Source organism: Bordetella bronchialis, from assembly GCF_001676705.1.
In the GTDB taxonomy this organism is placed as follows: Bacteria; Pseudomonadota; Gammaproteobacteria; order Burkholderiales; family Burkholderiaceae_B; genus Bordetella_C; species Bordetella_C bronchialis.
The window spans coordinates 4275644-4389133 of the sequence record NZ_CP016170.1 but is presented as its reverse complement, the minus strand read 5'-3'; the positions used below and the strand labels follow the sequence as shown (position 1 = coordinate 4389133).

Below are 113490 nucleotides of genomic sequence, written 5' to 3'. Positions count from 1 at the left end.
GCATGCCTTGCAGGTACAGGCTGGCCAGGCCGTTGCCATGATCCAGCGGCAGGGTCAGCGGCCGTCCCGCGGCCGCCAGCAGCATCAGGCACAGCGTGGTCACGATGACCAGCATCCAGGTGCTCCAGGGCTTGAGCAGGACCGCGCCCAGGGTCACCTGCACCAGGTACAGGAACACGAAGGGATTGGTGGCGCCGCCGGTCAGGTAGAGCTGGGCCGTCAGGGCCGCCAGGTCCACCAGCATGGCGACCAGCAGTTCGGTATTACTGACCTCCGGCGCCAGCGTCAGGCGCAGCATGCCGACGATGTTGAAGGCGATAAGGCCGCCCAGCACCGGCACCATGTAGTTCAGCGGCAGCGGCACGCCGAAACCCATCACCACGACGTAGATGGTGGCGATCTGGCCCAGCACCGCGATCCAGCGCAGCGTGATGAGCTGCTGCATGTTTTTGTGGCCGGTGGTGTCGTACCGGCGCCTGCGGCGCTGCGCGCCGGCGGGCGCCGGCGGTCCGTCGGGCGAGACGGTGGCGTGCAGGGGGCGGTCGCCTTCCTGGCCGGAATCGTGCTGGGCGTTCATGGCGCGCTCCGGTCGCGGCGGGACGTCATCGTGCCGGCCCGGTCTTGGGCGTGCGCTGGCGGCGTTCCTCGCGGATCGTATAGAACGCGGCGCCCACCACCATGAGCGCCAGCGTGTACCAGGTGATGGCGTAGACCAGGTGGCTGTTGTGGAAGGCGATCACCGTCATGCCGCCGCGAGGCCAGGCGTCCGGCGGCGCGCCGGGCGTGGCCGCGGCATCGACGAAATAGGGCGCGGTGTCCGCCAGGCCCCGTGCCGCGGCGATGGCCTGTACGTCGCGCGAATACCAGCGGTCGTTGGCCGGGTCGTTGCGGCGCAGGAAGCCGCCGCCCGGCTCGCTGATGCGCAGCAGGCCGCTGACCGTGGTGGCGTCGCTGGGGGGATGGGCGATGCGGTCGCGCCGGTCGGAGGGGACGAAGCCGCGATTGACCAGCACGGTCGTGCCGTCGTCGCGCAGCAGGGGCGTGATGACCCAGTAGCCGCTGCCCAGCTCCGTGCTGGCCTGCGTCAGGGTTTGCTTGCCGTATTCATAGCGGCCGGACAGCGTCACGTGGCGGTATTCGTCGCCGTCGGCGCTGACCGCCGGCCAGCGTTGCGGCCCGGGGGCCGGCACGGCCGGGGCGTGGACGCGCTGGTCCACGCGGGCGATCAGGTCGAGCTTCCAGGCGCGCCGCTGCACCTGCCAGGTGCCCAGCGCGCAGAAACCCGCAAAAAGCAACACCGCCACGACCGCCATGCAGATCAGGACTGCCGGGCGGCGCCGGACGCGGGTTTCTGCGTCCGGCTGGGCGGTGGTGGGCGGGCCCCCGGCTTGCCGGGACCGCGCGTCGCGGTCCGGAGGGGCCCCATTGGACAAGGTCATACCTACGGCATGTTCTTCATGTCGGTCATGGAAGGCATCATGTTCACGTTCAGGTGATACATGACCCACAGCGATCCCGCCAGTGTAATGACGACGATCACGACCGTGAAGATCAGGGCCAGCATGGTCCAGCCGCCCTCGGAGCGGGCGTTCATGTGCAGGAAGTAGATCATGTGGACCACGATCTGCACGGCGGCCAGGCCCAGGATGACCATGGCGGTCGTGCTGGACTGGTCGAACACCGTGTCCATGACGATCCAGAACGGGATGGCCGTCAGGATGACCGACAGGATGAAGCCGGTCATGTAGCCCTTGAAGGTGCCGTGCGCCGCGCCGTCGTCGTGGTCGTGGTCGTCGTGGTGGTCATGCCCGTGGTGATCGCCATGGGCCAGCGTACCGTTATGCGTGCTCATGGCAGCACTCCCATCAGATAGACAAAGGTGAACACGCCGATCCAGACGACATCCAGGAAGTGCCAGAACATCGACAGGCACATCAGGCGGCGCTTGTTGGCGGAGGTCAGGCCGTGGCGGGCGACCTGCACCATCAGCGTGATCAGCCAGATGATGCCGCTGGTGACGTGCAGGCCGTGCGTGCCCACCAGGGTGAAGAAGGACGACAGGAAGGCGCTGCGTCCGGGACCGGCGCCTTCATGGATCAGGTGCGCGAACTCGTACAGTTCCAGGCCGATGAACGCGGCGCCGAACAGGCCGGTGATCAGCAGCCACATCTGCGTGGCGCCCACGCGGTTGCGGTTCATCTCCAGCATGGCGAAGCCATAGGTGATGGACGACAGCAGCAGCATCGACGTGTTCAGCGCCACCAGCGGCAGGTCGAACAGGTCGGCGCCGGACGGGCCGGCCGCATAGCTGCGGCCCAGCACGCCGTACACCGCGAACAGGCTGGCGAAGATGAGGCAATCGCTCATCAGGTAGATCCAGAAGCCCAGCAGGGTGCCGTTCTTCGGATGGTGCTCCTCCGTCAGGTAGAAGCGGAGGGGCTCCGGCGACGCCGCGGCGCCGGGTTGGGTCAGGACGGTGGCTTTAGACATGGTTTGCTAGCAGACGGGTACGCTCGGCCTCGACGCGAACGACTTCGTCCGCGGGAATGTAGTAATCACGCTTGTAGTTGAAGCTGTGGATGATCGTCGCGGCCAGGGCGCCGACGAACGATACGATCACCAGCAGCCACATGTGCCAGATCATGCCGAACCCGAAGGCCGTGCACAGCGCCGCGATGACGACGCCGGCGGCCGTGTTCTTCGGCATATGGATGGGGATGAACCCTTCCGTCGGGCGCTGCGCGCCGCGCTGCTTCATCTGCCACCAGGCATCGCCTTCGTGGATCTGCGGCGTGAAGGCGAAGTTGTAGGCCGGCGGCGGCGACGACGTCGACCATTCCAGCGTGCGGCCGTTCCAGGGGTCGCCCGTGACGTCGCGCAGTTGCTCGCGGCGGCGGAAGCTGACGAACAGCTGTATCAGGAAGCATGCGATGCCGATGGCGATCAGGCCGGCGCCGATGGCGGCGATCACGAACCAGATCTGCAGCGAGGGATCGTCGAAGTGGTTCATGCGGCGGGTCACGCCCATCAGGCCCAGCACGTACAGCGGCGCGAAGGCGACCCAGAAGCCCACCAACCAGAACCAGAACGAGCACTTGCCCCAGAACTCGTCGAGCTTGAAGCCGAAGGCCTTGGGGAACCAGTAGTTGATGCCCGCGAACATGCCGAACAGCACGCCGCCGATGATCACGTTGTGGAAGTGGGCGATCAGGAACAGGCTGTTGTGCAGCACGAAGTCGGCCGGGGGAACGGCCAGCATCACGCCGGTCATGCCGCCGATGACGAAGGTCACCATGAAGCCCACCGTCCACAGCATCGGCACGTCGAAGCGGATGCGGCCGCGGTACATGGTGAACAGCCAGTTGAAAATCTTCGCCCCGGTCGGGATGGAGATGATCATTGTGGTGATGCCGAAGAACGAGTTGACGCTCGCTCCCGAACCCATGGTGAAGAAGTGATGCAGCCACACCAGGTAGGACAGCACCGTGATCACCACCGTGGCGTAGACCATGGAGGCATAGCCGAACAGGCGCTTGCCGCTATAGGTGGACACCACTTCCGAGAACACGCCGAAGGCGGGCAGGATCAGGATGTAGACCTCCGGGTGGCCCCAGATCCAGATCAGGTTCACGTACATCATCGGGTTGCCGCCGAAGTCGTTCGTGAAGAAGTTGGTGCCGGCGTAGCGGTCCAGCGCGAGCAGGGCCAGCACGGCGGTCAGGATGGGGAAGGCGGCCACGATCAGCACGTTGGTGCACAGCGAGGTCCAGGTGAAGATCGGCATCTTCATCATGCCCATGCCCGGCGCGCGCATCTTGATGATGGTGACCATCAGGTTGATGCCCGATAGCAATGTCCCCAGGCCCGCGACCTGCAATCCCCAGATGTAGTAGTCGACCCCCACATCCGGACTTTGCTGGATGCCGGACAGCGGCGGGTAGGCCAGCCAGCCGGTGCGCGCGAACTCGCCCACGAACAGCGAGGTCATCACCAGCAGGGCGCCGCCCACGGTCATCCAGAAGCTGAAGTTGTTCAGGAAGGGGAAGGCCACGTCGCGCGCGCCGATCTGCAGCGGCACGATGTAGTTCATCAGGCCCGTGACCAGGGGCATGGCCACGAAGAAGATCATGATGACGCCGTGCGCCGTGAAGATCTGGTCATAGTGGTGCGGCGGCAGGTAGCCGGCGACGTCGCCGAAGGCGACGGCCTGTTGCAGCCGCATCATGATGGCATCGGCGAAACCGCGCAGCAGCATGACGATCGCCAGCACGATATACATGATGCCGATCTTCTTGTGGTCGATGCTGGTGAACCACTCGCGCCACAGGTAGCCCCAGACCCGGAAGTAGGTCAGGGCGCCCAGCAGCGCCAGGCCGCCGAGGGCGACGGCGATGAACGTCACCACAAGGATGGGTTCATGGTAGGGGATCGCCTCTAGGGATAGGCGGCCAAGTAATAGCTTTTGCAGGTCTAGGTTCTCAAACATCTCGATTCCCATGACGGGAGGCGCAAGGCGAAAAGAGGAGCGGGCGGCTTAAAGCGGTACGCGGTTGTCCAGCACGGCGGCGCCGGTGGGATTGGCGGGCGTGCAGACGGCGCCGACGTAGTTGCGCGCGGACGTATCGGCCAGGCCGAGGCGCACGCGCGTGGAGGCATTGGTGGCCAGGTTGTAGGTCCCCGACGTGCCCAGGCCGCCTTTCTCGTCGATGGCCATCATGTCCTTCAGGCACATGCGGTTGGACTCGACGCAGCGGTTGACGATGGCGTCGTACAGGGTGGCGTCCACCTTGGCGTAGCGGCGCACGGGGTCTTTTTCGCTAGGCTGTTCCAGCTTCAGGTAGACCGGGCGGGTCAGTTCGCCGCCGCCGTCGCGCGTCTGCTGGATCCAGTTATCGAAATCCGTATTGGTCATGCCGTAGAACTTGAAGCGCATGTCCGAGAAGCCGGCTCCGCTGTAGTTGGCGGAGAAGCCCTCGTACACGCCGGCCTTGTTGATCACCGCGTGCAGCTTGGTCTCCATGCCGGGCATGGCGTACACCTGCCCCGCCAGGGCCGGAATGAAGAAGGAATTCATCATCGTCGACGACGTGATCTTGAACTGGATGGGCCGGTTCACCGGCGCGACCAGCTCGTTCACCGTGGCGACGCCCTGTTCCGGGTAGATGAACAGCCACTTCCAGTCCAGGGCCACCACTTCCACCGTCAAGGGCTTGACGTTGGTCGGCAGTTCATGGCCTTCGGCGATGCGGTCCAGGGGCCGGTAGGGGTCCAGGCGATGGGTGGTAACCCAGGTGATGGCGCCCAGCGCGATGATGATGAGCAGGGGCGCCGACCAGACCACCAGTTCCACGACGGTGGAATGGTGCCATTCGGGGTCGTAGTGGGCGTTGGTGTTGGACGCGCGGTAGCGCCAGGCGAAGACCAGGGTCAGGATGATGACGGGGATGATGATGATCAGCATCAGCACCGTCGAGATGACGATGAGGTCTCGCTGCTGCACCGCGATATCGCCGGACGGGGACATCACGACGGCGTTGCAGCCGCCCAGCAGGGCGAACAAGGCGAGCAGGGGAAGAAGGAGAAGTCGGCGGGGGAGCTTGGAGGATGACATGCCGGGCGACAAAGCCTAAACAGGAACTAAGCGAAGGTGTGACGGGCGTGTAAGCGCCACGTAAGCTGCAAACAAAAAATCACGCGAAATGTACAATTTTTGACGCACTGCGGAAAGTGGACATTTTGTCCTACCTATGGCGGCAACCCCAAAGTCATGCCATGCTAAGGCCTGCCGGGCCTGTGCAAGGGCAATTTTCGGTAAGCAGCAGGCCTGCGCGATAGAAGAAAGCGGTTTTCAGAGACAGAAACCGCCGGTATAGCAACACTCGCGAGGAAATAAGATGTCCATGACTGCCGGATACACCCACCCGTCCTCGACTTCCCTCGAGCATGACGCCAGGCTTACCACCGCCGATCATTCCAAGGTCGCGCCGGGAGAAATCGCCATCGGCGTCGTCATAGGCCGAGCATCCGAATACTTCGATTTCTTCGTCTACGGGATCGCATCCGTGCTGGTATTCCCGCAGGTGTTTTTCCCGTTCCTGACGCGACTCGAAGGCATACTTGCCGCCTTCGTCGTGTTTTCCTTCGCCTTCATTGCCAGGCCGTTCGGCACCGCGCTGTTCATGGCGCTGCAGCGACGCTGGGGCCGGGCCGCCAAGCTGACCGTGGCCCTGTTCCTGCTGGGCACGGCCACCGCCGGTATCGCGTTCCTGCCCAGTTATGCCACCCTGGGCGAACGCGCCATTATATTGCTTGCCGTGTTCCGCTGCCTGCAAGGCCTGGCCACCGGGGGCGCCTGGGATGGCCTGCCTTCACTGCTGGCCTTGAACGCGCCGGCCGAGCGGCGCGGCTGGTACGCGATGCTGGGGCAACTTGGCGCCCCCATCGGCTTCCTGCTGGCCGGCGCCTTGTTCCTGTACCTGCACACCAACCTCAGCGCGGACGATTTCTCCGAGTGGGGCTGGCGCTATCCCTTCTACGTGGCCTTCGCCATCAACGTCGTGGCCTTGTTCGCCCGGCTGCGGCTGGTGGTCACGCATGAGTACACGCGGCTGCTGGAAGAGGGCGAGCTCGAGCCGATTCCCGCCCATACCCTGATGAAGGAGCAGGGATACAACATTTTCCTCGGCGCCTTCGCCGCGCTGGCCAGCTATGCGCTGTTCCACCTGGTGACGATTTTCCCGTTGTCCTGGTTGGCGCTGCAATCCACCCAGTCCATCGACGCCATCCTGAGCATCCAGGTGTTGGGCGCGGTATTCGGCATCCTGGGAACGATCGTCTCCGGCTGGCTGGCCGACCGCATCGGCCGCCGCAATACGCTGGGGGCGCTGGCGGCCCTGATCGGGGTATTCAGCCTGTGCACGCCGTGGCTGCTGGATGGCGGCACGGCCGCTCAGGACGCCTTCATCCTGGTCGGCTTCACCCTGCTCGGGCTGTCCTACGGCCAGGCCTCCGGCACCGTGACGGCGAACTTCAGCCGGCGCTTCCGCTACACCGGCGCGGCCTTTACCGCCGACTTTGCTTGGCTGTTCGGCGCCGCCTTCGCGCCCGTCGTCGCATTGAGCCTGTCCGCCCGTTTCGGCCTGGCGGCCGTCAGCGCCTACCTGCTGTCCGGTGTCGCTTGCACCCTGCTGGCCTTGCGCATCAACCGCTCGCTGGAGCAGACACGGGATTGACCCCGCGCCCGGGGGCGCGCGAGCGTTTCGCAGCACGCCTTCCCCAGAGGCAAGCCGGACTTCGGTCCGGCTTTTTTGTGCCTATTTGTAATAGAACGCTTCCCCGGCGCCAGCCTGTCGCCTTGTCCCACAGGGAGCCTCGCGCACTTTGGTACTGAATCGTCACAAGGCTAAGAATATGGTGCCAATGCAATGAATGAGTTACATTAGCGCGGCCCGAGGGGACGAAATGGGGTAGGGGCATGGTTTGCGTTTCGCCATGAACGCCGGTCTTTCGTGCCCGTTCATTCAAAAACGGCGTGCCTTGCATGCCGGTGGCGAGAGGATTCCATGCATTTTGCGCCTCGACGTATCCCAAAGCGCGTAGCGTCACCCTTGTTCAGTCTTGTTGCCGCCACGCTTCTGTTGGCGGGATGCGGCGAACGCCCGCAGCTCAATCCGGGGCCGCCGCAGGTCAGCGTCATTACCGTCCAGCCCGAGCGCGCGCCCAGCATCGCCGATCTGCCCGGCCGCGTCGACGCCGTGCGGGATGCGCAGATCCGGGCGCGGGTCACCGGTATCGTGCAGCGCATCGTTTTCCAGCAAGGCGGCGACGTCAAGGAAAACGATCTCCTCTTCAAGATCGATCCCGCGCCCTACAAGGCGGCCTACGATCAGGCGGCGGCGCAGCTGAAGCAATCCCAGGCCGACCTCTACAGCGCCAAGGCGCTGGCGGACCGCTACGCTCCCCTGGTGAAGGCCAACGCGGTCAGCCGCCAGGAATACGACAACGCCGTGGCGAGCTACCGCCAGGCCGATGCGGCCGTCGCCGCCGCCAAGGCGAACCTGCAGAACGCCGCCATCAACCTGGGGTACACGAACGTCACGTCGCCCATCACGGGCCGTATCGGTAAGCCGCTGGTGACCGAGGGCGCCCTGGTGGAGGCCACGTCGGCCACCCAGATGGCGCTGGTGCAGCAATTGGATCCCGTGTATGTGGACTTCACCCAGTCCACCACCGATCTGGCCGCGCTGCGCAAGGCCTTCGCCGGCGGGCAGCTGCAAAAGGTGGGGGACAACGCCGCGCTGGCCGAGGTCGTGCTGGAAGACGGTTCCATCTATGGCCATAAGGGCAAGCTGCTGTTCACGGGAATCACCGTCGATCCCACTACCGGCCAGGTCAATCTGCGCGCCGAATTCCCCAACCCGGAAACCGTGCTGCTGCCCGGCATGTATGTGCGCGTGCGGCTGACCCAGGGCGTGGACGACAAGGCCCTGCTCGTGCCGCAGCAGGCCTTGCAGCGCACGCCGGATGGCCTGCAGAGCCTGATGCTGGTCAAGGACGGCAAGATCGACCAGGTCAGCGTGACCACCGGCAACGCCATCGGCGGGCGCTGGGTCGTGACCAGCGGCCTGAAGGCGGGCGATGTGGTGGTGGTGGAAGGCTTCCAGAAAGTCCGGCCGGGCGCGCCCGTCAAGGTGGCGCAATGGAATCCGGCGCAGCCTGGCGGCGCACCGACAGGTGGCGCCCCGGCGCCCGGCGCACCGGCGCCCGGCGCCCCGGCCCCCGGCGCCCCGGCCCCCGGCGCTCCCGCATCGGGCGCCGAGCCCGGCAAGCAGGGCGCGCCCGCCCAGCCGCCCGCCGGGCAAAAGTCGTAATCGGTCGCGGCGCCGCGCCAGGGCGCCGCTTCCCTGCATCTTGAGTACCGTCTCCGGGGATCAACCCTCATGCCGCAATTTTTTATCGACAGACCGATTTTTGCCTGGGTTGTTGCGCTGTTCATCCTGCTCGCGGGGATACTGGCGATCCCCAACATGCCGGTCTCGCAATATCCGAACGTGGCGCCGCCGGCCATTGAGATCACGGCCACCTATCCGGGCGCCTCGGCCAAGGAAGTCGCCGACTCGGTCACCAGCCTGATCGAAGACCAGCTCAATGGCGCCAAGGGCCTGCTGTACTACGAATCCGTCAGCGATTCCAACGGCCAATCGACCATCACCGCCACCTTCGCGCCGGGACGCGACCCCGACCTGGCCCAGGTCGATGTGCAGAACCGCGTCGCCAACGTGACGGCGCAGCTGCCCGCCGCGGTGGCGCAGCAGGGCGTGCAATTCCAGCAGACCAGTACCGGCTTCCTGATGATCGTCACGGTGTCGTCCACCGACGGCTCCATGGACCAGACCGCGCTGGCCGACTACGTGACGCGCAACGTCAAGAACCCCGTTTCGCGCGTGCCGGGCGTGGGCCAGTTCCAGCTGTTCGCCGCGCCCCGGGCCATGCGCATCTGGGTCGATCCGCAGAAGCTGGTTGGCTACAACCTGAGCATGAACGATGTCAACCAGGCCATCGCGCAGCAGAACGTGCTGATCTCCGGCGGCAACATGGGCGGTCCGCCGAATCCGGCGAGCCAGCGCACCACCGCCACCGTGATCGCCAATGGCCAGCTGTCCACCGTGGAAGGCTTCGGCAACCTGGTGCTGCGCGCCAATACGGACGGCTCGGTGGTCCGCGTGCGCGACGTGGCGCGGGTCGAGATCGGCGCCGACAACTACTTCTTCGGCGCCCGCCTGAACGGCAAGCCGACGGCGGCGTTCGCCATCATCCTGTCGCCGGACGCCAACGCGCTGTCCACCGCCAAGGGCGTGCGCCAGCAGATGGAGCAGCTGTCCAAGTACTTCCCGGCCAACATCAGCTACGCCATTCCCTACGACACCGCGCCCTATGTGGAGACCTCGATCACCGACGTGGTCAAGACGCTGCTGGAAGCGATGGTGCTGGTGTTCCTGGTGATGTTCCTGTTCCTGCAGAACGTGCGCTACACCATCATCCCGGCGCTGGTGGTGCCGGTGGCCATGATGGGCGCCTTCGCCGTGATGCTGGCGCTGGGATTTTCCATCAACGTGCTGACCATGTTCGCCATGGTGCTGGCGATCGGCATCCTGGTCGACGATGCCATCGTGGTGGTGGAAAACGTCGAGCGCATCATGGCGACGGAAGGCCTGTCGCCCAAGGAGGCCACCTCGCGCGCGATGCCGCAGATCACCGGCGCCATCACCGGCATTACGCTGGTGCTGGTCAGCGTCTTCCTGCCGCTGGCCTTCATGGGCGGGTCGGTGGGCGTGATCTATCGGCAGTTCGCCGTCGCCATGGCCGTGTCGATTTTCTTTTCGGCTTTCCTGGCGCTGAGCTTCACGCCGGCGCTGTGCTCGACCATCCTCAAGCCGGTGCCCAAGGACCGGCATGAGGAAAAGCGGGGCTTTTTCGGCTGGTTCAACCGCCGCTTCGATCGCGGTACGCACGCCTACCAGAACTGGGTGTCGCGCATCCTGCACAAGGGCGGCCGCATGATGCTGATCTACCTGGCGCTGGTGTTGCTGCTGGGCTGGCTGTACTGGCGCATGCCGTCGTCCTTCCTGCCCGAGGAAGACCAGGGCTATGTGATCAGCAACATCGAACTGCCCTCCGGCTCCAGCGCGAACCGCGCGGTGGACGTGCTGCAGCAGGTGGAAAAGTACTTCATGGCGCAGCCGCAGGTGGAGAACATCATCGCGGTGCAGGGCTTCAGCTTCAACGGCAATGGCCTGAACGCGGCCATCGCCTTCACCACGCTGAAGGACTTCGACCAGCGCAAGTCGCGCGCGGACTCGGCCGAGGCGGTGTCCTTCCGTGCCTTGAACAATCTGTTGATGGGGATCCACGACGCCATGGTGTTCACCGTGGTGCCGCCGGCCATCTCCACGCTGGGCAACGCCACGGGCTTCGACTTCCGCCTGCAGGACCGCGCCGGCGCCGGAACGGACGCGCTGGCCGCGGCGACGGGGCAATTGATGGGCATGGCGATGAAGAGCCCCGTGCTGTCGCAGGTGCGGATCTCGGGACTGGGGCCCAGCGCGCAGCTGACCCTGACCATAGACCGGCAGAAGGCCGCCGCGCTGGGGGTCAACTTCGACGAGGCGGCGTCGCTCATCTCCACCGCGGTGGGCAGCGCCCTGATCAACAAGTTCCCGAATTTCGGCCGCATGCAGAACGTGTGGGTGCAGGCCGACGCGCCTTACCGCATGCAGGTGGAGGACATCCTGGCATTGAACGCGCGCAACACCAATGGCGGCATGGTGCCTTTGTCCAGCTTCGTCTCGGCCAAGTGGGGCCAGGGGCCGGTGCAGATCGTGCGCTTCAACAGCTATGAGTCCATCCGTATTTCCGGCGACGCCGGACCGGGCTACACCAGCGGCCAGGCCATGCTCGAAATGGAGCACCTGATGACGCAGTTGCCGCCGGGCTTCGGCTATGAGTGGAACGGCCTGTCGTACCAGGAGCAGCAGGCCGGCAGCCAGGCGCCCATCCTGATGGGCCTGTCCCTGCTGGTGGTGTTCCTGGTGCTGGCGGCCCTGTATGAAAGCTGGGCCATCCCCCTGTCCGTGATGCTGGTGGTGCCGCTGGGCATGCTGGGCGCCGTGGGCCTGGTGGGCCTGCTGGGCATGTCCAACGACGTGTACTTCCAGGTGGGCATGGTGACCGTGATCGGCCTGGCCGCCAAGAACGCCATCCTGATCGTGGAGTTCGCCAAGGACCAGTACGCCCGGGGCTACGGGCTGTACGAGTCCGCGGTCGAGGCCGCGCGCCTGCGGTTCCGGCCCATCCTGATGACCTCGCTGGCATTCATCCTGGGCGTGATCCCGCTGGCCATCGCCAGCGGCGCGGGAGCCGCGAGCCAGCGCGCGGTCGGCCTTGGGGTGCTGGGCGGGATGCTGGCGGCCACGCCCTTCGCCGTGATTTTCGTGCCCACCTTCTTCGTCGTCGTGCTGGGCCTGTTCAAGACCAAACCGCGGCTGCTGGGCGCGGAGGCGCGCCGCTTCGAAGAGGAGCAGGCCGCCAAGCGGGCACAGGAAGGCAGGCCGCCCAGCCCCGCCACCCAAGGGGAGGGCGAATGATGCGTACGCCATCCATCATGCGATCCACCGCGCTGGCCACGGCGCTGGCCGCCGCGCTCGGCGGCTGCACGCTGGCGCCGAAGTACGAGCGGCCCGCCGCGCCTGTCCAGGCGGACTGGCCGGACCAGCCCAAGCTGACCTACGGCGGCTACGACAAGGCGACGACCGCCGGCATGCAGCCGGCGTCCGCCCTGTCGCCGGCCAGCGATGTGGCGGCGGCCGATATCGGCTGGAGGGATTTCTTCCACGATCCGCGCCTGCAGGCCTTGATCGCGCTGGCCTTGCAGAACAACCGCGACCTGCGGGTTGCCGTGCAGCGGGTGGAGGAAGCGCGCGCGCAGTGGGGCGTGCAGCGCGGCCAGCTATTCCCGAGCATCGGCGCCGGTGTCCAGGGAACGCGGCAGCACCTTCCGCGCAGCCTGCGGCCGGGCGGGCCGGACTCGACCTCGATCAGCAGCCAGTACCAGGCGGGTCTGGGCCTGACCACGTTCGAGATCGATGTGTTCGGGCGGCTGCGTAGCCTGTCGGAAGCCGCCTATCAACAGTACCTGTCCACCGAGCAGGCCCGCCGCAGCGTGCAGATATCGCTGGTGGGAGAAGTCGCCCAGGCTTACCTGAACCTGCGCGCGGCCGACGTCCAGCTGGACCTGACACGCAAGACCCTGGAGTCCCGACAGGCCTCGTACGATCTGGTCAAGCGCCGCTTCGACGGTGGCGTGGCCTCGGAACTGGACCTGAACCAGGCCAAGTCGCTCCTGGATGCGGCGTCGGCCAATCTGGCCGAGCTGGCGCGGGCGCAGGCACAGGCCGTGAACGCGCTGGTGCTGCTGACCGGCGCGCCCTTGCCGCCGGACCTGCCGGCCCCGGCCCCGTTTGACAACGCCCAGGTGCTGGCCGCCATTCCGGCGGGCCTGCCATCGGCGCTGCTGGAACGCCGTCCCGATATCCTGTCGGCGGAGAACAATCTGCGTTCGGCCAACGCCAACATCGGCGCGGCCCGCGCGGCCTTCTTCCCGACCATATCGCTGACGGGCCTGCTGGGCTCGGCCAGCTCGTCGCTGGACGACCTGTTCAAGGGCGGCCACGGATTCTGGAGTTTCTCGCCGTCCATCACGACGCCCATTTTCTCGGGCGGCGCCATCCGTTCCAACCTGGCCCTGGCCGAGGCGCGCAACAACATCGCGGTGGCGCAATACGAGCAAGCCATCCAGCAGGCCTTCCAGGAAGTCTCCGACGCGCTGGCCGGCGTGGCCACCTACGGCACGGAAGTGGAGTCGCTGCGCGCGCTGGAAGCCTCGTCCGCCCGCACGGTGGAGCTGTCGACCATGCGTTACAACGGCGGCATCGACAGCTATCTGCAGGTCCAGAACGCGCAGGTTACCTACTACAACGCGCAGTTGCAGCTGGTGCAGGCCGGCCTGGGCGCGCTGCTCAACCGTGTCCAGCTGTACAAGGCGCTGGGCGGCGGCTGGGAGGAAACCACCCGGAAACCCGAGCAGACCGCGGAAGCCGGCAACGGCCGGGCTGCGCGGCCCCAGCCCTGATCGCGGGCTGGGGCGCCGCGCGGGCGCGGAACATCGTTTGCTAACGGATGTGGATCGGGCGGCGGCCGGGTAGCCGCCGCCACCGTTTCCACGCCGCCCCGCGGGGCGGCTCCACGTCCAGGTGTCCCGATGCCCGAAATCCCCGCCCTGCTGCGCGAGCATGCGCGGCCCGCCGAACCCGGATCCAGCAATGCGGACGCACCCGTCCAGAAACCCGCCGCGATGGCGCCGCACCGTGTCGTCATCGTGGGCGGCGGCGCGGGCGGGCTCGAACTGGCCACCACGCTGGGCCGCAAGCATGGCCGGCAGCACGTCACGCTGATCGACAGCCATATGCTCCATATCTGGAAGCCGACGCTGCACGAGGCCGCCGCCGGGACGGTGGACGTGCAGCAGGAAGGGCTGTCCTACCTGATGCTGGCGAACCTGGCGCGCTTCAACTTCGTGCTGGGCACCATGCAGGGCGTGGATCGCGCGCGGCGGGTGGTCCATGTGGGCGCCGTCGCGGGGCCCACGGGCGAGCCGCTATTGCCGGACCGCGAGATTCCCTACGACACGCTGGTCATCGCCGTGGGCAGCACCTCGAACTTCTTCGGCACGCCGGGGGCCCGTGAACATGCGATCACCCTGGATACGCCAGAGTCGGCGGAGCAATTCCGGCTGACCATGCTGCAAGCCATGGTCAAGGTCGACCAGGCCAAGGCCAGCGACCCGCAGGCCCGGCTGCACATCGTCATCGTGGGCGGCGGCGCCACCGGCGTGGAGCTGGCCGCGGAACTGCAGGAGGCCAGCCGCCTTGTTGCGGCGTACGGTCTGACCCATTTCGATCCACGGCAGGACCTGGCGATCCGCATCGTCGAGGGCGCGCCGCGCATCCTGGCCGCCTTGCCGGAGAAGCTCTCGCGCGCGGCCCAGCGGCGCCTGGAAAAGCTCGGCATCGCCATCGAGAGCGGCTGCCTGGTCTCCCAGGTGACGGCCGACAGCGTGATCGCCAAGGACGGCCGCGTCTTCCCCGCCAACCTCTGCATGTGGGCGGCGGGCATCAAGGGCCCGGACGTGCTGGGCGCGCTGGACCTGCCCCGCAATCGCGCGGGGCAACTGGAAGTGGATGCCCGCCTGCGGACGGAGGACCCCAATATTCTGGCGTTCGGCGATTGCGCCGCGGCGCCGCGGGCCGATGGCAGGGTGGTGCCGGCGCGCGCCCAGGCCGCCCACCAGGAGGCCGCCTACCTGCGCCGGCGCCTGGCCGCGCGGATCGAAGGCCGTCCGGAACCGGAGGGCGATTTCGTCTACAAGGACCGGGGCTCGCTCGTTGCCCTGGGCCGCGAGCGCGGCGTGGGCAGCCTGATGGGCGCCTTGCTGGGGCGGGGCTTCTTTGTCAGCGGCACGATCGCGCGCTGGATGTATGCCAGCCTGCACCTGCTGCATCACCGCACCGTCCTGGGGTTTTCCCGTACGGTCTCCCTGGCGCTGGCGCGGCTGCTGACCCGCCGCACACATCCCCGCGTCAAGCTGCATTGACTCGGGTCGAGCCGCGGGGCGGGGCCTCCGTCGGCGGTAGCCCCGATAAAAAAGAGGCCACCGCGTCAGCAGTGGCCTCAAAGCTCGTGTGCGGGTCCACGACGTACCAGCTGCTTGGAAAACAGCTCGTCGACCCGCAAGCAAGGTAGCATCGAGCTCCTTCAGCCCATATACATGGGCGTCACAATTTGTAAATCCGCGACTCCGCCCCTTTTCCCCCGGAAGCGGCGCATTGGCCCCATGCTGACATTGTTTGTGCTTCGAATCGTTGCAAAGGGAGCGGGCCAGCCATACATATTAAGTAACCATCCAGGGCGGCGCGGTCAAGTGCCGCCACATTTTTTTGTTTTTCCGTAAGCGCTACAACGGGTGGTAAGGGGTGCCGATCCTTGAATCGCGCCCGGCGCGGATGGCCGGCGCGCCTCGCGTCGTGACCGTGAGCGCGCCCCGCGCGCGCATGGCGAGCGCGCTCCGGAGGGCGTGCATATCCGGCCAGCGGGCACGGGCGTTGCCATGTCTTCTGCACTTACCATAGAGGGGGCGCACGATGACCGAGGAACGCAAGACAACCCGCAAGCCCAGGGGCTTTGCCGCCATGGATCCCGAACTGCTGCGTGGGATCGCGGCACAGGGCGGCCGCGCCGCCCACGCCATGGGAAAGGCGCATCGATTCGACTCGCAGGAAGCCAAGCAGGCCGCGGCGAAACGCCACGCCAGCAGCAAATCCGTGAAACCGGAACCGGTGATGGAGCACGCCGGCGAGGAAGCTGGGGCCCGCACGACGGCCCAGGCGGAAGACAAATCCTGAGCGGCGCGCAGGGGGCCGACAGCCCCGGCGCGTACCCTGCCGCGCGGCCGGCAATGGCGGCGCGCATGGCGGCTTTCGTCGTCGATCCCAGGGTTAGCCCTGAAACCTGGAACGCGAGGCGGCCCGCCATGACCCATGCGCCGTGTTACCGCCCACATGAATCACGCGCGACAGGAGAACGCCGATGGCGATCGCATTCGGACCGCGCGCGGCGCCTGTTTCGCATGCCGATGCCGCACGCAGCGGGGCGTCCATCGAGGCCGCCGGCGCGCCTCATGCCGCCCACACGGGCCACGCATTCGACGCCTACCGGCCGGTCGCGGACGACGCGTCTGTGTCCGCATCCGGGCCTCGGCCCGCGATCCAGCCCGATCGTTTCCGGCGTGATGCGATCTCGGGCTGGGTGGCCCCGTTGTTCCGCTCCGTGTTGCGCCTGTCGACGGCCGGCGCTTCGGAGATGCTCGGGCACGTCAACCGCAGCCTCGTCGCGCAAGCCACGGCGCCGGGGACGATGCGCTCGCAAAACGTGGATTGCAGGGCCGCGGAAAACATCCCCGAATGCCAGCGGCGCTCGTCCTCCGATGCCTTTACCGGCAGCACGGCTATCGAGCTGGAACGCTGGCAGGGCAGCCTGGACCGGCTCGATGGCCTGATCGACTTCCGCGGCGACTATGCGCGGCTTCCCGTCATGCGGCGGGTCCAGCGCAAATGGCTCGACGGCGAGCCGGGCGCGGGCGCGCGCGCCCCGTACCGCGACTGGCGGCGCACCGGATCGTATGCGGCCTTCCTGGATGCCGTGGTCGCGGAGCTCCAGGCCAGCGGCGACTACGACAGGCTGGTGGCGCAGCGGCTATCGCTCGCGCAGCGCGCGCCGGGCTACGAAAAAGACATCCGCGCGACGCTACTGGCCTTCCCGGGGAAAGACCGCGCGTGGGTGGAGACGCGCATGCGCGAATTCCTGTCCGACTGGAAGCGCTTCGACGGCGACACCGGCGAGTCTGCCGTTTTCGGCAGGAAGATGGTGCTGGGCAAGCTGCTGGACGGCGAACTTCAAGTGGCGGACAAAGCGGGCTAGCGGCCGCCTTATCGCCTTACCGGGCCAGGCGGCGGAAGGCGACGTACCCGCCGTCGGCATCGTACAGATAGTCGAACACGTTCAGCGCGTGCACGCTGGTATTGACGAAGGTGGGCCTGTCCTGCCCGTCCACCAGCACGATGCGCCCGGGCGCGGCGGCATCGCCGCCATCCCCCGCCGCGAAGCCGTAGCCCGGCGAACCCGCCGTGGCGTCCGCGCCGAAACGTATCGCGATGCGGGTGCCCGGCACCAGCGTCCGGCCACCGTCTGTCCGGATATGTCCCGCCTGCCGGTCCGGCGGCACGGTCAGGTACATCGTCGACACGCCGGTATCGATCAGGGCCGTGCCGCAGGCAGGTTTGCCGTGCTCCAGCGCGATACAGGCGGGCAGCGGGGACCAATCCCGCCCGTCGGCGGCCTTCGGCAATTTGATGTAGCGGTAGTCGCCGCGCGTGTTGGCCGGCGTCAGGCCGACATGCACGCCCTCGCGCGTGACGACATAACCGCGCCGCACCGCTCCAGGCGCATCGGCGTTGCCCATGCCGGGCAGGTTCAAGAAGGGATTCTTGTCCGGCGTGCTCTGGGATTGATGGTCGGCTTCGCGGGCGTAGCCCACGCCTATCATGGCGACGTGGCGCGGATCGTCGCTGGGTTCGCAGTCCCGGGCGTTGCGAAAGCACTCGATGCGGTCTATCGCCAGCACGGGCAGCGGCCGCGTGGCGATGCTGGCACCGTTCGCCCCGCGGATGGTTGCGACGGCCATCACCCATCGTCCACGCATGATGCGCCCGGAGCTGGAGTAACTGAGCGTGCCCGGTCCCAGCGTCGGCAGGCGATCCACATCCGGGATGGACGATGCGGCCACCACGATGCCCGTCGACCCCGTGTCCATGACGGCGCGCACCGGCTGCCCGCCGAAGGAAAGCTCCAGCGTCGGGGGCACGGCGCGGGGCTCGCCCGGCGGCGGGGCATTCAGGAATCGCAGATAGGTGCCCTGGCGATAGCCGTCGTAGGCCGGCTGGGCAAGGACGGGAGCCGCCAGGAAGGACAGGGCGGCAAGGGCGAAGGCCAGGCGGTGCAGGGTGCGCATGGCTGCGGATCTTAACCCTTCCGTCTCGCCGGGCCGGCCTAGGACATGCCGGCGGCGGCGTAGGGCCTAGGGCAAGCGGCTCTCTATCTTCGAGGGGCGGCGGCCTGGACACTCTTCACTACCCGGACCGCCCATCGGACGGGTGTGCCTACACCGATAGGGGAGCGCGCAATGAGCCACGCCACAGCAATCCGCACCAATGGGGACCGTGAAGACGGCCATTTCCCCTGGCCCGCAAGCAGCGGCCAGGTATCCAGGACAGACCTGGGCAGCCTGGCCATACCCATTCATACCCAGGTCGTCACCTTCCTGCTGGGCGACTTGATCGGGCGCAAGCTGCGGGTCGCGTCCGGGCCGGTGACCGTGGACCGGGAGCCGGGCAGGGTGACCATCCTGACCGACGCCGCCGGCCGGATCACCGACATGTGGGTGGATCCGGACGATCACGACGACGGCCAGGCCTAGGGACGCCGGGCAGGCGGGGCCTTGTCGTGCCGGGCACCGCCCACCCGCTGCCTGAGTTTGTCGAACGTGCGCAGTACCCGGCCCACGGTGGTCGCTTCACGCCAGTACTTGCGGCGCAGCTGCCGCAAGGGCAGCCACCATGGGCGCACGATCAGTCCCGGCGCCCACATCGGCCGCCAGCTATTCATGTTGCGGGGCCGGTCCACGATGGTCACCGTGGGCACGCCACAGGCCGATGCGAGATGCCCGATGCCGGAATCCGTGCCGATGAACCAGCCGGATTCATAGATCGCGGCCGCGGTCCGCGCCAGGTCGGGCGCCTCGAGTATGGGCAGGCCATGCGGCGCCAGCAGGGCGCGCCATGCCGGCCGCTCGTTCGGCGCCAGTACGAACGTGGGCTCGAAGCCCCGCGCGCGCAGCTCGGTCGCCAGGGCGACGTACTGGCTCGGCTTCCAGCAGCGCGCTTGCTCGCTGGACGTGGGGTGGATGACGATGCGGCGCGCATGCACGCGCGCCCGCAGGTGGCCCGGGGGGCGCAGGCCGGTGTCCGGCACCCACTCCGTCAGGCCGAACCGGGCCTGCGTGTAATAGCGGAAGCGGATCATCACGCCGTTGTAGCGGATGTGGCCGTGATGGAACTCGCCGTGCCTGCCACCATGGCCGCGCGGATGGCGTTTGCGCGAACTGGCGTCTTCCACGCCCGGCCAGGACTTGATGGCCGCGTACTGCGGGTAGCGCTGGCCCAGGCCGGCGATGGGCTTGTCCTGGTCCATCTGAACGATGGCGGCGTACTTCTCCAGCACGCCGATCTCGCTTTCCGATGGCAGCGGCCGTATATCGAACCCGGGAAACCAGCCCGCCAGATCATGGCCGTGCGTGCCATAGATGACCACATCGCGCCCGGCACGCCGCAGATTGTTGGCGACGTTCATCAAGAACAAGGTGTCGCCCAGGCGGGCTGACAGGATCAGCGCGATGGATCCGCCCTGATTTACCGAATGACCTTCTATCAATGTATATGTCCCGACTCGTGCCACGGCCGCGCAAGGTCCGTCCCGGCGTGCCCGCTCATTCGTGCTTATCGCGCGGGCACCTGCCCGCGGACCGATTTATAAACCAATCCGCCGGATGGCGCGCGGCGCGTGCCGGCAGGTGGGCTATTTCTCGAAATCGATCACGATGCGGCCCTGGATGTCCCCGTGGTGCATGCGCGCAAAAATCCCGTTGATGTTCTCCAGCTTTTCCGTGGCGATCGTTGCTTTCACTTTGCCTTCGCCCGCGAAGTTCAGCGCCTCCTGCAGGTCCAGCCGCGTGCCTACGATAGAGCCGCGCACGGTGACACCGTTGAGCACGGTATCGAAGATCGACAACGGAAAATCCCCCGGCGGCAGGCCGTTCAGCGACACGGTACCGCCGCGCGCCACCATGCCCATGCCTTGTTCGAAAGCCTTGGGCGACACCGCCGTCACCAGCACGCCCTGCGCGCCGCCGATTTCCTTCCTGACGTAGGCGACGGGATCCTGTTTGCGGGCATTGACGGCCAGCGCGGCGCCGAGCTGCCGGGCGAGCTCGAGCTTGGCGTCGTCGATATCCACCGCCAGGACGTTCAAACCCATGGCCTTGGCATACTGCACGGCCAGATGCCCCAGACCGCCGATGCCGGATATCGCCACCCAGTCGTCCGGCTTGGTGTCGGTGACTTTCAAGCCCTTATAGACCGTCACGCCCGCGCAAAGGATGGGCGCGATATCGACGAAGGAAACGTTGTCGGGCAGATGGCCGACGTAGTTCGGGTCGGCCAGTACGTACTCGGCGAAGCTGCCGTTCACGGAATAGCCGGTGTTCTGCTGCTCGGCGCACAGGGTTTCCCATCCCCCCAGGCAGTGCCGGCAGTGGCCGCAGGCGGTGTACAGCCAGGGCACGCCCACGCGGTCGCCTTCTTTCACGTACTTGACGCCGGCGCCCACGCCGACGACATGGCCAACGCCTTCGTGGCCGGGAATGAAGGGCGGCTTCGGTTTGACCGGCCAGTCGCCATCGGCGGCATGCAGGTCGGTATGGCAGACGCCGGTGGCGGCGATCTTGACCAGGATCTGGCCCGGGCCGGGCGTGGGCACGGGGACTTCTTCGATAACCAGCGGCTTGCCGAATTCGCGGACGACCGCGGCCTTCATGGTTTGTGGCATGGCGAAACTCCTCGGAAATTTGCGTCGGGACGCACGACGTCAATGGGCGCCGCGATGTGGGTGCCGCGATTCCAGTCGCGTACAGCTTAGGCTTCCGATGAGCGGGGCCGGATGATTTGGATCAATAGATCGGATACCGCCCATGTCGCGTATTCGCGCGGATCCCAGGTGCCACGAATTCACTTGGTGGAAACCGCGGGATACAGGCCGGCGAGCCGCGCGATCAGCACCCCCACGTAGAAAACGCCTATGAATTCCTGGATCATGACGACCGAGCGGGCGTGGTTGGTCAAAGGGATGAAGTCACCGTAACCGGTGGTCGTCAGCGTCGTGAGACTGAAGTACATCAATTTGAAGAACGTGCCGGGTTGGGTGAAATCCAATTGCCCGGGCCCGAACGATCCGGCGCTGGCATTTTCCATGAGGGCATAGACGAAGGCCCAGGAAAAGGCCAGCATGATGTACCCCGCCAGCGCGCCGTGCAGCTTGTCGGCCGTGATCGGTCCGCGCCGGAGCACATAGCGGAGCACCCCGACGATGGCGACGGCCAGGGACACGGCATAAAAAACACCGGCGATTCCCAGGAGCGCGATATTTTTCGTCAATAACGCCGCCCACTGGGAAACGATGCCGCACAGTGCCAGTCCCAGCCTCAGGACCATCCCCGAACTGGTGGGCCTGGAGGCGAAAGCGCCCGTGAGCAGCACCGCTGAAAACAGGATGCCGAGCAAGGTCCGGCCGAATATGCCGTCTTCCAAAAAGGGAAACAGCAGGATCAGGCCGATCAGTAGGAGCAGCAGCCAAGTGCAGGGCCCGCCTCCCTTCATCATCACGAAAAGATCTTCGTGGGCAGCTTCCTGGGTTTCCATGGCGGTTCTCCGTAAGGGTTGACGCCTTCATTGAATCTTTCAAGCGAAGCCTACGCGTCATCGCCAATCGGATCGTCAACTTTTTACGGAGCGAGGGCGTGTTCTTGACGCGGAACTGCCCGCGGCACGCGCGGCGCGGGCGCCGCCGGCGTGGACGCACGCCCCCAATGGCTGGGCAAGACTATCGAGCAAGACTATCGATCAAGTTCGCGGCCGCCAAACCGCAGTGAGCGTTTCTTCTGGTCGAGGATTCCAGAAGTCCGAAGGCAGCGCCATCCCCGGGGTGCCGCACATTTACTCGGGGGCTAGAACAAGTCGAGGAGAAGATCCTCATTGAGCGTGAAGCGCGATCGCAGCTCTCAGGCGGTGGAACGGTGGGAGCCACGTTCTAGCGCAGCCTTGGTACCGCCTCGCCATGCAGGTGCATGTTACGATCTCCGCGAGATCAACAAGTGGAGAGAATATGGGTACACGAGAAATTGATGGTTGGACGGCCTTCAGTGGCGCGTTTCAGTCGGGCGACATGCCAGCCGTTGCTGATGTCGCGACTCATAAAGAGGGGCAGCCTGAATCGACACGTTTTTTCCGGGTTGTCACAGATTGCACTTTCTCGCATCTGGGAGATGCCAAGTCTGCCTCAGATGTAGTGGTTGATCGCATCGAGTCGATCAACGAGGATGGAGTGCCTTACCCCTTGACCTACTAGGGCATTGGCGCGGCGACAGCGCTCGCGATGCGCATATCAAGCAGGAGGGCTTGCTCTTCCCCCAGCCTGCCTTCCATACGTCTGTGATTGGGTTCTGGCGATTCGGGCGCACAGCATCCGCTGCAGCTTCAATTGCGCGGCTCAGATTGAGCTTTGCTCGGGTCGGCACCATGCTGGCACGCACGGCTCGCCGCGCAGTCATGCCATTCATGCTGACAGTCATTCAGAAGCCGTCGGATAGCGGCGCTAGCGATCTTCAGTAAACGGCTTGTGCGAAGGCGGATGAAGGTCTGTCGTGATTACAAGACCTCGGCGTAACAAGACATCACCCTAATCCAGTCGACCACTCAATGAAAAAAACCCTCTTGCGAGGGCTCTTTTCAGCGAACTCGCCAACGTCAATGCGTTGGCGCATCAGCCTTTACAGCGGCGTGATCTTCGTGGCTTGTGGGCCTTTGGCACCCATACCAGCCACATAGCTCACACGCTGGTTTTCCTCCAGGGACTTGAATCCGCCGCCCTGGATCTCAGAAAAATGGGCGAACAGATCTTTGCCGCCGCCCTCGGGCATGATGAAGCCGAAGCCTTTTTCAGCGTTGAACCACTTTACGATACCGGTTTCCATAGGATTCCTTGATGAAATACGGACGCATGTCCGACACAGAGATGATCAAGGATGGAGACGGACAACGATGGCGGTTTGCTAATGCGACATAACTGCACGGAATCACACACTTGAGATCTGCTGCCACTATGGGGCTTCGGGCTATAGCGGTCAAGCATTATATGCGGACGCGCGGTAGAGCATGTCTAAGCCCCCAGACTCACACGACCCGTAACGCTGGCATTATCGGCTGGTCACAGGTCGCCGATTCACCCCTGCCGAACACAGAGATAACAAGGCGGACGACTGCGGAATCCATGGACGGCGTTCTTTTTTTGGCGGCGGACGACCGTGCGCTTTGCCGTAGCTTGCTTGTGCCGCTGCAAACGCCGCTTCAGCTCCAACCTCCGTGTGGTCGCCTTCACGATGGGCGGTCTTGCCCTGAATGATGTCCAGCACCAGCGCGCTCTTGCGCCTAGCTGCCCATCGTTTAATGTCTTCTTCCACCTTCGTCCTCAACGTCGCTTCCTCGCGGCGAGGGGGAGAGCGACGGTGGCAGCAGTTATATGGTCCACGGAGCGCGCTGCCAGGCGGCGCAAGATATCCCGCGGCGACGCCGACTGTTGCGGCGTCGCCGTCTAATCGCAGCAGCGATTCATTGCTTTACGGACTAAATCCGCATCCCAATCGAAAAGAGGTTCCCCGATCGTCCGCAGCGTAAGCGCTTTTTTCCCTTCCTTGCCTCCCACGGCGACAATGTCGGAGGAGTCTATCCACGCAGAGAGACCAAGCCCATATAATGCATCCCAATGGGCGCGCGCAAGGCGCACCGATCTTGGACGAAGTACTCCGTTGCTGGTTGCGCGCAGTACATCAGACCACCTTCGTTCCTGCACTGCGGCCGCCAAATCCTTGGACGATAGCTGTATATAGGAGCGCAAGGGTAGGTAGATCTTTGTCACCCGCCCATGGGAAACGCGGACGTTGTGGACCGCAATACCGGCATCCCCAGCCGCCACGATTTTGTGCAGACCGGACGGCAGGACAAGACCTTTCAAGCCAGAAATGTCTACCTGAACGCCGTCGAGCACGACCATGTCTGGCGGGTCCGACCACTCGATCGAGATGCTTCCGCCGCCCCCGTCCTTCGACCGCAGGGTGACAAGATCGTCGATATCATGCCGGTACTCACCGGTGGCATCCAGAACCGCCCTTTTGCGTTGGTTGTAGTCCAGGCGCTGCTGGTTGGACAACGAACGCCGAAGATTAAGCTCGAAAAAAGCCACGGGCCCCGCCAAGCAAGCAATCGTTTCCGATGTGGCCGTCATCTTCGCCTCTGCGCGCAAATTCCGCAGGTATCGCTGGACGGCTTTTATTCCTCCTGCGTCCGCTTGTAGTTCTTCATCGAGACGATATGCCCAAGGATTCCGCGGTTTGTGGCCCCGACGCACATGGGTCGCTTCATGAGCCACCACGAAAAGCGAAGTGCATAACAGCGCGGCAAATTGGGCATTTCGGCAGGAAGGTCTATCGGCCCCACAAGCTGCCGCCAGCGTTGTCAGTCCCGTCGCTAGAAAACGATCGGGCTCTAAAATGTCGCCGACTCCGGGCATAATCTGCAGGAGTTCGCCCTCTCCGTACGGGCGCCAAAGAATCGGCATTTTACCCGCGCTTTCCCCATCTAACAGCGCTGCGTCGTGCCCCACCAGTAGGCCCAACGCCTCCATCTGCAGGGAAAACATCTGCGGGATGGCGATTATGCCCGCAGCGACCTGCGCGGGCGCATCTGAAGTATGTACCTCCACCTTCGGTTCTGGGCCGCCGTTTCCATTTCCGGCGGTCAAGGGCCAAGCCTGGTCTAGAAGATATCGCGAGAAGATCTCAGTATGCCGCGACAGGCGCTCTTCGTTGGGCAGAGGTATCAGGTTAGCCCATGCACTAGCGAGTTTTTCCAACGTCCATCCAGCATAGGTTTGCGCGGCGACACTGGTGACACAGGTGGCCGATACCAGCGCAAGAGCTATCGAGGCGTGAAACGCTAGGCGCCTTACCTGCCAAACGTGGCTTTCCATACCTTCTCCTCTTCGATCGAGACATTCGTTTGGCGAAACACGACCGCTCCATCCACGAGCACTTCCACGGTGTACTTGCCCGGGGCTAGCCGCAGGTCGAGGTTCGTGAACCCGACCTCCTGCATATTGAGCAGAACGGTGGCTCCGTTAGGCTTTCCTTCTATGCGCAGAAGGCCTGAGGGCGCTTCCCAAACGGCCGCTATCGACAGGAGCTTGCTCAATATTGCGCCGGGGGAAATCCCCGTCGCGCGCAAGTCTTTGTCAATTGCGTTCAACAGCTCCGCGAACTCAGGTCGGGCATCCGGCCCGCCGGTCCGGGCTACCGCGATGTAGCGTGCCTGGTCCAAGGTTGACGACACGAATTCGCAGGCGTTGGCGGGAGATGCATTCGTCCGCGCCGCGATGCCTGTCACGACGCTTAAGGCCAGCCCCAACTCTGTGGGGTCTAGCGGTAGCTCTCGGTTGCTGGCCCACGCTTCGATGCATGGTTTGGCGACTGTCGGGGCCAGCATGGCGGCATCGGCCTTTGGGTCCGTCAAGGCCAACACCACGAGCGCGGCCATCGGCAGTGTTCCTCTCTTGCGTGCCAAATGGAATAGATGGATCATCAAAAGGAATAACGCCAGTACAAGCGTCCAAAACTGCAGGAGTATTGGGAAACGAGATACGCCGCTATATAGGTGGTACTGTGGGCCGCGCGACAGGACGAACTCTATGGCTTGTTGCGACAAGAAGAAGCCGTAGATCGATATAACGAGCAATGCACCGGCAATCATGGGGATAAGCTGTTGCTGCATCGCCAGCTCATCCCTGGAGGTCTTCGAAATCACGAGGCCGGGGAGTAGTCCTGCCGCTAAGGCCAGAAGCCACTTTGAGGTGGACTCCCGTACTTCGATGAGTTTTTTCTCGGCATCTGTCAGTATCACTGCGGAGCGATCATTCCCTGCTTTAGCCTGCGACGGTAACGTCTGGAAGGCCTGGTTCGCGACCGAGGCGGCCAGTAGACCGACCAGCGTAATAGTGAGGAAAGCAAGAAAGGCGCGTGTCATAAGAACTCTCGGTTATAGGTCCGGCTCAATCGAAAGAATTGCTTCGTCGAACACTCGTGTTGCTCGGCTGGCGCGGTCGCCGGGAAGGGAGATCGCTTTCCCCCACGCAGTTCGACAGGCCTTCAAATATCGAAATCGCTGTTCGAGAACGATCAGATAAGCACCAATTGACGTGCCAGACCAGTTGCAATAGACCCGGGCATTTTCAAAGCGTCCGTCTGCGACCAGGAGCTCTATGAGTACGACTTGCAAGGAATAGTGGCGATATTCCGGGAGATCCTGGCTTAACCGCTTGTTAATACCATCTATGGCTGCCGCGCCTTTGCCCAGGCGGATGGCGTTGAGCCCGCGGAATAGATCCAGTTGCCACGATTCGAAGCTTTCAGCGGTGAGCGTGGCCAGTATTGAGTCGAAGCGATCCCAGGCCGCGCTATCTTCCTTGGCGGACCCGAGTAGCTCGCCAAGCTTCATGGTGGTTCGCCACATAACTTCTGTTGAACGGTTCTGTTCAAGAAGATCCAACAACTCCGTTATAGCGGCCTGTCTTTCGCCGTTGTCTATCCGCTGCAGGGCACGGATGTAGCTGTATAGCGCGCGAGTATTGCGCTCTTTCGTTTTGAATAAGGGTTTGTCCGCTCCCTCGTCCTTGAGTGCGGCGCGCGATAAATCCAGCTCCGCTAAGGCCTTGTCGAGACAACCGGCCGCGGCGTACGCGGATGCTCGGAAGAATCTAGAACTGCTGTTTTGCGGAGCAATCGAGGATGTCCCTAGTGCCTGTTTCAGGGCAAATGAGTCCGGTCGACAACCGCTGATTGCTGTGTCGTGCCAGAAAGCGAGGCCGAGAAGGGCGAGATGCAGCATCGCGAACGCCGATCGAACGCGGGCGCCCTGCGAGCGAGAGGTGGGCTTGGCGTCCATCCGATAGAGTCACGGAGCCGCGGTAGCCCAGAGACCGGCGAGGCGGTACTCGCCATCGGGGTCTTCCATAACGACCACGCGTTCGAAGAACGCCGCCTTCGCATACTTGACGTAGTAATCGAAGTAGTAAAACTTTCCCTTGAACCCCAAGCCAGGCATTGTGGTCATGAACGTGTGCGACATGTTCTTGACCGACACGGGGGCGCCAACCGCGGCATATCCCGCCTTTAGGCTATCAACGAAGTACGACTTTGTTGTGATGCTTTTGAAGTACTCGCTGGTGAGTTGTTCCCACAGCTTGTTGTATTGTTGCTGTCGCACCGCTTCTCTGATTTGCGATGCGGCGTTCTGTGCGTCATCAAGGTCGGTTGCCAGTGCAGGAGCCAGGGCGGTCGCCCAGATTGCGATGGCAAGAATTAGTCGGATGCCCAACATGTCGCGATGCATGGTGGATCTCCCAGGAATAGCGGACGAAAATACCGCTGATCACTTGTGGTGATTCTTCGACGTGCAGACATCTTGGGGAAGTACCGTAAATTTATTGCGGACCCTGATCCCTGTACATCGGCTCTTTAGTGCAACCCGATTGCGAGCAATATGCTCCCCGAAAAGGAGGCAACGGCCCTTCCAGACGGTGGGAGCGGCGTGCGGTTGTCGAAGCAAATAGCGGCACGCTCCAGTTTCCGGCGGATCGAACGTCTGGACGGTAGGTGGGCTGCTTCCGTGGTCGCACCACAGTGGAGGATCAGAAAAAAAGCCCTCGATTCAAAATCGAGGGCTTTTCATCGAATCTGGCGGAGAGGGTGGGATTCGAACCCACGGTACGGGGAAACCGTACGCCTGATTTCGAGTCAGGTACATTCGACCACTCTGCCACCTCTCCTGGGTGTTGCTACTCGCGGCGGCTCCCTGGTCTCGCTGGCGGGTCGGCGCCGATGGGGAGCATCGAGCGCTGGCCGGGCGATGGCGGGGTGGTCAACAGACGCCACGGGTTGCTCTCCGGACCATACCGAACAGAATATGTCTGGTGAGCAGCAAAGCCCGCTATTCTACCAGCAATCGAAGGCTTTGTGTGTGGGCCGCGGCCAGCCACCACCGAGCCGCTACCCGGCGGATGGTCCCCGCCCTTCCGCCGGCCACGGTCAGCGAGGAACATGCATGCGCCGCCGGCCAGCCGCCCTGTTCGGGAGAACCGTCGGCCCCGGGCACCCAGCCACCGCCCCAGGCGCCGTAATTTTTTGTCAGAATGCGTGTTCTCTCGGACCCGGGCGACCATGGACCTCGTCGTTATCCTCCTGCTTTCCGCCGTGATCTGCGTGCCGCTGACGCAGTTGCTCGGCTTGGGCACGATTCCCGGCTACCTGCTGGCGGGCATCCTGATCGGGCCGTCCGGACTGCGGCTGGTCACGGACGTCCCGGCGATTACCGGAATCTCGCAGTGGGGCGTGGTGATGATGCTGTTCGTCATCGGCCTGGAACTGGCGCCGTCCCGCCTGTGGGGCATGCGCCGGGAAGTGTTCGGCGTCGGCCTTCTGCAGATGGTGTCCTGCGCCGGCGTGCTGGCCGCGCTGATGGGGCTGGGGCTGCGGCACCTGATCGATATGTCGTGGACCGGCGCCATCGTCTGCGGGACGGCGCTGGCCTTGTCCTCCACGGCGGTGGCCATGCGGCTGCTGGACGAGCGCCAGCTGACCCGGACGCCGATGGGCCGCACGGCGCTGGGCGTGCTGTTGCTGCAGGACATGGCCGCCATTCCCATCCTGATCGCGCTGGGCATCATCGGGGGCGGCGGTACGCGTGCGCCTTCCTTCGTATCGTCCCTGGTGGCGGTGGCCGTGGTGCTGGTCTGCTACCGGTTGCGCGTCATCAGCTGGGCCGAACGTGCCCAATTGAAGGAGCTGTTCACCGCCGCGACGCTATTGGTGGTGATCGGTTCGGCCCAGTTGTTCGACCATGCCGGGCTGTCCGCCGGCCTGGGCGGCTTCCTGGTGGGCGTGCTGCTGGCCAAGTCCAGATACCGCGAGTCGATGGAGACCTCCATCGAGCCCTTCAAGGGGCTGCTGCTGGGGCTGTTCTTCCTGGGCGTCGGGATGTCGGCCGACCTGGACGTGGTGCGCGAACACTGGCGCTTCGTCACCTTCAGCGTCACCGCGCTGCTGCTGGTCAAGGGGGCGATCCTTTACGGCATCGCCCGCATGGCGGGGCTGCCTTCCTACCATCGGCTGCCCTTTGCCATGGCCCTGGCGCAGGGCGGGGAGTTCGGTTTCGCGCTGTTCAACGAAGCCTGGGACAACGGCCTGCTCAGTGCCGCGCACCGGGACCTGATCTCCGTGGTGGTGGCCATTTCCATGGCGGTGGTCCCCGTGCTGATCAAACTCGTCGAACGGATGCAGCCCAGGCGCGGGGAAGGCTACACTCCCTGGGCACCCTGATCGGGCGCCTGTACGCCGGCCGGCCATCCGCCACCGCCATCCAGCCACCCTCGGTCCCTACCGGAAAGGAGAATCCCCATGCTGAAAGGAAAAGTCGCCATCGTTACCGGATCAACCAGCGGTATCGGCCTGGGGATCGCCACCGCGCTGGCGGCCCAGGGCGCCGACATCGTCCTGAACGGGTTTGGCGACGCGGCGGAGATCGAGAAAACCCGGGCGGGACTGGCCCTGGCCCATGGCGTCAAGGCCGTCTACGACGGGGCGGACCTGTCCAAGGGCCCCGCGGTGCGGCAGTTGGTGGAAAACACCGTCGCGGCCCTGGGGCGGGTGGATATCCTGGTGAACAACGCCGGTATCCAGCACACCGACCTGATCGAAAACTTCCCGCCGGAAAAATGGGATGCCATCATCGCCCTGAATCTTTCCGCGGTTTTTCACGGTACCGCCGCCGCGCTGCCCCATATGAAGAAGCAGCAGTGGGGGCGCATCATCAATATCGCGTCCGCGCATGGGCTGGTGGGATCGGCCAGCAAGTCGGCCTATGTCGCCGCCAAGCATGGGGTGGTGGGGCTGACCAAGGTGACGGCGCTGGAGACGGCCGGGCTGGGCATCACGGCCAACGCCATCTGCCCGGGCTGGGTCCGCACCGCCCTGGTGGAAAAGCAGATCACCGCCATCGCCGCCCGCGAGGGCGTGGACCAGGAAACCGCGGCCCGCGAACTGCTGGGCGAAAAGCAGCCCTCGCTGCAGTTCGTCACGCCCGAGCAACTGGGCGGCACCGCCGTCTACCTCTGCTCGCCGGCGGCCGAACAGGTCACCGGCACATCGATCTCCGTGGACGGCGGCTGGACGTCGCGCTGACCGCGGCGGCCGCACCGATTATTTGAACGAGGAAAATCCCCAACATGCTGTTCCTGCTGTCTCCCGCCAAGAAGCTGGATTACGACTCTCCGCTGGGCACTGATCTGCACACGCAGCCGCTTTTCGTCGACCACGCGGCGGCGCTGATCAAGGTGCTGAAGAAGAAAAGCGCCGAGGATATCGCCGAGCTCATGGACCTGAGCCCGGCCCTGGCCGAACTCAATGTGCGGCGCTACGGCGCATGGAAGCCCAAGTTCACCCAGGAAAACGCGCGTCCCGCCATCCTGGCCTTCAATGGCGATGTGTACGAAGGCCTGCAGGCGCCCACGCTGACCCAGCCGCAGCTGCAATGGGCCCAGGACCATATCGCCATCCTGAGCGGCCTGTATGGCGTGCTGCGTCCGTTGGACCTGATGCAGCCCTACCGGCTGGAGATGGGCACCCGCCTGGAAACCCCGCGCGGCAAGAACCTGTACGAGTTCTGGGGCGCCGATATCGCCGAATACCTGAACGAACGGCTGGAGGGCGTCAAGAAACCCATCGTCGTCAATCTGGCGTCGGAGGAATATTTCAAGTCGGTCGACCTGAAGGCGCTGAAGGCGCGCGTGGTGCAGTGCGTCTTCCAGGAGTGGAAGAACGGCGCCTACAAGATCATCAGTTTCAGCGCCAAGCGGGCGCGCGGCCTGATGGCGCGCTACGCCATCCAGCACAAGATCGCCACGCCGGAAAAGCTCCAGGCCTTCGACAGCGAAGGCTATGCCTACGATGCCTCGGTATCGACGCCCGACAAGCTGGTGTTCCGCCGCAAGCAGGCGTGATCGGCGCGGCGCGCGTTGACGGCCGGCCTGCCGGCGGCCGGCGCGCCGCGGCGGTGCTGTCTGTTCAGCCGTCCAGCGCCGCGCTTTCCTGGCGGATCATCTGGCCGGCCCGAACCATGAGTTTCAGCGGATAGGCCAGGGACGCCAGTTCGCCCTGCGTGTCGACCTGCTCCGGTAGCGGGGGCACGGGCGGATGCGCCGGATCCAGCATCACGATGACGTCCTCCAGCGTCTCCTTCACGGAGGCCGGCGGCTCCTGGGCCAGGGTGGCCAGCGTCGGCACTGCGGCCGTGGTCTGCGATGCCAGCACGTGGTTCTGGATAAGCAGGTTGTTCATCTCCGGCACATACTGCTGGCGGGATTGCGGTTCGGCCATCATGCGGTAGAAGGCCTCGGCGAAGTTGCTGAAGGCGATGTGCACGTTCTTGCGTGCCAGTCGCCAGTTCAGGTCGGCGTCGATCTCGGCCTGCGTGGGGGCCGGCTCCGGAACCGGGCCCTGGGCCTGGTCGGGCGTTTCGCGGCGCGCCTGTTTTTCGCGCATGACGCCGGCGTATTGCAGGCCGGCGCGCAGATACTCGCGGTTGGCCCGGATCGCGGCGCGCGCCAGCGGCGGCAGGTAGCGCGCCTCCCACCAGGGAAAGGCGTAGCTGCATGCCAGCGACAGCGCGCAGCCGATCAGCGTATCCAGGGCGCGTTCGCCGATCACGTTCATCGACACCGTGCCGGGCGATACGAAGTGAAAGACCAGCACCACGAACAGGGTGTTGAAGATGGCGCTGGCCATGTAGTTCAGCTGCACCAGGCTATTGCCCATGATGCAGGCGGCCAGCAGGCTGATGAACAGGATCTCCGGGTTGTTGGTCACGTTCAGCAGGATCAGGGCCATGACGCAGCCGATCAGCGTGCCGGTCAGCCGCCAGCCGTTGCGCTGCCGCGTCAGTGCGAAGCCGGGCTTCATGATGATGACGATGGTCAGCATGATCCAGTAGTTATGCGCGGAGAACGTCTCCGACACCCAGAACTCGCTGACCGTCATGGCCAGCGCCGCCGCCAGGGTGACGCGCAACGCGTAGCGGAAATTGGGCGAATCCATGCGCAGATTGCTGGTGATCATGCCCAGCCGGAATTCCTGGCGCGTCATGAAGCGGGTCAGCGACTTGTCGATGCGCAGGGCGCTGGTGGGCTTGGCGTCGGGCCGGCCCTGGGTGTGGTCGGCCAGGCGTTCGACGATGCGGGACGCATTGCGCAGGCGGCGCTGGATCTGGATCACCAGGGCCAGGATTTCCGGTTCGCGTTCGTTCAGGCCGTGCTGCTTGAGCTGGTCGATTTCATATTCGATGGCGCGCAGTTCGGCCTTGATGCTGGTGCGGCGGCGTACCGGGCGCCCCTGGGAAATGCTCAGCGCGATGCGCTCCAGGTTCAGCGACATCTTCAGCAGGGAGTCGCGCATGAAGACCAGCACGTCGTTGCCCGTCAGTGCGCGCCGCAGGGCGGCATAGTCGGTATGGGTGGCGAACAGCGTGTCCACCAACTGCAGCATATCGACGAACATATTGAAGATCATCACGCGGCGGGCGTCGCCCCAGCCCTTGCCGCGGGGCAGGGCGCGCAGCACCACGTCGCGCGCGGCCTGGTGTTTTTCCGTCATGGCGGATTGCCGCAGGATCAGCGTGCGGTAGGAGTCCTCCAGGTCTTCGCCCTCGTCGTAGAACGAGGCGCGGGCGGCGACGTAGTCGGCGGTGGCGAACAGCGCCACCGACATGGCCTGCTGTTCCTCGCGCAGCCAGAACAGGCGGCTGAAGCCCACGCTGAACGCCAGGTAGAACAGGGCGCCGCCCAGCGTGACCGCCGCATGCACCAGCACCTGGTTGGCCGGCAGGGGGGAATGCATGGTCAGGGCCATGACCAGCAGGCCGGCAAAGCCGATCAGCCCGCCGCGCTTGCCGAAGACGGTGAACAGGGAATAGAAAAAGCACTGCGCGATGACCGCCAGCCAGAGCGCCAGCCGGTCGGTGGAGGCGAAACCGGTGATGCAGACCGTCAGGGTGGCCAGCAGCGCGCCGCCCAGCATTTCGTTGGTGCGGTGCTGCTGGGGCCCGCCGGGCTGGTCGATGATGGCCACGCATTGGGCGCCGAAGGTGGCGACCAGGCCCAGGGCGTACTGGCCGAACAGCACTCCCAGGACCAGGACGGGCAGCAGCATCCCGACCCCTTGACGCACGCCCCCGAAAAAGTAATGGCTGTAGATGAAGCGGCGGAGGTTCGCGATGCGCAAGTCCATGGGTGGCGGCTTGGGGCGTATGGGGACGGGATAGGTGGCAAGTATAGAGAGTCCCCGATTATTTGCCGGGATCGGCGTCCGGCGGCGGCCGGGCGGGGGCGCCGGTGTCGCGCGGAACCGACGCGTGGAATGCCGCCAGGTTCCGTAAGTCAGTCTGATTTGCTAGTAAACCCTTAAACACGGTAAATTCACTGCTTCCCGCCGTCCCGTCATCCAGGGGCGGTGGCGATGGTTTGCCAGTTTCCCGGTCTACCGACCGGTTTCAATGCGCCAGCAGTACCCTGCCATTGGCCGTGCCACAAGCGCGTAGTCAAAGGCTTCCATTCGATCTCCGGCGCCCATGGGGGCGCATGCACTGCGTGCTGGATGGACGCGTGCCGGGTCGGCAAGGCATCCGGGTGGAGCGGTTCCGTGAATCGCGAAGCGCCGGGTCGTGTTGCCGGGGCCGGTATCGGGTTCCGCAGCCGCCATATCCACCGGGTATGGGGGCACCGCACTCCTGACCGCAGGCCGGAACAATGAAAGGAAAGACAATATGGAACTCAATGGCGCCGACATCGTCGTGCGCTGCCTGGCCGATGAGGGCGTGGAACACGTCTTCGGCTACCCTGGCGGCGCGGTGCTCTACATCTACGACGCAATCTTCAAGCAGGACAAATTCCAGCACATCCTGGTGCGCCACGAGCAGGCCGCCGTGCATGCCGCCGATGCCTATTCGCGCTCGTCGAACAAGGTGGGCGTTTGCATCGTCACCAGCGGGCCGGGCGTCACCAATGCCGTGACCGGCATCGCCACCGCGTACATGGACTCCATCCCGCTGGTCATCATCAGCGGGCAAGTGCCCACCGCGGCCATCGGCGAGGACGCCTTCCAGGAATGCGACACGGTGGGGATCACCCGTCCCTGCGTCAAGCACAACTTCCTGGTGCGCGACGTCAAGGACCTGGCCGACACCCTGCGCCGCGCTTTCTACATCGCGCGCACCGGCCGTCCGGGCCCCGTGCTGGTGGACATTCCCAAGGACATCACGCTGGCCCCGTGCAAGTACGTGCCGCCCAAGGGCGAGATCACGATGCGCTCGTACGCGCCGGTCAACAAGGGGCACCAGGGCCAGATCAAGAAGGCCGTGCAGATGCTGCTGGCGGCGGAACGTCCCATGATCTACACCGGGGGCGGGGTCATTCTTTCGGACGCCGCCGCCGAACTGCGCGCGGTGGTCGACCTGCTGGGCGCGCCGTGCACGAACACGCTGATGGGCCTGGGCGCCTTGCCGGAAGACCACCCAGCCTTCCTGGGCATGCCCGGCATGCACGGCACCTACGAAGCCAACATGGCGATGCAGCACTGCGACGTACTGCTGGCCATCGGCGCGCGCTTCGATGACCGCGTCATCGGCAATCCCAAGCATTTCGCGCAGAATCCACGCAAGATCATCCACGTCGACATCGATCCGTCCTCGATCTCCAAGCGCGTGCGCGTGGACGTGCCCATCGTCGGCAACGTCAAGGACGTGCTGATCGAAATGCTGGCGCAACTGCGCGTGGCGGACGTCAAGCCGCCCCCGCTGGAAAAATGGTGGCAGCAGGTGCGGGAATGGCGCGGCAAGGAATGCCTGAAGTACGCCGGCTCGACCAGCGTCATCAAGCCGCAATTCGTGGTCGAGAAACTCTGGGAAGTGACCGGCGGCAAGGCCTTCGTGACTTCCGACGTGGGCCAGCACCAAATGTGGGCCGCGCAGTACTACCGCTTCGGACAGCCGCGCCGCTGGATCAACTCCGGCGGCCTGGGCACCATGGGCGTGGGCCTGCCGTACGCCATGGGCGTGCAGATGGCCAATCCCGGCGCCGACGTGGCGGTCATCACGGGCGAGGCCTCCATCCAGATGAACATCCAGGAGCTGTCGACCTGCCATCAGTACCACCTGACGCCCAAGATCGTCTGCCTGAATAATCGCTTCCTGGGCATGGTGCGGCAGTGGCAGCAGATCGACTACGGCTCGCGCTATTCCGAGTCGTACATGGATTCGCTGCCCGACTTCGTCAAGGTCGCCGAAGCCTACGGCCACGTCGGCCTGCGCATCGAAAGCCCCTCCGACGTCGAACCCGCGCTGCGCGAAGCGTTCAGGAAGCACAAGGACCGCCTGGTGTTCCTGGACTTCATTACGGACCGTACGGAAAACGTGTGGCCGATGGTCAAGGCCGGCCGCGGCCTGACCGAAATGCTGCTGGGTTCCGAGGATCTGTAAGGGGGCGTCATGAAACACGTGATTTCGGTTTTGCTGGAAAACGAACCGGGCGCGCTGTCGCGCGTGGTCGGCCTGTTTTCGGCGCGCGGCTACAACATCGAAACGCTGACCGTGGCGCCCACCGAGGACGCCACGCTGTCGCGCATGACGATCGTCACGACGGGCTCGGACGAGGTCATCGAGCAGATCACCAAGCACTTGAACCGCCTGGTCGACGTGGTCAAGGTGGTGGACCTGACCGAAGGCGCGCACATCGAGCGCGAGCTGATGCTGGTCAAGGTGCGCGCCGTCGGCAAGGAACGCGAGGAAATGAAGCGCATGGCGGATATCTTCCGCGGGCGCATCATCGATGTCACCGACAAGTCCTACACCATCGAACTGACCGGTGTGCAGGAGAAGATCTCGGCCTTTATCGAGGCGCTGGATCGCAGCGCGATTCTCGAAACCGTTCGTACCGGGGTTTCCGGAATCGGGCGCGGGGAACGCGTGCTGAAGCTTTGACCGGCCCCGGCCGAACCCTCTTTTGCTGTTTATTCATTTACTGAAGAAGAATTCCGGAGTTACTCAAATGAAAGTTTTCTACGACAAAGACTGCGATCTTTCCCTGATCAAGGGCCGCACGGTCGCCATCATCGGCTACGGTTCGCAGGGCCACGCGCACGCGCTGAACCTGCATGAGTCCGGCGTCAAGGTCGTCGTCGGCCTGCGCAAGGGCGGCGCGTCGTGGAACAAGGCCGCCAACGCCGGCCTGAAGGTCCAGGAAGTCGCCGAGGCCGTCAAGGGCGCCGACGTCGTCATGATGCTGCTGCCGGACGAGAACATCGCCAAGGTGTATCGCGACGAAGTGCACGCCAATATCAAGGCCGGCGCCGCGCTGGCCTTCGCGCACGGCTTCAACGTGCACTACGGCCAGGTCGTGCCGCGCGATGACATCGACGTCATCATGGTCGCCCCCAAGGCGCCCGGCCACACCGTGCGCTCCACCTACACCCAGGGCGGCGGCGTGCCCCACCTGGTGGCCGTGTACCAGGACAAGTCGGGCGCGGCGCGCGATGTCGCGCTGTCGTACGCCAGCGCCAACGGCGGCGGCCGTGCCGGCATCATCGAGACCAACTTCCGCGAAGAGACCGAAACCGACCTGTTCGGCGAGCAGGCCGTGCTGTGCGGCGGTACCGTCGAACTGATCAAGGCGGGCTTCGACACCCTGGTGGAAGCCGGCTACGCGCCCGAAATGGCGTACTTCGAGTGCCTGCACGAACTGAAGCTGATCGTCGACCTGATCTATGAAGGCGGCATCGCCAACATGAACTACTCGATCTCCAACAACGCCGAATTCGGCGAATACGAGACCGGGCCCAAGATCGTCACGGCCCAGACGCGCGAAGCCATGCGCCAGGCCCTGGCCGACATCCAGAACGGCGAATACGCCAAGCGCTTCATCCTGGAAAACGCCGCCGGCGCCCCGACGCTGACGTCGCGCCGCCGCATCAACGCCGAGTCGCAGATCGAACAGGTCGGCAGCAAGCTGCGCGCGATGATGCCCTGGATCGCCGCCAACAAGCTGGTGGACAAGTCCAAGAACTGATCGCCGCCCGGCATGGCCGGGTATGCGACTTGCGCGAGCGGCATGCCCCGGCATGCCGCTTTTTTTGCCTCTCGGCGCCGGCCGGCGGCGGCCCCGCGCGGCGCCCGCGCGAGCCGTCTTTTTGTCGCATACTCGCAGCGACGGGCGCTACCGCCCGGGCACAAACGGGGCCATATCGGTTAACCTTCGCCTACGATGAATAAACCCCCTTATCCCCATCCCATCATCGCCCGCGAGGGCTGGCCGTTCCTTGCCGGGGCGGTGGTCGTGGCGCTACTGGTCACGCTCTGGTCCCCCGCCGTGTCCATCATCTTCTGGATCATCGCGCTGTTCGTCCTGCAGTTTTTCCGGGACCCGCCGCGCATGGCGCCCGACTCGCCCCAGGCGGTGCTGTCGCCCGCGGATGGCCGCGTGGTCGCGGTGGAAACGGTGCGGGATCCGTACGCGGACCGCGACGCGCTGAAGATCAGCGTGTTCATGAACGTGTTCAACGTCCACTCCAACCGCGCGCCGGTCAACGGCCAGGTCATGGACGTCCAGTATTTCCCGGGCAAGTTTTTCAATGCGGCGCTGGACAAGGCCTCGCTGGAAAACGAGCGCAATGCCATGGTGCTGCGTACGCCCTCGGGCCAGCTGGTCACCGCGGTGCAGGTGGCCGGGCTGGTCGCCAAGCGCATACTTTGCTACGCAAAGAAGAACGACACGCTGGTGCGCGGCCAGCGCTACGGATTCATCCGTTTCGGGTCGCGCGTGGATGTATACCTGCCGCCGGCCGCCCGGCCGCGGGTCGCGCTGGGCGACAAGGTCAGCGCGACCAGCTCCGTGCTGGCGGACCTGCCTGCCACTGACGATGCGAGCCATGCCTAAACTGTCGATGCGCGATCCCGAGAACCGCCACCGCAGCATCTACCTGCTGCCCAATGCGTTCACGACCGCGGCCTTGTTCGCCGGCTTCTATGCCGTGGTGCAGGCCATGAACAACCAGTTCGAGGCCGCCGCCATCGCCATCTTCACCGCCATGGTGCTGGATGGCATGGACGGGCGGGTCGCGCGCCTGACCAACACGCAGTCGGCTTTCGGCGAGCAGTACGACTCGCTGTCGGACATGACTTCCTTCGGCGTGGCGCCGGCGCTGGTCATGTACGAATGGATGCTCAACGAACTGGGGCGCTGGGGGTGGCTGGCGGCGTTCGTGTACGTCGCCGGGGCCGCGCTGCGCCTGGCGCGGTTCAACACCAATATCGGCGTCGTCGACAAGCGCTTCTTCCAGGGCCTGCCCAGTCCCTCGGCGGCCGCGCTGGTGGCGGGCTACGTCTGGCTGGCGGTGGACAACAAGCTGCCCATCCATGATTCTTTCATGGCGTGGACGGCCTTTTGCGTCACCATGTATGCCGGGGTCGCGATGGTCACCAATGCGCCGTTCTACAGCGGCAAGAGTTTTGCCCTGGGCCGCAGCGTGCCGTTCTGGGTCATCCTGCTGGTGGTGGCGGCCTTTGTTTTCGTATCCAGCGATCCGCCCGTGGTGCTGTTCGGGCTCTTCGTCATCTACGGCATTTCCGGCTGGTTCATCCTGGCCTGGCGCTGGAACCGCGCGCGCCGCTGGCAGCGCAACCGCGTGCGGGGCGGCGGGCCGGACCAGCCCTAGCGGCGCGGCGGTTCAGCGCGCGAAATCCCATTCCTGGTCGTACATGGGGTCCGGTCCCGGGTGATGCCGCGTGACGCGGTCCCCCTTGCGGCCCATGTAGACATACATCAGCGAATTCCAGGAGTCGTTCTCGCGGTAGCGGTACGACCAGACCACCTGCCGCACGCTGGGCAAGCCCACTTCATCGACGATGGCAGGCGGACCGAACTCGCACAGCACGCGGTTGGCCGGCCAATCGCCTTGCGACAGCACGGCGAAGTGCCGGTCCGTCAGCAGGCGCTCCACCTTGTCTATGCGTCCGTCCGGGCCGACGTTGCCGCCCCAGGCGAATTGCCCCAGCGGCTGCTGCGTCCAGATGACCCGTTGTCCGCCGTTGGGCAGCGGGCAGGTGAAGTTGGGCTGCCCGTATTGCGCAACGACCTGGCTCAGCGGGGTGTCCGGCGGGGTCCGGGCCGCCATGTCGGCGCAGCCGGCCAGCACCAGGGCCACGAGCGGGCCGGCCAGGAAGGCCACGCGCCGGCGGCGGTCGGGGATATGCGCATGCTCTGCCATGGGGCCTCCTGTGGCGCGGTGAAAGCGGGGACGGCGGGAAGGGCCCGCTGCCCTTGCGGCGCCGCCGCGGCGGTGCGCCGGCCTGGCGCGCGCCGGCCGCCAGGCGGCGGGCCGGGTCACGATCCCGCCGGTGCTGTCCTGGACGGGCGCCTTGGGGCGGTGTCCTGACATTTGTCGCCAATAAGTTATAATCCTTCGGTTTTTGCTGTCGAACAACTGTCAAGTTTTATCCAACCGTTTTATCAACCCACGCCAAGGCGCCTCGGCCCTGGCGCATGTCCGAAGAGGTCAATCAATGTCCGTAGCTGACATCAAAAAGGCTGATATCGTCGCGCAATTCCAGCGCGCCCAAGGCGATACCGGCTCCCCCGAAGTCCAGGTGGCGCTGCTCACCGCTCGCATCAACGAGCTGACCGGTCACTTCAAGGAACACATCAAAGACCACCATTCGCGCCGCGGTCTGCTGCGCATGGTCAGCCGCCGCCGCAAACTGCTCGACTACCTGAAGGGTCGCAACCCCGATGCTTATCGCGCCTTGATCGAAAAACTCGGTCTGCGCAAGTGATCGACGGGGCCGGTTCCCCATGACGCAACCGTGGCCGGTGCGACCCTGTCGCAGCGGCCACGGTTTTTCATTTGCAAGGAATAACCGTCATGTTCAATAAAGTGACAAAAACGTTCCAGTACGGCCAGCACACGGTGGTCCTGGAAACCGGAGAAATCGCCCGCCAGGCATCCGGCGCCGTCGTGGTGTCCATCGAGGACACCGTGGTGCTGGCCACGGTGGTGGCGGCCAAAAAGGCCAAGCCGGGGCAGGACTTTTTTCCGCTGACCGTCGATTACATCGAGAAAACCTACGCCGCCGGGCGTATCCCGGGCGGCTTCTTCAAGCGTGAAGGCAAGCCCTCGGAAAAGGAAACGCTGACGTCGCGCCTGATCGACCGTCCGCTGCGCCCGCTGTTCCCCGAAGGCTTCTACAACGAAGTGCAGGTCGTGCTGCACACGCTGTCGGTCAATCCCGAAATCGATCCCGACATCCCGGCCATGATCGGTGCCTCGGCCGCGCTGGCCATCTCCGGCATCCCGTTCAATGGCCCGATCGGCGCCGCCCGCGTGGGCTACGTCGACGGCCAGTACGTGCTGAACCCCACCGCCTCGCAGCTGAAGCAGTCCAAGCTGGACCTGGTGGTGGCCGGTACCGAAACCGCCGTGCTGATGGTGGAATCCGAGGCCGACCAGCTGTCCGAGGAAGTGATGCTGGGTTCCGTGGTCTATGGCCACGAACAGATGCAGGCCGTCATCAACGCCATCCATGACCTGGTGCGCGATGCCGGCAAGCCGGAATGGGACTGGAAGCCCGAGCCCAAGAACGAAGCCCTGATCGCCGCGGTGACCGCCGCCGCCCAGGACGGCCTGACCGCCGCCTACCAGATCCGCGAAAAGCAGCTGCGCACCACCAAGCTGCGCGAAGTCTACGCCGACGTCCAAACCCGGCTGGCCGCCCGCGCGGCGGAAACCGGGGAAGGCGTGCCGGATTCCGTGGCCGTGGACAACATCCTGTTCGACCTGGAAGCCCGCATCGTGCGCGGCCAGATCCTGAACGGCGAACCGCGCATCGACGGCCGCGACACGCGCACCGTGCGTCCCATCAGCATCCGCCTGGGCGTGCTGCCGCGCGCCCACGGCAGCGCGCTGTTCACGCGCGGTGAAACCCAGGCGCTGGTCGTGGCCACCCTGGGCACCAAGCAGGACGAGCAGATCATCGATGCGCTGATGGGCGAGTATCGCGACCGCTTCATGCTGCACTACAACATGCCGCCGTTCGCCACGGGCGAAACCGGCCGCATCGGTGTGCCCAAGCGCCGCGAAATCGGCCATGGCCGGCTGGCCAAGCGCGCGCTGATCCCGCTGCTGCCCGCGCCGGAAGATTTCCAGTACACCATTCGCCTGGTCTCCGAAATCACCGAGTCCAATGGCTCTTCGTCCATGGCTTCGGTGTGCGGCGGCTCGCTGGCCATGATGGATGCCGGCGTGCCGGTCAAGGATCACGTGGCCGGCGTCGCCATGGGCCTGATCCTGGAAGACGGCAAGTTTGCCGTGCTGACCGACATCCTGGGTGACGAAGATCACCTGGGCGACATGGACTTCAAGGTGGCCGGCACCCAGCAGGGCGTCACCGCGCTGCAAATGGACATCAAGATCCAGGGCATCACCAAGGAAATCATGCAGGTGGCGCTGGCCCAGGCCCGCGAAGGCCGCCTGCACATCCTGGACAAGATGCGCGACGCCCTGGGCGCCTCGCGCGGCGAACTCTCCGCTTTCGCGCCGCGCATGCTCACGATGAAGATCAATCCGGAGAAAATCCGCGACGTCATCGGCAAGGGTGGTGCGACCATCCGCTCCCTGACCGAGGAAACCGGCACGCAGATCGACATTTCCGACGACGGCACCATCGTCATCGCCAGCGTGGACGAGGCCCAGGCCAAGGAAGCGCAGCGCCGCATCGTCGAGCTGACCGCGGATGTCGAAGTCGGCCAGGTCTACGAAGGCAGCGTGCTGCGCCTGCTGGACTTCGGCGCCATCGTCCAGGTCCTGCCGGGCCGCGACGGCCTGCTGCACATCTCCGAAATCGCCAACTACCGCATCGCCAACATCAACGATGTGCTGAAGGTCGGCCAGAACGTCCGCGTCAAGGTCATCGAGGCCGACGACAAGGGCCGCCTGCGCCTGTCCATCAAGGCGATCGGCGGCATCGAGCAGCAACAGGGCGCGCAGGGTGAATCCGCCCCCGCGTCGCAATCCGAGCCCCAGCAGTAAGGGGACGGGCAGGCGCCATGCCGCCGCGCGCGGCGTGGCCGCCCCGCGGATGGCAGTCCGCACCAAGACAACGGCACCCTGGCGGGTGCCGTTTTCGCTTGGGACTTTCCTGGGGCTTCGTATCGCCAGCCCCAGGGGCATGCCGGCCGGCGGGGTGTCGTTTCGCCGGCAGTGCGGTAAAGTGCTGGCGCGGCACGCGCGGACGACGTATGGCGAGCCCTAACGCAATCTCGGGATCACGGGCATATATGGCATGAAATGGCGCGGGCGCATGGCCTCGGCAATGGGAATCGCGAGCCTGCTCGCGGCGTGCGCGTCTCCGCAGGCGCCCTCCGCCGACGGCCGCCAGCCCGACGGCGAATCCATGTCCGCCGACCAGTTCATGCAGACGGATTTCAACCGTACCGTCACCCTGGAGATGCGCGACAACCTCAATAGCCTGTACGCGCTCGCCGACAAACTCTACCGCCGCAATCCGCGGGAATGGCGCAAGGCGGGCATGGCCAGCCAGGGCGCCGCCGTGGCGCGGCTGCGATCCATGATAGAAAGCCGCACGCCGCCCGCGTCGCTGTCGGGCCTGCGGGATATCCAGATCCTGGCCGTGTCGCTGGACGCCGGCTACCAGGGCGACCGGGTGGCGGCCTTCATCTTCGGCATGGCCGATACCCTCATCGCCGCCCACAACGGCAAGACCCGGTTCTACGTCTCGGATGTGCTGGACGGGCAGCGCGTCTACAATGCCGCTCGTAATGTCGAGGCCGCCGCCTGGCTGTTGGCCAGCCGCCGGGATGGCGCGGGGCAGCCCTTGCTGCTGGCCAACGAGATGAGCGCGAGCGCCACGAATCTCAGCTTCGAACGCGAATTCGGCGCGATTATCGGCAGGCTGGACCTGATCGCCAATCTGCTGGGGGAAAATGGCCGCCGCGTCGGCATCAACTATGCGCAGGGCCTGCTGTTCTTCAATTTCCTGCCGGTGCGTTGACGCAGGCGCCGGCCGGCGCCGTTCCACCAGGAGCCACCCGTGATCGACCTGTCCGCCATCCAATCCGCTTATCAGCGCCTGCAAGGGCAGGTGTTGAATACGCCGTTCTCGCATTCGCGCACCCTGTCCGACATGCTGGGCGCGGAAGTCTGGCTGAAGTTCGAAAACCTGCAGTTCACGGCCTCGTTCAAAGAGCGCGGCGCGCTGAACCGCATGCTGAACCTGGACGCGCAGGAACGCGCGCGCGGCGTCATCGCCGTGTCGGCCGGCAACCACGCACAGGGCGTCGCCTACCATGCGCAGCGCATGGGCATCCCGGCGGTCATCGTGATGCCGCGCTTCACGCCCACGGTAAAGGTCGCCAACACGCGCCGCTTCGGGGCAGAGGTCGTCCTGGCCGGCGATACCTTCGACGACGCCAAGAACCACGGCTATGCGCTGGCGCAAGAGCGCGGCCTGGTCATGATCCATCCGTACGACGACGCCCACGTCATCGCGGGACAGGGCACGATCGCGCTGGAAATGCTGCAGGCCAGGCCCGACCTGGACACGCTGGTCGTCGCCATCGGCGGCGGCGGCCTGATCTCCGGTATCGCGGTCGCGGCCAAGGCCATCAAGCCCGACATCGAAATCGTCGGCGTGCAGACGGAACGCTTCCCCTCCATGTATGAAGCGACGCGCGGCGTGACGCTGCCGCACGGCCAGTACACCATCGCCGAGGGTATCGCCGTGCGCACGCCCGGCGAACTCACGCGCGAGATCGTCTCCCGCCACGTCGACCGTATCGAACTGGTCAGCGAGGCCGACATCGAGCACGCCATCGTGGTGCTGCTGGAAATCGAGAAAACCGTGGTCGAAGGCGCGGGCGCCGCGGGGCTGGCGGCCATGCTGCGCGACCAGGCACAGGACAGCACGCGTTTCCAGGGCAAGCGGGTAGGGCTGGTGCTGACGGGCGGCAATATCGATCCCTTGATGCTGGGCGAGCTCATCGAGCGCGGCATGGTGCGCGCCGGCCGCCTGGCACGCGTGCGCGTGGACCTGCGCGACCTACCCGGCGCCCTGGCGCATGCCACGGCCATCATCGCCGACGCCCACGCCAATATCACGGAAGTCCACCACCAGCGGGCCTTTACCGCGCTGCCGGTGCGCAACGTAGAGGTGGATTTCGTGTTGCAGACGCGCGGTCCGGAACACATCGCCGAAGTGATCGATCGCTTGAACGCCGCGGGTTTCGCGGCCAGCAATCACGATCATTGATCGCCATCCTGGGCCACCAGGGCGCGCAGGCGATAAAGCCGCTCCCGGTGCAGCGTGGCGGCCAGGGTTTCCGGTGTGCGGCCCAGCGCTGCCGCGTCGGCCGCGACGTCCGCCAGCGCCAGGCGCAGCGCCGGCGCCGAATGCTCCCACCACCGGGATAGCAGCCTGTCCGGACTGAAAACGTCCAGGCCCAGGCGCCGCAACTCCGACCGGTTGAAGTCCTTCAGGTTCCAGGTCGTGACCAGGACCGCGGGCGGCTGCTGCAGGCCGCAGCGGGCGCGTTTCGCGAGCCCGGCCGCGATGACGTGATGGTCCTTGGGGTCGCTGTAGCGCAGGCCGGTTTCGTAGGGCAATACATCGCCCGCGTCGGCGTCCGGGAAGCGTTGCTGCATTTCGTCCCATAGCCGCGCGACGTCATCGGCCGGTACGTTCCACAGCCGGGCGGCGTTGCGTACCCACTCCTGGCCGATGCGCGCGCTCCATACCGGCGCGTAAACGCCCTGGCTCGCCAGCCGTAGCAGCAGCGGGCGCAGGATGGACGACATCAGGACACAGGCGTCCAGGACCACGAACGGTGGGGCGCTGTCGGGAGCGGTGACGGGAAGCACGGTTTATACGGGCAGCGGCCCGGGCGGTGCGCCTGGACGGTTAGCGGTGTTGCGCGGCCCCTTCGAAACAGCCGCGGATCGGGCGATATCGTAGCCGTATTCGGGCCCCTGCGTCATATGGGTCCGATATGCCCTCCATCGGGCAAAACGCGCGTCCATGCGGCGGAACCGGCCTGTCGGGGCGGAAACATAGCGGCCTCATTCCCCGCGTTTCCCATGGAGAAATGACCATGTATACCCAAGCCCCCGTCTCGAACGCCAACCTTTCCGCCTTCGCTCCCTTCGCCGACAACTTCGCCGCGTCCAAGGCGGCCCCCGCGCCGGAATCGATGGATGCCGCCAATGCCCTGGCCGGCTACCAGGCGCCGGAGGTCGATCCCTGCGGATCGATCCGGTCCAAGCGCGACACCACCGATATCGTCATCGAGCGCATGGCAAGCACCGTGGGCGAAATCATCATGAGCGATAGGCTGCGTGGCGAACTGGACAAGGTGGTGGACACCGTCAAGCGCATGGATGTCCGCGAAATCGAAGTCAAGGCCTATAACCCCGTCTTCAAGGAGCCGGCCAAGGCCCGTGGCGATGCCGTCAAGCAGTACCTGATCATGAAAGGCATCGACGCCAACCTGATCGAAGTCAGTCCGAAGGGGCCGGGCTACGGCAACAAGGATTCGGCGCTGGCCAAGGAGAAAGGCGTGCGCATCGAAATCTACGGCAGTCCCAAGGCCGACGCCCAGCCGCGGCCGGCCAAGCGCTCCATCGAGTACCTGATGGCTTGACCGGACGTCGCAGGCCAGGAAGGTCCGCCCGGGCAGGGCACTTCCCAGCCGGCCGGCGCGGGCCGCACTGCTCCGGGGCCATCCCCCGCAGGCGCGGTCCCGGCGCCGGTTTTTTTCCGCACGTGTCGGTTCGTGACTTACCGACACAGGACGGTGTGCCAAGCCCCTGGCACCGTCGGAATAATCCGAAACCTATGGTTCAATGTGCGTGCACGGGCGTGGCGCGGTTCCGGCCACGCCATTTGTTTGGCTCCGTTTTCCATAGGTATCCATGCACCGACGATCACTGCTCAAAGCCGCCACGGCCTTGGCTGCCTGCACGGGTTTGCCGGCCTCTTTCCTGCTTGCGTCCCGCGCCTATGCGGACATCGCCGACGGCGAAGCCAAGCCGTTCAGTTTCGAGCGCCTGAAGGATCGCGCCAAGGGACTGGCTGCCGCGCCTTATGTGGACACGCGGGAAGTCCTGCCGCCCACGCTGGCGGACATGACGCCGCAGCAGTTCAATGCCATCCAGTACGACGCCGCGCATTCCCTGTGGGGTCGCAAGGGCCAGCTGGACGTGCAGTTCTTCCATGTGGGCATGGGTTTTCGCACCCCGGTCCGCATGCACAGCATCGATCCCAAGACCCGGGTCGCCAAAGAGGTGCATTTCCGGCCCGAGCTGTTCAACTATGACAGCAGCGGGGTGGACGTCAGCCAGCTGAAGGGCGACCTGGGCTTCGCCGGACTGAAGGTGTTCAAGCAGCCGAACATCGACAAATACGACATCGTGTCCTTCCTGGGCGCCAGCTATTTCCGCGCCGTGGACAATACCGGGCAATACGGCCTGTCGGCCCGGGGCGTGGCCGTGAACACCTATGCCGGCACGGTCGAGGAATTCCCGGATTTCATCGAATTCTGGTTCGAGACGCCCGCGCAGGACAGCACGCGCTTCGTGCTGTACGCCTTGATGGACGCGCCCAGCGTCACCGGCGCCTACCGCTTCGACATCAACTGCCTGCACGACCGCGTCATCATGGATATCGACGCGCACATCAACGCACGCAAGGACATCAAGCAACTGGGCATCGCGCCCATGACCAGCATGTTCAGCTGCGGCACCAACGAGCGCCGCATGTGCGACACCATCCACCCCAAGATCCATGATTCCGACCGCCTGTCGATGTGGCGCGGCAATGGGGAATGGGTGTGCCGGCCGCTGAACAATCCGGAACGTATCCAGTTCAACGTCTTCCTGGACAACAATCCGCGCGGCTTCGGCTTGCTGCAGACGGACCATGACTTCAAGTCCTACCAGGACACCGTCGACTGGTACAGCCGCCGTCCCAGCCTGTGGGTCGAGCCCACCACCGCATGGGGGGACGGCGCCATCAACCTGATGGAGCTGCCGACCACGGGCGAAACCCTGGACAACATCGTCGCGTTCTGGAATCCGAAGGAACCGGTCAAGGCCGGCCAGTCGCTGCATTACGGCTACAAGCTGCATTGGGCCGCGCTGGCGCCGGTGCAGCCGACCCTGGCCCAGGTGCTGGCGACCCGCACGGGGATGGGTGGATTTATCGAAGGCTGGGCCCCTGGCGAGCACTATCCCAAGGTTTGGGCACGCCGTTTCGCCATCGACTTCGTCGGCGGCCCGCTGCAGGGCATGGACAAGAACGAGCGCCTGGAATCCGTGATCACGGTGTCGCACGGCCGTGCGCAGGATTTCCAGATTTTCGCGCTGCATCCAGAGGTGGAAGGCTTTCGCGCCATGTTCGACTGGTATCCCACCAGCGACAGCACCGAGCCCGTGGAAATGCGCGGCTTCATCCGCCGCATCAGCGACAAGCAGGTGCTTAGCGAAACCTGGCTGTACCAGTATTTCCCGCCGCCGCCGGAGAAGCGCCGGTATACCTAGCGGGTATGCCGGGAATGGGATGACGACGGCCCGGCATTACCTTCGGGGATGCCGGACCGGATGTCCCTCCCATTCCCCTTGGTGGACGTATTACAATCGTGGGCAAGGGTGATCATGCCGTCCGGCGGTGTGACAGGATACGCGCTGGTCGGGCCGCCACGCGGTTTTCCTGTGGCCGATATGTCCGATAGCCTGTTCATCACCCTCGCTTCATCTTCCGCTCGTTGTGCCGCCTTGGGGGCCGAATAATGCGCATCGAGCGACGACTCTCCAACACGTTCAAGGAATTCGCCGCATCGGGCAAGGCCGGCGGCATCATCCTTATCCTGTGCACGCTGATTTCGCTCGGGATCGCGAACTCCCCGGCCGGCGGTGCCTATCTGGGTTTCTGGCACGCGCATATCGCGGGCTTGAGCATCGAACACTGGATCAACGACGCGCTGATGGCCGTGTTCTTCCTGCTGATCGGCCTGGAGCTGGAGCGCGAGCTGTACAACGGCGAGCTCTCGGAATTCCGCAACGCCTTGCTGCCGATGCTGGCCGCCACGGGCGGCATCGCGGTCCCGGCCCTGATCCATTTCGGCTTGAACGGCGGCACGCCCACGCAGGCAGGCGCCGGCATCCCGATGGCGACCGACATCGCCTTCGCGCTCGGGGTGCTGGCGCTGCTGGGCAGCCGGGTGCCCGCGTCGCTGAAGGTCTTCCTGACCGCCCTGGCGGTCATGGACGACCTGGGCGCCATTGTCGTGATCGGCCTGTTCTATACCTCGGACTTGTCGTTCCTGTATCTGTCCGGCGCCCTGGCTGTGTTCGCCTGCCTGGTCGCCATGAATCGCCTGATGCGCGTCATGGCGCTGCTGCCTTATCTGTTGGGCGGCGCGCTGATGTGGTTCTTCATGCTCAAGTCGGGCGTGCATGCCACCATCGCAGGGGTCTTGCTGGCCTTCGCGATCCCGTACTCGGCCAGGCAGGATGATGAGCAGTCCCCGTCGCACCGGCTGGAGCATGCGCTGCATAAGCCCGTCACCTTCCTGATCCTGCCGATCTTCGCGCTGGCCAACACGGGCATCGTGATCGGTTCGGGGTGGGCGTCCGAACTGCTGACCTCGAATAGCCTGGGGATCATGCTAGGACTGGTCGCGGGCAAGCCCGTGGGGATCTTCCTCTTCAGCTTCGCGGCCGTTTCGCTCGGCTTGTGCCGCCTGCCCCTGGATCTGGCGTGGCGTCATGTGCTGGGCGCGGGCCTGCTGGGGGGCATAGGATTCACGATGTCGATCTTCATCGCCAACCTTGCGTTTCCCGGTCAGCCCGAGGCCGTCAACGCATCCAAGATGGCGATTCTTCTGGCCTCTTTGATTGCGGGCGTCGTGGGCTTTGCCTGGCTGAAGGCAATGGGATCGCCCACCGTTTCCGACACGGATCCGGATACGCTGGATCTTGAGGCGGAGGAGACCCGGTAGGCCCGCGTCGGCACGCCGGGATAGCCCGCTACGGCTCAAAGCGCCGGCAGCTCCCGGCGCGCGCGGCGCGAGTAGTAGGCGAACGTCGCTTCATACCGGCGCGGTGTGCTGACCCACTTCTGCGCTTCCGCGCCCAGGTCATGCGGAATCGGCTGGATTTGCCCCGCGGCCATCGCCAGCAATTGCAGCCGCGCCGCGCGCTCGAACATCACGCCCAGCACGCAGGCTTCCTCCACGCTGGCGCCGCACACCAGCAGGCCGTGGTGCGAAAGCAGGATAGCCTTCTTGTTACCCAGCGCACCGCTGATGATCTCGCCCTCTTCATTGCCCACCGGAATGCCGGGCCACTTGCCCAGGAACGCGACCTGGTCATACAGCACGCAGGTATCCATGTGCGAGATGGTCAAGGGCACTTCCAGCATTGCCAGCGCGGAGGCGTGCGGCGCGTGCGAGTGGACAATGCAGTTGATGTCCGGCCGCGCGCGATACAGCCACGAATGGAAGCGGTTGGCGGGATTGGGCATGCCTTCGCCCTTCAGCACGTTGAGGTCCTCATCGACCAGCAGCAGGTTGTCGCTGGTGATTTCGTCGAAGCCCAGTCCGAGGCGCTGCGTCCAGTAGGTGCCCGCCGTCTCCGCGCGCGCGGTGATCTGGCCGGACAGGCCGGAGTCGTGTCCGAAAGCGTAAAGGATGCGGCAAGTCTCGGCCACCGCTTCGCGCAGCGGCATCTTGTCCGAGCGCAGGTCGCTTTCCATTCTCTTGAGCGAAGCGCTGACAATCTCGCTTTTCTTGAGTTGCATGGTTTCCATATGGGGCTCCTGGTTCGAGATGAGTGTAAGGGGTTATCCGTACAGAATGTGCGCGGGTCGGCTTCCAGCGCCTGGCGGGGCCCGGGTGGCCGCGCCAGGCGCAAAAGGCCGCCTCGGCCGATATCCCGGGCTGCTTCATCCGGCCGGTCAATTTTCCTTCGCGCCGGCCAGGATCTTGGCCCAGCGCTTGTCTTCGTCCGCCACGAGACGCCGGAATTGATCCGGCGTGGACGAGGCGGTGGCCGTGCCCTGCTTGAGCAATGTGTCCTTGAATGCCGGATCTGCCACGACCTTGGCCACGGCTGCATTGAGCGTCTCAATGACATCGGGCGGCAGGCCGGCCGGCCCTATCAGTCCGGCTACGGAGCCCGACACGATGCCCGGATAGCCCAGCTCCGTTGTCGAAGGCACGTCCGGCGCGCTGGCGAGGCGCTGCGTATTCGCAACCGCCAGCGCGCGTAGCTTCCGTGCGGCGACGAAGGGCATGACTTGCGGCGTCGCTTCGAAGGTCATGTCCACCTGCCCGGCTACCACGCCGGTCACGGACTCGGCGCCGCTTTTGTACGGCACGTGCAGGAAGCGGATACCCTGCGCTTCCTGCAGAATGGCCATGCCTTGATAGGGCGAACTGCCCAGGCCCGCTGTTCCGAAGCTTATCGAGTTGGGCTTGTCCTTGGCCAGCTTGATGAGCTCACCCAGATTCTCCGCGGCCACGCCGGCGTTGACCGCGATGAGATGCGGCGTGTTGGCCACCAGGGAGATGTAGCTGAAGTCCTTCTGACTATCGAAAGGGCTCTTCATGTCCGTATGCGGGTTGACCGCCAGTACACCCATGGTGGTGAACATCAGCGTGTAGCCATCGGGTTTTGCCCGCCTGATGTAGTCGGCCGCGATGTTGCCGCCCGCGCCGGGCCGGTTCTCGACGATCACCGCCTGTCCGAGTTGTTCGCTCAGGGCCTTGCCGGTGGCGCGCGCCACGAGGTCCGTGATTCCGCCGGCGCCAAAGGGCACGACAAGGCTGATCGCGCGGTCGGGATATGCGCCGGCGAGTACGGACGGAGGGAACAGCGTCAGCGGGGCAAGGCAGGCGAGTACGGCGAACAGCGCGCGGCGGTGCGATGAGTTCATGGATGGTTCCCCTTGTTCTTAAGTTGAATCGGAGTCAGTGTCAGACACAAGCGTGTATATAATGACACTTAAGTGTCCTAAAGGGAAACTAAAGTTGATCCGGTAAAACCCTGGGTCTAGAATTCCGCTTCGGCGCAGCCATCCCCGCGCGGGGACGCTGGCGCGGCACGAGGCTTATGCGGGAAACATGGAAGACAAAGTGCGCGACAACGCCTTGGGCGAACGCCTGGCGTCGTTTCGGAAATTGAATGCCTTGACCTTGGAGCAGGTCGCGGAACGGGCCACGCTTACCAAGAGCTATTTATCCAAGCTGGAACGTGGCCTCTCGTCCCCGACCATCGGGACGTTGTTGAAGCTGGCGAAGGCGCTCGATGTAAGCGTCGACCAGCTGATAGGGAATCCGGCGCAGTCCAGCGAGATCCTGCTGGTGCGCGCGGCGGACCGGGTTCCTTTCAGCCCGTCGCGGGAGCGGCAGGGCTACACCTATGAAGCCATCGCCACCGAACGCCTGAACAAGGCGATGACGCCGTTCATGATGGTCCCGCCGTTCTCGGTGGATGCCGATCCCGAACTTGTCAGCCATGCGGGGGAGGAACTGATCTACGTTGTCAGCGGCGACATGGAAGTCATCTTCGCCGACCACACCGTGGCCATGACCGCCGGCGATTCGCTGTACTTCAATGCGTCATTGCCGCACCGCTCCCGATCCCTGGGGGACACGCCGGCCCAGGCCCTGGTGGTGGTGTCGGATCCGACGAGACGGCCGGGCGCATAACGTCGAAGGTTGCTTGCGAGTGAAGGCAAGCGGCGCAGGAAGGCCGGAACCCGCCGCTATTCTTCGCTTCACGTTGAAACGTGCCGGTGGTGCCCGAGACCGGAATCGAACCGGTACGGCCGATTAAAGCCGGAGGATTTTAAGTCCTCTGTGTCTACCAATTTCACCACTCGGGCGCGCCGTTATCGGTGGCGGAACGCGATTGTACCCGCGTCGAACGCGGCTATCCGGCGCGCGACGCCCGCCGTGCGGCCGCCGCTGGCGTGGCGGACGCGCGGCTATGGCGGCGTCGATACCAATGCGGCTCCTCCGCCGCCAACTGCTGCGCCAGCTCGGGCCCGCGCTCGTCCTCCAGCCGCTGGAAAAGGTCGGTCAGGAATTCGATGAACAGCCGTACCCGCGGCAGCCGACGCTGATTGGAGCGGTAAAGCAGGTTGATCGGCGGCGATTGCCGCGTCTGCCAGTCCGTCAGCACCGGCACCAGCAATCCCATGCGCAAGGGATCGCGTATGGACAGGTCGGTGAAGCGCGCCACGCCCTGGCCGGCGATCACCGCATCCAGGATGACATCCCGGTGGCTGCTGACCAGCCAGCCGTTGACCGCCACCGCCTCGACCTGGCCGTCGCGCTCGTGCTCCCAGTAGTCGATGACCGTGCCCTCGTGGTCGCGGAACAGCAGGCATTGGTGCTGCGCGAGGTCGCGCGGCGAGACAGGCACGCCATGCTTTTCCCAGTATTGCGGCGCGGCGCAGATCAGCAGCCGGGTGTCGGCCAGATGGCGATGGACCATGCCCGGCTGCTTGGGCCAGCCGTACAGCACCAGGACTTCGGCGGTGCTGGCCTCCGGCGCCGTGACGCGGTCGATGTTGCGGATGTCGATATGGATGTCCGGATGCCGCGCATGGAAGGCCGGCAAAGCGGGCAGGATGGAGTGCTGCGAAAGAATGGGCGACGTCCCCAGCACCAGCGTGCCGCGCGGCCGCAAGGCGCCGCCGCGCAGCGCCTCGTCCGCCGCATCCAGCTGCTCCATCAGCGGACGGCACACCGCCAGGTAATTCACGCCGTCGGCGGTCAGGGTCAGCCCCTGCACCGTGCGCTCGAACAGGGCAACGCCCAGGCGCTGCTCCAGCGCGCCCACCAGGCGGGCAACGGCCGGGACGCTGACGTTCAAGGCGCGCGCGGCGCCGGTGAAGCTGCGCTCGTTCGCCGCCGCCACAAAGTATTCCAACGCACGCAGCTTATCCACCGGATCGGCCCCTATTTAAGCCAAGGACAGCGCATTAACAAATAGTTGAAGCGGATTTTAGCAACGTGAGAATTCCTGGCATTAGGGGACCTCCCTAAGATTCCGGCATGGGCAACCAGGGAGGACAGCGGTGATCACCATAGGCAGCGATATCGGAGGCACCTTCACGGATTTCGTGGAGGTGGATGAAGGCAGCGGAGAAGTACGGGTCTATAAAACCCTGACCACGCCGGACGATCCGTCCCGCGCCATCGAGCAGGGCGTGGCTGCCCTGGCGGGGCAGCGCGACGCGGGGGCCGGCGCGGTGGACGTCATGGTGCACGGCACCACGCTGGTGATCAACGCGGTCATCGAGCGCAAGGGCGCGCGCACCGGCCTGATCACCACGCGCGGTTTCCGCGACGTGCTGGAGATCGGCCGCGAAAAGCGCTTCGACGCCTACGATCTGCAGATTGAATATCCCGTCCCGCTGGTGCCGCGCTACCTGCGGATGGAAGTGGACGAGCGACTGCATGCAACGGGTGCCGTGCTAACGCCGCTGGATGAGGACGGCGTGCGCCAGGCGGTGCAGGCACTGAAGAACGAGGGCTGCGAGTCGATCGCCGTCTGCCTGCTGCACGCCTACCGCAATCCCGCGCATGAACGCCGGGTGGGCGAGATCGTGCGCGAGATGATGCCGGGTTGCCGCGTCAGCCTGTCCAGCGATGTACTGCCGGAAATGAAGGAATACGAGCGCACCACCACCACGGTGGTCAACGCCTATGCCAAGCCGGTGGCCTCGCGCTACCTGTCGCGCTTGCAGGAGCGCCTGCGCGATCAGGGGTTCCAGGGCGAGATGCTGATGATGATGTCCAGCGGGGGTATCAACTCGGTGGATTTCGCGCGCGAGTTCCCGGTGCAGATCATCGAATCCGGTCCCGCCGCCGGCACCCTGGGCGCGGCGCACTTCGCCCGCCTGGCCAACTTGGACAAGGTCCTGGCCTTCGACATGGGTGGCACCACGGCCAAGCTGGCGCTGGTGGAAAACGGCCAGGCCACGCTGACCAATGATTTCGAGGTGGCGCACGTGCACCGCTTCAAGCCGGGCAGCGGCATACCGGTGCGCATCTCGGTGGTGGACCTGATCGAGATCGGCGCTGGCGGCGGCAGTATCGCGCGGCGCACGCCGGTGGGCACGCTGCAGGTCGGTCCGCAAAGCGCCTCGGCGGTGCCGGGTCCCGCCTGCTATGGCCAGGGTGGCACGGACCCCACGGTATCCGACGCGGACCTGGTGCTGGGCTATCTGGACCCCGCGCATTTCCTGGGTGGCCGCATGGCGCTGGACAAGGCCGCCGCGGAGCGCGCGATCGACGCCACGCTGGCCTCGCCGCTGGGCATCTCGGTGCAGGAAGCGGCCTTCGGGGTACACGCCATCGTCAACGAAAACATGGCCTCCGCCGCCAAGGCCTATGTCAGCGAGAAGGGCGAGAACCCGAAATCCTGCGCCCTGGTCGCGTTCGGCGGGGCGGGGCCGGTGCACGCCTGCGACCTGGCCGCCCGGCTGGGCATCCGCACCGTGCTGATCCCGCCGCGCGCCGGGGTGGCGGCCGCCTTCGGCATGATCGTGGCGCCCGTAATGTATGCGGCCGTGCGTTCCCGGCGCATGCTGTTCAAGGACCTGTCGGCGGAACGCCTGGACGCCGTGTGCGCCGAGATGCTGGCGGAGTGCCGGGAGCGCCTGCCCGCCACGGTCGGGGCCGAGCAGGTGGCCTACGAATACAGCGTGGACATGCGCTACCTGGGCCAGGGCTACGACGTCACGGCGACCTTCTCCAAGCAGGGCGACCACGAAGCCGTGCTCGCCGCCATCCGCGCGGCCTTCGAGAACACCTATCGCCGGCTCTACGGTCGCGTTTTTGAAAACCTGCCGCTGGAGATCATGAACTTCCGCGTCACGGCCAGCGCCGAGCGCCGCGTCGCCTCCGGCGCCGGCGCGGCGCGCGAGGCGGAGGGCGACGGCAAGATCGGCACGCGCCGCGCCTTCTGCACCCGCACTCGCCAGTGGCTGGACTTCGCGGTGCATCGGCGCGCCGGGATCGCGCCGGGCCGGCCCTTCCCGGGGCCCGCCATCGTGGAGGAGAACGAGTCGACCACCGTCGTGCCCAGCGGCGCGCGCATCCAGGTGGACCCGCATGGCAGCCTGATCGTGGAACTTTCGAACTAAGAGGCAAGGACAATGACCACGCAAAACCGGATCGATCCCGTCACGCTGGAAATGCTCTGGCGGCGCTTGATTTCCATCGTCGGCGAACTGGGTTCCACCCTGCGGCGCACTTCGTTTTCCACGGTGGTGCGGGATATCGGCGACTTCGGCTGCGCCGTCTTCGACGCCGAGGCGCGGCTGCTGGCGCAGACGCCGGCCAGTACGCCGGGCCTGTGCGGGCCGTTGGGAACGATGCTGCGCAACATTCTTTCCTACTATCCCAAGGGCAGTTTCCAGGAAGGCGATGTCTTCATCGGCAATGACCCATGGGCCGGCAGCGGCCACCACAACGACATCACCATCATGGTGCCGGTCTTCCACAACGGCCGCCACATCGCCTATGTGGTGACCTGCTGCCACCACGTCGACATCGGCGGCCGCCGCGCCACCACCGAAAGCCGCGACAACTACGAGGAAGGCTTGCGCATTCCCATGCTCAAGTACTACCGCGCCGGGGTCCTGAACCAGGATGTGCAAGCCTTCATCGCCGCCAACGTGCGCTCGCATGAGACCGTGCTGGGGGACCTGCAGGCCCAGGTGTCGGCATGCCACGTGGGCGGCGAGCGCTTGTGCGATATCTGCGCCGAGATGGACTGGGCGGACCTGCAAGGGCTGTCCGACGAAATCGTCGAGCGCAGCGAAATCGTGACGCGCGAGGAGATCCGTCGGCTCAAGCCGGGTGTCTATCGCCATGAAGCCCAGATCGACATCGTCGGCGGCGAGATCGTCACCATCCATACGGCCGTGACCATCGCGGACGGCCGCATCGTCGTGGATTTCTCGGGATCGTCGCCGCAGGTCAAGCCGGCAATCAATTGCACGCTGGCCTATACCTCCGCGTACACCTACTTCGGCGTGCTTTGCATGCTGAACCTGCCGGTGTCCATCAACGAAGGGACGCTGCGGCCCATCACCGTCGTGGCGGAAGAGGGCAGTGTGCTGAATTGCACTTTCCCCGCGCCGGTATTCGGCCGCACCGCCATCGGCACCTTCCTGCCGGACCTGGTCTACCAGGCCGTGGCGCCGGGCGCGTCTGACCGGATCTGCGCGGGCGCGGGCGCCACGCCGATGTGGGGGCAGTACATGTTCGGCAAGCGTCACGACGGCGAAAACTTCGCGCCGTTCAATGTATCCAGCGGCGGACTGGGTGCGCGGGCCAACAAGGATGGCGTCTCCTGCCTGGCCTTTCCGTACAACGTGGGCAATACGCCGGCCGAGGTCATCGAAAGCGAAGTGCCGATGATCGTGGAGGAACGGGCGCTGTGGGTCGACTCGGCCGGGCCGGGCACCTTCCGCGGCGGCTTCGGCCAGAAATACGTGCTGCGGCTCCTGGAGGGCGACGTCGGCCCGGTGGGCGAGGTCCTGGCCAGTTTCCGCGGCGGCCGCTTCGTGTATCCCCCGGAAGGAGTGCTGGGCGGCGGCAGCGCGCCGTGCGGCTATTTGTCCATACGGGGTACCCGCGAGGACGCGGGCCGGCAGGTGACATTGGCGGCCGGCGATCGTATCGTTAGCCATATTCCAGGCGGCGGGGGATACGGCGATCCCAGGAAGCGCAGCCGCGAGCGGGTACAAGAAGATCTGAAGAACGGGCTGATCACGCCCGAGCATGCAAGGGAGTTCTACGGCTACCCGGCATAAGGCAGCTCAGGCGCGCAAGCGGGCTCCGCGGGGCCCGCTTTCGTGCTTGCAGGCAGGGGGCCGGCCATCCAACGTCGTCAAGGGGAGTAGAAGAATGAAGGGTTTTGCCTGGAAGCGCTTTTTTTCATTCATCGGCGCCGCGCTCGCGGTGAGTTCGGCCGACCCCGCCTGGGCGGCCTATCCGGACCGCCCGATCAAGCTGATCGTGCCGTGGACCGCCGCGGGCACGGTGGACATGGTGGGCCGCGCGCTGGCCGAGAAGCTCTCCGAAAAACTGGGCCAGCCGGTGATCGTCGAGAACAAGCCCGGCGCCACCGGCCAGATCGGCTCCAGCGCGGTCGCGCGTGCCGAGCCCGACGGCTACAACCTGCTCCTGATGTCGGCCACGGTGCATACGGTTTCGCCCAACCTGAAGCCGAATTTTCCCTTCGATCCCATAGACGGCTTCGCGGTGATCTCGGAAGTAGTGTCGTTTCCGTACGTGATGGTGGTCTCGTCCGAAAGCCCGTATAAATCCGTGGCCGATGTGGTCAAGGCCGCGAAGGAAAAGCCCAACGCCATCTCCTATGGCTCCTTCGGGCCGGGCAGCGGCCCGCACCTGATCAGCGAGCTGTTTGCCTTGTCCACCGGAACCAGGCTGCTGCATGTGCCCTACAAGGGCGCGGCGCCGGCCATCGCCGACGTAATGGGCGGACAGGTGACCTTCTTCATCGACTCCCTGCCGTCGCCGCTGGGGCAGATCAAGGGCGGACGCCTGCGCGCGCTGGCGGTCACGACGCTGGAGCGGTCGCCGACCGTGCCGGACGTGCCGACCATGTCCGAAACGCTGCCGGGCTTCGAGGCCATCGCGTGGCTGGGCGTGGCCGCGCCGCCCAATACGCCGCGCGACATCGTGATGAAACTGCATGCGGCGCTGACGGAGATCTCCAAGGATTCCGCCTATGGCGACAAGCTGCGGGCGGTCGGCCTGCAACCGGTGGCCAGCAAGAGCCCGGAGGCGTTCCGCGAATGGCTCATCGCGCAAAAGCAATACTGGGGAGACGTCGTGCGCAAGGCGAATATCCCCATGGTCGAATGACGCCGGGCGCGGCGCCAGGGACCTCCGGCACAACGATATCGAAGGAGACAACAGGATGAACGCACCCACCCCGACGGGCACCGTACCGGCCGACCTGCGTGCCAGGCCGCATCGCGCGTACCGCATGTTGATCGGCGGCGCCTGGACCGACGCCGCCGATGGGCGCGCGTTCGACAGCATCGATCCGTATACTGGGCAGGGGTGGGCCAGCGCGCCGGCGGCCACGGTGCAGGACGTGGACCGCGCCGTGGCGGCGGCCCGCCTGGCCTTCGAGGACAGCGAGTGGTCCCGCGGGCTGCCGGCCTACCGGGCGCGCCTGCTGCGCCGCCTGGGCCAGTTGATCGAGGGCGACGTGCAGGAGCTCGCCAACGTGCAGGTCCTGGAAAACGGCAAACTGATCCGCGAGGTGCTGGGCCAGACGCGCGCCCTGGCCTCGTACTGCTATTACTTCGCCGGCGCCGCCGAGATGATGCATGGCGAGACCGTGCCCTTGAGCGTGCCGGACATGTTCAATTTCACGGTGCGCGAGCCCATCGGCGTGGTCGCCGCGATCACGCCCTGGAACAGCCCGCTGTCGCTGCTCTTCTGGAAGTTGTGCCCAGCCTTGGCGGCGGGCAATACGGTGGTGATCAAGCCTTCGGAGATCACGCCTATCTCCACGCTGTTGCTGGCGGAAATGTTCGAGGCGGCGGGCTTTCCGCCGGGCGTGGTGAACGTGGTCACCGGGGATGGGGCGGTGGGCGCCGCGCTGGCCGGCCATCCGGGCGTGGACAAGATCGCCTTTACCGGCTCCACGGCCGTCGGCAAGAAGATCGCGGCCACGGCGGCGGAGCGCCTGGCGCGCGTGTCCCTGGAGCTGGGCGGCAAGTCGCCCAACATCATCTTCGAGGATGCCGACCTGGACAGCGCGCTGAATGGCGTGCTGGCGGGCATTTTCGCGGCCACGGGCCAGACCTGCCTGGCGGGCTCGCGCGCCCTGGTGCACGCCGACATCTACGACGCCTTCGCGGAACGGCTGGTCGCCCGTACGCGCCGGATCAGGGTGGGCGATCCGCTGGACCCGGATACGGAAATGGGCACGTTGGCCTGCCGGGCCCAGTACGACAAGACCCGGCACTGGATCGGCGTGGCACAGGAAGAGGGCGCGGTACTGCTGTCCGGCGGCAAGCCGCCGGCGGATCCCGGGCTGGCGCGCGGCCTGTTCATCGAACCGACGATTTTCGGCGGCGTGCGCAACGATATGCGCATCGCGCAGGAAGAAGTGTTCGGCCCCGTGCTGTGCCTGATACCGTTCCGCGACGAGGACGATGCGGTACGTATCGCCAACGACACGCGCTATGGCCTGGCCGCCGGGGTCTGGACCCATGACGTGAAGCGCGCCCACCGCATGGCGCGCCGCCTGCGCGCCGGCACGGTGTGGGTCAATACTTACCGGCGCACCAACTGGGCGACGCCCTTCGGCGGGATGAAGGAAAGCGGCATCGGCCGGGAAAACGGCCTGCACGCCATCTACGAGTTCACCGAAACCAAGAGCGTGTGGATCGATACGGGGGCCGGAATCAAGGATCCGTTCAACCCCCGCGCGTAATGCCGCGGGGCCGAAATCCGATACAATCCCGCCCGTGGAAGGTTGGCAGAGTGGTTGAATGCACCGGTCTTGTTCAATCGAGCGCCAGCGGGGAAACCCGCGGGATGTAAGGAGTCAAATTCGGCGAAGCCCCTGGACGCTTCCGAGGTAACGCCGAGCGAAGATCGATGCGGCGCGGTCGCGCAGGGCGATCGCCAGTTTCCAAGGCTGGTTTGCCCGCATAGGCGGCGCAGGTTCGGGTCCGCGGCGTTGCGGCCCGCTCCGCGTATCGATAACGTGTAGAGACTTGACGGCTCCCACCTAACGTTCCGTCCCCACGGAACCACGGTGAAGGCAAAGTCCAGACCCGCAAACAGGCAAGTCCTGGTGGCGAAAGCCATAGGGGTAAGGAAAACCGGCGGGGCTTCACGGCCCTCGTGAGTTCGAATCTCACACCTTCCGCCATCGAATTCTTTCCCGTCACATCCGGCGGCATCGCCGGTCATCAGGGCGCCAGCCGCCGCGACCTTCGTGGCAGCGCCGCGCCCCTTGCCACTCGCGCTAGCGGTCGCAGCGGAAGCGTTCGATGACTTCCGGTCGCAGCCGCACGCCCAGGCCCGGGGATTGGGGAACCTGCATATAGCCATCGCGGATGTCCGGAAAGCCCTCGGGCAATTCCCATAGCAGGGGATCGCGCTTGCGGTTGGCGAAGATCTCGACGAACAGCGCGTGCGGGTTGGCGGCGATCAAGTGCACCGCCACCTGCGGTTCCTCGTGGTGGGCCATTTCCACGTTCATCAGCTTCGCCATGCCGGCGACGCGCTGCCATTCGGTGACGCCGCCGCACAGCGTGCAATCCAGGTTCAGGATGTTCACGCCCCCTTTGTCGATCAGGTCGCGGCAGGCCCGCCCGGTGATTTCCCCCTGTCCCGCGTTGATGGGAATGGACGTCTTGCTGGCCAGCAGGCGCAGACCGTCGGTCTGGTCGTACCATTTGACCGGTTCCTCCATCCACCGCACGTCCAGTTGCGCCCGTTCCATGGCGACGCAGAATTTCACGGCGTCCAGCGGGTCCCAGCCCTGGTTGGCGTCGACCGCGATGACGAAGTCCTTGCCGCCTTCCTTGCGCGCGGCGCGCACGCGCTCCAGGTCCTGCTCCAGGCTGGCGCGCCCCACCTTCATCTTTATCCCGATGCAGCCGGCGTCGCGCACGCTGCGTACCTCGTCGGCAATCGCTTTCAGGGGGTCGCCGCCATCCTTGGGGTAATAGCCGCCTATCGAGATCACCGGGACGCGCTCGCGCACCCCGCCCAGCAGCTTGTAGACGGGCGCGCCGTACAGCTTGCCGCGGGCGTCCCACATGGCGTTGTCCAGGCCGCTGATGGCCTGCATCAGGATGCCGCGCGGATGCATGTCCAGCTGGTGCAGGCCGCGGTTGCCCAGGTCCACGTCGATATGGAACATGGACTCCCACAGGCGCTGGAAGTCCCGCACGTCCTGCCCCACCAGCACCGGTGCCAGATGGTCGCGCATCACGGCGACGATTTCCTTTTGCGTATGGAATTCATCGCCACCGTAGGTTTCGCCGACGATGCCGTTTTCCAGGTAGACGCGCGTCACCAGGGTTGGCCTGGATGCCACCTGGTAGGTGCCGCCCTTGAATACTTCGCCTAGCTGCATGTCCAGGGGTATGACTTCGATGTGGTCGACTCGCATGGGATTCCTTTGTCGGTGTTGCGGCGGGCCAGGCAGGCCTGCCTGTTAAACTGCGCGGGCTTCGCGGCACTGGCCGGCTTCGCGTCGTGCCGCTCGGAATTCGTGGGCTGGCATGGAGACATTTCCCGAACTGCGCGATCTCCAGATTTTCTGCACCGTCGTGCGGCTGGGCAGCTTCGCGCGCTGCGCGGCGGAGCTCGGCGCTTCGTCTTCCTACGTCAGCAAGCGCATGGCCATTCTCGAGCGCGTGCTGGGCTGCTCGCTGTTGCATCGCACGACGCGCCAGGCCGTGTTGACAGACGATGGCCAGGCCATTCTTCGATGGGCCTTGTCCATGCTCGATGCCGCCCACGAGATGCAGGGCGCGGTATCCGCGGTGCGCACCGAGCCGCGCGGCACTGTGCGCATCAGCGCGAGCTTCCGCCTGGGACGCAGGCTTTTGACGCCGGCACTGTCCGAGCTTTCGCTGCGCTATCCGTTTCTCGATTTCTCGCTGGTCGTGGTGGACAGGCCTGTCGATCTCATCGCGGAGTCGATCGACCTGGACATCCGTATCGGCGCGGTACCCGAGCCGCACCTGATCGCGCACCGGCTGGCCGGCAGCCGGCGCATACTGTGCGCCTCGCCGGCGTATATCGCGCGGCGTGGCATGCCCGCCGAACCCCAGGACCTTCGCGAGCATGCCTGCCTGGCCTTCCGGGAACGCGACCAGCCGCTTGGCACGTGGCGCCTGCAGCGCGGCGGTGACATGCATACGGTCAAGGTGCATGGGCCCTTGTCCTCCAATAACAACGACATCATCTGGCAATGGGCGCTGGCCGGGCACGGCATCATCCGCGCGTCCGAATGGGACTGCGCCGAGAGCCTGGCCAGTGGCGAGATGGTGCGCGTGCTGGCCGGCTATGACTGGCCCGCCGATGTGTGGGCGGTGACGACGCATCGGCAGGCCAGTTCCGCCAAGGTGCGTGTCTGCCTGCAATTCCTGAAGGACCGGTTCGCGTCCGGTCCCTTCGCGCGCTAACCATTCCGGCTGCCGGCTCGCGGTGGATTGCCTCCCGCGATATCGGGCCAGTACGCGGGGCCCGGCCTTGGCGTTTGTCCACCCGGCCGGACCGCCAGCATGGCGATCATGGCCAGGAATGCCACTACCGCCGCGCCGGTGAAGATCGCCGGATAGCCATAGGCCGACGCCAGGTAGCCGGCAAGCGTCGGGGCGATGATCGCGCCGGTGTTGGCGATGCAATGCGTGATGCCGCTGAAGGCGCCGACCTGGTCGGCGGGCACCGAATCGATGATCACCGCCCAGTAGATGGAATTGGGCAAGGTGCTGAAGGTGTTGGCCAGCGCCATCAGGGCGATCACCGCCGCCGACGACGACACGCGCGTCATCATCCAGAAGAAAACCGCCGTGAGCAGCAGCGATGCCGCCGCGAGGCAACTGCGCCCGACGAAAAAGCTGCCTGTCCTGCGCAGCAGCCAATCCGACAGCCGGCCCCCCACCAGGATGGCGACGCATGCGCCCACCCAGGGAATCATGCCCACATACCACAGCGAGCCCAGATCGAAGTTGAACTGGTCGTGCAGATACTTGGGCGTCCAGGTCAGCAGCAAGAAAATGACGTAGTCATAGGCGAAGTAGCCCAGCGCGTTGCAGACCAGCGTGGGATTGGAGAAGAAACGCCGCCAGGCGCCGGCCGCGGCCGCCGGGCGGGATGGCGGCGCGGCGGTCCGCGCGTCGCCCTGGATGTAGGCCAGTTCTCCCGCCGACACGCGCGGGTTCTCTTCCGGGCCGCTGGTGAAATAGCGCATGATCGCGAGCAGGGCGACCAGGCTGGTCACGCCCAGCACGATGAAGGCCGTGCGCCAGCTGCCGGTCCAGGACAACAGGCCCACGGCCACCGGCGCGGTAAGCATGGCGCCCAGCGGCGAACTCAGCAGCGCCAGGGACAAGGCCCATCCGCGCTCCTGGCCGGGCGACCAGCGCGAGATGGTCTTGTTGATCACCGAATACGCCGGACCTTCCGTGAAGCCGAAGGCAATGCGTATGACGGCGAATCCCGCCAGCGCGCTGCCGCCCATGATGGCCAGGCCGATTTCCCCGGCGAAGGCCGTCAGGATCTCGAAGGCGGACCAGGCGATGCCCGCCACCAGCCACAGGCGGCGCGCGCCGATGCGGTCGACGGCCATGCCGCCGAACAGGGCGCCGAACATATAGCCGTAGCCGAAAAAACCAAGTATGGAGCCCCATGCGGCCTTGTCGAATCCGAACTCGCCGGTGATGGCCGTGGACGCGAAGGCGATCGCGCCCCGGTCTATGTAATTGATCAGTGCAAGAATGAAGACCGAGAAGAAAATCAGATACCGGTATCGGCCGGTACGGGGCGCGTGCTGCATAAGCCAGTCTCCATGTCATCGGCGGCCGGCATGCGCGCCGCCGCTGCCACCGCGTATGGGGAAGCCCCATCGGGTACGCATGGACATGGTGCGGGCAGACCCGGTGTCCGGCAATATCCGGACTGTCAATCCACGGATGACGATTCGTGGAGAATGGCGCGGCGCGCTTGGCAGGAAGCCGCGAGGTGCGCGTCTTCGGGCGGGGTCTTATGCGAATCCGGCCGGCAGGCCGGCGACGGTGTCAGCGCTTTTTCAGCATGGCCCAAAGCAGGGCGCCGAGCGCGAGCCCGCCGCCCGCCACCGCAACCCGGTGCGTGGAGGCCCACAAGGCGCCGCTATGCGGGCGCGCGACATCGTCGAAGGATCCATGGGCGGCGTGGCGTCCGGGAACGGGCCGCCACAGGTTGCTCACGCGCGGCGCCGGCGCCAATGGCGTGCGCTGCTGTGCCGCGTAGTTGGTCAGCGCCAGGTAGCGATCCAGCAGTCCAGGGAAGAACTTGTTGGCGACGATGGCCTTGATGGTCGGCATCCCGACATGGACTTCGCGCCGCCGATGCATGGCCGCCCACACGATGGCCCGTGCCGCGACTTCCGGCTGGAAAATGGGCGGCACGGGCCGCGGCGCGTAGGCCACGTGGCATTCCGCCCAGTCGAACTGCGGCGTATTCAGGGCCGGCAGCTGCACCATGGTCAGGTGGATGCGGCTGCGGTCGTGCAGGAGCTCGCTGCGCAGCGAGTCGGTGAAGCCGCGCACGCCGTGCTTGGCGCCGCAGTACGCCGATTGCAAGGGAATGGCGCGGTAAGCCAGGGCGGAGCCCACCTGCACGATGGTGCCGTGGTTGCGCGGCCGCATGTGGCGCAGGGCCGCCATCGTCCCGTAGACCTGGCCCAGGTAGGTCACCGCCGTCACGCGCTCGTATTCTTCCGGCGACAGCTTCACGAAGGGCGAGAACACGGTCAGCATGGCGTTGTTGATCCATGCATCGATGGGCCCCAGCTCACCTTCGACCTGGTCCGCCGCCCGCTGCACGGCCGCGGCATCGGCGACATCGACCGGTATCGCCAGGGCGCGCACGCCGTGCTGGCGGACCTCCCGCGCCGTGGCTTCCAGGGCATCGGCATCGCGGGCCAGCAGGGCGACGTCGGCGCCGCGCCGGGCGAATTCCAGGGCCGTGGCGCGGCCCACGCCGGCGCTGGCGCCGGTGATGGCGACCGTCCGGATGACGTGTTTACGATGAAGCATGCGGTCCTCCGCCTGTGATCGGCCTGCGTGGTTTGCCCTTCGATCCCGTCCCGGGGCAAGTCCTTATTTGTCCTTGCGTCCCGGCAACACGCTGCCCAGCACCTGCTTGGCGGTATTCAGTATCACGTGGCCTTGATCCGGGTCGCCCTTGACCAGCGTGGTGGCGAAGGCCTTGGCCTGCGCCAGGGTGATGTGCGGCGGCAGCGGCGGAACGTTGGGGTCGCTTTTTACTTCGATGACCACGGGGCGGTCCGAGGCCAGGGCCTGGTCCCAGGCCGCGCCCATGGCATCGGCGCGGTCGACGTACAGGCCGCGCAGGCCTATGGTCTCGGCGAACTGGTGATAGGGCACGGAAGGGATGTTCTGCGAGGCTTCGAACTTGGGGTCGCCTTCCATCACGCGCTGTTCCCAGGTGACCTGGTTCAGGTCGGCGTTGTTCAGGACCATGCAGATCCAGCGCGGATCTTCCCATTGCTTCCAGTACTTGGCCACGGTGATCAGCTCGGCCATGTTGTTCATCTGCATGGCGCCGTCGCCCACAAGCGCGATGACGGGCCGGCGCGGATAGGCGAATTTGGCGGCGATGGCGTAGGGCACGGCGGCCCCCATGGAGGCGAGCCCGCCGGAGAGCGAGCACATCATGCCGCGCCGGACTTTCAGGTCGCGCGCGTACCAGTTGGCCACCGAGCCGGAATCGCTGGTGACGATGGCGTCCGAGGGGACGCGTGGCGACAACTCCCACACCGTGCGCTGCGGATTGACGCCGCCTTCGGCGTCGGCCAGCGCGCGCTTTTCCAGTTTCTGCCACCAGTCCGCCGTCCAGCCTTCGATGGACTTGCGCCAGGCGTTATCCTCGCGCGGCCGCAGCAAGGGCAGCAGTTCGCGCAGGGTTTCCGCGCTGTCGCCGACCAGATTGACTTCCATGGGATAGCGCAGGCTCAGCATATCGGGCTTGATGTCGATCTGCACGCCACGCGCCTGGCCTTCCTTCGGCATGAATTCCGAATAGGGAAAGCCGGAGCCTATCATCAGCAGCGTGTCGCACTCGGTCATCAGTTTGTAGCTGGGCTCCGTGCCCAGCAGGCCGATGGATCCCGTGACCCAGGGCAAGTCGTCGGGCAGGGCGGCCTTGCCCAGCAGCGCCTTGGCCACGCCCGCGCCCAGCCGGTCCGCCACGGCGATCACTTCATCGGTGGCATGCAGGGCGCCGGCGCCGACCAGGATCGCCACCTTCTTGCCGGCATTCAGAACGTCGGCCGCGCGTTGCAGGTCTTCGGCATAGGGTACGGTGCGGGGCGTCCGGTAGCCGACGCCGGAGTGCACCGTGCCGTGCTTGCGGCCGGGCTCCTCGTAGGGCAGGTCCTGCAGATCGTTGGGCAGCACGATGGCGGTGACCAGCTTCTGTCCCAGCGCGGTGCGGATGGCGCGGTCCACCAGGTGCCGGACCTGGGCGGGCACGCTGGCCTGCTGGACGAAACCGGCGGCCACGTCCTTGAACATCGACACCAGGTCCAGCTCCTGCTGGTAATGGCCGCCCAGCGCGGCGCGCGCCTGCTGGCCGACGATGGCCAGCACGGGCATATGGTCCATGCGGGCGTCGTACATGCCGGTGATCAGGTGCGATGCGCCCGGGCCGGAGGTCGCGATGCAGACACCCAGCTCGCCCGTGAACTTGGCGTGGGCCGAGGCCATGAAGGCCGCCATTTCCTCATGGCGCGCCTGGACGAATTCGATCTTGCCTTGCGCGCGGCTCAACGCGCCGAACACGCCGTTGATGCCGTCGCCCGGGTAGCCGTAGATGCGGCGCACGCCCCAGGCGTGCAGGCGTTCGACGATGAAGTCTCCGACAGTGATAGACATGGGCCTTGCTCCGATTGCGGGCGGCGCTCGCGTCCGCCAGGGATGGGGCGGTGCGCGCCGCCCTTGAGCAGGCGGCGGGCGCATACGCACCGCGTGATCGACCGGCCGGTTCAGCAAGCCGTGTACCCGCGGTTGGCGCCGCGTGCTCGTCTTATCGTGGCGCCTGCCGCATGCACGCCGCCGCCATCTTGCCCACCTCGGCCAGCGCGCGCTCCGTGGCGGGGGACCAGGCGTAGCTGTAATTCAGGCGGATGAAATGTGCGTAGGCCTGGGTCGCGGAGAACATATGGCCCGGCCCGATCGTGATGCCGCGTTCCAGGGCCATGCGGTACAGCCGCATCGCGTCCACCGCGGGCGGAAGCTCCACCCACAGCACATAGCCGCCCTGGGGTTGCGAAGTGCGCGTGCCCGGCGGGAAATAGCGATTTACCGCGGCGATCATCAGCCTGGCCTGTTGTGCGTAGGCCTTGCGCACGCGGCGCAGATGGTAGTCGTAGCCGTCGTGCTCCAGATAGCGGGCGATGGCCAGCTGCGGAATGGCCGGCGTGGTCAGCGTGTTCAGGAATTTGAGCTTCTCGACCTGGTCGCGGTAGCGGCCGGGCATGGCCCAGCCGATGTGATAGGCGGCCGTCAGGCTCTTGGAAAACGACGCGCAGTGCAATACCAGGCCCTTGCTGTCGTAGGCCTTGAGGGGCGCCGGGTGCGTCGTCCCGAAATACAGCTCGTTGTAGACATCGTTTTCGATCACCGGTACGTCGTGCCGGGCCAGCAGCGCGACCAGTTCGCGCTTGCGCTCGTCCGGCATCCGGAAGCCCAGCGGATTCTGGAAATTGGGCATCACCATGCAGGCGGCGATGCGCTGGCGGCCCAGGATGCGCGCCAGCGCCCCGATGTCGATGCCGTGCGTGGGATGGGTGGCGACTTCCACCGCGCGCATGCCCATGCGTTCGATGGCGTGCAGCATGGCGTAGAAGGTGGGGGATTCCACCGCGACGATGTCGCCCGGCCGCGCCACGGCCTGCAGGCAGAGGTTGATGGCCTCGGTCGCGCCCACGGTGACGACGATTTCGTGCGGGTCCACCGTGGTGCCGTTCTCCAGGTAGCGGCGGGCGATCTGGCGGATCAGTTCCGGGCTGCCGGGCGGCAGCTCGTCGGTGACGCTCCATTGCGTGCGCGTGCGCGCGACCGCGTGGGCGTAGCGATTGATCCGGGCGGAGGGAAACAGCTTGGGATCGGGATAGGGCGAGCCCAAAGGCATCGCCGCGTCGGCGCCGATGGAGCGCAGCGTCGAAAGCACCAGTCGGCCCACGTCCACCGGCGCCGACGCGGGATTCGGGCGGGACGCCCGCAGCGCCTGCGGTTCGCGGCGCTGGGCGACCTTGCGCACGAAATAGCCCGACTGCGGGCGGCTCTCGATCAGTCCGCGGCTTTCGAGCAGCAGATAGGCGCGGATGACGGTGCCTTTGCTGACGCGCCGGTGCTGGCTGGCGCGGCGCACCGACGGCAGGCGCGTGCCGGCGGACAGTACGCCGTTGCGGATCTGGTGCTCCAGCTCGGCGGCGAGATCTTCGTAGAGCTTCATGGCGGCGGGCGGGTGGGTGGGCTCGATCCGGGCCGCCGGGGCCGGGGCTGCCGCGAACTGTACCTCTTCGTCAATGCCGAAACTGTACCTCATCGCACGCGGCGCCGGTCTTAATCTTCCGCCATACGGGTGATCGCTCCGCCATCGTGGCCGGAACGCGGCCCGCCGTGAACCCAGTGCCGCCATGGAAAAATCCTCACCCAAGCCCCGCATCGCCCCGTACCATCACCCCGCCGCGGGGTGGGGCGCCCTGAAGCAGGTAGCCATTACCCTGTTCAAGGAGAAAGTCCCCGGCGCGGATTACCGCGCGCTATTGCGCCAGAACCAGCCCGACGGCTTCGATTGTCCCGGCTGCGCGTGGCCGGACCGGACACCGACGTCCACCTTCGAATTCTGCGAAAACGGCGTCAAGGCGGTGGCGGCGGAAGCCACCGCCAGGCGCGCGACCCCGGCGTTCTTCGCGCGCAATACCGTGGCCAGCCTGATGCGCCAGAGCGACTACGAGCTGGAACAGCATGGGCGCCTGACCGAACCCATGGCCTATGACGCGGCCAGCGACACCTATCGGCCCATCGCATGGTCGGACGCCTATGTCTTGATTGCCCGCCACCTGCGGGCGCTGCCGGATCCCGACCAGGCTGCCTTCTATACGTCGGGCCGGGCCAGCAACGAGGCGGCGTTCGCCTACCAGTTGTTCGTGCGGATGTATGGCACCAACAACTTCCCGGATTGCTCCAATATGTGCCACGAGGCCACCAGCCGCGGCCTGCCGGCCACCGTGGGCATCGGCAAGGGAACGGTCACGCTGGAGGACTTCGAGCATGCCGATACCATCCTGATCTTCGGACAGAACCCCGCCACCAACCATCCGCGCATGCTGGGCGAGCTGCGGGCCTGCGCGCGCCGTGGCGCTACGATCGTGTCCATCAACCCTTTGCGGGAACGGGGCCTGGAGCGCTTCGCCAGCCCGCAGAGCCCCGTGGAAATGCTGACCCTGACGGACACCCGCATCGCCACGCTGTTCATCCAGCCGCGGCTGGGCGGCGATCTGGCCTTGCTCAAGGGCGTGGCCAAGCGCGTGCTGGAATGGGACGACGAGGCCGTCGCCCGCGGCGACGGGCGCGTGCTGGACGTGGACTTCATCCGGGCGCACACCGCCGGCTTCGACGCCTTCCAGGCCGACCTGCGCGCGCAGGACTGGGCCACGCTGGAGGAAGAATCCGGCGTGCCGCGCGCGTCCATCGATGCGCTGGCGCGGGTCTATGCGCAGGGTCGGCGCGTGATCGCGACCTGGGGCATGGGCCTGACCCAGCACAAGGACTCGGTCGCCGCCATCCGCATGCTGTCCAACCTGATGATGATGCGCGGGAACATCGGACGCGAAGGGGCCGGGCTGTGCCCGGTGCGCGGCCATTCCAATGTGCAGGGCAACCGCACGGTGGGCATAGAAGAAAAGCCGACCGCCGCTTTCCTGGACAGGCTGGGCCGGGTCTTCGATTTCGAGCCGCCACGCCGGCATGGCCACGATGTCGTGGAGACGATCCAGGCGATGCGGGAAGGCCGCATCAAGGTTTTCGTCAGCCTGGGCGGCAATTTCGCCATGGCCACGCCCGACACGCCGCTTACCTGGGAAGGCTTGCGCGCCTGCGACCTGACCGTGCACATCGCCACCAAGCTCAACCGCAGCCATCTGGTGCACGGCCGCGAGGCGCTTATCCTGCCCACCCTGGGCCGCACCGAAATCGATCTCCAGGATGGCGTGCCCCAGGGCGTCACGGTGGAAGACTCCATGAGCATGGTCCACGTCTCCTATGGCCGCAACACGCCGGCCTCGGCCCACCTGATGTCGGAGACCGCCATCGTGGCCAATATGGCGCACGCCACGCTGGGCAGCGCCAAGGTGGATTGGCTGGGCTGGGCGCGCGACTATGCCCGCGTGCGCGACGCCATCGAGCTCGCCGTGGAAGGCTTCGAGGACTACAACGCCCGCATCGCCCGACCCGGCGGCTTCCACTTGCGCGTGGCTTCCCGCGAGCGCGAATGGAAGACGCCCACGGGCAAGGCCAATTTCCTTCCCCGCCCGATTTCCCGCGATACGCCCATTCATCGCGCCCGCGAACAGTACGGCGAGCGGGTCATGGTGCTGATGACTACCCGATCGCACGACCAGTACAACACGACCGTGTACGGCCTGGACGACCGCTACCGTGGCGTGTTCGGGCAGCGGCGGGTGGTCTTCGCCAACCGGGCGGATCTGGAGATGCTGGGCCTGCGGGCCGGCGAATGGGTGGATATGACCACCGTGTGGGACGACGGCGTCGAGCGGCGCGCCGACGGCTTCCTGCTGGTGGAGTACGACATCCCGCGCGGCTGCGTCGGCGCCTACTATCCCGAGACCAATCCCCTGGTGCCGCTGTCCAGCGTGGCGGACGGCTGCAATACGCCGACCTCCAAGTCCATCCCGGTGCTGCTGCATCGCGCGCAGGCGGTGCCGGCATGATCGTTCGCCGCAATCACAACTGGTTCCGCATGCTGTTCGTGTGGGACGGCTCGGTGCTGCAGGCCATCCTGCCGCAGCTGGGGCTGATGGCGGCCCTGGGGCTGCTGGCGGTATGGACGCACGGCCGCCTGCTGGGCGAGCGCGTTCCCTTGAATACCGCGCCCTTCACGCTGGCGGGCGTGGCGCTGACGATATTCCTGGCCTTTCGCAATACGGCCAGCTACGAGCGCTACTGCGAAGCGCGGCATCTATGGGGGCAGGTCGCGATCTCCAGCCGGGCGCTGGTCTCGCAGGCCTTGAACTACGCGTCGCCGGACCCCGCCGTATTCGACCGCCAGGCTTTCGTGCAGGGGCTGATCGCTTTCGTCTACGCGCTCAAGCACCAGTTGCGCGGCACCGATCCTGCCGCGGACCTGCGGCGCCTGCTCGGTCCGGACCAGGCCAACGCCGTCCTGCGCGCGGAGTACCGGCCGGTCGCCATCCTGAACGAAGCGCGCCGCGTCCTGGGCGAGCAGCAGCGGCAAGGGAAGCTGCGGGGCACGGGGCTGTGGATGCTGGATGGCCAGCTCAATGAGCTGGGCGCCATGCTGGGCGGCTGCGAGCGCATCGCTTCCACGCCCATTCCCTATCCCTATGGCGTGCTGCTGCATCGGACCGTCTACATCTATTGCGCGCTGCTGCCGTTCTGCCTGGTCAGCTCGATCGGCGGCCTGACGCCGGTGGTTTCGGTGTTCGTGTCGTACACCCTGATCGCGCTGGAGGCCATTGCCGGCGAAATCGCCGAACCCTTCGGCACGGCGCCCAATAGCCTGGCGCTGGACGCGATGACAAGGTCCATCGAGCGTTCGCTGCTGGAGCTGTGCGGCAAGGAGATTCCGCCCGCTCCGCGTCCGGACCCGCGGTATCGCCTGAGTTAACGGGTGGGTGGGGCTGCCTGGCCGTCTTCCCGGGCCGCCCCGCATTGCCAGCACAAGGTGAACTGAGGCTCCGACCATTCCCCGCACCAGACGCAGCACCAATGGGCCCGCGACTGGCCAGGGTCGGTCCAGCCCCCGTCGATGATGCGGCTGGCCAGGTCGAGGTCGCGTTCATGTTCGAGCCAGATTTCGGGCCCGCATTGATCCGCGGGGATGTCGCCCATGGCACCCAGCAGGTACTGGTTATGCATTTCGCAGGCGATGCGGGCCTGCGCCAGCAGATTCATCCAGTGCTGGGCGATAAGCAGGTTGGGCGCGCGCGTGAGCCGGATCATGGGGCGGATCGGAGCGATCTTTGCGTTGCCAGGGATGATAGACCGGACCGGCCTGCCGTCGCCAGGGAAGGATGGATGGAAGCCGCGGGATGGCCGTCCCGGCGGGGAGGCCCGCCTTTTCTTGATCCGCGGCCCCGCCGTCGCGCGATAATCAGGGTTTTCGTCCAGGACAACAGAGGTGCCGCCTATGCTCGCCGTCGAAATCTCCCGCCCCGGTGGACCCGAGGTGCTCGTTCCCGCCCAACGTCCCATGCCGGAGCCCGGACCGGGCGAAGTCCTGGTCAAGGTGTCGGCGGCGGGAGTCAACCGTCCCGATACGCTGCAGCGCAAGGGGGCCTACCCGCCGCCGCGGGGCGCATCGGACCTGCCCGGCCTGGAGATCGCCGGTGAAATCGTCGGCGGCGATGCGGCCGTGGGCGGCTTCGCCATCGGCGACAAGGTCTGCGCCCTGGTCGCGGGCGGTGGCTATGCCGAGTATTGCGTCGTCCCGGTCCCGCAATGCCTGCCGATCCCCGCCGGCCTGTCCGAGGTCGAGGCCGCCGGCTTGCCCGAGACCTATTTCACGGTCTGGAGCAATGTGTTCGACCGCGGCCGCCTGGCCGCCGGCGAAAGCCTGCTGGTCCACGGAGGCGCCAGCGGCATCGGCACCACGGCCATCCAGCTGGCCAGCGCGCTGGGGCACAAGGTGTACGGCACGGCCGGCAGCGACGACCGCGCCCGCGCCATCGAGAAGCTGGGCGCCGCCCGCGGCATCAACTACCGGGAACAGGATTTCGTCGGCGAGGTCCTGGACGCCACCGGCGGCGCCGGCGTGAACGTCATCCTGGATATGGTGGCGGGCGACTACATCGCCCGCGATATCCAGTGCCTGGCCGACGAAGGCCGCATCGTCCTGATCGCCACGCTGGGCGGCAACCACGGCAATGTCGATTTCGGCCAGGTGATGCGCCGCCGGCTGACGATTACGGGCTCCACCCTGCGTCCGCGCCCCGTCGCCTTCAAGGGCGACATCGCCGACAGCCTGCGCCAGAAGGTGTGGCCCCTGCTGGAAAGCGGCAAGATCAAGCCCATCATCCATGCCACCTTTCCGCTGGAGGAGGCCGCCCGGGCCCACGCCATGATGGAGGCCGGCGAGCAGATCGGGAAGATCATCCTGACCGTCAAGGGTTGACCCGGCGTGTCCAGCGAGGGCCGCAGCGGCCCCGGCATCCCCAGGCCGTCCAAACAAGATACAATCGCGGGTTTGACCGGGATTTTTTCCTGGACGCCGCCTAGGACAACCACGCCGGATACCCATGAGCACAGACGACCGCCGAGACTCGCCCGCCGACGCCGCTTCTTCGACCCCGGCAGGCGCCGCGCGCGCGCGTCTGGTGCTGGGCAACTGGAAAATGCACGGCAGCCTGGCGGAAAACGCCGCGCTGCTGGACGCCCTGCGCGCCCGCGCCGGGGCCGGTACCTGCCAGATCGGCGTCTGCGTGCCGTTCCCCTACCTGGCGCAGGCGCAGGCACTGCTGGACGGCAGCGCCGTGTCCTGGGGCGCGCAAGACATCAGCGTGCATGACAAGGGCGCCTACACCGGCGAGGTGTCGGCCGCCATGCTGAAGGATTTCGGCTGCCGCTGGGCGCTGGCCGGCCATTCCGAGCGCCGCGCCATGCACGGTGAAACCGATGAGCTGGTCGCGCAAAAGGCCAGGACCGCCCTGGCGGCGGGCCTGACCCCGGTGGTGTGCGTGGGCGAAACCCTGGCCGAGCGCGAAGGCGGCAATACGCTGGGCGTCATCGAGCGCCAGCTGGAGCCCATCCTGGCACTGGGCGCCCAATCCCTGAACCACCTGGTGCTGGCCTACGAGCCGGTGTGGGCGATCGGCACCGGACGCACCGCCACGCCGGAGCAGGCGCAGGAAGTCCACGGCGCGATCCGCGTCGCCCTGCGCGGCCTGGGCGTGCCGCAGGTCCGTATTCTGTATGGCGGCAGCGTCAAGGCCGCCAATGCCGCCGAGCTGTTCGCCATGCCGGATATCGACGGCGCCCTGGTGGGCGGCGCCTCGCTGGTGGCCGATGAATTCCTGCGCATAGCCGCAATTTGAGTTTCCGTCTGGAGCAAGTAATGTCTTTGATGCTTTCCGCGCTGATGATCGTGCAGGTGCTGTCCGCACTGGCCATCATCGTTCTGGTCCTGCTGCAGCAAGGCAAGGGCGCCGATATGGGTTCGGCCTTCGGCACCGGCTCGGCCGGCAGCCTGTTCGGCGCCTCCGGGGCCGCCAACTTCCTGTCGCGCACGACGAAATGGGCCGCGGTGGTGTTTTTCGCGTCCACGGCCGGGCTGGCCTACGTCACCCACAAGGGCGGCAACGCGCCCACGCTGGACACGGGTGTGATGCAGGGCTACCAGGCGCCGGCCGACAAGTCCGTGCCCCAGGCGCCGGGCAGTGCGCCGGTCCCGGCTCCGGCTCCGCAAGGCGATGCGTCGGTGCCGGCCGTGCCGTCGGTGCCCGCTCCCGCGCCGACCGCGCCCGCCAAGCCCGACGCGTCGGTGCCCCAGGCGCCCGCCACGTCCTCGCAGCCCGCCGCGCCCGTTAAACCGGCCACGCCGGCGAAGTAAGCCAGGACAGGACCGGTCGGCGGCGGGTACGCGCCGACCATGCTAGAATTTCGGTCTTTCCGCGATGCCGGGCGGTTGGCGACATGGCCAACTGCCGATGCGGCGCGATATGGGGAAACCCGTATGGGCAACTCTATATGGGGAACCCGGAAGAAACCCCAGCCGACGTGGTGAAATTGGTAGACACGCTATCTTGAGGGGGTAGTGGCGAAAGCTGTGCGAGTTCGAGTCTCGCCGTCGGCACCAAGGATACGATCCGGCCTCACCGGAAACAAAACCCGCGGGAACGCAAGCGTTCCGCGGGTTTTTTGTTTTACGCCGGCTACAGCTCGACACTACGGCATCCGCCATTGAGCGACGACCCACATTGAGCGACGACGCACATTACCAACCCCGGTGTGCCAACCAAGGTGGGCATGAAGCTGACAGTCCAAAAGACTGGGGCGATGTTCATGCACTACGTTCATACCGAGCATAAACCGGTGCGGGATGCGGCCGAGCTGGTGGCGAATCGGCGGCTGGCGATTACCGGGACGGAAGCGCGGCCCGTGGAGAATTCCGAGACAGTATCTCGGAAATTCGACCTTTCCGAACTGTCCCAGGTGTTCACGCTACCGTGGTCGGCCTATGTCCGGCTGCTGCCGGTCAAGGATTTGAAAAAGCTGCTGCTCACGGATATCGCGCGAACGGAATGGTTGATGTCGGCTCGGGGTAATGCCGGAGGTCGCCGAGTTCCGTCTCTCAATTGAGTTGGCTGTATGTAGCGGCTGGACCGGGAACATCGTCTCGGGAATGCCCTTACGCGGACGTTCCCTCCCGCTGCTTCGCCCACGCCGCAATCTGCGTCTTCGTCGCCCACCAAACGCCTTCGTGGCCCATGGCGTACTGCAAGCAGCGCCGCAAGGTGGGAATCAGCGTGGGCCGGCCCGCCATGTGGGCGTGCAGGGTGATTTCCGTCCACTTCGGCTTGCCCGCCCGGCCTTCGCGGTATAGCTCGTCGAAGGTGTCCTTGAAGCCGTCCCAGATGATGCCGGGTGGATTGCGGCCCAGCACCCACATCCACAGGTCGTTATGGGGCAGGTTGGTGCGCGGCATGATGACGATGGGGCCGTGGGCGGTCTGCCGGAGGAAGGGCAGGTCGTCGCTGGCATCGTCGGCGTTCCACAGATAGCCTTCCTGCACCAGGAAATCCAGCGTATTGGCCGAGCCGGCGCTGCCGGGACTGGTCCATCCGGACGGCGGGCGGCCGGCGGTTTCCGTCAGCACGCGCGTGCAGCGGCGGATTTCCTCGAGCTCGGCCGCCGGGTCGTCGTCGCGCATCAGGATGTCGTTGGCCCAGGCGTGGCCCGCCACTTCGTGGCCGGCGTCGGTCAGGGCGCGGATGACATCGGGATGGCGCTCCGCCGCCAGGCCGTTGGTGGACACATTGCTCTTGATGCCGAATTCGTCCAGCAGATCCATCAGGCGCCAGATGCCGGCCTTGGCGCCGTATTGGGCATAGCTCAGGGAAAAGTGGTCGGTCTTGTTGGCGGTTTTCTCCAGCGTGATCTGGCTGTGGTTCACGAAGGACTCGAAGGCCAGCGTGACGGAGATCGCGATGTTTTCGCCGCCCGGCCATTGCCATTCACGAGGGTAGCGGGAGGAGGGCTTGTTCATGTGCGTGCTCTTTGGTTGTGCCGCCATGGCGGCGGCCTGTGTTCAGGCAAGGAGATGACGTCAGGGCCACCGTTGTGACATCACGGCAAGCCACGTTTGAAGGCCCTGCACCTACTCCGGTTCTATCCCGGCTTGCCGGACCAGCCCCGCGTACAGCGCCATGCGGGTCGCCACCTGCTTGTCCAGCACGGAAGGCGGCCCGCCGGCGATGTCCAGGGCCAGCGTTGCGAAGCGGTCGCGGATCTCGGGCTCCTTCAAGACCGCGTTGAAGGCTTCATTCAGCTTGGCGAGGATGGCGGGCGGCGTGCCCGCCGGCGCGTAGATGGCCGCCTGGATGCCGCCGTCGAAGTCGTAGCCCGGGAAGCCGGATTCGGCGATGGTGGGCAGCTGCGGCAATTGCGGGATGCGCTTGGGGCTGGTCACGGCCAGGCCGCGCAGCTTGCCGCCCTGGATCAGCTCCGCCGCCTGGGGCGGACCCAGGAAGGCGGCCTGGATCTCGCCTGAATACAGTCCAGCGATGATGGCGCCCGCGCCTTTGTACGGCACGTGCAGCATGCGGGCGCCCGTGGCGCGGTTGAAGTATTCGCCCGCCAGGTGCAGCAGGTTGCCGTTGCCGGCCGATCCGTAGGCCACGGAGGCGCCCGGCTTCTTGGTGAGCTCGATCAGTTCCTGTACGGACTGCGCCGGCACCTGGTTGCCCACGACCAGCACCAGCCCCGGCGAGTTCCCCACGTAGATCACCGAGGCGAAGTCCCGCACGGTGTCATAGGGCAGCTTCTTGTACAGGCTGGGGTTGATGGTGTGGGAGGTCGGGGCGAGCAGCAGCGTATAGCCGTCGGGCGGCGCGCTGGCCACCGCGCCCGTGCCGATGATGCCGTTGGCGCCGGGGCGGTTCTCCACAATGATGGTCTGGCCCAGGCGCTGCCCGGCATGCTGGGCCAGCACACGCGCCACCATGTCCGTCGGCCCGCCGGGACTGAATGGCATGATCAGCCGTATCGGGCGGTCCGGATAATCCCCGGCCGCCGCGCCGGGCGTCGCGAGCAGGGCGGCGGTGCTTGCCAGGAATGCTGCCAGTAATCGCTTCATGGTGTATTCCCCTTGTATGCGGCCGTGCGGCCGCTGGTTCAGCGAACGGCGTCGAAGAATGCGGCGGTGACGGCGTGGAAGATCTCCGGCTCTTCGCGAAAGGGCAGTGCGCCGGCCCGGTTGATCAGGTGGAAATGTGCCATCGGCTGGCGCTGCGCCAGGATGCGGTATAGCCACAGCGCCTGGTCGATGGTGCCCGTGGGATCGTGGGTGCCCCAGAGAACCTGGACCGGCACGGGCACGCCCGGACCGCGGCACAGTTCGAAGAGCCGCGCCTTGGCGCGTGCGACGGAGCTGTTCCAGGCGTGGCGGACGGCGGGGTCGCGCATGTACACCGCTGCCGCTTGCTGCGGCGCTTGCCCTGCGGCCTGCACGCACTCGTCCAGTACGTCCGACACATGATGATGTGCGTAGGACAGGTGTTCCAGCGCCCAGCGCTGGGACTCGCGGGATCCCAAGGGTTGCGGTGGATAGGCCAGGGCGGTGTTCTCGACGCCGTCGCCGGTCGGAGCGGCTGCGACGGACGACACCACGCTGACCGCGGCGATATAGCTCGGCTGGCGGCAGGCCAGCAGCAAGGCGGCCAGGCCGCCGGTATCGTGCGCCACCACATGGCAGCGGCGCACGCCGGCCGCGCGCACGACGGCGTCGATGTGGTCGGCCATGGTGTCGATGTCGTATTGCGGTTGCGCCGCGCCCAATGTGCCGGATGTGCCAGGCCCATCGCTGCCGCCGAAGCCAGGCAGGTCCAGCGCGATAACCGCGCCATCCCGCGCATAGCGTGCCAGCACCTCTCCCCAGATATGCGCCCCGCTGCTGTAGGGACTCAGCCCCGGCACCCCGCCGTGCACGAATACGGTCGCGGTCTCGGCATCGCCCGCGCCCGGGATCGCGGCATCGCCCGCGCGACCGCGCAGGATGCGGGCGGCGCGGCCGCCGATGTCCAATACCTGGGCGTGCAAGGCAGGTGCCGTCATGGATGCACCGTTCATAGCGCCACTCATATCGTCGTCCTCATTGCGCGCCTTGCAGGGCGAAGAAGCGCGCCAGCAAGGCGTTGAACTGCGCGGGATGCTCGCGAAACGGGAAATGCCCCGACTCGTTGATCACGTGGAATTGCGCTTGCCGCTGGTGGCGCGAGACCATGCGGAATAGCTCCATGCCGCGTTCCAGCACCGCGGTACGGTCGTTGTAGCCCCAGACGATCTGCACAGGCCGCTGCAATCTGCCTTCGTCCAGCCAGCGCAGCGTCTGGCCCTTCTGCCGCGCGAGCTCGGGCAGGAATACGCGCTCCGCCAGCCCTTCGCCGGCCATCTTGCGTACCGTGTGCTGGTATTTCTCCAAGGCCAGGATGCGCATGACGGCGTCGACCCATTCTTCCGTGACGACGCCGGGATCGTGGCTGTAGTTCTCGTAGACCCAGCGCACGGCCTCGCGGCTGCCGCGGGGATGGGGCGGGTTGCACAGGATGACCTCGTTGGTGCCCACGCCGGGGCTCAGGGTGCCGCTATTGACGATGGTGAGCGTGCGTACGGCATGGTGGTGCTGCAGGGTCAGCCGCGTCGCCGCATAGCCGCCGCGCGAGTGGCCGACCAGATGCACGGGCGGCAGGTCCAGCGCGCGCAGGAAGGCGGCGGCATGGTCCACCACCGCCTGCATGGTGTAGTCCTCGTCGCGCATGGGGTTGCCGGTTTCGCCCTGGCCCAGCTTGTCGAAGGCGATGGCGCGATAGCCGGCCCGGGCCAACGGTTCCAGGTTCAGGTTCCAGGTGTAGGCGCTGGAGGCGCCATCGGCCATGCCGAAGTTGCCGCCGTAGATGAAGACCACCGGCTCGCCGGCGCCGGCTTCGAAGTAGCGGGTAGGCACCCCTTGGACATCGACCCAGCGGCCTTCCGGCATGCGCGGGCGGGTGGCGGTGGCGGGCTGCGGGTCTGGCTGTCTCATGGCGGCGTTCCGATGTGCAGGCCTGTCCAGATTAAGAACGGCGCCGTAAGTCGTCCAATATATAATTGGCACCACCGTAATGCTTTAAAGGTATTACATGGAACTGCGCCAGCTTCGCTACTTCCTGGCGGTTGCCGAGGAGCTCAGCTTCACCCGCGCCGCCGCGCAGTTGCATGTGTCCCAGCCGCCGGTCAGCCGGCAGATCATGCTGCTGGAAGCCGAAATCGGCACGCCGCTGTTCGAACGGTCCAAGCAGTACGTGCGGCTTACCAGCGCGGGCCAGCACTTCTATGACCAGGCACGCGCGCTGGTGGCCGCGGCGCAGGCCGCGGTGGTTTCCACGCGGCGCGTGGCGGCGGGACAAGTGGGCAAGATATCCCTGGGCCTGGGCGGTACGGCCGCCCATCTCTTTCCCGACGCACTGGCGCTATTCCGGCGCCGCCATCCAGAGGTCGAACTGGTCCTCAATCCCCTGAACCTGGCGTACCACCAGGCGGCGCTGATCGAAGGCCGCATCGACGTGGGCCTGGTCGTGCTGCCCGTGGACGACGAGCAGATCGAAACCCGCAAGTTGACGCGCATGCGCCTGCTGGCCGCGCTGCCGGCCGACCATGCATTGGCCAGGCGTCGCGGCTTGTCGCTGCGCGATCTTGCCGAGCAGGATTTCGTCATGGTGCCTTGGGCCAAGGGGCGAGGATTCGGACGGCTGGCCTTGCAGGTGTGCCGGCGCGCCGGCTTCGTGCCGAACGTCGTCCAGGAAGCCGAACCGATGGAATCGGTGCTGGGCATGGTCGCCGCCGGAGCCGGGGTAGCGCTGGTGCCGGAAACCATGGAGCACCTGCACGGCCGCAAAGTGGCTTATCGCCGATTGCGCGAAGACTACGCCGCGGCCGATATCGCCATCGCGTGGCGGCGCGGCGACGGGTCCCCCATCTTGAAGGCGTTCCTGGCGTGTTGCCCGGACGGCAATGGGGCCCACAGGGGCGGTGGCGGGGCCGTCCCGGCGGCGCCCGCGCGCGCCTTCAAGGCATCATCCGCGCGGCCGTCCACGCGTCGGCCGCGCGTGTGAGTCTCAAGCGTTGGCCAGTCCGCCAAAGAAGCGCGTCGCGTTGGATTCCAGGCCCTCGATGTAATAACCCCCTTCCTGCACGACCAGCGTAGGCAGCTTCAGCGCACCCACTTCCCGGCCGAGGCGTTCGAAGCCGCCCTCGGTGACCGCCACCTTGGCCTGCGGGTCCTTCTCGAAGATGTCGAAGCCCAGCGACAGCACCAGCGCGTCGGGCTGGAACAGCTCGATCGCGCGCCGCGCCTGTGCCAGGCGGTCGAAGAACACCGATTCCGGCGAGCCGTGCGGCATGGGCAGGTTGATGTTGTAGCCGTAGCCCTGGCCTTCGCCGCGTTCGTCCTCGAAACCCGCGACGGCGGGATAGAAGTTCTCGGGGTCGCCGTGGATGGAGACGTAGAGCACGTCGCTGCGCGTGTAGAAGATCTCCTGGATGCCCTGGCCATGATGCATGTCGGTATCCAGGATCGCTACCTTGGGGTACTTCGCCGTCAGGTGCTGGGCGGCGATGGCGGCGTTGTTCAGATAGCAGAAGCCGCCCGCGGCGTCGCGCCGCGCATGGTGGCCGGGCGGCCGGCAGATGGCGTAGGCGTGGCGCTCGCCCGCGATCAGGGACTGTGCGCCGGCGATGGCGCATTGGGCGGACCAATAGGCCGAATGCCAGGTGTGTTCGCCCACGGGGCAGCTGCCATCGGCCAGATAGCGCGCGGCCTGCGCCAGCACGCCGCGCAGCGGATTGCGCTCGCGCACGAAGATAGTGGACATGACTTCATCGCCCCAGTCCTCCGGCATCCGCTTCCATTGCTGGTGCACGGATTGCAGGAACCGCAGGTAGTCCAGGGCATGGATGGCGGCGATGGCGCCCGCGCCGTGGTCGGCGGGCGCCAGAACGTCGAAGCCGAGCTTGCGCGAGGCGGCGACAAGGCCGTCCAGGCGGGAAGGGATCTCCTGCGGGTCCCGCATTTTGCCGCGCGAGAAGTAAGTGCGTGGGTGATGGAGTTTCTGGTCTTCGTGGAAATAGGCTTTCATGTCTGCGTGTCCTTCCGCGGTTTTATGGCGCTGCCGTCATGCGGTAATGTCCTCGTTCGGGTCCTTCTTCGGGATACTCCGGGACGTCACGGAAGCCGCCGGCGCCGATGCGGGGCCCGGGGGATGATCGTCCCTTCCATGCTTCTCCTGGTAAAGCGCGCGTACGTGCAGCCGCGCGTCTTCCAGGTGCAGGCGCATCGCCGCGCACGCCGCGGCGACGTCGCGCCGGCGCAGGCAATCGACGATGGGCTGGTGGGTTTCCGCCACGCGCTGCGGGTCCTGGTAGGCCAATTCGATCAGCGCCATGATCATGCGCAGTTCCGTGCGCATATTCATGAACAGGCGCAGCAGATAGCCATTGCCGGAAAGCTCGCAGATCAAGGTGTGGAATTCCAGGTCGCGCATGACCCGCTGCGTCTGCGGTGCCGTGGCGGCCTCGGCCACCATGCGCGCCAGCGCGGCCTGCAGGCGCTGCATGCCGGCATCGTCGGCGTTCCTGCAAGCCAGCTCCACCGCCTGCAGTTCCATGTGCAGCCGCACCTGGTATAGATCGTCGATCTCGCCGGCCGTGATGGTCCGCACCGTGAATCCGTGCCGCGGCCGGGCGACGACCAGGCCCTGGCGTTCCAGCCGGCGGGCGGCTTCGCGCACGGGCGCGCGGCTGATGCCCATGCGGCGGGCCAGTTCGGCCTCGATGATGCGGCTGCCCGGGGGAAGGCGGCCTTCCGCGATGGCGTGTATCAATTGCGCCTCGACCTCGGCCACCAGGTCGGTACTGGCGATGGAGGCGAAGCCGCTCTCGTCGTCCTGCGTCGCGCGTGTGTCCACGCCCTGCATCGTTGTTGCGTTCATCATCGGGCCGTGGAGTTGTTGCCGCTGGCGCTGCCGACGCCCGCGGGCCGGGCGCGGCGCAAGGCCAGCCACGCGCCGCTGCCCATGATCAGCGCGATGCCGGCCATCGCCAGCATATCGGGCGGCCGGTCGAACCAGAAGGCGCTGATCAGGACGGCCAGCATCAGCTGGATATAGTTCAGGGGCGCCAGGATGGAGGCCTGCGCGCGGCGAAAGGCGGCAAGCAACAGAAGCTGGGCCAGGCCGCTGCACGCGCCGCCCGCCAGCAGCAGCAGGAGCTGCGGCCAATCGGGCCAGGGAGAGGGCAGGGCCAGGAAGGCCGGCGTGCCGGTAATGACCAGGCAGACCAGGGCCATATAGGCGTACTGCACCGGCGCGGCCACCAGGCCCGAGAGCCGGCGCGTCAAGAGCTGGAAGAAGGCATAGCAGACGGCGGCAATGGCCATCAGCACGGTGCCCGCCCAGGGCAGGTCGCCGCCGGGCCGCACGATGAGCAGCATGCCGGCGAAGCCGGCGATCACGGCCGACCACTGCATGGGCCCGACGCGCTCGCCCAGCAGCCAGGGCGAGAGCGCCACCATGATCAAGGGCGAGGTGAAGTAGATGGCCGTCGCCTCGGCCAGCGGCATGATGGTTAGCGCCGTCATGAAGGCCGTTGCGACGCAGGCCAGCGCCACGCTGCGCGCCAGCAGCAATCGGCGATGCGGCGCGCGCCACAGGCGCCATTGCATGCCATGGCCGGCCTGGCGCGCCAGCCAGACCAGGGCGATCGCGCTGACCGCGACGTAGCGCGTCAGATTCATGAAGGGCGAAGAATAGGTCGCCAGCATGTGCTTGCAGAAGGCATCGTAGGTGGCGAAGGCGCACAAGGCGGCGAGGAACAGCGCGATGCCGGCGCGTACGGATGCGGGGCGCCCATCGGCCGCGCCGCCGGCCTGGAATGCCATGGCCGCGGTGGCCGCGCCGCCGCCCGAGGCCGTGCTGGATGATGCACCCCCGTGGCGGTCCATCTCAGTAGCCCTTGGCCGGATCGACGGCGACCGCGGCGGCATTGCCCAGGATAATCTGCGCCAGGTTGGCCCGGGTCTGGCGCGCGATCGCGCGCGCCGGCGTCCGGGAAGCGATGTGCGGCGTTACCAGTATGCGTGGATGCGTCCAGTAGGGATGGTCCGCCGGCAGCGGTTCTTCCGTGAAGGTGTCCAGCGTGGCGTAGCCCAGCTGGCCGCTGTCCAGGGCGCGCAGCAGGTCGGCTTCCACGACGTGCGCGCCGCGTCCGACGTTGACCAGGTGCGCGCCACGCGGCAGGCGGTCGTAGCATCCGGCATCCAGGATGCCGTGCGTTTCCGGGGTGTAGGGCAACAGGCATACCAGCGTATCGCAGCCGGCCAGGAAGGCCGCGCGCTGGGCGTCGCCATGGAACAGCGCGATGTCGGCGGGCAAGCCGGACTTGGGCCCGCGGCTCCAGCCGCTGACGCGGTAGCCGATGGCGCGCAGGGCCAGGGCGCAGCGTACGCCCAGGGCGCCCAGGCCGGCGATGCCCACGCGGTGGGCGCCGGGCGCTTCCACCGGCTGCTCCCGCCACTGCCGTTCGGCCGCGGAGGCCACATAGCCGTACATATGGCGCTGCCGGTTCGTCACGGCCCAGCATACGTAGGCCGCCATGCCGGCCGCCATATCGGGATCGACCATGCGGCACACGGGAACCGCGGGCAGGCCGGGGTCGGCCGTGATGTGGTCGATGCCGGCGGCGATGGACTGTATCAGCTTCAGCTCCGGCATCCGGGCCAGCAGGCCGCGCGGCGGCATCCAGCACACCGCCGCGTCGATCTCCTGGAGATCGCCCAGCGCGGCCTGCAGCCGGACATCCGCTTCGGGAAACAGCTCGGCGAAGGCCGGCAGCAGATAGGCCATGTCGAGCTGGGTGCTGAGCAAGGCCACGCGCGGGCGTCGTCCGCCGAACGCCGCGAAGGCGCCCACGTCCCCCGAGGCGGCTTGTACTGCGTCATTCATCGCGACGTCGGCCATCATCGATCCGCCTTCATGTGCATACCTTCAAGTCAACGCCTTCAAGCGGTGCGTCCTGGACGCTGTCGAGCCTGGGCACCGCGTCGATCAGCGTGCGCGTGTACGCGTGCCGCGGATTGCGCAGGACCTCCGCCGTGGCGCCGTACTCGACGATCCGGCCGCGCTGCATGACGGCGATGTGATCGCACATTTCCCCGGCCACGCGCAGGTCGTGCGTGATGAACACCATGGCCAGCTGGAATTGCTCCCGCACGCGCGCGAACAGCTCCAGCACTTGGGCCTGGACCGAAACGTCCAGCGCGGAAACCGGTTCGTCGGCGACCAGCAGTTCCGGCTCCATGGCCAGGGCGCGCGCGATGCCGATGCGCTGGCGCTGCCCGCCGGAGAACTCGTGCGGATAGCGGTCGGCGGCTTCCGGTCCCAGCCCGACCAGGCGCAGCAGCTCGATGGCCTTGGCCATGGCTTGCCGTTTCGGCACGCCCTGCGCGATGGGGCCGGCGGCGATGGCCGCGCCGATGCGGTGCCGCGGATTCAAGGAGGCATAGGGATCCTGGAACACCATCTGGATGCGTCCCTGGGACACCGCGCGGAAGCGCGGCCCGGAAAGCAGGCTCTGCCCCTTGAACAGGATGCGGCCGCCATCGAAGGGCTGCAGGCCGACGATGCAGCGTCCCACCGTGGACTTGCCGGACCCGGACTCGCCCACCAGCCCCAGCGTCTGGCCGCGGCGCAGCGTGAAGCTGACATCGCTGGCGGCCCGCACTTCGCGGCCGCGGCGGAACAGGCCGCCCGCCGTCACATAGGTCTTGCATAGCCCCTGCACTTGCAGGACATGCAGCGGATCCGGCGCGGCTTCGCTGGCGCGCGGCGTGCCGTGGGGGATGGCCGCGATCAGTTGCCGCGTGTAGGGTTGCCGGGGCTGGGACAGCACCTGGGCGGCCGGGCCGGCTTCGATCACGCTGCCGTTTTGCATGACCACCACGTGGTCGGCGATTTCCGCGACCACACCGAAATCGTGGGTGATGAAGAGCAGGGCGGTGCCACGGCGCCGCTGCAAGTCCCGCATCAGGGCCAGGATCTGCGCCTGCGTGGTGACGTCCAGGGCCGTGGTGGGCTCGTCGGCGATCAGCAGCCTTGGCTCCAGCGCCAGGGCGCAGGCGATCATCACGCGCTGCCGCTGCCCGCCGGACAGCCGGAAGGGGTAGGCATCCATCAGCAGTTCGGGGTCGGGCAGGCCCACGTCGGCCAGGGCGGCGATAATGCGGCGGCGCTTTTCCGCCGCGGGCAGCCTGATGTGGGCGTCGAAGACCTCCGCGATCTGGTCGCCGATCCGCATGACCGGATTCAGCGCCGACATCGGTTCCTGGAACACCATGCCCATGCGGTGGCCGCGCAGCGCGCGCATGCGGTCTTCGTCCAGGGACAGCAGATCCTGCCCTTCGAACAGGACGCGCCCGGCCACCGGCTGCACGGCCGGCCGCGGCAGCAGGCCCATGACGGCATTGGCGATCATCGATTTGCCCGAGCCCGATTCGCCGACGACGCACAGGGTCTGGCCGGGCAGGATGGCGAATGTCGCCTCGCGCACCGCCAGCTCGCGGTCCGCGCCCTTGGGCAGGCGGATGCTCAGGCCCTGCACTTCCAGGACCGGCGCGGTATCGCCGCCCGTGTCCGACGCGATGGCCGCGCTCATCGGTTTCTCCCGTCCAGCCGGGCATTCAGGCCGTCGTTCAATCCTTCGCCGACCAGATTCAAGGCCAGGACGGTCAGCAGGATGGCCAGGCCCGGGAACACCGCCATCCACCACGCCTGTTGCAGGACGCTGCGCGCGGAGCCGACCATATAGCCCCAGCTCATCTGGTTGGGATCGCCCAGCCCCAGGAAACTCAGGCTGGATTCCAGCAGGATGCTGGTCGCGACCATCAGCGAGGCCATCACGACGATCGGCGACGCGGCGTTGGGCAGGATCTGCGTCAGGATGATGCGCGGCGTGGACTGTCCGGCCAGGCGCGCGGCGGCGACGAAATCGCGCTGCCTCAGGGTCAGGAATTCGCCGCGCACCAGGCGGGCCACCGGCGGCCAGGACACCACGCCTATCGCCGCCACGATGGACCGCACGGACGGCTGGAAGATGGCGACCAGCACGATGGCCAGCGCGAAACTGGGGATGCACTGGAAGAGTTCGGTAAAGCGCATCAGCGCCGCGTCGATCCAGCGGCCGAAGTAGCCGGCCACCGCGCCGATGCCGACGCCGATCAGCAGCGACACCGCGGTGGATACCACGCCGATCAACAGCGATACGCGGGCGCCATAGATGACGCCGGACAGGATGTCGCGGCCCAGGGTGTCCGTTCCCATGAGCACACCGGGCTCGGCGCCCGGCGCCAGGAAGGGCATTTGCGTCATGTCCCAGGGGTTGCCGGGGGCGAACATCGGGCCGAAGACGGCCGCCAGCGCGGCGACGGCCAGCACCAGCAGGCCGGCCACCGCACCCTTGTTGCGGCAGAAGCGCCGCCAGAATGCACTGCTCATGGGCTTTCCCCTTTTCTGCCAGGGCGCGTCGGCCGCCCCTAGGTCAACTCGATCCGCGGATCGACCAGCGTGTAGACGAAGTCCGTAATCAGATTGAAGACCACCGCCATGGCCGCGGCCACCAGGAAACATCCCAGCAGCAGGTTGTAGTCGCGCTGCATCAGCGCATCGAACATCAGCCGGCCTATCCCCGGCCAGGCGAAGACGGTTTCCGTGAGCACGGCGCCGCCTATCATGCCGCCGGCCTGGATGCCGGCCAGCGTTACGACGGGCAGCAGGGCATTGCGCAGGATGTGGGCGCGCTGGATGCGCCCCGGCCGCACGCCCTTGGCGCGCGCCGTCTTGACGAAATCCATTTGCGCGACTTCCAGCATCGACGCCCGCGTCATGCGCGCATAAACGGCCATATAGAACAGCGCCAGCGTCAACGCCGGCAGGACCAGATGCTGGGCGATATCCCACGCCAGGGCCATGCCGTGCAGGTCCGCGCCCACGGTGAAGTAGCCGAAACCGGGCAGCACGCCAAGTTTGACGGTGAAGAGCAGCACCGCCATCATCGCCAGCCAATAGAGCGGGGTGGCGTAGAAGACCAGCGAGACGACGGTGACCGCGCTATCCACCCAGCTGCCGGCGCGGCGGCTGGCCAGCGCGCCCGCCATCACGCCCAGGATGAGCGACAGCACGAAGGCGCTGCCGGTCAGCAGCAGCGTGGCCGGCAGGCGCTGCGCGATCAGCGCCATCACGGGCTGCTGCTGCCGATACGAATAGCCCAGGTCCAGCTGGACGACGTGGCGCAGGTAGGTGAACAGCTGCGTGCCCAGGGGCTGGTCCAGGCCGAATTGCTGGCGCAACTGGGATACGAACTGCGCGTCCGAGGCCCCGGCCTCGCCCGCCATGACGGCGACCGGGTCGCCCGGGGCGGCGCGTATCAGCAGGAAGTTCACCGTCGCGATCAGCATCAGGGCCACCAGGCCCTGTGCCAGCCGGGTCAGCATGAATTGCAGGCGTCTCATCGCTCGCGGCTCAACCTACCCAGGCGCGGCTGAGACTGTCGTTCAGGCCGATGGCGGAACTGACCGGGTCATGTACCTTGGTGCGGTACAGCGTGGGGAATTCGATTTCGTGCAGCCAGGCGACCGGCACGTCCTGCAGCAGGATCTTCTGCACCTGCAGATAGGCTTCCGCGCGCTGCCTGGGGTCCACGGCGCGCGCGCCGCTGGCGAACAGTTCGTCCACCTTGGGATTGCTATAGCCCTCGACGTTGTTGAACGGCGAGCCCTTGGCGATGGTGCTGCTGGTGTAGTTGCGCGCGACGCCCAGCGCCGGATCGCCGTACTGGTACACATAGGTGAACGCGATGTCGTAATCCCATTCGTTCAGCCGCTGGTTCCAGCCCGCCACGTCCGAGGGCGTGATGTCGATCTTGACGCCCGCCTGCATCAGATTCTGCCGCACGATCTCCGCCTGGCGCTGCCATGTCTCCCCATACGGCAGGGGCAGCAGGCGCAGCGGCTCGCCCTTGTAGCCGGATTCCGCCAGCAGCTGCCTGGCCTTGTTCAGGTCGTGCGGATACTTGGCCACATCGTCGCTGTAGTACTTGATGTGGCTGTTGAAGGGACCGGTGGCGACCTTGGCATAGCCCTGGAAGGCGATCTTCACCATGGCTTCGCGATTGATCGCGTACATGACGGCCTGCCGGAACTTGACGTTGTCCATCGGGGCCTTGCGGTTGTTCAGCCACAGCCAGGATTGCGGCGCGAAGAACTCCCAGCCCTTGGTCGTCACGGCCGTGCCGGGCAGCTTGGCCAGCCGCGCCACGTCGAAGAACTCCACGGCGCCGCCCGGCACGATGTCCACCTTGCCGGATTCGAAGGCGGCCGCGCGCGAGGCGGCATCCGGAATCACATGGAAATAGACGTTGTCGACGAGCGGCAGATCCTTGATGTGGTACTTGTCGTTCGCGACCAGATGGATGTACGAACCCTTCACCCATTCCTTGAATTTGAAGGGGCCGGTGCCGATGGGCGTGTTATTGGCCGGGTTGGCAAGGAAGTCCGTGCCTTCATAGATATGCCTGGGCACCATGGGCATGGAGCCGTTCTCGAACAGGCCCAGGAAAGGCCCGAAGGGATATTTCAGCTTGAACTGGACGGTAAGCGGGTCCAGCGCCGTGATGGTGTCGACGGCCTCCAGATTGCCGCGCAGCCGTGCGTGGGTCTTGCGCAGGAAGACATTGGCGGAAAACACCACGTCGTCGGCGGTGAAGGGCTTGCCGTCGTGCCAGGCGACGTCGGGCTTGAGCTTGAAGGTATAGGTCAGGCCGTCTTCGCTCATGGTCCAGGAGGTGGCCAGTTGCGGGTGCGGCTCCAGTTTCTCGTCGTAGCGCAGCAGGCCTTCGTAGATGTTGCCGGCCACCATCTGGGCAGGGCCGTTCTGGACGATGCCCAGCATGAGTCCGGGCGGTTCCGGCTGCACGATCACGTTCAGGGTGCCGCCCTTTTTGGCCTGGGCCAGCGCGGACAAGGGAACCCCGGCGATGGAAATGCCCAGGCCTGCGGCGCCCAGCTTCATTAGCTCACGACGATTCATGACTGGCGGATCCTTCTGGATAAGCGGAAATCGGAATGGCGTGCCGGGCATTCCGGCGCGCGGGGGACGGGCGCGTCAATCCCGGTAGGACGCGCTGGTGGGCGGTTCCAGGCGCTGCAGCATCGCGCGCCATTCGCGCGCATGCGGATCCCGGCCCTGTCCGGGCAGGCGGTTGCTGTCGCCGCTTTCGTACTGGCGGGCGGTACGCTCGGCGACTTCCTCGGGCACCGGCTGGACGGGCTGGCCGCTGGCCTGGATGGCCATCTGCACCCGGCACGCGCGCTCCAGGTTCAAATGCAGGATGAAGGCCTCGGCCACGGTACACCCCAGCGTCAGCAGGCCATGATTGCGCAGGATCATGGCGCGCGAGGTGGGCCCCAGGTCCTCGATCAGACGTTGGCGTTCGCCATGATCCAGCGCGATGCCCTCGTACTCGTGGTAGACCACGCGATTGTGGAATTGCAGCGCCCACTGGTTGCAGGGCTGCAGGCCGCAGGCCAGCGAGGACACCGCGACGCCGGCGACGGTATGGGTGTGCAGGACGCAGGTGGCGTCGTGCCGCGCCATATGCACGGCGCTATGGATGGTGAAGCCGGCGGGATTCACGTCATGGCCGTTCGGCTCGACGATGCGGCCGTCCAGGTCGATCTTGACCAGCGACGATGCCGTGATGTCGCGAAACAGCATGCCGAAGGGATTGATCAGGAACTGGTCTTCCGTGCCGGGGACGCGCGCGGAGATATGGGTATAGATGCTGTCGTCCATGCCGTAATGGGCCACCAGCCGGTAGGCGGCCGCCAGGTCGACGCGCACCTGGCGCTCTTCCTCGGACATGGAACGCGGGCGTTGCTGCAGGGTTTGCACTGCCATGGACTCACCTTCCTGACGTTGGTGGCCCGGCCGCAGGCGGCGGCCGGGATATGGGCGCTGCACAACTGTCGTCTGTCGACAGCTTGCAGCGCTTCCATGGCGGCGCAAAAGAGGGATAACCCGCAGGGCTAGGGTTATTGCTGAGCCGGCGCGTGCCGCGGCTTTGCTCGGGTCAGCCGACAGGGCCGGCCCCGTGGGATGCCATCGGGGCTCCTTGCCGCGGCGTGCGGCGCTAGGCCGGCCGGGTGTTCCGGCGCATGGCCTCGTCGGGATCCGCGGGGTTGCTATTGCCGAAGCCCGAGGTCTCGCCGCTTTCCCCCGGCACGTACAGGGTCCCCTGGTGCGGCGCGGCCGGCGCGTTGCGCTGCTGCCGTCCCATCTGCTTCTTCGCCATGCGGTCGGCCATGCCGGGCAGCAGTTTGAACATGGCGGTGTTGATGACCGACAGGGCGCCCACCTTCACTTCGCGGTCCGGATCCGCGGCCGCGTTCAGGATGGCGGCGGCGACTTTTTCCACGGCGATCATGGGCGTGGGCAGCTTGGCCGCCTGGCCCATATAGTTGGCGGCGTGTTCGGGAAAGGGCGTATCCACCGCCGTGGGCTGGACGAGCGTGACCGACACCGGCGCCTTGTCGGCTTCCAGTTCGATGCGCAGCGCGTCGGTGAAGCCCTTGACCGCGTGCTTGCTGGCGGAATACATGCCCTGCAGCGGCACGGCGGCGTCGGAAACTTCGCTGCCCACGTTGATCAGCGCGCCGCCGTGCGCCTTGAGCAGCGGCAGCGCGGCCAGCGATCCATGCACCACGCCCCAGAAGTTGACCTGGAAGAGGCGCTGGGCGTCTTCCTCCGGTGTTTCGTCCAGCCGTCCGAAGATGGACAGCCCGGCGTTATTGATCCAGGTATCGACGTGGCCGTACTGTTCCATGGCGATCCGCGCGACGCGGTCCATGTCGTCCCGGACCGCCACGTCGGCTTCCACCGCGATGGCGTCGCACCCGTCCTTGACCAGCTCCGCCGCGACGTGTTCCAGGGTGCTGCGGCTGCGGGCGGCCATCACGACGCGGGCGCCCTGGTGGGCGGCGAGCATGGCCGTGGCCAGGCCGATGCCGCTGGAAGCCCCCGTGATGACGATGACCTGTTCCGCGACGGGTTTGAGTTTGATGGCCATGGCTGTTCTCCGGTTGATGGACGCGGAGAAACCTGCAATCGCCATGCCGACTGGCGGGAAAAGCATGGCGGGCCGGCATGGCGGAACGGCGGCGCCCAAGGTGGACACGGCGACGCCCGTGGTGGACACGGCGACGCCCGTGGTGGAACACAGCGGCGCCTAAGGCTTATGCACGCCGCCCTTGTGTTCCGCGCCCTGCGCGGTTTGCGCCGTCCGGGCCGGGCCGCCGTGCGCGCCCCTTTTGCGCGAGCGCTTTTCCCGTTCCGCGCGAGCCTTGTCCAGGGTTACCTGGTTCTTCCTGGCCGCGGCCTCGCAGCGCTCATGCAAGGCTTCCAGTTCCTTGTCGGTGAGCTTCTCTATGCCCATGAATTCGTTCTCGGCATTGGAGGAGCGGATGAGTTCATCCAGTTTGGTCTGCAACGCCTGGCCATCGCGGTTTTGCGTGTTCTGGATCAGGAAGACCATCAGGAACGTGATGATGGTGGTGCCGGTATTGATGATGAGCTGCCAGGTCTCGGAGTAGTGGAAGGCCGGGCCGGTGGCCGCCCATATGACCACGAGCAGGACGCAAAGGATGAAGGCATAGGGGCTGCCGCTGGCATGCGCGATGGCATTGGCGAATTTCGCGAAGAGGCGATGCATGGTGGTCTCCCGGCAAGACATGGCTGCCGTAGAGCAAAGTGTGTGCCGCTTGGGCAGGGCCGCGTCGGCGCTTTCCTTTTGGCCTTCAGCGCCGTTTCCCTTTTGCACGATGTGCCGTCAATTCGCTTTTGATCTCGCCCAGTTCCACGACGCAGGGTTCGGCCGCGAGATCGCGCTGGAATTTCTCCCAGACTTCGTCCAGGCAATTGCCGGGCTTGGGGAAACGCTCGCGCAATTGTTCGGCGCGCAGCAGCATGGCGCGCAGACGCTTGATTTCGTGGAGGAGCGCGACGACGTCCCGCCACACGACGGCGTCCTGGTATGAGCAGGGCGCCCGGCCTGGCGTCATCTCATAGCGGGCGCGGATGCGGGTGAGGTCCTCGTGGGTGAGGGGTGGCCGGAGCGGCATGGTTGAGCACGACTACTGTATGGATAAACAGTATAAAGGACGCGCGCCATGCGTGCCGCTCCGGTTTCCATCAGGGCATACCCTTGCGCTATTTTTTCAGTGGCGTGGCATTGCCCGCGCCCAGTTCGGCGCCCGTTTCAGGATTGGAGAGCGGGTCGGAGGCGGTGCGTGCCACCAGGCCTTGCAGGGCGCGGACCTCGTCCTTCGCCAACTGCACGCTGAATGTGCCGTCGCCGTCCTGCGGACCGGCTTCCTCCGCCGTGCCGACATAGTCGAAGTTCTCGTCGCTGTTCCAGGGCCCGCGCGTGTCGCCTTCGCCTTCGGACATATTGAAGTAAGTGTTGGCGAAACGCGGGTCGGGCGGCAGCTTGCCCGGGGGGAAGTTGGGCTGCATGGAGTACAGCGCCTTTTCGAAGGACCGCTGGTGCGAGACTTCGCGCGTCATCAGGAAGGTCAGCGCATCCTTCACGCCCGGGTCGTCGGTGACGTTGATCAGGCGCTCGTAGATGATCTTGGCGCGTGCTTCGGCCGCGATGTTCGAGCGCAGGTCACACGAGGGATCGCCGATGGAATCGATGTAGCCGGCGTTCCACAGCTGCCCGCCCGAATTGACCAGCGCCGGCCCGCCGCCGTACAGGACCTGCGTGACATGGGAGTCGTTGCCCGCGCCGTTGATGGCCCGATACAGGTCGGCTTCCTTGTCGACCGCTTCGGCCAGCTTGCCCTTGGCGCCCTTGTTCAACATGGCCACCAGCGTTCCGATGACCTCCAGATGGCTGAGCTCTTCGGTGGCGATGTCGATCAGCATGTCCTTGCGGCCCGGGTCTTCCTCGGCGACGTACTGCGTGAAGTAGCGCATGGCGGCGGCCAGTTCGCCTTGCGGGCCGCCGAACTGCTCCAGCAGCAGATTCGCCAGGCCAGGGTTGCTGCCAGATACCCGCACCGTGTATTGCAGTCGCTTATTGTGGGCAAACATAAGTCCTCCGTCAGGTCCAATGCCGCGGGCCCGCGCCCGCGATCGCCGCCTGCTCAAGCAATCGGCATTCCTGTGCGGATGGTCGGGGCCGGCCTGGCCGCGTGCGGTCCGTGGGCACAGGGTCGCGGCGCCTGTGCGCTGCTCATCAGATCGCCGGCGGGGCGCGGCGTTCCAGCGATGCCCCCGGGTATGTTGCTTGCGTCCAGCGGCGTGCGGACCGGGGCGCGGCCCCGTCACGTTGAACACGCAAATCGATTGCAACCATCGCACAGTACAGGAGCACATTCATGGCTGAGAAAACCATCCAGGACCTCTTTCTGCACGAGCTATCCGATATCTATAGCGCCGAAAAGCAACTGACCAAGGCCTTGCCCAGGATGGCGCGCGCGGCCACCAGTCCTGACCTGAAGGCGGCCTTCGAATCGCATCTGCAGGAGACGCAAGGCCAGGTCGAACGTATCGACCAGATCGTTGAAACGACCGAGCTGAAGCTCAAGCGCGTCAAGTGCATGGCGATGGAAGGCCTGGTCGAAGAGGCCAAGGAAATCATCGAGGAAATCGACAAGGGCCCGGTGCTGGACGCCGCCCTGATCGGCGCCGCCCAGAAGGTCGAGCACTACGAAATCGCCAGCTACGGCACCCTGGCCGCATTCGCCAAGCAACTGGGCGAGCAGGAAGCGCTGAAGCTGCTGCTTGAAACGCTGCAGGAAGAAAAGTCGACCGACGAGAAGCTGACCGGCCTGGCGCAGAAGCTGAACCAAACCGCCAAGGGCTGATACCGCGCATTCCAGGTCGTCCCGTTTGATGTGCCGTGAGAAAGGCCGCCCGGCACATCCTTTTGCCCTGCGTCGCGCGCCGCCCATTCGCGAACCCGGGCTGGCGCCGCGCAGGGGCGTTTTCGTTTTCTCTTCCGGCGCCCGCATTCCGGGGGACAGGCCGGCGCGAGGGACTCGAATAGACGAGTAAGCCTTGCGCGCCGCGTGTCCCTTAGCGCGCGAGCGCGGCTTCGATCGCCGCCACGCACTCCAGGACGTGCTTGTCGATCAGGCGCTGCCGCGCCGGCGTCATGCGGCTGCTGATGGACGCCACGAATACCGCGGCGCACGGCACGCTGCCCCGGTTGCGTATCACCCTGCCGAGCGCGACGATATCCAGCGCCGCGCTGCCTTCATCCAAGGCATAGCCGCGCCGGCGGGTCTGGATGATCCGTTCGCGCAGTACGTCTTCCGCCAGGCTATAGCGGCCCAGATGCGGCGCGATCGCCGCGATCGCGGCCTCCGCGTCGTTATGGTTCATGGCGGCCAGGATGGCCAGCCCCGCCGCGCCGATTCCCAGCGGGTGGCGGTCCCCCACATTGCGGGCCAGGGTCTGGATCTCGAAACTTCCCGCCACGCGCTTCAGACAGACGATCTCCAGTCCGCTGCGCCCGCTCAGGAAGGCCATGTCGCCGGTGGTCCGCGCCAGTTGCCGCAGGGCCGGCTCGGCGGCTTCCTCCACATTGGTTTCCGGCAGCGCGCCCAGCCCCAATTCGTGCAGCAGCGGGCCCAGCCGGTAGCCGCGCCTGCCGGGGTCGCGCGCCAGCATGCGTTCCTGCACCAGGCGCTGCAGCAGGCGGTGCGCGGTGGACTTGTCCAAGGACGCCATCTCCGCAATATCGATCAGGCGCAGATTGTGCGTTTTACTCGACGCGACCAGCCGGATCAGCTGGATGGCGCGGCCGACCGTCTGCGAAGTCGATGTGGCGTTGGTCACCGGTCACTCCTTGCGGCCTAGCCTTCTCGAAGCAGGGCCAAGGCCGTGCCGCAGCAGACACAATGGCGCTCGGCCGGCGTCATGCGAGGCACCGCGTCCAGGGTTGCCGCCGGGTGGTCGTCGGCCATGTCAAAGGGTGAGTCGGTGCCGATGCAAACGTGGTCGGCGCCGACCAGGTCGATCAGGTAGCGCAGCGCCTGGGGTTCGAAAACCAGGCTGTCGAAATAGATGCGCTTGAGCAGGTCCTTCGGCGAGGTCTTGCTGATGCCATGCGTCTCGCCGCGCACCGCGTGCCCGTGGACCAGCCGCCCGATCTGGTAAGGCGTGAAGCCGCCGCCATGCGCCAGCACCAGTTTCAGTCCGGGAAGTTCGTCGAGCCGGCCGGAGAACATCAGGTTGGCGAGCATCACCGTGGTGTCCAGCGGGTTGCCGATCAGATTGGTCAGGTAGTAGTTCTCCAGGCCGCTTTTCGCGCCGACGTAGTAAGGGTGGGCGAATACGAAGACGCCAAGTTCGGCGGCGCGCCGCAGCAGCGGACGGAAGCGTTCCTCGGCCAGCTGCGCGCCTTCGACGGAGGTGCCGATTTCCACCGCCTTGAAACCGAACTCGCGAACCGCCCGTTCCAGTTCGGCGACCGCGGCGTCGGGATGCTGCATCGGCACCGTCGCCATGCCCCGCAGCCTGTCCGGCTTGCCGGCCACCATGTCGGCGGTGCCGTCATTGACCAGGCCGGCGACCTCCAGCGCCAGGTCGGCATCGGCCCAGTAATAGAACATCGGCGGCGCCGGCGATATGACCGATATGTCGATGCCCTTGCGGTCCATGGCGTCGAGCTTGGCGTCGGCGATGTGGAATTCGTCGAACAGCGGATAGACATACCCCTGGTCGTGCACCACTTTGCGGGCGCCGCCTTCGCCCGCGATCCGCGCCTGGAAGCGGCCGGGATCGGCGGCGATGGCCGCGATGATCCGGTCGGGAATGACGTGGCTATGGATGTCTATCCGCATGGACGATCACCCTTCCCAGCCGGCGTTGACGTGCGGTACCGACCATCGCTCGACGGCCATGGGCTTGAGCACGGGCTCGCCCAGGAACGGCGCCGAGAGCAGGTAAAGGCCCGCGTGCGTGGATAGCCAGATCAGCTTGCGGTCCCATTCGATGAATACCGCTTCCGAGGTGCCGCGCCGCCAGCTCATGTAGTCGTGGATGTCGCCGTCGCGCGCCGGTACGAAGTACGCGACCTCCCTGGGTGCGGTGGGATCCGAGATGTCGAAGAGGCGCAGCCCGGCATTCAGGTACGACAGGGCCACGATATCCGGGCGCGCCTGGCCGGGCGCGATCCAGTGCTGCATGACGCGCGAACTGAACCTGCCCCGCGCCATCGCGAAGTCCTTGTAGGGCGCGTCCGGATGCGGCATCGGGCGGGGGAACAGGCCGATGATGCGCGGGTTGGCCGGGTCCTTCACGTCCACTACGTAGCTGGTGTGGAAAGGCTCGCGGCAGTCGGATTCCAGGGATTCGGGTATGGCGATGACCAGGTTCCGCAACTTCGGATAGCGCTGCGGATCGGCGGTGACGGGCACGACGTGGTGGTACGGAATGCCGCCGATGGCTTCGAGCGGGTGGGTGACCTTGCCGTGGACCTTGGGGTTGCGGATGTCGGAAAGGTCGTGGACATACATGCCGAAATGTCCCCAGCCGCCGTAGCCCACGGTGCCGCCATCCTCGACGCGAACGGGGACGATGCAAGGCGTGCGGTTGCAGGTCCACGAGCATTGGTCGCCGGCGAAGGGATACGTCGCCCGGTAGTACTCTTCTTCGTCCAGCCGCTGGCCCGGCGCCCACCAGCGCGAGACTTCCTTGACGCTGGCCGGATCCGACATGTCGACGATCATCAGCCCGTTGCTGTAGACGCGCTCCGTGCTTTCCATGCGAAGCTGGTCGTCCCAGCCGCAGGCCAGATAGGCATACTTGCCGCCGTCGTAGAAGGGCAGGTGGACGCCATGGCCGGTCTTGCCGGTCTCGAATTCGTTCAGGAGCACCGTCTTTTCGGGATTGGTGACGTCATAGGTCTTGATGCCGCGAAAGCCGGGGTGGCCGATGGCCTTGTTCGCGTATTCCTCGTGGTACTTGCCGCGCGGATACTGCATCGTTCCCGGCGTCAGCGGCATCTGGTGCGCGACGACGCGTATCCATTTCCCGAGCTTTTCGTTGTAGACACAGCTCTGGAATGTCGAAAGACCGGATTCGGGGATGACGGTGGCGCGCCGGGGATCCGTGATGTCGACCCAGCCGCCTTCGAAAGCGATCAGGCGGCGATCGCCCTTGGCCCACATGCAGGAGTGTTCGTCGCCGAAGATGGTCAGCTTGATCGACGGGAAGAAGTCGATCACTTCCATGTTCGAGATGTACTGATTGCGGTCCAGGTAGTCCAGGGCGCCGGCGGGCAGCCGGAAGGGCACCGTCCCGCCGCCCGGCATGACGCCGTTGATTCTGCCGGCATCGGCCTGCGATTGCGAGGCGGGTGCGTGTTCGTTGTGGGGGGCCATTGCGGGTCTCCTGCGGGTTGGGGGCGTTCTATGCCTAGGCACGATGGGCGCCGAGTTCGACGTCGGGCGTGGGCAGCATTGCTTTTCGGCGCATCGCGGTCGCGACCAGGACGAGCACCATGGAAAGGATGGCGAAGCCGGATGTCTGCACAATGCCGGCCATCGTCCAGCCGAATATTTCCTTCAGTTCGGCCAGCAGGTAGCCGGCGAAGGCGGCGGGGATGTAGTAGCTGGCGATGAACATGCCCGATCCCTGCGCCGTCTTGGCCGGCGTCATGGATTCGATGATGATGGCCGACAGGTTCGAATACAGCAGGCTCAGAACGGATACGCCGAACACGCCCGCGGCCAGGGCGTGCAGGTATACCGACCGGTCCAGTTCCGTAAAGGCGATGCCGCCGGAGAGCGCGGCCAGGGGAAGGGCCAGGCAAAGTACCTTGTGGTATCCGAGACGGTCGCCCAGCCAGCCGCTGAGCGGCGCGAGGAAGCCGCCGATGCCGATGGCGCTCATGACGTACGCGGCCTGCGCCGGCGTAAAGCCCAGCGCGTTGCGCAGGTAGGTCGGGTACAGGCCGGAGAAGCCGTAGACGGCCACGCCGGCGCAGATGGATGCCAATCCCAGCGTGACGGTGGTCGGGTTCCAGATCGTCTCATTGGCGCCGCGCGCGGCGGCATTCGCGGCACGGTTCGCCGGCGCTTCGTTTTCCCGGCTTTCGCTGAACCATGGCTTGACCCAGATCCATACGAGGACCATGGCGATCGCGCCCACCAGGCCGAAGACGACGAAGGGCTTTTTCCAGTCGTAGGCATTCAGCAGCGCCGCCGTGGAGGTCGGGCCGAGGAACGCGCCGATGCCGTAGGCGAAGGAGACGGAACCCGTGACGAGCGCGCGATGCCTGTAGAAGTAGCTGGCCCCGATGGCGATGATGGCCGTCGCCTGCATGGCCTCTCCCAGGCCGGAGATGAAGCGGTAGGCCAGGAGGTCCGCCAGCCCTTGCGCGTAGGCGGTCATGAGTGTGGCCAGGGAGAAAATCGCCAGCCCGAGTATGACGACGGATTTGCGCGAGCGGATGCCGAGCAGGTAGCCGGTCGGAATGGCGGCCAGGCCCATGCCCAGGGTGAACAAGGTAGACGCCAGGCCGACTTGCGGCAGGGACAGTCCCATGGCGTTGCGTACCTCGATGGCCAGGACCGAGAACAGGGTGCGGTCGACCGCATTCAGGACGTAGGACAGCAGCAGGATCAGGAACATGGCAAGCGCGGCGTGGCGGTTTTGCACGATATTTCTCCTTGGAGACGCGGTGCGGATAGCCGGTCGCGCCGGCACTTGCCGGCGGCGCTATCGGATTCAGATCAGCGGGTCGATCGCCGCTTTGCGTAGTTCGCGTTCGTCGATGGCGAATACGTCGCAGAGCCAGTCCATCATGAGTTCCTGGCCGATGGTGGGGTTGTCATGCTGGCAGTGGTCGGCGCCGGTTTCGTCCTCGGTGACGAAGCGCAGGGTGACATCGACGCCCCTGGCTTTCGCGTAATCCGCTACCTTGCGCGCGGCGGCGACACCGAGTACGTCATGGCCGCCGTGGACGATCAGGTAGGGGCATTTCATGTGATCGAGGTGGCCTTCCAGGGCGAAAGGCCGGGCTTTTTCCAGCGCCTCTTTCATGGAGCCGGCGCCGAATACGGTCTTGATGTGGTCCGCAAGGCCGTGGTCTTCCCTGGCGTTGGCCCATAGTTCCTGGATGGACCAGATGGCGCCATGGGAGATCGCCGCGGCCAGGCGGGGCTCATAGCAGCCGGCGCGCGCCGCGTAGTAGCCGCCCAGGGAGGATCCGCAGACGGCGATCCTGGCCGGGTCGATATCCTGGCGGGTGAGCAGGTAGTCGATGCATTTGCCGATGGGGACTTCGTAGTCGTGCCGGGTGGGGATTTTGTGGCGCCGGAGGGTGCCGCCCTGGCCCGGACCGTCGATCATGAGGACGGAGATGCCGCGCTGGAGCGCGCCGTGTGCCTGCATGAACCACATTTCGTCCTTGATGGAGTCCAGGCCGCCCATGCAGATCAGGACGGGTTGTTTGCCGTTGTGGAAGGGCGCGCGGACGAAGTAGGCGTATAGCGGCTTGCCGGGCTCGTAGGGGATTTGAACGGTTTCGCCGGCGGGGTTGAGGTTTTCGATAAATTTACGGGAGCATTGCTCCATGTCGGTGAAGGCGACGAGGCGGCGGGGGTCTGCGTATTCGAGCCAGAATTCGGTGTGGCGGTAGTAGTTGGCGGCGCGCAGCCAGCAGTTCATGGCGGTGCGGATGTGGCCTTGCTCGAATTCCTGGTCGCCGCGGGATTGGTTGAAGTCGGCCAGGCGTTTCCATTCCCGGTGCCAGCTTTCCTTGTCGCCGGGGATCATGCGGCTGGCGGCAAGGAAGCATTCCGAGACGGCGCCGCCGCCTTCCTGGGTTTCGCCCAGGGCGCGGCGGAATTGGTAGCTCATCCAGGGGTGGTTGGGCCAGTGATGCCAACCATAAGGCTGGTATACGCCGTGGGTCACATCGGTGATCTGGTCGATCAGAAGCTGTTCTGCCATGTGCCTGCTCCGTGGATGTGGTGGGGCTGGGCAGGGAGTGCGCGCTGTCTGGCGTATGCGCTTGCGTGGGGTTCGCCTGCCTGGATGCATCCTAGGGGCGGGGTTGAAACGCGGTCAAAGGGGATTGACGGGTTTTCCCACATATCAATATTTTTCGGGGAAAACGATAGCGTGGGGATTGTCGTGGGGGGCGATATGGGGGGATGTTCGATTGTTTGGTTCTTTGCCTGGGGCTTCGTTCATTCGTTCTTTCATTCGCTTCTTCTTTCATTCGGTCCTTCTTTCATTCGCGCCTTCATTCATTCATTCGTTCGCGCGTTCGTTCGTTCGTCGTCGGGTGGTCGGTGTTCGCAATGGGACGTCCGGCGGGGGGATGCCTGTCGCGGGCGGCCCGGTCAGGCGGTCCGGGGCCCGGGCCCCGGACACCACATCGCTCACCTCGTCCGGCGGCCGCTCCTTGACAGTGTTTTTGTGGATGGTGTCCGCGGCACGCCTTCCTTCGGTATCCGCTCGTTCGCCCTCCGACGGGCCGCCCGCGACAGGCATCCCCCCGCCGGACTGCGGTATCGAGTGATCACCGCCGCTGGGACGGGGTGGGTGCTTGGCGCGTTGTGGGGGAGGGGGGGTGAGTGGCTGGAAGAGTTTGCCGGGCCGGCGCGAGCGTCCCCCCTGCGGGGACGCTCGTGCCTTACGAGGGGTGTGTGGGGGTGCGGTGGTGTGGGGTGCGGGGGTGTGGGGGGTGGGGTGTTGGGTGTGGGGGTGTAGCGGCTGGTAACGATCGGGTGGGTGGCTGGTAGGGCAGAGTAGCGGGGGGACCGGCACCGTTCTCAGGTGGTGTTCAGCTTGAAGTGCGAACCTACGCGTACGCGTGCATCAGGCAGTTGTCCATGGCTACTCAGCAAACATCTCCTTCCTTGCCGCCACTGCAGGGCGGCCAGCTCGTGCTCGCCACCGTGGCGGTGGCGCTGGCGACTTTCATGAACGTGCTCGATACGTCGATCGCCAATGTGGCGATCCCGACGATATCGGGCAACCTAGGCGTGTCCGTCGATGAGGGCACCTGGGTGATCACGGTGTTCGCGGCGTCGAACGCGGTGTCCATTCCACTGACGGGGTGGCTGACGCAGCGGATCGGGCAGATCCGTTTGTTCGTGGGCGCGATCGTGCTGTTTACCCTGGCCTCGTGGCTGTGCGGCATCGCGCCCAGCCTGCCGGTGCTGCTGTTCGCGCGGGTGCTGCAGGGCGCGGTGGCCGGCCCCTTGATCCCGATGTCGCAGGCGATCCTGCTGGGATCCTATCCCAAGGAGAAAAGCTCCATGGCCCTGGCGCTATGGGCCATGACGGCCACCGTGGGGCCGATCGCGGGCCCTTCGCTGGGCGGCTGGATCACCGACAGCTACAGCTGGTCGTGGATTTTCTATATCAACATCCCGGTGGGCATCTTCGCCGCGCTGGTGACGTGGAGCATTTATCGCCGGCGCGAGACGCCGACGCGCAAGCTGCCCATCGACCTGGTGGGCCTGTTGTTGCTGATCACGTGGGTGGCGGCCCTGCAGATCATGCTGGACAAGGGGCGCGACCTGGACTGGTTCAATTCGTCCCTGATCGTCGGCCTGGCGGTGACAGCGATAGTGAGCTTCACCTTCTTCCTGATCTGGGAGCTGACCGAGGACCATCCCATCGTCGACCTGCGCCTGTTCGCGCAGCGCAATTTCAGCGGGGGCACGATCGCGATTTCCATTTCGTACGGCGTGTTCTTCGGCAACCTGGTGCTGTTGCCGCAGTGGATGCAGGAGTACCTGAACTATCGGTCCGTGGATGCCGGGCTGGTGATGGCGCCGTTGGGCATCTTCGCCCTGCTGCTCTCGCCGGTGATGGGCAAGCTGCTGCCGAAGTCCGATGCGCGGATCATCGCGACGCTGGCGTTCGTCAGCTTCGCGGGCGTGTTCTATATGCGGTCAAACTATGTCACCGAGATCGATACCTGGCACCTGGTGTGGCCCACGCTGCTGCAAGGCATACCGATGGCCTTGTTCTTCGTGCCGCTGACGGCCATCATCCTGTCGGGGCAGCCGCCGCAGAAGATCCCGGCGGCGGCCGGCCTGTCCAACTTCGTGCGCGTGTTCTGCGGGGCGATCGGGACGTCGGTGGCGGGCACGGTCTGGAATAACCGCACCATCCTGCACCACGAGCGGCTGACAGAGGTGACCGCCGCCACCAATCCGGCGTTCAGCCAGCAGATCGACTCGATACGCACGCTCCTGCACCTGGACACCGGCGCCGCGCGCACGATGTTCGACAACCTGCTGAATGCGCAGGCCGCGATGATGGGGCTGGATGACATCTTCTATATCTCGGCGGTGATTTTCCTGCTGATCATTCCCCTGATCTGGATCACCCGGCCGGCCAAGGGCGGCGGCGGGGCGGACGCGTCGGCGGCGCACTGACGCCAAGCGCGTTCCGCATGACTTTTTGTCATGTCCCCCAGGCATTTATTTGCCTTGCGAAGCCGCGGCGGCTTCCTCGAAGATTCGGCTCGAAATACCACAATAACGATCCGGAGACAGAGCAATGGATACACGCGCCTTGGCGGGCGCGCCGCGGGATGCCGCGCCCCCGCCGCCGGCGGGCACCGCCGCCCGCACTTCGCCCGCCGCCGTCACGGCCTTGTCCGACGATGACTATGCGCTGAACGTCGCCGCGCGCCTGGACCGGCTGCCGTATTCCCGCACGGCCAGGCATTTCGTTTTCCTGATTTCCATCGGGGCCATTTTCGAGCTTTACGACCTGTTCATGACGGCCTATATCGCGCCGGGGCTGGTCAAGAGCGGGCTGTTCGCCACGAGCTCATTGCACTTCTTCGGCCTGAGCGGCGTGGGCTTTTTCGTGTTCTGCACCTTCGCGGGGATGTTCGTCGGAACGATATTCTTCGGCTTCGTGGCCGACCGGGCCGGCAGGCGGGCCATCTTCACGGTGTCTTTGGTGTGGTATTCGCTGGCCACGCTGATCATGGCTTTCCAGCACACGGCCGGCGGCATCGACCTGTTCCGCTTCATCGCCTCCATCGGCCTGGGGCTGGAGCAGGTGACGATAGACACCTTTATCCCCGAACTTGTCCCGCCGCATGCGCGCGGACGCGCCTTCGCGCTGTACCAGTTCATCGAGTTCCTGATCGTGCCGGTGGTGGCCCTGCTGGGCTGGCTGCTGGTGCCGCTGCAATTGCTGGGGCTGGACGGCTGGCGCTGGGTGGCCATCATCGCGTCGGTGGGGGCGCTGGCCGCGTGGTGGCTGCGCCGCGCCTTGCCTGAAAGCCCCCGTTGGCTGGCCATGCACGGGCGGCGCGAGCGCGCGGAAAGCATCATGCGCGAGATCGAGGCCAGCGCCGAGCGCGACCTGGGCCATGCCTTGCCGCCGCCCCAGGTGCCGGCCGCCGCGCGGGTCGAGTCCAAGGGGCATTTCGTCGAGCTGCTGCGGCCGCCGCATCGCAAGCGGCTGATCGTGATGTCCGTGTTCAACCTGCTCGCCGTGATCGGCTTCTACGGCTTCAGCGCATGGGTCCCCACGCTGCTGATCGCCAAGGGCGTGGAAATCACCAAGAGCCTGCAGTACGCCTTCATCATCGCCATCGCCAATCCTTTCGGGCCGCTATTGGGGCTGCTGGTGGCGGACCGCATGGAGCCCAAATGGCAGATCGTCTGCGCCGGCATCGGCATCGGCGGCTTCATGGTGCTGTTCGCCATGCAGGTGAACCCCGTGGCGGTGATTATCTTCGGCGTGCTGGTTACCTTGTCGAACAACTGGCTGTCGTTTATCTTCCATAGCTACCAGGCCGAGCAGTTTCCGACGCGCCTGCGCGGGCGCGCCGTCGGTTTCGTCTACGGCTGGGGGCGGGCCAGCGCCGCCATCGTCGGCCTGCTGATCGGCTTTTTCCTGGGTGTCGGCGGCACCCCTGGCGTGGCGGCCTTCATGGGGGTGGCGATGGTCTTGATGATCCTGGTCATCGCCATCTTCGGCCCCCGCACGCTGCGGCGCCCCCTGGAGGAAATCTCGCGGTGATGGATACGAACGAACGGGAGCAGGCCTGGACGGTACCCGACGTCGCGCCCTTGATGGTGACGGGTGCCGGCGGTGTGCGCGTGGCCGCGTATGAATGGGGAAATCCGGACGGCCGGGAAATCTTCCTGGTCCATGGCGTGGCGCAATGCCATCTTTGCTTCGCGCCGCAGATCGACAGCGAGCTGGCGCGCGAATTCCGCATCGTGGCCGTGGACCTGCGTGGCCATGGCGCCGCCGATAAGCCGCTGGACGTGGCGGCGTACCGCCATCGCAGCGCCTGGGCGGACGACATCGCCGCCGTGCTGAAGGCCAAGGGCCTGCGCCGGCCGGTCGCGGTGGGATGGTCCATGGGCGGACGCGTCCTGCGGCAGTACCTGATGCGGTATGGCGACGGCGCGTTGGCGGGCGTGAACTTCGTCGGGTCGCGGGTCATCGAGGATGCCCGCGCCGCCGGCCCGTCGACGCCGCCGACCGAGCCGGCCCGGGACCTGACCCTGGCGCAGGAAGTGGCGCATACGATGGCCTTCCTGGATGCCTGCTACCACAAGCGGCCGGCGCACTCGCTGTACGAAAGCGCGCTTTGCTACAACGCGATCGTGCCCATGCCGGTGCGGCGCGCGGCCGCGGGCTGGCACACCGATCCGGCCGAAACCGTGGCGGCCCTGCGCAAGGTGCGAGTGCCCGTGCTGATCACGCAGGGACTGGCCGATACCATCGTGTTGCCGCAGGCCGCGCGCATGATCGCGGATGCCATTCCGCATGCGCGGATATCCTGGTACGAGGAATGCGGCCATTCGCCGTTCCAGGAATACCCGCAGCGCTTCAACAGGGAGTTGGCGGAATTCGCGCGCGCCATCCCGGCGTGATGGCGCGGCCGGCGTCGGGCAATCCCGCTACATCGCCAGCGACAGGCCGTAGGTCAGGATCAGCCCCATCACGGCCAGCACGGTTTCCATCAGGGACCAGGTCTTGATGGTCTGGCCGACGGTCAAGCCGAAGTATTCCTTGACCAGCCAGAAGCCCGCATCGTTCACGTGCGAGAAGAACAGCGAGCCGGCGCCGATCGCCAGCACGAGCAGTGAAAGATGGCTGGGGGGCAGGTTCCCGGCCAGCGGCGCCACGATACCGGCGGCCGTCACGGTCGCGACGGTGGCGGAGCCGGTGGCCAGGCGGATCAGGACGGCGACGATCCAACCCAGCACCAGCGTGGAAAGCCCGGTGGCCAGGGCGATCTTGGCGATGGCCGCGCCGGTGCCGCCGTCGACCAGGGCCTGCTTGAAGCCGCCGCCCGCGCCCACGATCAGCATTACGCCGACCACGGGCAGCAGGCTGTTGGCGATCTTCTTGCCCAGGACGGAGATATTGAAGCCGACCGAGGTGCCGAAGGTCACCATGGCCAGCAGCACGGCGATCAGCAGGGCGAACACCGGGTCGCCGACGAAGTCCAGGACATGGCGTACCGGATCGTCCTTGCCCAGCCAGATATCGGCGGCCGCCTTGGCCAGCATCAGGACGATGGGCGAGAGCAGGGTGATCAGGGTGACGGCGAAGGAAGGACTGCGCGTGGGCTTGGCGTCGGAATCGTCGCCCGCGGCCTCGGCGGGCCGGTCCGATCCGGTGACCGCCAGGCCGGCGCCGGCCGCGCCTATGGGCACCATGCGCGCGGCCAGGACGCCGAACAAAGGGCCGCCCACGGCCACCGTCGGGATGGCGATCAGCAGGCCCAGCGCCAGCGTCAGCCCGACATCCGCGTGCAGGATGGCGATGGCGGCCAGCGGGCCGGGATGCGGCGGGATAAAGCCGTGCAGCACGGACAGCCCGGCCAGGGCGGGGATGCCCAGGCGCATGGCGGGGCCGCGCGATTTGTGCACGGCCAGCATGACCACGGGAATCAACAGCACCAGGCCGATCTCGAAGAACATGGGAATGCCGATGATGCTGGCGACCAGCGCCATCTTCCATGGCAGGGTGGCGGGCCTGCCGCGCAGGATGCGGTCCACGACCTGGTCGGCGCCGCCGGAATCGGCCAGCAGCTTGCCGAGCATGGCGCCCAGGGCGATCAGCACACCGACGTAGCCCAGCACGCCGCCGACACCGGCCTCGTACGAGCCGGTGACTTTCTCCAGCGGAATGCCCGAGCCGACACCCACGAACAGGGCGCCTATGGTCAGGGCGATGAAGGCATGCAGTTTCAGCCAGACGATCAATACCACCAGCAATACGATGCCGATCGCGGCGACGATCAGCACCTGCGTGTCGTGGGACGTCAACGCGGCGGACGGGGTCATGGGTTTTCCTTCTTTCCTGTTTGTGCGTCCAGGCCTAGCGTCTGGATGATGGTGTTGGCGATGGCGGAAGGCGCCGGGCCGATGTCCACGCGGATGGCGGGTTCGTCCGGCGTGGGTTCCTGCAGTGCGTCGAACTGGCTGTCGAGCAGGGACGGCGGCATGAAGTGCCCGTGGCGCGCGGCCAGGCGGGCCGCGATGGTCTGCTTGGAGCCGGCCAGGTAGACGAAGCGCACGCCTTGGCCGCGGCGATTGATGATGTCCCGGTAGGAGCGCTTCAGCGCGGAGCAGGTGATCAAGCCGTTTTCGCCCGCGTCCAGGCATTGCTCTACCCACTGGGCGACTTTCTCCAGCCAGGGCGCGCGGTCCTCGTCGGTGAGCGGGTGGCCGGCGTGCATCTTGTCGATGTTGGCTTGCGGATGCAGGGCGTCGCCTTCTTCGAAGGGCCAGTCCAGCCGTCCGGAAAGAATGGCGGCGACAGTGGTCTTGCCGCAGCCGGATACGCCCATCAGGACCAGTACGACTGGCTTGTCGATGGCAGTGGCCATGCTTGTACCCTCCTTCGCATATTGGTATGCCCGCGCTCGTTGTAGTCAGCTGATGGTCAGCTTGCGCGGCGGCCGCACGGGCCTTGCACAGCTTAGCTCAACTGTGGCGCGCGGGTGCGCCATGCGTGCCCCGATTCAATCGCGGCGGCGCAGTACGTAGACCAGCGTTTCCAGCCGGGTCACGCCGGCCTTTTGGAATTTGGGTTCGTGCGCCAGGGTGTCGCGCCGGTAGACGAGTTCGGCGATGCGGTGGGCGTCGGCGCCCGGTTCGCCGTACAGCGCCTGGACTTCTTCGTCGCCGACGCAGAAGGGCGGCCCGTCCATTTCGTGCTGCGGGTAATCCAGGGTGATCAACAGCCCCTGGTAGTCGTCGGGCAATTGGCCGTATACGTGGCGGACGTAGGGCCCGCGCATCTCGCGCGGCAGCGCCACCAGGGCCGCGCGGTCGAACACGGCCGCGCAGCCGCGCAGCGTTTCGGCATCCAGGTCGAAGATATCGCCCGCGATGATTTCGATGTCGCCGGCGGTGTAGTGCTCGCCCATGGAGGAGCGCCGCACCTGCGGGGTCAGGCCGTTTTCGTCGAAGAACTGTTCCACCGCCAGGGGCGAGAGCTCCACGCCCAGCACGCGCAGGCCACGCGCGGCCAGCCACGGCATGTCCAGCGACTTGCCGCACAGCGGCACGAGGACACGGCTGCCGGGCGCAAGCCGCAGCGTGGGCCAGAAGCGCTCCAGGGGCGGCGTGATGCGCGTCTGATGAAAATGCGTGCGGCCTTCGCGCCAACGTTCCAGCCAGAATTGCGGGTCCATGCCACCTGCTCCTCTTTCCCGATAGACCGGTTCATTGTAAGGAGGCCCGGCGTGAAAAGCGCGGCGGAGCGGGATCCGCCTTATACCGGCGCACGTCCGCGCGTCGGACGGGGCATGCGCCGGCGCGGGCGCTTCAGATGGTGGCCATATCGATCACGAAGCGGTATTTGACGTCGCTTTTCAGCATGCGGGCATAGGCGTCCTCGATGTCCTGCATGTCGATCATTTCGACGTCGGCCGTGATGCCGTGCTCCGCGCAGAAGTCCAGCATCTCCTGGGTTTCCGGGATGCCGCCGATCAGCGAGCCGGCGATGGCGCGGCGGCCCATGATCAGGTTGCCGACGTTGGGCGATGGATGCGCGGTTGCCGGCACACCGACCAGCGTCATGGCGCCGTCGCGCTTCAACAGCGCGGTGAATGCATCCAGGTCATGCGAGGCGGCGACGGTGTTCAGGATGAAGTCGAAGCTGCGCGCATGCCGGGCCATTGCATCCGCATCGCGCGACACCACGACTTCGTCGGCGCCCAGTTTGCGTGCTTCCTCCACCTTCGAGGGCGAGGTCGTGAAGGCGACGACGTGCGCGCCCAGCGCATGCGCCAGCTTGATGCCCATGTGGCCCAGGCCGCCGATGCCGACGACACCCACTTTCTTGCCGGGACCTGTCTTCCAGTGGCGCAGCGGCGACCACGTGGTGATGCCGGCGCACAGCAGAGGCGCCGCGGCGGCGAGCTGTGCCTCCGCGTGTTTGATCTTCAGCACGAAGTACTCGTCCACCACCACGCTGGCCGAATAGCCGCCGTAGGTGTTCTCGCCGCTGCCGTCCAGCCAGCCGTTGTAGGTGCCCTGGAAGCCATGCGGGCCTTCGCAGTATTGTTCCAGCCCGTCGCGGCAGGAGGCGCAGGTACGGCAGCTGTCGACCATGCAGCCGACGCCGACGATATCGCCCAGCTTGAAGCGGGAGACTTCCTGGCCGACGGCGCTGATGCGGCCGACGATCTCGTGGCCGGGCACGGAGGGGAAGCGTATGCCTTCCCATTCGCCGCGCACGGTGTGCAGGTCGGAATGGCAGACGCCGCAGTACAGGATCTGGATGGCGACGTCGTTCGGGCCCGGTTCACGGCGTTCGATCGTGGTCGGCGCCAGCGGCGTAGTGGGGGATAGGGCGCCAAAAGCCTTGGTTTGCATGGTGTTTCCTTCCAAACAGGCGCGCGGTCGCCGCCCGCGGCAGGACCTGCCTGGCGGGTAAGGGGATGCGCGGGGGATAAGCCGCGGAAGAGCCGCCACGGGCGCCGGGACCGGCGCGGCCGCGGGGGCGGAGCGGATGCAGGCAGTATAGGTACGGCGTATTGTTGGGTCTATGCCCTAGAATTGGCATGCCGTACTGGCCTTTTCCCATGAATAAACGTCCCAGCCTGACCGAATTGACCGCGTTTGCATCCATCGTGCGCCACGCCAGCTTCCGCGCCGCGGCCGATGAACTGGGAATGTCGGCTTCCACCTTGAGCCACATGATGCGGTCGCTGGAGCAGCGCCTGGGCTTGCGGCTGTTCCATCGCACCACCCGTAGCGTCGCCCCCACGGAAGCCGGCGCCCGCTTCTTCCACAACGTCGCGCCGCTGCTGGGTGACCTGGACCAGGCGCTGATGGACCTGGAAACCTTGACCGAACGGCCCACGGGCAGTGTCCGCATCAATGCCGCCGAGCCGGCGGCCCGCATCCTGATGACGCGCATCGTGCCCGCCTTCCTGGAACGCTATCCCGGCATCCATGTGGACCTGGTCGTGGAAGGGCGGCTGGTGGATATCGTCGCGGAAGGCTTCGATGCCGGCGTGCGGCTGGGGGAGTCGCTGCCGAAGAACATGGTGGCCGTGCCCTTCGGCGGGGACGGCCGGCTGATTTGCGTGGCCTCGCCGGCCTACCTGGCACGGGCCGGCACGCCGCGCACGCCGGACGAACTGGCCCGCCACCCCTGCATACGTTTTCGCCTGCCCAGCGGCAAAATGTACCGCTGGGAGTTCAAGCGCCACGGGCAGGAATTGAAGTTCGATGCCAATGGGCCGATCACCCTGGACAACATGGACCTGATGGTGCAGGCGGCGATCAAGGGACTGGGCGTGGCCTTTGTCTGGGACGACACCGCCCGGGCGGCTATCGAGAACGGCAGCCTGGTCTCCATCCTGGATGACTGGACGCCGCCCTTCGAGGGCCACTACCTGTACTACCCCAGCCACCGGCTGGTTCCCGTGGGGCTGCGCGCCTTCGTCGACGTGATCAAGGACGTGGAGCGCGAGGCTCCTTCTAGCGTTAACAGGCCCTAGGCGCTGCGCTGCAGATACGCGCCGGCCCTGGACCGGCCGGACCAGCGCCAGCGGACCACGTCGACCGCCATGAAAGCCAGCAGGCTCAGGCCCATCAGCGGCAGGCTCCAGCCCAAGGCGACGGCCAGCACCACGGCGATGGCGCGGGGCATCGCCGGCAGGCGTTTCCATGCCTGCGTGACCGTCAGCACCGGGGACCCCGGCGCCGGACGGCGCCGCCACCACATCGCGTAGCCCAGCACGATCATCGCGCTCAGCGCAATGCCGAAGGCGGCCATCAACAGCTGGTTGGGCCAGCCGAACAGGATGCCCATATGTGTGTCGATGCCCCAGCGGATCAGCTTGGCGACCAGCGGGAAATTGGCGAAATCGGCGCGTCCGACGACGGACAGGTCGCGGCCGTCGATGGCGACGGCGTCCACCTGCGTGGGCCAGGAGCGGTCCACCTCGCGCACCGTCCATGCCTGGCCGGGCTTGCGCGGCGGCCGGATTTCGATCTCGCCGGCGTCGATGCCGGCGGCGCGCGCCGTCGCCAGGATGCGGTCGTATCGCGACGCCGCGTCCTGGGGGCGGGGCGCTTCCGTGGGCGTCGGCGCGGGCATGGCCGTGCCCATGCGGGACGCGTGGCCGGCGCCATGCTCCATCCCGCCCATACTCGCCATATGGTCGGCATGCTCCCCGCCGTCTTGCGGCCCCGCGGCGCCCGCCTGGAGACCGGTCGGAAGGGCGGGGGTCACCCATCCCAGCTCCTGGCGCAGCACATTGATGTTGCCGCCGGCCCAGCGCGACCACGTCAGCCCGGTAACGGACAGGAAGAACAGGCCGACGGCGATCCATAGGCCGATCACGCTGTGCAGGCGGCGCAGGCGCAACCGTGGGCTGGACGCCGCGCCGGCCAGCTGCGCCGCGCGCCGGCGGCCATACGCCCACAGCACGATGCCGCCCAGCGCCGCGATCCACAGCCAGGAAGCCGCCAGCTCGCTGTAGTTTCGGCCCAGGCCGCCCAGCATCAGATTGCGATGCAGGGTATCCAGGGTGGTGCGCAGGGGCAGGGTGCCGCTGGTGCCGTAGACGTTCAGGTCGCCCTTGACGGCAAGGGTGACCGGGTCCACGAAGATCGCCCGGTGCTCGGAGTCCTGCAGGCCGGGCTCGCTGAACATGACGCGCGTGGTGGTGCCGGGGCGCGGGGCGGGCCGCACGGCGTGCAGCGTCAGGTCGGGGCCGATGACCGCGCGCGCGGCGGCGATCTGCTCGGCCAGCGGGCGCGCGGGTCCCGTCGTGTCGGTGTACAGCTGTCCGGCGTAGAGCCGGTTCTCTATCTGCGGCGTCAGGACGAATAGCGTGCCCGTGACGGCGGCGACGAGGATGAAAGGCCCGACGAACAGGCCGATGTAGAAGTGCAGGCGCGTGATCAGCGCCATGACCGCCGCTGGCGCGGCAAGCCTGGCCGCGCCGCCTTGCGGGGGCGCGGCGCGATGCATGGGTGCGGACATGGTAGCCACCTTGTCTGGAGCATGGACGAACGGCCCGCGCGGCCTCGCGCCGCGCGGGTATCGGGGGATAAGGATCCGATCGTCAGGCCGAAGGGGGCGCGCGCGAGCCCAGCGGCGGACCGGCGGGCGGCAGGGGAGGCAGGGTGAGCGGCGGCAGGAAGCCGGCCGCCGCGTCGCGGACGGCTGCCAGGAGCGGCGCGAGGCCCACGGGCGGCAGGTCGGCGGTCAGGTGGGCCGAGACCCAGAAGGGGCACTCGGCGCCGGCGGTGTGGTCCGAGTCGGAATGCCCGCCGTCCTGGTGTCCCTCGGCTTGATGCCCGCCGTGGCCGCCGTGGCCGCCGTGCACGGCGTGGGCATCGCCTTCTTCCGCGGCCCACTCGGCATGTCCGGCATGTGCCCCGTGTCCCGCCGCACCGGAACCGGCGTCCGGTGCATTGCGCAGGAACTGCAGCATGGGCACCGCGCCTGTCGACGTGCATAGGCTGATGCGGATCACCCCCTGCCGCAGGGCCGCGGTGTCGGGCATATAGCCCACCGGGATCAGCGCCCGCAGGAGAACGGCCAGCAGCAGCAGGCACGGCATCAGGCGCGTGCCGCGGGCGGGGCGGGGGATCCGTAGGGCGGGAAACATGGTCGACGGCGGTTATCGGTGCTCGTTCGGGGGGAATTCTACGTCAGCGGCCGGCAGGCACACGCCGAGCCAGGTCATGGTTCCATGTGAGGTGGATTGCGTTTCAACGCTTCTTGCGCCAGCGCCGATACAGCAAGGCGTAGACCGCCAGGTTGCCGCCCAGCAGCAGGCAGGCCAGCAGCACCTGGGTATCGCGGGTCAATTCAGGGGGATAGATCAGGGCTGCCAGGTAATGCTGGATGAAGTCGCCGCCGTAGGGCCGCAGGCCGGCGCGGACGCGCAAGGCGTTTTCCAGCGGGGTAAGCGGGCAGATCCATCCCATGCCCGCCACCATCGCGCCCCAGGCCAGGGCGGGCAGATGCAACAAGACGAGCCAGCGCTTCCAGAAAGCCGCCAGGCCGCCCACAATGACCCATGCGACGAACAGCCCATGCAGCACCAGGACCCCGTCGGCCAGGATGCGGTACGTTAGCGGTGTGACCATATCGGCGGCCGTCGGTCCGTGAATGCGGGCCCTGGGCCGGGCCCGAAAGGCATGCCGTGCGCTTCATGTTACGCGAGCCGTGCAACGCGCGGCGCGCCCGGCCGCCGGACGGCATCGCCGGGCACGGAGCTTGCGTACGTATTCCTTCGGTCAAGAACGCCCCCGGACGGGGCGGTATATGCGAACGCGCGGTGGCGCGGCGGAGTAAATATGGCAAAGATCATGGTGGTGGACGATGAG

At 66.2% G+C, this 113490-nt stretch carries 99 protein-coding genes, 3 tRNA genes and 2 pseudogenes (2 of these 104 only partly in view); 45 read left to right on the top strand and 59 right to left on the bottom strand.

Annotation, left to right across the window (positions count from 1 at the left end):
- The 6 genes in view from BAU06_RS19335 to cyoA are tightly spaced (at most 48 nt apart) and all read right to left on the bottom strand, a layout consistent with a single transcriptional unit that may run on beyond the window.
- On the bottom strand, positions 1-577 hold the beginning of the coding sequence (locus tag BAU06_RS19335) for an ATP-binding protein (RefSeq protein WP_082988337.1). It extends 824 nt beyond the left edge of the window; the window shows 577 of its 1401 coding nt (coding positions 1-577); the start codon lies at positions 575-577; the stop codon falls past the left edge of the window.
- Between the two features lie 25 nt (positions 578-602).
- Entirely contained in the window at positions 603-1439 is an 837-nt protein-coding gene (locus BAU06_RS19330; RefSeq protein WP_082988336.1) for an SURF1 family protein, read from the bottom strand.
- 2 nt (positions 1440-1441) lie between these two features.
- Complete coding sequence (gene cyoD / locus BAU06_RS19325) at positions 1442-1852, bottom strand: cytochrome o ubiquinol oxidase subunit IV (RefSeq protein WP_066353762.1); 411 nt, start codon at positions 1850-1852, stop codon at positions 1442-1444.
- A complete protein-coding gene (gene cyoC, locus BAU06_RS19320; RefSeq protein WP_066353760.1) occupies positions 1849-2490 on the bottom strand; it encodes a cytochrome o ubiquinol oxidase subunit III in 642 nt (213 codons plus the stop codon). The genes cyoD and cyoC overlap by 4 nt, the downstream gene beginning before the upstream one ends.
- Positions 2483-4486 (bottom strand): cytochrome o ubiquinol oxidase subunit I, encoded by a 2004-nt coding sequence (gene cyoB / locus BAU06_RS19315; protein WP_066353756.1) that lies wholly within the window; start codon positions 4484-4486, stop codon positions 2483-2485. Before cyoB ends, cyoC begins: the two co-directional genes overlap by 8 nt.
- Before the next feature lie 48 nt (positions 4487-4534).
- Complete coding sequence (gene cyoA / locus BAU06_RS19310) at positions 4535-5611, bottom strand: ubiquinol oxidase subunit II (protein WP_066353752.1); 1077 nt, start codon at positions 5609-5611, stop codon at positions 4535-4537.
- A gap of 283 nt (positions 5612-5894) precedes the next feature.
- On the opposite strand from cyoA, the gene BAU06_RS19305 reads away from it, so the two are divergent.
- From BAU06_RS19305 to BAU06_RS19275, 7 genes are all read left to right on the top strand, one after another.
- Positions 5895-7232 carry an MFS transporter gene (locus BAU06_RS19305; protein WP_066353747.1) on the top strand — a complete coding sequence of 446 codons (1338 nt, stop codon included), beginning with the start codon at positions 5895-5897 and terminating at the stop codon, positions 7230-7232.
- Positions 7233-7562: 330 nt separating this feature from the next.
- Positions 7563-8870 (top strand): efflux RND transporter periplasmic adaptor subunit, encoded by a 1308-nt coding sequence (locus BAU06_RS19300; protein WP_066353744.1) that lies wholly within the window; start codon positions 7563-7565, stop codon positions 8868-8870.
- A 69-nt stretch (positions 8871-8939) separates the two neighbouring features.
- The gene (locus BAU06_RS19295; RefSeq protein ID WP_066353742.1) at positions 8940-12143 is read left to right on the top strand and encodes a multidrug efflux RND transporter permease subunit; all 3204 of its coding nucleotides are present in this window, start codon (positions 8940-8942) and stop codon (positions 12141-12143) included.
- A complete protein-coding gene (locus BAU06_RS19290) occupies positions 12140-13687 on the top strand; it encodes an efflux transporter outer membrane subunit (protein WP_066353740.1) in 1548 nt (515 codons plus the stop codon). The genes BAU06_RS19295 and BAU06_RS19290 overlap by 4 nt, the downstream gene beginning before the upstream one ends.
- 222 nt (positions 13688-13909) lie before the next feature.
- Positions 13910-15208 carry an NAD(P)/FAD-dependent oxidoreductase gene (locus tag BAU06_RS19285; RefSeq protein ID WP_066359378.1) on the top strand — a complete coding sequence of 433 codons (1299 nt, stop codon included), beginning with the start codon at positions 13910-13912 and terminating at the stop codon, positions 15206-15208.
- Between the two features lie 547 nt (positions 15209-15755).
- Positions 15756-16016, top strand: a complete 261-nt coding sequence (locus tag BAU06_RS19280) for a KGG domain-containing protein (RefSeq protein WP_066353738.1) — start codon at positions 15756-15758, stop codon at positions 16014-16016.
- Between the two features lie 184 nt (positions 16017-16200).
- Positions 16201-17091 (top strand): hypothetical protein, encoded by an 891-nt coding sequence (locus tag BAU06_RS19275; RefSeq protein ID WP_066353736.1) that lies wholly within the window; start codon positions 16201-16203, stop codon positions 17089-17091.
- Between the two features lie 16 nt (positions 17092-17107).
- Here the strand turns inward: BAU06_RS19275 and BAU06_RS26925 are convergent, their stop codons facing one another.
- Complete coding sequence (locus BAU06_RS26925) at positions 17108-18181, bottom strand: hypothetical protein (protein WP_197509326.1); 1074 nt, start codon at positions 18179-18181, stop codon at positions 17108-17110.
- Between the two features lie 171 nt (positions 18182-18352).
- On the opposite strand from BAU06_RS26925, the gene BAU06_RS19265 reads away from it, so the two are divergent.
- Positions 18353-18646: a hypothetical protein gene (locus BAU06_RS19265; protein ID WP_066353733.1), complete on the top strand. Its 294-nt coding sequence runs from the start codon at positions 18353-18355 to the stop codon at positions 18644-18646.
- On the opposite strand, the gene BAU06_RS19260 is transcribed toward BAU06_RS19265, so the two are convergent.
- From BAU06_RS19260 to BAU06_RS19250, 3 genes are all read right to left on the bottom strand, one after another.
- Positions 18643-19659, bottom strand: coding sequence for a glycosyltransferase family 9 protein (locus BAU06_RS19260; RefSeq protein WP_066353731.1), 1017 nt, complete (start codon positions 19657-19659; stop codon positions 18643-18645). The genes BAU06_RS19265 and BAU06_RS19260 overlap by 4 nt on opposite strands.
- Before the next feature lie 144 nt (positions 19660-19803).
- Positions 19804-20832 carry an alcohol dehydrogenase AdhP gene (gene adhP / locus BAU06_RS19255; protein WP_066353729.1) on the bottom strand — a complete coding sequence of 343 codons (1029 nt, stop codon included), beginning with the start codon at positions 20830-20832 and terminating at the stop codon, positions 19804-19806.
- Positions 20833-21011: 179 nt separating this feature from the next.
- Positions 21012-21701 carry an ion channel gene (locus BAU06_RS19250; RefSeq protein ID WP_066353725.1) on the bottom strand — a complete coding sequence of 230 codons (690 nt, stop codon included), beginning with the start codon at positions 21699-21701 and terminating at the stop codon, positions 21012-21014.
- Positions 21702-22164: 463 nt separating this feature from the next.
- On the opposite strand from BAU06_RS19250, the gene BAU06_RS26725 reads away from it, so the two are divergent.
- Complete coding sequence (locus tag BAU06_RS26725; protein WP_156770287.1) at positions 22165-22407, top strand: hypothetical protein; 243 nt, start codon at positions 22165-22167, stop codon at positions 22405-22407.
- 421 nt (positions 22408-22828) lie between these two features.
- Here the strand turns inward: BAU06_RS26725 and BAU06_RS19245 are convergent, their stop codons facing one another.
- From BAU06_RS19245 to BAU06_RS19220, 7 genes and pseudogenes are all read right to left on the bottom strand, one after another.
- A complete protein-coding gene (locus tag BAU06_RS19245; protein WP_066353724.1) occupies positions 22829-23032 on the bottom strand; it encodes a cold-shock protein in 204 nt (67 codons plus the stop codon).
- 399 nt (positions 23033-23431) lie between these two features.
- Positions 23432-23530, bottom strand: a pseudogene (locus BAU06_RS26310) (DUF1153 domain-containing protein); the annotation flags it as partial.
- Between the two features lie 119 nt (positions 23531-23649).
- On the bottom strand, positions 23650-25083 hold the full coding sequence (locus BAU06_RS26720) for a hypothetical protein (RefSeq protein ID WP_156770286.1): 1434 nt from the start codon (positions 25081-25083) through the stop codon (positions 23650-23652).
- Entirely contained in the window at positions 25059-26132 is a 1074-nt protein-coding gene (locus BAU06_RS19235) for a PEGA domain-containing protein (RefSeq protein WP_066353711.1), read from the bottom strand. The genes BAU06_RS26720 and BAU06_RS19235 overlap by 25 nt, the downstream gene beginning before the upstream one ends.
- Before the next feature lie 12 nt (positions 26133-26144).
- On the bottom strand, positions 26145-27050 hold the full coding sequence (locus tag BAU06_RS19230) for a hypothetical protein (protein WP_156770285.1): 906 nt from the start codon (positions 27048-27050) through the stop codon (positions 26145-26147).
- A 9-nt stretch (positions 27051-27059) separates the two neighbouring features.
- Complete coding sequence (locus BAU06_RS19225; RefSeq protein WP_066353700.1) at positions 27060-27497, bottom strand: DUF4019 domain-containing protein; 438 nt, start codon at positions 27495-27497, stop codon at positions 27060-27062.
- Positions 27498-27842: 345 nt separating this feature from the next.
- Positions 27843-27933 (bottom strand) — tRNA-Ser (locus BAU06_RS19220).
- Positions 27934-28324: 391 nt separating this feature from the next.
- On the opposite strand from BAU06_RS19220, the gene BAU06_RS19215 reads away from it, so the two are divergent.
- From BAU06_RS19215 to yaaA, 3 genes are all read left to right on the top strand, one after another.
- Positions 28325-29482 carry a cation:proton antiporter domain-containing protein gene (locus tag BAU06_RS19215; RefSeq protein ID WP_066353699.1) on the top strand — a complete coding sequence of 386 codons (1158 nt, stop codon included), beginning with the start codon at positions 28325-28327 and terminating at the stop codon, positions 29480-29482.
- 78 nt (positions 29483-29560) lie between these two features.
- Positions 29561-30343 (top strand): 3-hydroxybutyrate dehydrogenase, encoded by a 783-nt coding sequence (locus BAU06_RS19210; RefSeq protein WP_066353697.1) that lies wholly within the window; start codon positions 29561-29563, stop codon positions 30341-30343.
- A 44-nt stretch (positions 30344-30387) separates the two neighbouring features.
- The gene (yaaA, locus tag BAU06_RS19205) at positions 30388-31161 is read left to right on the top strand and encodes a peroxide stress protein YaaA (protein ID WP_066353692.1); all 774 of its coding nucleotides are present in this window, start codon (positions 30388-30390) and stop codon (positions 31159-31161) included.
- Positions 31162-31225: 64 nt separating this feature from the next.
- Here yaaA and BAU06_RS19200 read toward each other — a convergent pair whose 3' ends face one another.
- Positions 31226-33442, bottom strand: a complete 2217-nt coding sequence (locus BAU06_RS19200; RefSeq protein WP_066353689.1) for an FUSC family protein — start codon at positions 33440-33442, stop codon at positions 31226-31228.
- 535 nt (positions 33443-33977) lie between these two features.
- Here BAU06_RS19200 and BAU06_RS19195 point away from each other — a divergent pair.
- The 5 genes from BAU06_RS19195 (at position 33978) to pssA (ending at position 38917) form a co-directional block, all read left to right on the top strand.
- Positions 33978-35687, top strand: a complete 1710-nt coding sequence (locus BAU06_RS19195; protein ID WP_066353687.1) for an acetolactate synthase 3 catalytic subunit — start codon at positions 33978-33980, stop codon at positions 35685-35687.
- Positions 35688-35696: 9 nt separating this feature from the next.
- Positions 35697-36188 carry an acetolactate synthase small subunit gene (gene ilvN / locus BAU06_RS19190; protein WP_066353686.1) on the top strand — a complete coding sequence of 164 codons (492 nt, stop codon included), beginning with the start codon at positions 35697-35699 and terminating at the stop codon, positions 36186-36188.
- Between the two features lie 67 nt (positions 36189-36255).
- Entirely contained in the window at positions 36256-37272 is a 1017-nt protein-coding gene (ilvC, locus tag BAU06_RS19185; protein ID WP_066353683.1) for a ketol-acid reductoisomerase, read from the top strand.
- A 195-nt stretch (positions 37273-37467) separates the two neighbouring features.
- Complete coding sequence (locus BAU06_RS19180) at positions 37468-38139, top strand: phosphatidylserine decarboxylase (RefSeq protein WP_066353679.1); 672 nt, start codon at positions 37468-37470, stop codon at positions 38137-38139.
- On the top strand, positions 38132-38917 hold the full coding sequence (gene pssA, locus BAU06_RS19175; protein WP_066353678.1) for a CDP-diacylglycerol--serine O-phosphatidyltransferase: 786 nt from the start codon (positions 38132-38134) through the stop codon (positions 38915-38917). Before BAU06_RS19180 ends, pssA begins: the two co-directional genes overlap by 8 nt.
- A gap of 12 nt (positions 38918-38929) precedes the next feature.
- Here pssA and BAU06_RS19170 read toward each other — a convergent pair whose 3' ends face one another.
- Positions 38930-39469, bottom strand: coding sequence for a hypothetical protein (locus BAU06_RS19170; RefSeq protein WP_066353677.1), 540 nt, complete (start codon positions 39467-39469; stop codon positions 38930-38932).
- Between the two features lie 295 nt (positions 39470-39764).
- On the opposite strand from BAU06_RS19170, the gene rpsO reads away from it, so the two are divergent.
- The 4 genes from rpsO to BAU06_RS19150 all read left to right on the top strand — a co-directional run bounded on the left by rpsO (position 39765) and on the right by BAU06_RS19150 (position 44525).
- Positions 39765-40034: a 30S ribosomal protein S15 gene (gene rpsO / locus BAU06_RS19165; RefSeq protein ID WP_066353674.1), complete on the top strand. Its 270-nt coding sequence runs from the start codon at positions 39765-39767 to the stop codon at positions 40032-40034.
- Between the two features lie 89 nt (positions 40035-40123).
- On the top strand, positions 40124-42286 hold the full coding sequence (gene pnp / locus BAU06_RS19160; RefSeq protein WP_066353669.1) for a polyribonucleotide nucleotidyltransferase: 2163 nt from the start codon (positions 40124-40126) through the stop codon (positions 42284-42286).
- A 283-nt stretch (positions 42287-42569) separates the two neighbouring features.
- Entirely contained in the window at positions 42570-43268 is a 699-nt protein-coding gene (locus tag BAU06_RS19155; RefSeq protein ID WP_415834920.1) for a hypothetical protein, read from the top strand.
- A 39-nt stretch (positions 43269-43307) separates the two neighbouring features.
- Positions 43308-44525, top strand: a complete 1218-nt coding sequence (locus BAU06_RS19150) for a threonine ammonia-lyase (protein WP_066353661.1) — start codon at positions 43308-43310, stop codon at positions 44523-44525.
- On the opposite strand, the gene BAU06_RS19145 is transcribed toward BAU06_RS19150, so the two are convergent.
- A complete protein-coding gene (locus BAU06_RS19145; protein ID WP_066353655.1) occupies positions 44519-45070 on the bottom strand; it encodes a PIN domain-containing protein in 552 nt (183 codons plus the stop codon). The two genes, BAU06_RS19150 and BAU06_RS19145, sit on opposite strands and share 7 nt — an antisense overlap.
- 293 nt (positions 45071-45363) lie before the next feature.
- Here BAU06_RS19145 and BAU06_RS19140 point away from each other — a divergent pair, with 293 nt between their 5' ends.
- The 3 genes from BAU06_RS19140 (at position 45364) to nhaA (ending at position 49269) form a co-directional block, all read left to right on the top strand.
- Entirely contained in the window at positions 45364-45912 is a 549-nt protein-coding gene (locus tag BAU06_RS19140) for an OmpA family protein (RefSeq protein ID WP_066353654.1), read from the top strand.
- Between the two features lie 271 nt (positions 45913-46183).
- The gene (locus BAU06_RS19135) at positions 46184-47809 is read left to right on the top strand and encodes a glucan biosynthesis protein D (protein ID WP_066353653.1); all 1626 of its coding nucleotides are present in this window, start codon (positions 46184-46186) and stop codon (positions 47807-47809) included.
- A gap of 248 nt (positions 47810-48057) precedes the next feature.
- Positions 48058-49269, top strand: a complete 1212-nt coding sequence (gene nhaA / locus BAU06_RS19130) for a Na+/H+ antiporter NhaA (protein WP_066353646.1) — start codon at positions 48058-48060, stop codon at positions 49267-49269.
- Between the two features lie 35 nt (positions 49270-49304).
- Here nhaA and BAU06_RS19125 read toward each other — a convergent pair whose 3' ends face one another.
- Together BAU06_RS19125 and BAU06_RS19120 are read right to left on the bottom strand one after the other, a co-directional pair.
- On the bottom strand, positions 49305-50078 hold the full coding sequence (locus BAU06_RS19125; RefSeq protein WP_066353645.1) for an aldolase: 774 nt from the start codon (positions 50076-50078) through the stop codon (positions 49305-49307).
- 147 nt (positions 50079-50225) lie between these two features.
- Positions 50226-51206: a Bug family tripartite tricarboxylate transporter substrate binding protein gene (locus tag BAU06_RS19120; protein WP_066353644.1), complete on the bottom strand. Its 981-nt coding sequence runs from the start codon at positions 51204-51206 to the stop codon at positions 50226-50228.
- A 187-nt stretch (positions 51207-51393) separates the two neighbouring features.
- Here BAU06_RS19120 and BAU06_RS19115 point away from each other — a divergent pair, with 187 nt between their 5' ends.
- A complete protein-coding gene (locus BAU06_RS19115) occupies positions 51394-51981 on the top strand; it encodes a helix-turn-helix domain-containing protein (protein WP_066353642.1) in 588 nt (195 codons plus the stop codon).
- 87 nt (positions 51982-52068) lie between these two features.
- Here BAU06_RS19115 and BAU06_RS19110 read toward each other — a convergent pair.
- Positions 52069-52157 (bottom strand) — tRNA-Leu (locus BAU06_RS19110).
- 47 nt (positions 52158-52204) lie between these two features.
- Positions 52205-53227: a LysR family transcriptional regulator gene (locus BAU06_RS19105; protein ID WP_082993749.1), complete on the bottom strand. Its 1023-nt coding sequence runs from the start codon at positions 53225-53227 to the stop codon at positions 52205-52207.
- Positions 53228-53357: 130 nt separating this feature from the next.
- Between BAU06_RS19105 and BAU06_RS19100 the strand changes: the two genes are divergently transcribed.
- The 4 genes from BAU06_RS19100 (at position 53358) to BAU06_RS19085 (ending at position 59773) form a co-directional block, all read left to right on the top strand.
- Positions 53358-55430 (top strand): hydantoinase/oxoprolinase family protein, encoded by a 2073-nt coding sequence (locus BAU06_RS19100; protein ID WP_197509324.1) that lies wholly within the window; start codon positions 53358-53360, stop codon positions 55428-55430.
- Positions 55431-55442: 12 nt separating this feature from the next.
- Positions 55443-57107: a hydantoinase B/oxoprolinase family protein gene (locus BAU06_RS19095; RefSeq protein ID WP_066353639.1), complete on the top strand. Its 1665-nt coding sequence runs from the start codon at positions 55443-55445 to the stop codon at positions 57105-57107.
- 94 nt (positions 57108-57201) lie between these two features.
- Positions 57202-58185 (top strand): Bug family tripartite tricarboxylate transporter substrate binding protein, encoded by a 984-nt coding sequence (locus BAU06_RS19090; RefSeq protein WP_066353637.1) that lies wholly within the window; start codon positions 57202-57204, stop codon positions 58183-58185.
- A gap of 55 nt (positions 58186-58240) precedes the next feature.
- Entirely contained in the window at positions 58241-59773 is a 1533-nt protein-coding gene (locus BAU06_RS19085) for an aldehyde dehydrogenase (protein ID WP_082988321.1), read from the top strand.
- A 540-nt stretch (positions 59774-60313) separates the two neighbouring features.
- On the opposite strand, the gene BAU06_RS19080 is transcribed toward BAU06_RS19085, so the two are convergent.
- Positions 60314-61468: a mandelate racemase/muconate lactonizing enzyme family protein gene (locus BAU06_RS19080; RefSeq protein WP_066353634.1), complete on the bottom strand. Its 1155-nt coding sequence runs from the start codon at positions 61466-61468 to the stop codon at positions 60314-60316.
- A 112-nt stretch (positions 61469-61580) separates the two neighbouring features.
- On the opposite strand from BAU06_RS19080, the gene BAU06_RS19075 reads away from it, so the two are divergent.
- Positions 61581-62489 (top strand): LysR family transcriptional regulator, encoded by a 909-nt coding sequence (locus tag BAU06_RS19075; protein ID WP_066353631.1) that lies wholly within the window; start codon positions 61581-61583, stop codon positions 62487-62489.
- Here the strand turns inward: BAU06_RS19075 and BAU06_RS19070 are convergent.
- The 4 genes from BAU06_RS19070 to BAU06_RS19055 form a co-directional block, all read right to left on the bottom strand.
- Positions 62486-63862: an MFS transporter gene (locus BAU06_RS19070; RefSeq protein WP_066353630.1), complete on the bottom strand. Its 1377-nt coding sequence runs from the start codon at positions 63860-63862 to the stop codon at positions 62486-62488. The genes BAU06_RS19075 and BAU06_RS19070 overlap by 4 nt on opposite strands.
- 241 nt (positions 63863-64103) lie before the next feature.
- Positions 64104-65105: an SDR family oxidoreductase gene (locus tag BAU06_RS19065; protein WP_066353629.1), complete on the bottom strand. Its 1002-nt coding sequence runs from the start codon at positions 65103-65105 to the stop codon at positions 64104-64106.
- Between the two features lie 63 nt (positions 65106-65168).
- Entirely contained in the window at positions 65169-66965 is a 1797-nt protein-coding gene (locus BAU06_RS19060) for a thiamine pyrophosphate-requiring protein (protein ID WP_066353627.1), read from the bottom strand.
- Between the two features lie 151 nt (positions 66966-67116).
- Complete coding sequence (locus BAU06_RS19055) at positions 67117-68547, bottom strand: aminotransferase-like domain-containing protein (RefSeq protein ID WP_066359366.1); 1431 nt, start codon at positions 68545-68547, stop codon at positions 67117-67119.
- A 184-nt stretch (positions 68548-68731) separates the two neighbouring features.
- Between BAU06_RS19055 and BAU06_RS19050 the strand changes: the two genes are divergently transcribed.
- Both BAU06_RS19050 and BAU06_RS19045 read left to right on the top strand, forming a co-directional pair.
- The gene (locus tag BAU06_RS19050; protein ID WP_066353623.1) at positions 68732-71047 is read left to right on the top strand and encodes an FdhF/YdeP family oxidoreductase; all 2316 of its coding nucleotides are present in this window, start codon (positions 68732-68734) and stop codon (positions 71045-71047) included.
- Positions 71044-71964: a bestrophin family protein gene (locus BAU06_RS19045; RefSeq protein WP_066353622.1), complete on the top strand. Its 921-nt coding sequence runs from the start codon at positions 71044-71046 to the stop codon at positions 71962-71964. Before BAU06_RS19050 ends, BAU06_RS19045 begins: the two co-directional genes overlap by 4 nt.
- On the opposite strand, the gene BAU06_RS19040 is transcribed toward BAU06_RS19045, so the two are convergent.
- Positions 71961-72299 carry a putative signal transducing protein gene (locus BAU06_RS19040; RefSeq protein ID WP_066353616.1) on the bottom strand — a complete coding sequence of 113 codons (339 nt, stop codon included), beginning with the start codon at positions 72297-72299 and terminating at the stop codon, positions 71961-71963. The genes BAU06_RS19045 and BAU06_RS19040 overlap by 4 nt on opposite strands.
- 187 nt (positions 72300-72486) lie before the next feature.
- Between BAU06_RS19040 and BAU06_RS19035 the strand changes: the two genes are divergently transcribed.
- From BAU06_RS19035 to BAU06_RS26305, 5 genes and pseudogenes are all read left to right on the top strand, one after another.
- Complete coding sequence (locus BAU06_RS19035; RefSeq protein ID WP_066353614.1) at positions 72487-73470, top strand: NAD(P)H-quinone oxidoreductase; 984 nt, start codon at positions 72487-72489, stop codon at positions 73468-73470.
- 220 nt (positions 73471-73690) lie between these two features.
- Entirely contained in the window at positions 73691-74389 is a 699-nt protein-coding gene (gene tpiA / locus BAU06_RS19030) for a triose-phosphate isomerase (protein ID WP_066359364.1), read from the top strand.
- Positions 74390-74409: 20 nt separating this feature from the next.
- Entirely contained in the window at positions 74410-74904 is a 495-nt protein-coding gene (gene secG, locus BAU06_RS19025) for a preprotein translocase subunit SecG (protein WP_066353612.1), read from the top strand.
- 161 nt (positions 74905-75065) lie between these two features.
- Positions 75066-75150 (top strand) — tRNA-Leu (locus BAU06_RS19020).
- A gap of 125 nt (positions 75151-75275) precedes the next feature.
- A pseudogene (locus tag BAU06_RS26305) lies at positions 75276-75437 on the top strand (integrase); the annotation flags it as partial.
- A 265-nt stretch (positions 75438-75702) separates the two neighbouring features.
- Here BAU06_RS26305 and BAU06_RS19010 read toward each other — a convergent pair.
- The 4 genes from BAU06_RS19010 to BAU06_RS18995 all read right to left on the bottom strand — a co-directional run bounded on the left by BAU06_RS19010 (position 75703) and on the right by BAU06_RS18995 (position 79593).
- A complete protein-coding gene (locus BAU06_RS19010; protein WP_066353605.1) occupies positions 75703-76560 on the bottom strand; it encodes a polysaccharide deacetylase family protein in 858 nt (285 codons plus the stop codon).
- Positions 76561-76671: 111 nt separating this feature from the next.
- Positions 76672-77649 (bottom strand): Bug family tripartite tricarboxylate transporter substrate binding protein, encoded by a 978-nt coding sequence (locus tag BAU06_RS19005; protein ID WP_066353604.1) that lies wholly within the window; start codon positions 77647-77649, stop codon positions 76672-76674.
- 38 nt (positions 77650-77687) lie between these two features.
- Positions 77688-78641: an alpha/beta fold hydrolase gene (locus BAU06_RS19000; protein ID WP_066353592.1), complete on the bottom strand. Its 954-nt coding sequence runs from the start codon at positions 78639-78641 to the stop codon at positions 77688-77690.
- 22 nt (positions 78642-78663) lie between these two features.
- The gene (locus BAU06_RS18995; protein WP_066353590.1) at positions 78664-79593 is read right to left on the bottom strand and encodes an alpha/beta fold hydrolase; all 930 of its coding nucleotides are present in this window, start codon (positions 79591-79593) and stop codon (positions 78664-78666) included.
- 97 nt (positions 79594-79690) lie between these two features.
- Between BAU06_RS18995 and BAU06_RS18990 the strand changes: the two genes are divergently transcribed.
- Complete coding sequence (locus BAU06_RS18990) at positions 79691-80662, top strand: LysR family transcriptional regulator (RefSeq protein WP_066353588.1); 972 nt, start codon at positions 79691-79693, stop codon at positions 80660-80662.
- A gap of 3 nt (positions 80663-80665) precedes the next feature.
- On the opposite strand, the gene BAU06_RS18985 is transcribed toward BAU06_RS18990, so the two are convergent.
- The 10 genes from BAU06_RS18985 to BAU06_RS18940 all read right to left on the bottom strand — a co-directional run bounded on the left by BAU06_RS18985 (position 80666) and on the right by BAU06_RS18940 (position 91721).
- Positions 80666-81685, bottom strand: coding sequence for a histone deacetylase family protein (locus BAU06_RS18985; protein ID WP_066353586.1), 1020 nt, complete (start codon positions 81683-81685; stop codon positions 80666-80668).
- A gap of 36 nt (positions 81686-81721) precedes the next feature.
- Positions 81722-82513 carry a GntR family transcriptional regulator gene (locus tag BAU06_RS18980; RefSeq protein ID WP_231933910.1) on the bottom strand — a complete coding sequence of 264 codons (792 nt, stop codon included), beginning with the start codon at positions 82511-82513 and terminating at the stop codon, positions 81722-81724.
- Positions 82514-82536: 23 nt separating this feature from the next.
- Entirely contained in the window at positions 82537-83484 is a 948-nt protein-coding gene (locus BAU06_RS18975; RefSeq protein WP_066359363.1) for a DMT family transporter, read from the bottom strand.
- A gap of 64 nt (positions 83485-83548) precedes the next feature.
- Complete coding sequence (locus BAU06_RS18970) at positions 83549-84547, bottom strand: 2-hydroxyacid dehydrogenase (RefSeq protein WP_082993882.1); 999 nt, start codon at positions 84545-84547, stop codon at positions 83549-83551.
- 28 nt (positions 84548-84575) lie between these two features.
- Entirely contained in the window at positions 84576-86255 is a 1680-nt protein-coding gene (locus BAU06_RS18965) for an ABC transporter ATP-binding protein (protein ID WP_066353578.1), read from the bottom strand.
- The gene (locus BAU06_RS18960) at positions 86252-87094 is read right to left on the bottom strand and encodes an ABC transporter permease (protein ID WP_066353576.1); all 843 of its coding nucleotides are present in this window, start codon (positions 87092-87094) and stop codon (positions 86252-86254) included. The genes BAU06_RS18965 and BAU06_RS18960 overlap by 4 nt, the downstream gene beginning before the upstream one ends.
- A gap of 38 nt (positions 87095-87132) precedes the next feature.
- On the bottom strand, positions 87133-88107 hold the full coding sequence (locus BAU06_RS18955; RefSeq protein WP_066353574.1) for an ABC transporter permease: 975 nt from the start codon (positions 88105-88107) through the stop codon (positions 87133-87135).
- A gap of 10 nt (positions 88108-88117) precedes the next feature.
- Positions 88118-89683 carry an ABC transporter substrate-binding protein gene (locus BAU06_RS18950; RefSeq protein WP_066353572.1) on the bottom strand — a complete coding sequence of 522 codons (1566 nt, stop codon included), beginning with the start codon at positions 89681-89683 and terminating at the stop codon, positions 88118-88120.
- 75 nt (positions 89684-89758) lie between these two features.
- Positions 89759-90553 carry a class II aldolase/adducin family protein gene (locus BAU06_RS18945; protein WP_066671036.1) on the bottom strand — a complete coding sequence of 265 codons (795 nt, stop codon included), beginning with the start codon at positions 90551-90553 and terminating at the stop codon, positions 89759-89761.
- A gap of 232 nt (positions 90554-90785) precedes the next feature.
- Positions 90786-91721 (bottom strand): SDR family oxidoreductase, encoded by a 936-nt coding sequence (locus BAU06_RS18940; RefSeq protein ID WP_082993746.1) that lies wholly within the window; start codon positions 91719-91721, stop codon positions 90786-90788.
- Here BAU06_RS18940 and BAU06_RS26715 point away from each other — a divergent pair.
- Positions 91720-91884 (top strand): hypothetical protein, encoded by a 165-nt coding sequence (locus BAU06_RS26715; RefSeq protein WP_156770283.1) that lies wholly within the window; start codon positions 91720-91722, stop codon positions 91882-91884. The two genes, BAU06_RS18940 and BAU06_RS26715, sit on opposite strands and share 2 nt — an antisense overlap.
- Here the strand turns inward: BAU06_RS26715 and BAU06_RS18935 are convergent.
- The 3 genes from BAU06_RS18935 to BAU06_RS18925 all read right to left on the bottom strand — a co-directional run bounded on the left by BAU06_RS18935 (position 91881) and on the right by BAU06_RS18925 (position 93748).
- Positions 91881-92363, bottom strand: a complete 483-nt coding sequence (locus BAU06_RS18935; protein ID WP_066353564.1) for a low affinity iron permease family protein — start codon at positions 92361-92363, stop codon at positions 91881-91883. The genes BAU06_RS26715 and BAU06_RS18935 overlap by 4 nt on opposite strands.
- Before the next feature lie 85 nt (positions 92364-92448).
- Positions 92449-92772, bottom strand: a complete 324-nt coding sequence (locus tag BAU06_RS26710) for a hypothetical protein (protein ID WP_156770282.1) — start codon at positions 92770-92772, stop codon at positions 92449-92451.
- Between the two features lie 88 nt (positions 92773-92860).
- On the bottom strand, positions 92861-93748 hold the full coding sequence (locus BAU06_RS18925; RefSeq protein ID WP_066353554.1) for a manganese catalase family protein: 888 nt from the start codon (positions 93746-93748) through the stop codon (positions 92861-92863).
- A gap of 287 nt (positions 93749-94035) precedes the next feature.
- On the opposite strand from BAU06_RS18925, the gene BAU06_RS18920 reads away from it, so the two are divergent.
- Positions 94036-94524, top strand: a complete 489-nt coding sequence (locus tag BAU06_RS18920) for a YciE/YciF ferroxidase family protein (RefSeq protein WP_066353551.1) — start codon at positions 94036-94038, stop codon at positions 94522-94524.
- 211 nt (positions 94525-94735) lie between these two features.
- On the opposite strand, the gene BAU06_RS18915 is transcribed toward BAU06_RS18920, so the two are convergent.
- The 5 genes from BAU06_RS18915 to BAU06_RS18895 form a co-directional block, all read right to left on the bottom strand.
- Positions 94736-95500, bottom strand: coding sequence for an IclR family transcriptional regulator (locus BAU06_RS18915; protein WP_066353550.1), 765 nt, complete (start codon positions 95498-95500; stop codon positions 94736-94738).
- Between the two features lie 17 nt (positions 95501-95517).
- The gene (locus BAU06_RS18910; protein WP_066353545.1) at positions 95518-96507 is read right to left on the bottom strand and encodes an amidohydrolase family protein; all 990 of its coding nucleotides are present in this window, start codon (positions 96505-96507) and stop codon (positions 95518-95520) included.
- A 6-nt stretch (positions 96508-96513) separates the two neighbouring features.
- The gene (locus BAU06_RS18905) at positions 96514-98049 is read right to left on the bottom strand and encodes an LVIVD repeat-containing protein (RefSeq protein WP_066353543.1); all 1536 of its coding nucleotides are present in this window, start codon (positions 98047-98049) and stop codon (positions 96514-96516) included.
- Between the two features lie 34 nt (positions 98050-98083).
- On the bottom strand, positions 98084-99328 hold the full coding sequence (locus BAU06_RS18900; RefSeq protein WP_231933909.1) for an MFS transporter: 1245 nt from the start codon (positions 99326-99328) through the stop codon (positions 98084-98086).
- A 69-nt stretch (positions 99329-99397) separates the two neighbouring features.
- Positions 99398-100624 (bottom strand): alpha/beta hydrolase family protein, encoded by a 1227-nt coding sequence (locus tag BAU06_RS18895; protein ID WP_066353539.1) that lies wholly within the window; start codon positions 100622-100624, stop codon positions 99398-99400.
- Between the two features lie 887 nt (positions 100625-101511).
- Between BAU06_RS18895 and BAU06_RS18890 the strand changes: the two genes are divergently transcribed.
- The 3 genes from BAU06_RS18890 (at position 101512) to BAU06_RS18880 (ending at position 105546) form a co-directional block, all read left to right on the top strand.
- A complete protein-coding gene (locus BAU06_RS18890; RefSeq protein ID WP_066353538.1) occupies positions 101512-103071 on the top strand; it encodes a DHA2 family efflux MFS transporter permease subunit in 1560 nt (519 codons plus the stop codon).
- Positions 103072-103195: 124 nt separating this feature from the next.
- Positions 103196-104680, top strand: coding sequence for an MFS transporter (locus BAU06_RS18885; RefSeq protein ID WP_066353537.1), 1485 nt, complete (start codon positions 103196-103198; stop codon positions 104678-104680).
- On the top strand, positions 104680-105546 hold the full coding sequence (locus tag BAU06_RS18880) for an alpha/beta fold hydrolase (protein ID WP_066353536.1): 867 nt from the start codon (positions 104680-104682) through the stop codon (positions 105544-105546). Before BAU06_RS18885 ends, BAU06_RS18880 begins: the two co-directional genes overlap by 1 nt.
- 27 nt (positions 105547-105573) lie before the next feature.
- On the opposite strand, the gene BAU06_RS18875 is transcribed toward BAU06_RS18880, so the two are convergent.
- From BAU06_RS18875 to BAU06_RS18860, 4 genes are all read right to left on the bottom strand, one after another.
- The gene (locus BAU06_RS18875) at positions 105574-106968 is read right to left on the bottom strand and encodes a GntT/GntP/DsdX family permease (RefSeq protein WP_066353533.1); all 1395 of its coding nucleotides are present in this window, start codon (positions 106966-106968) and stop codon (positions 105574-105576) included.
- Entirely contained in the window at positions 106965-107513 is a 549-nt protein-coding gene (locus tag BAU06_RS18870; RefSeq protein ID WP_066353527.1) for a gluconokinase, read from the bottom strand. The genes BAU06_RS18875 and BAU06_RS18870 overlap by 4 nt, the downstream gene beginning before the upstream one ends.
- 135 nt (positions 107514-107648) lie before the next feature.
- Positions 107649-108323 (bottom strand): thiopurine S-methyltransferase, encoded by a 675-nt coding sequence (locus BAU06_RS18865; RefSeq protein ID WP_066353525.1) that lies wholly within the window; start codon positions 108321-108323, stop codon positions 107649-107651.
- Positions 108324-108456: 133 nt separating this feature from the next.
- Positions 108457-109509, bottom strand: coding sequence for an NAD(P)-dependent alcohol dehydrogenase (locus tag BAU06_RS18860; RefSeq protein ID WP_066353524.1), 1053 nt, complete (start codon positions 109507-109509; stop codon positions 108457-108459).
- A 209-nt stretch (positions 109510-109718) separates the two neighbouring features.
- On the opposite strand from BAU06_RS18860, the gene BAU06_RS18855 reads away from it, so the two are divergent.
- The gene (locus BAU06_RS18855) at positions 109719-110642 is read left to right on the top strand and encodes a LysR family transcriptional regulator (RefSeq protein WP_066353518.1); all 924 of its coding nucleotides are present in this window, start codon (positions 109719-109721) and stop codon (positions 110640-110642) included.
- On the opposite strand, the gene BAU06_RS18850 is transcribed toward BAU06_RS18855, so the two are convergent.
- The 3 genes from BAU06_RS18850 to BAU06_RS18840 all read right to left on the bottom strand — a co-directional run bounded on the left by BAU06_RS18850 (position 110639) and on the right by BAU06_RS18840 (position 113250).
- A complete protein-coding gene (locus BAU06_RS18850; RefSeq protein WP_066353517.1) occupies positions 110639-112135 on the bottom strand; it encodes a PepSY-associated TM helix domain-containing protein in 1497 nt (498 codons plus the stop codon). The genes BAU06_RS18855 and BAU06_RS18850 overlap by 4 nt on opposite strands.
- A gap of 82 nt (positions 112136-112217) precedes the next feature.
- A complete protein-coding gene (locus tag BAU06_RS18845) occupies positions 112218-112766 on the bottom strand; it encodes a DUF2946 family protein (RefSeq protein WP_066353516.1) in 549 nt (182 codons plus the stop codon).
- Between the two features lie 103 nt (positions 112767-112869).
- A complete protein-coding gene (locus tag BAU06_RS18840; RefSeq protein ID WP_066353514.1) occupies positions 112870-113250 on the bottom strand; it encodes a DUF2784 domain-containing protein in 381 nt (126 codons plus the stop codon).
- Positions 113251-113460: 210 nt separating this feature from the next.
- Here BAU06_RS18840 and BAU06_RS18835 point away from each other — a divergent pair, with 210 nt between their 5' ends.
- A protein-coding gene (locus tag BAU06_RS18835; protein WP_197509322.1) for a response regulator transcription factor crosses the window boundary here: on the top strand, positions 113461-113490 show its 5' end (the start). The gene runs 336 nt beyond the window's last position; only the first 30 of its 366 coding nucleotides appear in the window; the start codon lies at positions 113461-113463; its stop codon lies beyond the right edge, outside the window.

Bases quoted from the DNA above. Each gene is read 5' to 3' on its own strand.
- BAU06_RS19330 (WP_082988336.1), bottom strand. From the start codon at position 1,439: ATGACCTTGTCCAATGGGGCCCCTCCGGACCGCGACGCGCGGTCCCGG.
- cyoD (WP_066353762.1), bottom strand. From the start codon at position 1,852: ATGAGCACGCATAACGGTACGCTGGCCCATGGCGATCACCACGGGCAT.
- cyoC (WP_066353760.1), bottom strand. From the start codon at position 2,490: ATGTCTAAAGCCACCGTCCTGACCCAACCCGGCGCCGCGGCGTCGCCG.
- cyoB (WP_066353756.1), bottom strand. From the start codon at position 4,486: ATGTTTGAGAACCTAGACCTGCAAAAGCTATTACTTGGCCGCCTATCC.
- cyoA (WP_066353752.1), bottom strand. From the start codon at position 5,611: ATGTCATCCTCCAAGCTCCCCCGCCGACTTCTCCTTCTTCCCCTGCTC.
- BAU06_RS19305 (WP_066353747.1), top strand. From the start codon at position 5,895: ATGTCCATGACTGCCGGATACACCCACCCGTCCTCGACTTCCCTCGAG.
- BAU06_RS19300 (WP_066353744.1), top strand. From the start codon at position 7,563: ATGCATTTTGCGCCTCGACGTATCCCAAAGCGCGTAGCGTCACCCTTG.
- BAU06_RS19295 (WP_066353742.1), top strand. From the start codon at position 8,940: ATGCCGCAATTTTTTATCGACAGACCGATTTTTGCCTGGGTTGTTGCG.
- BAU06_RS19290 (WP_066353740.1), top strand. From the start codon at position 12,140: ATGATGCGTACGCCATCCATCATGCGATCCACCGCGCTGGCCACGGCG.
- BAU06_RS19285 (WP_066359378.1), top strand. From the start codon at position 13,910: ATGGCGCCGCACCGTGTCGTCATCGTGGGCGGCGGCGCGGGCGGGCTC.
- BAU06_RS19280 (WP_066353738.1), top strand. From the start codon at position 15,756: ATGACCGAGGAACGCAAGACAACCCGCAAGCCCAGGGGCTTTGCCGCC.
- BAU06_RS19275 (WP_066353736.1), top strand. From the start codon at position 16,201: ATGGCGATCGCATTCGGACCGCGCGCGGCGCCTGTTTCGCATGCCGAT.
- BAU06_RS26925 (WP_197509326.1), bottom strand. From the start codon at position 18,181: ATGCGCACCCTGCACCGCCTGGCCTTCGCCCTTGCCGCCCTGTCCTTC.
- BAU06_RS19265 (WP_066353733.1), top strand. From the start codon at position 18,353: ATGAGCCACGCCACAGCAATCCGCACCAATGGGGACCGTGAAGACGGC.
- adhP (WP_066353729.1), bottom strand. From the start codon at position 20,832: ATGCCACAAACCATGAAGGCCGCGGTCGTCCGCGAATTCGGCAAGCCG.
- BAU06_RS19250 (WP_066353725.1), bottom strand. From the start codon at position 21,701: ATGGAAACCCAGGAAGCTGCCCACGAAGATCTTTTCGTGATGATGAAG.
- BAU06_RS26725 (WP_156770287.1), top strand. From the start codon at position 22,165: ATGGGTACACGAGAAATTGATGGTTGGACGGCCTTCAGTGGCGCGTTT.
- BAU06_RS19245 (WP_066353724.1), bottom strand. From the start codon at position 23,032: ATGGAAACCGGTATCGTAAAGTGGTTCAACGCTGAAAAAGGCTTCGGC.
- BAU06_RS26720 (WP_156770286.1), bottom strand. From the start codon at position 25,083: ATGGAAAGCCACGTTTGGCAGGTAAGGCGCCTAGCGTTTCACGCCTCG.
- BAU06_RS19235 (WP_066353711.1), bottom strand. From the start codon at position 26,132: ATGACACGCGCCTTTCTTGCTTTCCTCACTATTACGCTGGTCGGTCTA.
- BAU06_RS19230 (WP_156770285.1), bottom strand. From the start codon at position 27,050: ATGGACGCCAAGCCCACCTCTCGCTCGCAGGGCGCCCGCGTTCGATCG.
- BAU06_RS19225 (WP_066353700.1), bottom strand. From the start codon at position 27,497: ATGCATCGCGACATGTTGGGCATCCGACTAATTCTTGCCATCGCAATC.
- BAU06_RS19215 (WP_066353699.1), top strand. From the start codon at position 28,325: ATGGACCTCGTCGTTATCCTCCTGCTTTCCGCCGTGATCTGCGTGCCG.
- BAU06_RS19210 (WP_066353697.1), top strand. From the start codon at position 29,561: ATGCTGAAAGGAAAAGTCGCCATCGTTACCGGATCAACCAGCGGTATC.
- yaaA (WP_066353692.1), top strand. From the start codon at position 30,388: ATGCTGTTCCTGCTGTCTCCCGCCAAGAAGCTGGATTACGACTCTCCG.
- BAU06_RS19200 (WP_066353689.1), bottom strand. From the start codon at position 33,442: ATGGACTTGCGCATCGCGAACCTCCGCCGCTTCATCTACAGCCATTAC.
- BAU06_RS19195 (WP_066353687.1), top strand. From the start codon at position 33,978: ATGGAACTCAATGGCGCCGACATCGTCGTGCGCTGCCTGGCCGATGAG.
- ilvN (WP_066353686.1), top strand. From the start codon at position 35,697: ATGAAACACGTGATTTCGGTTTTGCTGGAAAACGAACCGGGCGCGCTG.
- ilvC (WP_066353683.1), top strand. From the start codon at position 36,256: ATGAAAGTTTTCTACGACAAAGACTGCGATCTTTCCCTGATCAAGGGC.
- BAU06_RS19180 (WP_066353679.1), top strand. From the start codon at position 37,468: ATGAATAAACCCCCTTATCCCCATCCCATCATCGCCCGCGAGGGCTGG.
- pssA (WP_066353678.1), top strand. From the start codon at position 38,132: ATGCCTAAACTGTCGATGCGCGATCCCGAGAACCGCCACCGCAGCATC.
- BAU06_RS19170 (WP_066353677.1), bottom strand. From the start codon at position 39,469: ATGGCAGAGCATGCGCATATCCCCGACCGCCGCCGGCGCGTGGCCTTC.
- rpsO (WP_066353674.1), top strand. From the start codon at position 39,765: ATGTCCGTAGCTGACATCAAAAAGGCTGATATCGTCGCGCAATTCCAG.
- pnp (WP_066353669.1), top strand. From the start codon at position 40,124: ATGTTCAATAAAGTGACAAAAACGTTCCAGTACGGCCAGCACACGGTG.
- BAU06_RS19155 (WP_415834920.1), top strand. From the start codon at position 42,570: ATGGGAATCGCGAGCCTGCTCGCGGCGTGCGCGTCTCCGCAGGCGCCC.
- BAU06_RS19145 (WP_066353655.1), bottom strand. From the start codon at position 45,070: ATGTCGTCCATCCTGCGCCCGCTGCTGCTACGGCTGGCGAGCCAGGGC.
- BAU06_RS19140 (WP_066353654.1), top strand. From the start codon at position 45,364: ATGTATACCCAAGCCCCCGTCTCGAACGCCAACCTTTCCGCCTTCGCT.
- BAU06_RS19135 (WP_066353653.1), top strand. From the start codon at position 46,184: ATGCACCGACGATCACTGCTCAAAGCCGCCACGGCCTTGGCTGCCTGC.
- nhaA (WP_066353646.1), top strand. From the start codon at position 48,058: ATGCGCATCGAGCGACGACTCTCCAACACGTTCAAGGAATTCGCCGCA.
- BAU06_RS19125 (WP_066353645.1), bottom strand. From the start codon at position 50,078: ATGGAAACCATGCAACTCAAGAAAAGCGAGATTGTCAGCGCTTCGCTC.
- BAU06_RS19120 (WP_066353644.1), bottom strand. From the start codon at position 51,206: ATGAACTCATCGCACCGCCGCGCGCTGTTCGCCGTACTCGCCTGCCTT.
- BAU06_RS19115 (WP_066353642.1), top strand. From the start codon at position 51,394: ATGGAAGACAAAGTGCGCGACAACGCCTTGGGCGAACGCCTGGCGTCG.
- BAU06_RS19095 (WP_066353639.1), top strand. From the start codon at position 55,443: ATGACCACGCAAAACCGGATCGATCCCGTCACGCTGGAAATGCTCTGG.
- BAU06_RS19090 (WP_066353637.1), top strand. From the start codon at position 57,202: ATGAAGGGTTTTGCCTGGAAGCGCTTTTTTTCATTCATCGGCGCCGCG.
- BAU06_RS19085 (WP_082988321.1), top strand. From the start codon at position 58,241: ATGAACGCACCCACCCCGACGGGCACCGTACCGGCCGACCTGCGTGCC.
- BAU06_RS19080 (WP_066353634.1), bottom strand. From the start codon at position 61,468: ATGCGAGTCGACCACATCGAAGTCATACCCCTGGACATGCAGCTAGGC.
- BAU06_RS19075 (WP_066353631.1), top strand. From the start codon at position 61,581: ATGGAGACATTTCCCGAACTGCGCGATCTCCAGATTTTCTGCACCGTC.
- BAU06_RS19070 (WP_066353630.1), bottom strand. From the start codon at position 63,862: ATGCAGCACGCGCCCCGTACCGGCCGATACCGGTATCTGATTTTCTTC.
- BAU06_RS19065 (WP_066353629.1), bottom strand. From the start codon at position 65,105: ATGCTTCATCGTAAACACGTCATCCGGACGGTCGCCATCACCGGCGCC.
- BAU06_RS19060 (WP_066353627.1), bottom strand. From the start codon at position 66,965: ATGTCTATCACTGTCGGAGACTTCATCGTCGAACGCCTGCACGCCTGG.
- BAU06_RS19055 (WP_066359366.1), bottom strand. From the start codon at position 68,547: ATGAAGCTCTACGAAGATCTCGCCGCCGAGCTGGAGCACCAGATCCGC.
- BAU06_RS19050 (WP_066353623.1), top strand. From the start codon at position 68,732: ATGGAAAAATCCTCACCCAAGCCCCGCATCGCCCCGTACCATCACCCC.
- BAU06_RS19045 (WP_066353622.1), top strand. From the start codon at position 71,044: ATGATCGTTCGCCGCAATCACAACTGGTTCCGCATGCTGTTCGTGTGG.
- BAU06_RS19040 (WP_066353616.1), bottom strand. From the start codon at position 72,299: ATGATCCGGCTCACGCGCGCGCCCAACCTGCTTATCGCCCAGCACTGG.
- BAU06_RS19035 (WP_066353614.1), top strand. From the start codon at position 72,487: ATGCTCGCCGTCGAAATCTCCCGCCCCGGTGGACCCGAGGTGCTCGTT.
- tpiA (WP_066359364.1), top strand. From the start codon at position 73,691: ATGCACGGCAGCCTGGCGGAAAACGCCGCGCTGCTGGACGCCCTGCGC.
- secG (WP_066353612.1), top strand. From the start codon at position 74,410: ATGTCTTTGATGCTTTCCGCGCTGATGATCGTGCAGGTGCTGTCCGCA.
- BAU06_RS19010 (WP_066353605.1), bottom strand. From the start codon at position 76,560: ATGAACAAGCCCTCCTCCCGCTACCCTCGTGAATGGCAATGGCCGGGC.
- BAU06_RS19005 (WP_066353604.1), bottom strand. From the start codon at position 77,649: ATGAAGCGATTACTGGCAGCATTCCTGGCAAGCACCGCCGCCCTGCTC.
- BAU06_RS19000 (WP_066353592.1), bottom strand. From the start codon at position 78,641: ATGAACGGTGCATCCATGACGGCACCTGCCTTGCACGCCCAGGTATTG.
- BAU06_RS18995 (WP_066353590.1), bottom strand. From the start codon at position 79,593: ATGAGACAGCCAGACCCGCAGCCCGCCACCGCCACCCGCCCGCGCATG.
- BAU06_RS18990 (WP_066353588.1), top strand. From the start codon at position 79,691: ATGGAACTGCGCCAGCTTCGCTACTTCCTGGCGGTTGCCGAGGAGCTC.
- BAU06_RS18985 (WP_066353586.1), bottom strand. From the start codon at position 81,685: ATGAAAGCCTATTTCCACGAAGACCAGAAACTCCATCACCCACGCACT.
- BAU06_RS18975 (WP_066359363.1), bottom strand. From the start codon at position 83,484: ATGGCATTCCAGGCCGGCGGCGCGGCCGATGGGCGCCCCGCATCCGTA.
- BAU06_RS18970 (WP_082993882.1), bottom strand. From the start codon at position 84,547: ATGAATGACGCAGTACAAGCCGCCTCGGGGGACGTGGGCGCCTTCGCG.
- BAU06_RS18965 (WP_066353578.1), bottom strand. From the start codon at position 86,255: ATGAGCGCGGCCATCGCGTCGGACACGGGCGGCGATACCGCGCCGGTC.
- BAU06_RS18960 (WP_066353576.1), bottom strand. From the start codon at position 87,094: ATGAGCAGTGCATTCTGGCGGCGCTTCTGCCGCAACAAGGGTGCGGTG.
- BAU06_RS18955 (WP_066353574.1), bottom strand. From the start codon at position 88,107: ATGAGACGCCTGCAATTCATGCTGACCCGGCTGGCACAGGGCCTGGTG.
- BAU06_RS18950 (WP_066353572.1), bottom strand. From the start codon at position 89,683: ATGAATCGTCGTGAGCTAATGAAGCTGGGCGCCGCAGGCCTGGGCATT.
- BAU06_RS18945 (WP_066671036.1), bottom strand. From the start codon at position 90,553: ATGGCAGTGCAAACCCTGCAGCAACGCCCGCGTTCCATGTCCGAGGAA.
- BAU06_RS26715 (WP_156770283.1), top strand. From the start codon at position 91,720: ATGGCTGTTCTCCGGTTGATGGACGCGGAGAAACCTGCAATCGCCATG.
- BAU06_RS18940 (WP_082993746.1), bottom strand. From the start codon at position 91,721: ATGGCCATCAAACTCAAACCCGTCGCGGAACAGGTCATCGTCATCACG.
- BAU06_RS18935 (WP_066353564.1), bottom strand. From the start codon at position 92,363: ATGCATCGCCTCTTCGCGAAATTCGCCAATGCCATCGCGCATGCCAGC.
- BAU06_RS26710 (WP_156770282.1), bottom strand. From the start codon at position 92,772: ATGCCGCTCCGGCCACCCCTCACCCACGAGGACCTCACCCGCATCCGC.
- BAU06_RS18925 (WP_066353554.1), bottom strand. From the start codon at position 93,748: ATGTTTGCCCACAATAAGCGACTGCAATACACGGTGCGGGTATCTGGC.
- BAU06_RS18920 (WP_066353551.1), top strand. From the start codon at position 94,036: ATGGCTGAGAAAACCATCCAGGACCTCTTTCTGCACGAGCTATCCGAT.
- BAU06_RS18910 (WP_066353545.1), bottom strand. From the start codon at position 96,507: ATGCGGATAGACATCCATAGCCACGTCATTCCCGACCGGATCATCGCG.
- BAU06_RS18905 (WP_066353543.1), bottom strand. From the start codon at position 98,049: ATGGCCCCCCACAACGAACACGCACCCGCCTCGCAATCGCAGGCCGAT.
- BAU06_RS18895 (WP_066353539.1), bottom strand. From the start codon at position 100,624: ATGGCAGAACAGCTTCTGATCGACCAGATCACCGATGTGACCCACGGC.
- BAU06_RS18890 (WP_066353538.1), top strand. From the start codon at position 101,512: ATGGCTACTCAGCAAACATCTCCTTCCTTGCCGCCACTGCAGGGCGGC.
- BAU06_RS18885 (WP_066353537.1), top strand. From the start codon at position 103,196: ATGGATACACGCGCCTTGGCGGGCGCGCCGCGGGATGCCGCGCCCCCG.
- BAU06_RS18880 (WP_066353536.1), top strand. From the start codon at position 104,680: ATGGATACGAACGAACGGGAGCAGGCCTGGACGGTACCCGACGTCGCG.
- BAU06_RS18875 (WP_066353533.1), bottom strand. From the start codon at position 106,968: ATGACCCCGTCCGCCGCGTTGACGTCCCACGACACGCAGGTGCTGATC.
- BAU06_RS18870 (WP_066353527.1), bottom strand. From the start codon at position 107,513: ATGGCCACTGCCATCGACAAGCCAGTCGTACTGGTCCTGATGGGCGTA.
- BAU06_RS18865 (WP_066353525.1), bottom strand. From the start codon at position 108,323: ATGGACCCGCAATTCTGGCTGGAACGTTGGCGCGAAGGCCGCACGCAT.
- BAU06_RS18860 (WP_066353524.1), bottom strand. From the start codon at position 109,509: ATGCAAACCAAGGCTTTTGGCGCCCTATCCCCCACTACGCCGCTGGCG.
- BAU06_RS18855 (WP_066353518.1), top strand. From the start codon at position 109,719: ATGAATAAACGTCCCAGCCTGACCGAATTGACCGCGTTTGCATCCATC.
- BAU06_RS18850 (WP_066353517.1), bottom strand. From the start codon at position 112,135: ATGTCCGCACCCATGCATCGCGCCGCGCCCCCGCAAGGCGGCGCGGCC.
- BAU06_RS18845 (WP_066353516.1), bottom strand. From the start codon at position 112,766: ATGTTTCCCGCCCTACGGATCCCCCGCCCCGCCCGCGGCACGCGCCTG.
- BAU06_RS18840 (WP_066353514.1), bottom strand. From the start codon at position 113,250: ATGGTCACACCGCTAACGTACCGCATCCTGGCCGACGGGGTCCTGGTG.